Here is a 112,551-nt window from a genome sequence, read left to right on the forward strand (position 1 = left end):
GTAGACATCCGCCTGCTGGTTGTCTTCGGCAAGGCCGCGAAGCTCCGAAAGCGCTCCAGCATAGTCTCCCGCCCCGATCTTGGCGCGCACCGATGTCAAATCGGGAGCGTCCGTGGATTGCATGTTGTCGACAGCAAAGGCGGGAAGCGCCGTGACCGCCGAAAAGCCGGCCGATATGGCGCAAAACCAGATGAATCCAAGAATTGCATACTTCGTCATGGTAATTCTCCCTGCAGCCTTTCAGGCCTGGATAGTTGGTGTGAAGCCATAGGCGTTTCCGTCCTTGACGAACGTTCCCGAGCCGGGAAAAGGAAAATGGGAGCCGCAAATGGCGATTTTGTCGGCGATGACGCGGTCGATGAGACGGCGGCGCGTGTCGATGGCCGTCGGTCCGTCCTGGTCGTAGCTGCCCTGCCAGTCAGGATGGGGCGCGAGCAGTGCCGGCACATACATGATGTCGGCCGACACGAGCAGCTGGCTCTTGCCGGACGTAACGAGATAGGCGGAATGGCCAGGCGTGTGGCCGGGAGCTGCAAGAAGCTGGACGCCGGGTGCAACGTCAGCACCGTCGTCCACCAGCTTCCAGTTCTTCCATTTCGGAAAGACTTCGCTGATGCGCTTGCCCGCGGGCCTGCGGCCTTCCGCTAGCTTTTCGACCCGACCGGGCTCTGTCCACCAGTTGTATTCGACGGCGTTGACGACAAGTTCCGCATTGTGGAAGACAGGATCATTGGTTCCTTTTTCCATCAAGCCCCAGACATGGTCCGGGTGAAAATGCGAGAGCATGACCGTGTCGATGGCCCTGTAGTCGATACCGGCGGCAGCCATGTTTGCGGGCAGATGCGTTGCATTTGCCTGCCATTGCCCAACGCCCGATCCGGCGTCCATCATCATCAGTCGGTCTCCGATCTTCAGCACGACCACGGTCAGCGGGATCGGCATGAACTCGGTCGTGAGCCCAGCCCTGGACAGGGCCTCCTTGGTGTCTTCGATCGAGGCGTTCTTGATGAAAGTCGCGTCATGCGGCTTCTTCCAGATCCCATCGTAGATCGCCGTAACCTCGATATCGCCTACCTTGTATTTGTAGAAGCCGACCATCGGCTCCAGCGGCGTGGCGGCGAGCGCCGGCATGACGAATTCGAGCTTCGACGACAGACCGAATGCAGCCGCGGTGACAGCCGATCCAAGGACGGCGCGACGTGACATGGTAAACATGAATATGCCTCCTTCTTGCTAGTGGCATTTCTGGTGGCGAAGACCGCGATTGATGGAATGTCCTCGCTGCAGAACTAGATCGCCGGCAAGGCGCAGTTATTCTCGATCTCGAGCACTATTTTTTCAAATTATTGAAATCACGGCGTTATTTGTATCGCCGACGCCCGAAGTCTCGCACTGGGCCAAGAAAATGGCGTGGACGTGGAATAAATCAGTGTGCCGATCGGTCTAGGTGACATCGGACCGCATTGCGTGCCTGCAGGTCTCGCGCTTAAATTCGAACGCTGTTGAGGCAGGAGGATGATGTCAAACGCCCAGACCCTATATCCCGTCGGATCGCCTTTCAGATCGCGCGCTGGATTGCCAGCTGGATCGAACGACAGGATGCTGCTGCTCGTCGCCAAAGTATCCGGGGCCTGTATTCGACCATCAGCGCCCGGCGTGTTTTCCAGGGGCGCGGCGTGGCTGTTTCACCTTATGGTTTCGGAAAAATCGAACAGCCACGTGGCCGCCCCGACGGCCGATGCGACAGTCGAGCAGCAGGTCATGCAGCGCTTTCAGCGCATGATCGTTCCCCATCTCGACGCGGCCTATAATTTTGCCCGGTTCCTTAGCCGCGACGCCGATGCCGCACAGGATATCGTCCAGGAGGCGTTTCTGCGCGCTTATCGCAATTTCGAAAGCTATCGCGGTGGAGACCCGCGCGCGTGGCTCTTTGCCATCGTGAGGAACTGCTGCCACGTGTGGCGCCAGCAGGATCGCCGCAAGGCGCGGTTTGAGTGGCATCCGGCAAATGACGGCGGTGCCGACTTCCACGAGAACGACGAATACCAGATCGCTTCGGAGGACGATTCACCCGAGGCGGCAACGATACGGCAAAGCGAGCAGCAGCGCGTGCGTGCCGTCATCAGCGCGCTTCCGGAAACGATGCGGGAAATCCTTGTCTTGCGCGAGCTGGAGGATCTCTCCTACCGGCAGATCGCCGAGATCATCGATGCGCCCATCGGCACCGTCATGTCGCGGCTCGCTAGGGCTCGGCGCGAATTTGGAGACGCGTGGAATGCGTGCGATGAAGGCGGGTCAGCAGGATGAGTGAAGCCCATCAGAGAGGCTGCGCGGAGTGGCGCATCATGTTGCACGGCTTTGTCGACGGCGAACTCGATTCCGTCCAGGCAGCGCGTTTTGAGGAGCATCTCGCCACGTGCACGGATTGCAGGTCGGAGATGGACAGCGTCCGCGCCCTACGCGCGGTCATCGATCAGGATGGCGTCAAGTGGCGACCGCCGGAGGCACTGCGTGCGCAGGTGTTGTCACTGCTGTCTTTCGAAGAGGCCGCGACGCGTTCCATGGCACGGCTGCCGCGCCGACGCCTCCTGGATCTTGTCCGCCGATGGAGCTTCGTTCCGTCCCTGGCGGCATTGGCGGCAAGCGCCGTCCTGTTCGCCAGCGCACCATCCCAGACCGCACTGTTGCGTGACCAGATCATGGCAAGCCATGTCCGGTCGATGATGGCCGATCATCTGACCGACGTGCTGACCTCGGATCAGCACACAGTGAAGCCGTGGTTCAACGGCAGGATCGATTTTTCGCCACCGGTCAGCGATCTGTCCAAGGATGGATTTCCGTTGGTCGGAGGACGTGTCGACTATATTGGCGAGCGCGCCGTTGCGGCCCTGGTCTACCGGCGCCACGGTCATGTCATCAACCTGTTCATCTGGCCAGCCGCGCCAACTGCTCAGGCGATGACCGTGCAGGACGGCTACAACATCAGGCAATGGTCGGATGGCGGGCTCGTGTTCTTTGCAATTTCGGACGTGGCGCCGGGCGATCTCGCAGAATTCGAGACCGTCTTCAGGGCAGCGACGAGGATTTAGCAAGATGATCGACGAGACGCAGACAACGAATTCGGACCGAATTGCGCCAGTCGTTTCCTGCTCGGATGACAGGTGCCGAAGAAAACGGGCGTTGCGAAGGCTCGGAGCCTGGGGGTTCCAAGGCTCGATCGTGCCGATGCCGGACCCACGAAAGAGGTCGGCAGGATATCGCCGGTGGATAACAGCTTGAACGCCTCGCTGCGAGGCGGCCCTGGTGGCAAGCAGGTTGCTGGTTCAGCGACACGCATGCCTCCGATTTCGGCGCAACCTAACTGGCGAGCTTGAGATGCGGAGCATCGGCTACGCCCCACATCGCGAATGTCATTGACGCGCTGCAAAATAGGTCTCTTTATATTAGCCATGAAGCACGTTCTGTTTTCCATCAGGGGCGAGCATGGTTGAAGTCAGCACGATAGATGCGCGGTTACCCATATTGTCGGACGACGCGATCCGGCAGATATTCAACGAAATCGAGGCCACGGGTTTCAGCTGTATCCCGCACTACATAGAGCAACGCGATTTGCATCAGATGCAAGCGTTTGTATCCAGTGCGGTTAGCCGCTCGGATCATGAGTATGTCGTCTTCAACGGCAGCGAAGCGGTTCCAGGCACCGGAATCGACGAACTGGCTGAATCCGAGAAGTTTCAGAGCATTTTTTCGCGCCTCTACGCGCTCGCTTCGAGCCGTCCGGCTCCACAAGTGAAGTTCTATCAGATCCTACGCTGCCTGACAGGAAAAGGGGCGGCCCGACACTCCCTAATCTTTCACTACGACTCGTATCTCATCACGGCCCTCATCCCCGTCACGATTCCAACGGTCGGCAAGCGAGGAGATTTTCTGCTCTTTCCAAACAGGCGAAGGGTGAGAGCCTACTACGCGACAAACCTACTCGATAAGCTTTTACTAGATAACAAGATCACTCAGTTCTTGCTCCGAACGCTGACGCGGTCAGGAAATGCATCGCTCACCAGAATCGAATTGGTTCCTGGCAACGCTTATTTTTTCTGGGGCTATCGAAGTGTACACACCAATGAAGCGTGCGATCCAGAGGCGGTGCGGGCGACAGCGCTCTTCCACTTTGCCGACCCTCACGTCGACAGTTCACTGAGGGCGCGCATACGCGGTCGTAGGTGACGACAGGAAGCCCGCGCTTCACACGCAATGCGGTTCTGCTCAGCCCTGCAGGGTTTTGACCTTTCGGAGGTCCGGGAACAGTCTAGCCCACAGCAGGACGACAACGATGGTGCCAACGCCGCCGATAACGCCGGCCGCAACAGGTCCCATCATGCCTGCCAGCATGGCGGATTCGAATTCGCCGAGTTGATTGGACGTACCGATGAAAAGCGAATTCACCGCATTGACGCGTCCACGCATCGTGTCCGGCGTCAACAGCTGCACAAGGGAACTGCGCACGACGACGCTGACCGTGTCTGAAGCGCCGACCACCAGGAGGGCGACGATCGAAAGCATGACATTCGTCGACAGCGCAAAGACGATGGTCGCAACGCCGAACACCGCTACCGCGCACAGCATTTTGAAGCCGACTCTGCTGGTCAGCGGTCTCCTGGCCAGGACAACCGACATGGCAAGCGCCCCGATGGCAGGGGCAGCACGCAAGAGGCCAAGCCCCCAGGGGCCGGCTTGAAGGATGTCGCGCGCAAACATCGGCAGCAGCGCGGTCGCGCCGCCGAGCAGGACCGCAAAGAGATCAAGCGAAATCGTGCCGAGCATGACCGGCCGGCTCTTGATGAAGGATACACCTGCAAACACCGACCTCAGGGTCACCGGTTCGCGCTTTGAGGGCGTCCATTCCATCCGGATCGAGATGACGTTGATGCTTGCTGCGGCAAACAGCAAGGCAGCCACCGCAAACGGGGCGACAGGATTGAGACCATAGAGCAGTCCTCCGAGCGACGGCCCGACGATCAGGGCCGTCTGCATCAGCGATGTCGAGGTCGCAACGGCGCGCTGCAGCATGGACGACGGCATAATGCTCGGAAGCAGAGCTGCCATGGTCGGTCGCTCGAACGCGACAGTTGCGCCCATGACGGTAACGGCCCCCAGTATCCCCGCGGGCGTCAGCCAGTTTTGCCAGGTGGCAACGGCAAGAACCGCCGACACCATCGCCTGGATCATCTGGCAGACAAGCCCGATGCGGCGCCGGTCGAACCGGTCGGCGACGTGACCGACGACAAACGTCAATGCGACCATCGGCAGGAACTGGCATAGACCGACGAGCGCCAACGCGAAGGCGCTGTGCGTCTGGTCGTAGATCATCCAGCCCATCGCGATGGCGACGCATTGGAACGAGAGGGAGGAGAAAACGCGAGAGGCCGCGAAATTCAGATAACCGGGATGGCGAAGGACGCTACCCTGCGGAACTTGACCTGTATCCATTGAGCGACTGTCCGGCGCGCGATCGGCAGCGCGCCTCTAGGAGTTTGATATGTCTGCCGTTTCGGCCTCAATGGATGCGTTGTCAACCTCAACAGCGGCCTCTTCGGTTTCATCGGGCGAAGATACCAAAGAGTAATCAGTTGCTTCGATCCGCCATCTCGATTTGCCGCCGAGCCCACGATGGACAGATCCTAGCCAGCCGAACAGACGTCGGCCGTGGCCACCTCATGCATAACGGCGAGGTGCCTTCGCCCTGTCCTTCAAATTGTCTAGCAGGGCATACCCTCCCGCCCACCTGCCAAAGCCGCTGGCAATATTGATATGGCCCGCAAGACCGATATTCCTGAGGTCCGTCTTCCATAGCCGCGCATAGAGCGTCAGGCGGTCGAGTTTCATGTAGTGATCGTTCAGGCTCCCGACGGTGATGGTCGGAAAGGGAAGCCGATGGGTCGGCATTGGTCCGAAGCGGATCGCGCCGGGGTGCATCTTCTCGGTCGGTCGCAGATCGCAGGGCGCCACGAGGAGGGCTGCTTTGATCCGCCGGGCCGACGGTCTGTCTGCAAGTTTCGCTGTCAGCAGACAACCAAGACTGTGTGCGACGATGTAGGCTTCACCTTGCTCATGGAGAGCATCCTCAAGCCGTTCCATCCATCTATCGACAAGCGGCGCGTGCCAGTCATCCTGTTCCACCAGAACGCTCTGCGGATCGTCGTCAAGCCAGAACCGCTGCCAGTGTCCCTTGTCCGACCCGTTCAGCCCCGGAACGATGAGTGTCGCCGCCATTGGATGTTTCGATCCTATAAATCAAAGTAGCGCGGACGATGCTCGAGAGCCGAAATCTCCTCGGCCACCTCGGCAATACGCTCGCGCAAATCCCATCCCGTACCGTCTTCCAGATCTTCGCTCCCCAAGCAGTAGCGTGCTTCGTGAAGTTCGAGCTTGGCCTCCAGCTGATCCCGGAGGGTGCAAAGGCGATCGAAATGCCGAATGGTGCTCATACTCTGCTCCTGTTTGGCCGCAGTGTCCGCGCGGCCATCTAGGGCAAAAGTATTGCCTATAGTTTTAGTAGATTAAAGGCACAACGCACCAAGCTTGGGCCCGCGGACGAAAATTCCGCATCAAACAGAACGCCAGGAAAGCGCGCTTCAGCTGAATCGTTTCCCGCCCGCGAAACTTTTGATCCATGGCAACCGTAGTTTCGTAGCAGAGGCAAAACAACATATTGGGGAATGATCTCATTGCCGGACCCTGCAGCAAAACCGGTCATCCTGTGGTTTCGAAAGGACCTGCGCGTTGACGACAATCATGCGCTGCATGCCGCTTGCAGCAGCGGCCGCCCGATCATACCGCTCTTCATACGCGAACCTGCCTCGGCAGGAACTGGCGCACTCGGGGGGGCGCAACGCTGGTGGCTGCACCATTCGCTCGAATCCCTGAACGATTCACTCATCGCGTTTGGCGGGTCGCTGCACTTTGCGAGCGGAGACGCGCTAGAGGTGCTGCTCGGTGTGATCAAGACCACCGGTGCCGAGATGGTCGTGTGGAACCGTCGCTACGATCCGCCGGGCATCGCCGTGGATGTGCGCATCAAGCGCGCACTGGAGACGCAGGGCGTCGATGTAAAGAGCCTTGGCGGACAGCTGTTGCACGAGCCGTCCCGGCTTCTGACCGGCGGCGGCACGCCCTACCGGGTCTACACGCCCTTCTGGCGCGCGCTGGAGAATTCCGGCGAGCCGCCCCGTCCTGTGGACGCGCCAGCGACGATGACTTTTGCGCCGGCCATGCGCTCTGCCGAGCACCTCGCCTCATGGAAATTTCTGCCGACCAAGCCCGATTGGGCAAAGTGCTTCAACGAAATCTGGTCCCCCGGCGAAAAGGCAGCACGCCAGCGATTGAAGGACTTCATCGATGACGCGCTCAAGGGCTACAAGAGCAATCGCGATTTTCCTGCGAAGCAGGCGACCTCGATGCTGTCTCCCTATCTGGCGCTGGGGCTGATATCCCCTGCCCGCATCTGGGAGGACACACGCGGCCTGCCCATTCCGTCCGAAGACGTCGTCCATTTCCGCAAGGAGCTCGCCTGGCGCGAGTTTTCGTACCACCTGCTCTACCATTTCCCGAAACTGCCTTACGCCAATTGGAACAGGCGGTTTGATGGGTTCGGCTGGAGCAACGACGCGACGCACTACCATGTCTGGACCCGCGGCATGACAGGCTATCCGATCGTGGATGCGGGCATGCGCCAGCTCTGGCGGCACGGCTTCATGCACAACAGGGTGCGGATGATTGTCGCGTCGTTCCTCGTCAAGGATCTGATGATCGACTGGCGGCGGGGTGAAAGCTGGTTCCGCGACACACTGATCGATGCCGACCCCGCGAGCAATGCCGCAAGCTGGCAGTGGGTCGCAGGCTCCGGCGCGGATGCGCCACCTTTCTTCCGTATCTTCAGCCCTGTCCTACAGGGGGAGAAGTTCGACCCGGACGGCTCTTATGTGCGCGAGTTCGTACCTGAGCTTGGCGCACTCGACAGCAAATTCGTACACAAACCCTTCCAAGCCCCGGCGGGCGTGCTCGAAAAGGCAGGCATAAGGCTGGGCGAAACCTACCCGAAACCGATCGTTGACCACGCAGCCGTCCGAGATCGGGCGTTGAAGGCGTACAACGCCTTAAAGGATGCAGCATGAACGCGCATTTTCACCGCCCGCAGCAACGTCTGAAAATTGCGATTGTCGGCTCCGGTATCTCAGGCGCATCAGCCGCTTGGGCGCTCAACCCGCAGCATGACATTACGCTCTATGAAAAGGAAACGCGCCCCGGTGGCCATACGGCAACCGTCGACGTGGACTATGACGGCGCCCATATTCCCGTCGACACCGGCTTCATCGTCTACAACGAGCCAAGCTATCCAAACCTGACAGCGCTGTTTGCCGAACTCGGAATTGTCACGCGCGCCAGCGACATGAGCTTTTCGCTATCGCTGGATCACGGCAAGCTGGAATGGAGCGGCGGTGGTCTTTCCTCGATCTTCGCACAGAAACGCAATCTTCTCAGCCCGTCCTTCCTGCTGATGATCCGGGAAATCCTGCGGTTCAACCGCACCTGCCTCAAGGACCGTGCCGCCGGTCACCTCGCCTCACGCTCTATCGGCGATTATCTGGATTGGCGCGGCTTTTCGCCTGGGTTCACGAACAACTATCTGGTACCCATGGCTGCCGCCATCTGGTCGACCCCCGCGGCGAAAATGCTGCAGTTTCCAGCCGAGCACTTCGTCAACTTCTTCGACAATCACAGGCTGATCTACTCCAGGCAGCATCAGTGGCGCACGGTCACTGGCGGAAGCCGCAACTATTTGAACAAGCTCTTGGCGCCACTCGGCCGGGTCAAGCTCGGCCTCGGCGTGCGTGGCATCCTGCGGAGCCAGACGGGCGTCACAGTCATCGATGAAAGTGGCGAGGAGAACAGCTTCGACAAGGTCGTCTTCGCGGCTCACAGCGATCAGACGCGTCGAATGCTGATCGACGCGACCGACCAGGAAAGGCGGATTCTCGCTGCGGTTCCCTATCAGCCCAACAGGGTCGTTCTTCACCGGGACCCGGCATTGATGCCGCAACGCAAGAAGGTCTGGGCGTCGTGGAATTATCTCAGATCAAGCCATCGAGACAGCGAGGGCGGGGTCGCGGTGACCTACTGGATGAACAGGCTTCAAGGCATAGACTCCAGCCACCCGCTCTTCGTTACGCTCAATCCGGATCGAGAGCCGGACGGAAAAAAGGTGTTTGCCGAGTTCACCTACGATCATCCGCAGTTTTCCGCCGAGAGCGTTGCTGCCCAGCAGTCGCTGGCCGATATCCAAGGGCGAAACAATTGCTACTTTGCCGGAGCATGGACGGGCTACGGCTTCCACGAGGATGGGTTGGTGTCAGGTTTGGCGGCAGCAACGGCACTGGGCGCCGTTCTACCCTGGGCAACACCACGGCGGCAAATGCCGGAGCGGCAACTGGACGCGGTCGCATGAAACCGCGAAACCAAAGACACGGCGTTAGCATGGATGGCAACGGCCCCCCGCCTGAGGCGGCGGCTGCGCTCTATGTCGGCGATGTGATGCATCAGCGCATGAAGCCCTTCGGCCATCGTTTTCGCTACCGGGTTTTCTCGCTGGCGATCGATCTCGATCGGCTGGACGAGGCCAGTGGCCTGTCGGCACTGTTTTCCGTCAACCGCCGGAATGTGGTGTCGTTCTACGAGCGCGATCACGCCGGCGAACAGGGCATGCGAGCGTACGTGGACGACCTTTTGGCGCAGGCAGGGCTGCGTGCCAGGCGCTTCCTGCTGGTCTGCTATCCGCGTATCCTCGGCTATGTGTTCAATCCGCTCGCCGTCTACTACGCCTACGGGGAGTGCGACGAGGTGATCGCTCTGATCTACGAGGTGCGAAACACCTTCGGCGAGCGCCATACCTATGTTTGCCCCGTCGTCCCAGAAGAGATGTCAGAGACGGGCTTGCGACAGACCCGCGAAAAGCTGTTCCACGTTTCGCCATTCATCGGCATGAACATGCGGTATCACTTCCGAATGCTGCCGCCGGGAAAGGACATTCGCTGGCGCATCCTCGAAACCGATGCGAGCGGTCCGTTGCTCGCCGCCACCTTCTCGGGACAGCAGGTGGCACTGACGACATCTGCCCTGGCGAAGCTCGCCGCCAGCGTGCCGTTCCTCACCTTCAAGATCGTCGGAGGCATTCATTGGGAGGCGTTGAAACTGTGGCTGAAAGGCGCAAGGTATACTCCGCGCCCACCTGTGCCAGATCCTGTCAGCATTGCCCGGCGCCACGACATAGCGCAAGCGGCAGAACGACGCTGACGTGCCGGACCAGTACATCGGACGCATCGCCTGTTTCAAGTTACGTGCAATGCCTTTTGAAATCGGTTTTGGTTTTCGATCTTATGCGGTAGCGTTTGAKCCAATCGCCGGGGGGCGGAGTGTTTCAGCGCATCGTCGTCCTTAACCGGCCATAAGTCGCCGGAGGAGAGAACTATGACAGGTGTAAAGCATTCTGAAGCATTGGCGCGGGAGGCGGTGCAGCTCTCGCACGACAATATCGGCAAGATTTCCAAAGGCTTGCCTTTGAGAGCGAGACTGGCCTTGCGCGGTTTGCTGCATATGCAGCATGGTTCGCTGCGGATCGTCTTTCCGGACGGCCGCGTTGTGGTCGCGAGCGGCGCCATGCCCGGACCGGATGCCGCCGTTCACCTGAAGAACTGGAACATCACGTACCGGGCGCTCGCAAGTGGCACGATCGGCGTCGCGGAGACCTACATGGACGGCGATTGGGACAGCCCGGACATTACTGCTTTCCTCGAACTTTTCCTGATCAACGACGAAGCCGTCCTGGAGTACGCCAACGGCAAGGGCGGTATCACGCGTATCATCGAGCGCCTGCGCCACTGGATGAACACGAACACGAAAACGAGGTCGAAGCGCAACATCTCGGCGCACTACGATCTCGGCAACGACTTCTACAAGCAATGGCTCGACCCGACGATGACTTATTCGTCGGCGCTCTACTCCACCGGTGCCAACGATCTGCAATCGGCCCAGAACGCCAAGTATCGCGCACTGGCCGAGGCAACCGGTATAAAGCCCGGCGATCACGTCCTCGAGATCGGCTGCGGCTGGGGTGGCTTTGCCGAATTTGCGGCCAGCGAACTGAATTGCCGGATAACAGGATTGACAATCAGCCGCGAACAGCTTGCATTCGCCGAGGAGCGCATCCGAAAAGCCGGGCTCAGCGACCGCGTCGAGTTCCGTTTTCAGGACTATCGCGATGAAACGGGCCTCTACGATCAGATCGTATCGATCGAAATGTTCGAAGCCGTCGGCGAGAAGTACTGGCCGGCCTATTTTTCCAAACTGCAACAATGTCTAAAGCCAGGCGGCAAGGCAGGTCTTCAAATCATCACCATCCGCCCGGAATCCTTTGAGCAGTATCGGAGCAATCCCGACTTCATCCAGAAGTACGTTTTCCCGGGCGGCATGCTGCCGACCCGCGACCACCTTGCCGAGCTCGGCCAGAAAGTGAATTTGTCACTGGTAAGGGACTTTGGTTTCGGGTTAGACTACGCCCGTACTCTTGCTGAATGGCGAGAGCGTTTCTGGTCCGTGTGGGAGCGTGTTCGCCCGATGGGCTTCGATGAGCGCTTCAAGCGGCTGTGGGAATTCTATTTATTCTATTGCGAAGCAGGCTTCCGCGCCCGAAACATAGACGTCCGTCAGGTCGTCTTTTCGCGGAGCTGACGAGTGCGGATGGCGGGACCATGCGACAGTCGACCTCCTGTCCCGGCCGCCATCCGCCTCGTCCATACCCTGCCTGCGCCTCTCCTGGCGAAGTAGCTACTCGGCAGGATGCGCGGTCACCGGTCGGCGACGTTGAGAGAGCGGACGCTCATGCCAGCCCGTCGCGCGGTTAAGGAACCAGAAGTAGAGGCTGTAGGGCATCAAGTTCAAGAGCTTCATCACGTAGGTGAAGCGCTTGGGGAAGGTGATTTCGAAGGCCTGCGACTTCAGCCCGGCGGAAATCTGAGCCGCGGCTTCTTCCACCGACACGAGCGATGGCATCGGAAAGTCGTTCTGCTTGGTGGCCGGGGTATCCACGAACCCAGGATTGATCACCTGAATTCGGATGCCCATCTTGTCGAGATCGAACTTCAGGCTTTCCGCCATGTTGATCAGGGCAGCCTTGGTTGCGCCATAGGCTGCGCTCGTGGGGAGCCCGCCATATCCCGTAGCGGAGGAGACGATGGCGATTTGCCCCTGCCCCTTCGCCTTCATGTGCCTGACCGCCGGCACGAGGCAGTTGACCACACCCTGCAGGTTCACTGCAAAGCTCTGCTCGAAGTCACCGAGCTTCAGATCCTCGGCATGAACGGGAAGATAAACACCGGCATTGAAGATCGCCAGCGCCAGTGCGCCGTGCTCGTATTCGATGGATGCAAGCACGTGTTCCATGTCCTCGGCGTCCGTCACGTCGCCGTCGAGCACAATGATGCCACCGGGGAGACCACTCGCCTCGGCTTGCAATTCTGCAAGCTTCTCATGGTCGCGGGCGGTCACCGCAACCTTGTATCCCTCACCTGCAAGTTTCAGCGCCAGCGCCCGGCCGATGCCTGAACTTGCACCTGATATCCACACGATTCCGTGTTCGGGACGGGCGACAAAATCTTGCATGGCGCAATTCCTCCGGTTGCACAGTGAACGACAAAACGGGCCCGGAAGTTCCTCGCCATCTCCCGGGTTCATGCCGATATCACACTATTGTGGCTGCTTTCAGCCGATCAGGTCGCCAATCAATTGGCGGAACGATCCGGTCAGCTTTATCGGTGCGTCCAGAACGGAAAACGCAATGCAGGGACGATCTTTCTCGGCAACCGGCCGGTGATCGACCGTTTCGTCCGCGACCGAGATGTCGCCGGGGCCGAAGCGACCCCTGCTGTCATTGAAGGCGCCATCGAGGACAAGGGTCAACTCCGTGCCCTTGTGGGTGTGGGCCGGCAGAGCGCGGCCCGGCTTGATCCACATGAGGCTCACTTCACAGCCATCAATGTCGGTCGAATACTCCTTGAAGCCGGGCATCTTGGTCTTCCAGGGAACCGTGTCGACATCGAACCCGACGAGGTTGCGAAGCGATTGTGGAAAGAAACTCTGCGGTTGAACGGCCGCCGGATGCCTCTCGACGGGCGGTACAGACGAAAAAATGGCAGAAAGCCGCGCGTCCCGGTCGCCGATTGCGGCAGCAGGCGTCTGCTCCAGCGCCTCACCGGCGAGGAGCTCCAGGTCCTTGACGAGCGCGCGATGGTCCGGTTTCATCTCCAGATGCGATTGCACAAGCACGTGCGCCGGCTCCGGAAGAGTGCCGGCGACATAGTGCGCCATCAATGCATCGACCGTGTCGATATGCTGGTGAACCATGACGGTTTTGGTCGTTTCCGCTTTCAGTGATTGCTTTGTCATCGTCCATACGGTGAAAGTCAATCTTCGGATCATCGCATGACGGGCAGATCTCGCCCTTCACGCACAATCGAAAGCATGAAGTGCAATTTTATCGCGGCACGTAGAGGCGTGGAATAGCATTTCTTGCCAACCCAGCCTTGTGAAGGGAAAAGACCGTTCCTAAACTAAGAGTTCCAAAGAGGCAGATTCCATGACCTTCCATCCCTCCGTCCTCGAAGCAATCGGCAACACTCCCCTGATCAAGCTCAAGGGCGCGTCGAATGCGACCGATTGCACCATTCTCGGCAAGGCGGAGTTCCTGAACCCGGGCCAGTCGGTCAAGGATCGCGCGGCGCTCTACATCATCCGCGATGCGGAGAAGAAGGGCTTGCTTCGGCCAGGCGGCGTGATCGTCGAAGGCACGGCCGGCAACACCGGAATCGGGCTGACGCTGGTCGCAAAGGCCCTCGGCTATCGCACGGTCATCGTCATTCCCGAAACCCAGAGCCAGGAAAAGAAAGACGCATTGAAGCTACTCGGCGCCGAGCTCGTGGAAGTGCCGGCCGTTCCCTACAAGAACCCTAACAACTACGTGAAGGTTTCCGGCCGCCTTGCTGAACAGCTTGCGAAGTCGGAGCCGAACGGCGCCATCTGGGCCAACCAGTTCGACAACGTCGCCAACCGCCAGGCGCACATCGAAACGACAGCGAAAGAAATCTGGGACGATACGAACGGCGAGGTCGATGGCTTTGTCTGCTCTGTTGGATCGGGTGGAACGCTTGCCGGTGTCGCTACCGGTCTCAAGTCCTTTAACAAGAATATCAAGATCGGTATCGCCGATCCGGATGGTGCGGCGCTATACCAGTTCTACAAGACCGGCGAGCTTAAATCCGCCGGCTCTTCGATCACCGAAGGTATCGGACAGGGCCGGATCACGGCCAACCTCGAAGGCTTCACGCCTGAGTTCGCCTATAACATTTCAGATGCAGAAGCCCTGCCCTACGTCTTCGATCTTGTTGAAAACGAGGGGCTCTGCCTCGGCGGATCCAGCGCGATCAACATTGCCGGCGCCGTTCGCCTTGCCAGGGACCTCGGCCCCGGCCACACGGTTGTGACGATCCTCTGCGACTACGGCAATCGCTACCAGTCCAAGCTTTTCAATCCCGATTTCCTGACATCGAAAGGCCTGCCCGTTCCGGAATGGCTGACGTCGTCGACGGACATAAAAATACCCTACGAACCAGCAGCGTGAGACCCAATGCCCGTCAATGCCCTTTATCGTGACGACTTCTATCTTTCGACATGCGAGGCGGCCGTCACTGCCGTTCACGAAGACGGGGGCATCGAGCTGGATCAAACCTGCTTCTATGCCACATCAGGCGGGCAGCCGGGCGATACCGGCTTTCTGGAACGCGCCAACGGCAGCAAAATCGCGCTTGGGCAAACCAGGCACGGCGCGAGCAAGGATATCATCATCCACGTACCGCTCGAAGGCGAGACGCAGCCTGTCGTCGGCGAGGCGCTGGTGCTGCACGTCGACTGGATCCGCCGCTACAAGCTGATGCGCATGCATACCGCCTGCCATCTGCTTTCCGTCGTCTGCTCCTACCCGATCACGGGTGCGGCAGTCGGCGAAGAGGAGAGCCGCGTCGACTTCGACATGGCCGATACGATCGACAAGGACGGGGTCACGGCAACGTTGATGGAACTTGTCAACCAGAACCATCCTGTTTACCTGCAATGGATCACTGACGAGGAACTCGCGGCCAACCCCGGCATCGTGAAGTCCAAGAACGTGCGTCCGCCGATCGGGCTTGGACGCGTCAGCCTCGTCTGCATCGGCGAGAACTCTGCGATTGACAGCCAGCCCTGCGGCGGCACACATGTCTCCGAAACGCAGGAAGTCGGCCAGATCTATATTGCCAAGATCGAGAAGAAGGGCAAGGAAAACCGGCGCTTCCGCATCCGCTTTGGCGCCCCCGGCGACGAAGCCTGAGAATCGAGGGAGAGTGGAATGAGCGAAGAGAAAAGCCGTTTTGTGGTGTCTGCCGACTGGCTGCAGGCAGAGCTGGGAAAGCCTGATCTGCGCGTGCTGGACGCCTCTTTCTATCTCCCAGCCCAGAAACGCGACGCCGATGCCGAATATGCAGCGGGCCACATCCCTGGCGCCATCCGTTTCGATCAGGACAAGATCGCCGATCACGCGGTGCCGTTGCCGCACACGATCCCATCGCCCGATTATTTCGCCGCGGAAGTCGGCAAGCTCGGCGTTGGCGACAACGACCGTATCGTCGTCTATGACGGCATCGGCATGTTTGCATCGCCGAGGGTCTGGTGGCTGTTTCGCGTCATGGGCGCCAAGAATGTCTTCGTGCTCGACGGCGGCCTTGACGGCTGGAAGGCCGAGGGCCGGCCGCTAGAAACAATCCGGCCGCATCACGAACCAAAGACTTTCAAGGCGGCCTATGACTACGGCCGCGTCGTCAATCTTGAAGCGATGAAGAGGATCGTGTCGGGCGGCGCTCTGCAGATCGCCGATGCCCGCAGCGCCGGGCGTTTCGCCGCAACGGAACCAGAGCCCCGCGCCGGCATGCGGTCGGGTCATATGCCCGGTGCGCGCAATCTGCCGTCCGGCGTGTTCGCCAAGCAAGGCCGCTTCAAGTCCCTGCCCGAACTGAAGCAGACGATCGAAGACGCCGGCATCGACCTGACGAAGCCGGTTGTCACGTCGTGCGGCTCCGGCATAACCGCCGCTATCATTACGCTTGCGCTCGAATCGCTCGGTCATACCGACAACAAGCTCTATGACGGATCCTGGAGCGAGTGGGGAAGCCGGGCCGACACTCCCGTCGTCACCGGTCCGCCGGAACCGGTCAAAGCCTGACCGCTATGGTAAAAACACCCGCTACGCTCAAGGCTCATCTCACGCGTCTCGAAATGACGGCACCGCCGAAGGCAAGCCTGCCTGTGCCTGTCAACATCCAGACTGCCATCATGCGCGCGCCCGGCATCCCGCTGCCGTTCTACCGCTATCTCTACCGCCAAGTCGGTGCGCGCTGGCAATGGGTCGATCGCATGCGGATGAGCGATGAGGAACTTGCCGCCACCTTGCATGACAAGCGCAATGCCATCAGCGTGCTCTATGTCAACGGCGCCCCGGCGGGGTTCTACGAGTATTTCGCGGAAGACGAGGAAACGATCGAACTCAGCCATTTCGGTCTGATGGAGAGCGGGCTCGGGCTCGGCATTGGAAAGTGGTTCCTGCTGCAGGCGCTTTACGCAATCTGGACGCAGAATCCGACGCGGGTCACCACGACAACGAATACCCTAGACCACCCGCGTGCTCTGCAGCTCTACCAGATGTTCGGCTTCTCGCCCGTCGCCACCGGCACGGCCATCGTTCGACCACTCAGCGACAAGGAACTGCTCGAGGCTGCGAAAAAAAGCTAGGCGGCAAGGATCGGGTGGCTTCCGGCTTCATCAAGCGGCATTCAGTGGCAAAGCTCAAAGGAGATTTGCCATGACCGCTATTCGCTTTTCAGCCATGCCCACGACCGATGCCGAGCATCTATGGAACGGTGGTCTGGACGCCTACGACAACCTGCCGGAAACGATGATTTCCGATGGACCGGGATACCCGTGCCGTCATTGCCTGGGGAATATCGACGTCGGCGACGACGTTCTGGTCTTTGCGTATCGGCCTTTCCCTGAGCTACAGCCCTATGCGGAGACGGGCCCTGTCTTCATGCACAAGCGGCGATGCGAGCGGTATGTGGCCGAAGAAATCATGCCGCCGGTTCTGAAAGCAAGCCGGGATTTCATTGTCCGAGGTTATGCGGAAAATAACAGGATCGTCTACGGCACCGGCGCGGTCACGCCGATCGGGGATATTCCCACCTATGCGGCAACGCTGCTCGATCGGCCGGAGATCGCATACGTGCACGTCCGCTCGGCCCGTAACAACTGCTACCAATGCCGGATAGACAGATGAGAACCAAGAAAGCCGGCCGCGGAGAAAGCAGCCGGCTTCGACTGACGTAACGTGATGTGGCTTATGCTACGTTCAGTACGCTTTCCGGCGCATACGGCTCATACCCAAGAGCCTCGGCGACCGGCTTGTTGGTCACGCGGCCCTTGTGGATGTTCAGGCCGTTTCGCAGATGCTTGTCCTCGGCGACTGCGCGCAGGCCTCGATCGGCAAGAGCAAGGCCATACACGAGCGTTGCGTTGTTGAGCGCATGCGCGGAGGTGACCGGAACCGCGCCCGGCATGTTGGCCACACAATAGTGAACAACGCCGTCGACCACATAGGTCGGATCGGAGTGTGTGGTTGCGTGCGAGGTCTCGAAGCAGCCACCCTGATCGATGGCGACGTCGACAATGACCGAGCCTTTCTTCATACCCGAAAGCATCTCGCGGCTGACCAGCTTGGGGGCGGCGGCACCGGGTATCAAAACCGCACCAATAACCAGATCGGCCGAGAACACCTCGTCTTCCAGGGCCTGGATGCTGGAGTAGCACGTGTGGATGCGGCCACCGAAGATGTCGTCCAACTGGCGCAGACGCGGCAAGGACTTGTCGAGAATGCTGACATCCGCACCAAGGCCGGACGCTATCTTCGCAGCATGCAGTCCGACGACGCCGCCGCCGATGATTGTGACCTTCGCCGGCAGGACCCCCGGCACACCGCCGAGGAGGATGCCGAGGCCGCCGTTGGCCTTCTGCAGTGCCGTTGCGCCAGCCTGAATAGAAAGGCGACCGGCGACCTCCGACATCGGCGCAAGCAACGGCAGGCCGCCGCGCTCGTCGGTCACCGTTTCATAGGCGATCGCCGTCACGCCGGATGCCAGCAGGCCTTTCGTCTGCTCCGGATCGGGCGCCAGGTGAAGATAGGTGTAGAGAATCTGCCCTTCGCGAAGCTGCGCCCATTCGGCGGGCTGCGGCTCCTTGACCTTCACGATCATGTCGCACTTTTCGAAGATATCCTTGGCCGAGGCTACGATCTTCGCGCCAGCGCCGATATAGGCGGCATCGTCGGCGCCGATTCCGGCGCCCGCCTTTGTTTCGATCCAGACCTCGTGGCCGTGTGCGACATATTCACGAACCGACGCCGGTGTCAGACCGACACGATATTCATGGTTCTTGATTTCCTTCGGGCAACCGACACGCATTGGCGTTCCTCTCATTTTAGGTCMGTCAAGCGGACTGTCTTGCGAGGGAAATCCAATCACCACGGCTGCGAAATGTCCTTGCAAAGAGCAATTGCACTGAAGGTGTTTTTCGAAGATTATTGCAGAAATCAGCAAAAACTCGAAGGTTCTTCGAATGTCACAACTCGACTCTATCGATCTTGCGATTCTGAAGGCTCTTCAGTCCACCGCGCGCATCACCAATGCCGACCTCGCAGCCAAGGTTGGCCTCTCTGCATCGGCCTGCTCCCGGCGGCTCGATATCCTGGAACGAAGCGACATCATCCGCGGCTACCATGCACATGTTTCGCATAAGGCCCTCGACTACAAGATGATCGCGATCGTGCATATCTCGCTATCGGGCCAGTTCGCCAAGACGCTGTCCGAATTCGAGACGGCCGTGAAGCGCTGTCCGAATGTGCTGGTCTGCTACCTGATGTCGGGCGAGTATGACTACATCCTGCGCGTCGCCGCGCGCGATCTGGAAGACTACGAGCGCATCCACCGCGACTGGCTCTCAGCGCTTCCGCATGTCGTGAAGATCAATTCGAGCTTCGCTCTGCGCGAGGTCATAGACAGGCCGAATGTCGGACTCTGACAATGCGTCGGGATTGCACCGCAACGTGGAGCAGGGCTCAGGTTTTCCATGGCGTGTGGAGAACCGCCGCGATAAGACGGCGCAATGACATCGAAGACGCAAGGCTATATTTTCGTCCTTCTGGCGATCACCATCTTCTCCGTACAGGACGCCATCTCGAAGCATCTCGGGAGCGCCTACCCTCCGGTTTTCGTCACCATGATCCGTTATTGGGCCTTTGCGCTCTTTACGATCCTGCTGGCTTCGAAAATGCGAGGCGGATTATCGGCAACGGCGCGCACCAAACGGCCCGTGCTGCAGGTTGTTCGCGGCCTGCTGCTTGCGGCTCAGGTCGTGGCGGTCATCAGTTGCTTCGCCGTCATCGGCCTCGCCCACTCGCAGGCGATCTTCTCCGGCACGCCGATTCTGATTGCGCTGCTTTCTATGCCGATTCTCGGTGAGCGGGTGGGCTGGCGCCGCTGGACCGCAATCTGCACGGGCCTCATCGGGGTTTTGTTGATCCTCAAGCCGGAAGGTGGCTTCTTCGATCTCAAGCTGCTGCTTGCGATCCTGTCCTGCTTCCTCTTCGCCTTCTACGTCATCGTCACACGGCTCGTGAGCCGGGACGATTCGTCGATGACGAGCTTTTTCTATACCGGCGTAGTCGGCGGCATCGCCATGACGCTCGTGGGCCCCTTCTATTGGACCTGGATGACCGCATCGGACTGGGGATGGATGGCGCTGGTGTGCATGACCAGCATCTCCAGTCACTACTTCCTCATCCGCGCCTACGACATGCTTGATGCAGCAGCCGTGCAGCCGCTCACTTATCTCCAGTTGGTCTATGCCTCAATCATCGGCACGACGATTTACGGCGAGACGCTGAGCCGCAATACGATCATCGGTTCGCTGATCGTCGTCGGATCCGGCATCTTCACGATATGGCGCGAGCATGTCGTGGGGCGACGAAATGCAGCCCCAGTTTAACCTCCGCTTTTCTCAATATTAAGGACAATCGTGAAAGGATTCTCAATCTTTCTTGCCAATACTTCGCATCAGCAATCCTGTTGGGAGTAGTATGATGCACAATCTAAATATCATCGCTCGCAAGGCCGATCGTAAACCTTGCCGTATATTCGGCAAAGTCCGCTACCTGAACAAGGAGGTGGATGCCCGCATTCTCGATATGTCGGTCACCGGCATGGCAGTGGAAATCAGGGCCCCGCTGCATGCAGCATCGGGCAGCCGCGTGCAGATCCTCACCGAGGACGTTGGTACTCTTCATGGCATCATCCGCTGGTGCCACAACGGACGTCTCGGAATTCAGTTCGACCCGAACTCCAATGCCCGGGCTCAGGTCGCCTCCTATTTCCGCTTCTTCCACAAGGAAGTACGGCCAACGCTGTCGCGTTAAGTACCTGTCATTTTGAGGGTTTACTCCTTCGCAGATCATCCTACTCTCGCCTTCGGGCCGGGCGACGCATGATTTTCGAAGGAGTTTTTATGTCTTCCATGCTTGATCTACCGCCGGTGAGCCGGCGCTCGCTGCTCACCGGAATTGCCGCTACATCCGCTCTGGTGCTGCTTCATCCCTTCACCGCGCGCGCCGCCGCCAACCAGGCGCATCTGCGGCTGATGGAAACGACTGATATTCACGTCAACGTCTTTCCCTACGATTACTATGCAGACAAGCCGAACGACACGATGGGTCTGGCGCGCACAGCGACGATCATCGACAGCATTCGGGCGGAGGCGGCCAATTCGCTTTTGATCGATAACGGTGACATGCTGCAGGGCAATCCGATGGGCGACTACATGGCCTATCAACACGGCATGAAGGATGGGGACGTCCACCCTGTCATCAAGGCGATGAACACGCTTGGCTACACCGTCGGCACGCTAGGGAACCACGAGTTCAACTACGGCCTCGACTTCATGTTCAAGGTGCTGGCAGGCGCCAACTTCCCATTCGTCTGCGCCAATCTGACCAAGGGCAAGCTTGCCTCAGACCCCAAGCAGGACGAGCTTTTCTTCAAGCCCTACATCATCGTCGAGAAGCTGATCAAAGACGGCGCCGGCAACGAGAGTCCGGTGAAGATCGGTTTCGTCGGTTTCGTACCGCCCCAGATCATGCTCTGGGACATCAAAAATCTCGAGGGCAAGGCGCAGACCCGCGACATCGTCGAAGCCGCCAGGTCATGGGTGCCCGCAATGAAGGAAGAAGGAGCGGATATCGTCATCGCCCTTTCCCACTCCGGCATCGACGGCTCGCCACCGACTGAAAAGATGGAAAACGCATCGCTGCATCTGGCTGCGGTCGATGGCATCGACGCGATCTTTACCGGACACCAGCATCTCGTCTTCCCCGGACCGAAAACGTGGGACGGCATCCAGAACGCTGATCCCGTCAAGGGCACACTGCACGGCAAGCCCGCGGTCATGGCAGGATTCTGGGGCTCGCATCTTGGCCTGATCGACCTGCTGCTGGAGAAGGACGGCAAGAGCTGGAAAATCGTCGAGTTCACGTCGACAGCACGGCCGATCTACCACCGTGACGACAAGAAGAAGGTCGTCGCCGACGTGGTGAACAAGAAGGAAGTCATCGACGCGGCCAAGGCCGAGCACGAGGCGACACTTGCCTATGTCCGCACGCCGGTCGGCAAGACATCGGCACCACTTTATTCCTATTTCGCTCTCGTTGCAGACGACCCCTCAGTTCAGATCGTCTCGCAGGCGCAGACCTGGTACATCAAGCAGATGCTCGCGGACACCGAATTCAGGGATCTGCCGGTGCTTTCGGCTGCAGCGCCGTTCAAGGCCGGGGGACGCGGCGGCGCGGACTACTACACCGACGTCCCGGCCGGCGATATCGCCATCAAGAACGTCGCCGACCTCTACCTCTATCCGAACACCGTTCAGGCCGTCGTCATTACGGGCGAGCAGGTCAGGAACTGGCTGGAAATGTCGGCCGGCATGTTCAACGAAGTGAAGCCGGGCGCCAAGGACGTCGATCTGCTGAACGACGAGTTCCCGTCCTACAACTACGACGTGATCGACGGCGTCACCTATCAGATCGACCTGTCCCAGCCGCGAAAATACGACAACGACGGCAAGGCGATCAATGCCGGTTCCAACCGTATTCAGAACCTGCAGTTCGACGGCAAACCAATCGATCCGAAACAGAAGTTCGTGGTCGTCACCAATAATTACCGTGCCGGCGGTGGCGGAAAATTCCCGGAAATCGCCGCGGACAAGGTGGTATTCCAGGCACCGGACACGAACCGCGATGTGATCGTGCGTTATGTCCACGAGCAGGGTACGATCAACCCTTCGGCCGACGGCAACTGGACGTTCAAGCCGTTGCCCGGAACGACGGCGACCTTCCAGAGCGGCCCCCGGGCCAAGCAGTTCATGACGGACGTCAAAGGCGCCAAGATAGAGGATGCCGGCGAAGGAAGCGACGGCTTTGCAAAGTTCAGGCTGGTTTTCTGAGCCAATGAATTAGGCGAGGCGCCAGCGCCTCGCCTACTCAGCAGCGAGCGGCATCTCGGGCGGGCGGATATCGCTCAGCGATGCTGTGAAGTCCGCGTGGCTCGGGCATGCGGAAAGCCGGGAGCGGAAAGCATCGATCATCCACGTGGCCGCCGGACCCGGCGGATTGGCAACACGCCGCATGGCGTAGATCGGATATTCGCCCTGTTCGTAGGCCTGAAGATCGAGATGGACGAGAGTGCCGCTGGCCAGATCGTCGCGAATGATCGACGCCGGCAACCCGCCCCAGCCCAAGCCACCTCGGATCAGCGCATGCTTGGTCGCAATGTCGCTCACGCGCCAGGTCTTGTAGGACAGCACATTGAAGTCTCGGCCCTTCGTCAGACCGGATGCGTCGGTCACAACGAGCTGCACCTCCTCGCGGACATCGCCGAGGGTGAGCGGTCGATCGATCGCTACCAGGGGGTGATTGCGTGACGCAACAGGCATCATGAAGGAATAGCCGATCTTTTCTATCGTAATCGAATCATCCTGCCTGAGCACCGCGCCGCCGATGCCGATGCTCGCCTTGCCGCTCAGCACCCCGTCCATAACCATGCCAAGCTCTCCGACATTCAAGTTGAGCGCGACAGACGGAAATCTCTCACGGAACTCTCGCAGCACATCAACCGTCGCCTGAGGCGGCACCATCACGCTGATCGCCACGGAAACTTCCGCTTCCAGCCCCTCCTTGAGGCTCTTCACACGGGCACGCATCACCTGCAAATCAATCAGCAGCCTCCGCGCATCCTCAAGCATGGCTTTGCCCGCCTCCGTCAGCTTCGGCTGGCGTGCCCCCGAACGTTCGAAGAGCTGCATCTCGAGCTGTGCCTCAAGGTTGGCAATCGTGTAGCTGATCACCGATTGGGCTCGGTTGAGCACCCGCGACGCCGCTGAGAAGCTGCCTGTCTCGGCAACCGTCAGGAATACCTGCAACTGGTCCAAAGTAGGGTTCGGCAACATTATCCATCCAATCCATCGATAGTTTCGATCTACATTATCCCAGTTTTTTCGATAGGCCACCAGTCATATTTCTTGCATCGAACCCCGGGTCCAAACCTCCCAAGCGGACCTCGAATGCCACAGACAAGAGGAACAACAATCATGTCGTCCATCCTGCTTCTGACCTCCAGCCCGCGCGCTGAGTCTCTTTCGACCACTATCGCTGCAGACCTCGCAGGCAAAATCCAGGCTCAGCAGCCAGGCAGTGTCGTGGTTCGCCGCGACCTCGCAGCCAACCCGCTTCCGCATATCGACGACCTCTTCACCGCTGCCATCCGCAAGCCGGCAGACGTCCGCACGGCTCAGGAAGCCGAAGCAGTCAAGACATCCGACGCACTGGTGGACGAACTGCTTGCTGCTGACACCGTCGTTATCGGTACAGGCCTCATCAATTTCGGCATCTATTCGTCGCTGAAGACCTGGATCGACAATGTCGCCCGTGCCGGTCGTACCTTCACCTACACGGAAAACGGACCTGTGGGCCTTGCCACCGGCAAGAAGGTTTACGTCGTTCTCGCTTCCGGCGGCGTCTATTCGCAAGGTCCTGCAGCGCCGATGAACCACGCGGTTCCGTACCTGAAGTCGGTTCTCGGCTTCCTCGGCATCACCGACATCGAGACCATCTATGTCGAGGGCCTCGCATTCGGCCCCGAAGCCGCAGAGAAGGCTATAGGCGCTGCCAAGGCGCGGGCTGAGGAGATCGCCCTCGCTGCCTGATCGACCATAGCATGATATTCGAGCGGCCGGTTTTCACCGGCCGCTCGTTCATTCAGGGGGGTCGTCACCTGACAATCATTTCCCGGTGAAAAGCAATTTCCAGTTGCGGTTTTCTCGCCGCAAAAGAGCAGGCCTGCGTGGCTGGTTTATTCACCGAGACTGGTGACAAACTCCTTGACGGCCTCCAATATCTCCAGCGACAGCGCCTCGTCATCGACCACGCGCGCCAGACCCACCGCTCCGGCCATCACAGAAAAAGCAACGATCGCCTTTTTCCGCTTCACCGCGCTGCCCTCACCGCTAACACGGCCCTCGAACGTCTCCAAATTCTCCTTCAGTCGAGCCGTGGCGATTGCCCGCGCTTGCGGTCCGCTTCGGGCCAGGTCGGCCGTCAGCGCCGGGAACGGGCAACCGTCGCCCGGACCATCACGATGGTGCGGGCTCATGTAATTCGCAGCCACTTCAGAAAGCGACAGATCAGCGGGTTTGATGCCCTGATCGGCAAGTTTCCTGCCCCAGGAACCGAAGGCCGACTGCACAGCCTCGGCCACCAGATCGTCTCGAGAGGCGAAGTGCTTGTAGAAGCCGCCAACCGTCAGCCCGGCCTCCTTCATCAAATCGGCGACACCGATGCCTTCGAGCCCCCTTTCGCGCAGCCGCTGCGATGCGATCGCGACGATCCTCTCATGTGTCTTTTGCTTGTCCAACCGTGAATGGCCCATCAAAATTCTCCCGATTCCGCGCCTTGACTCTTCTGGATTATAGCCGTAATCCTTATGGATGACGATCATAATCCAGATCGCCAACAATTCCAAGAGGAGTATGAACCATGCGTCTGCAGAACAAGGTGGCCGTCATTACCGGCGGCAACAGCGGTATCGGCCTGGCAACGGCAAAGGTCTTTCTGGCAGAGGGTGCAAAGGTGGCAATCACCGGCCGCAATGCGAAGACACTCGCCTCGGCCATAGAGGCGCTTGGCGAAAACGCCTTGCCGCTGCAGGTTGATGTCACGGATGTCTCCGCCATCGAAAGAGCATTTGCGGAAGCCGCAGAAAAGCTCGGCAAGTTCGACATCGTCTTCGCAAATGCAGGCATCGGCGGCGGTACCCCGATCGGCCAGACAACGCTCGAGCAGTTCGAGACCATCATCCGCACGAATCTTACCGGMGTCTTCTTTACCGTGCAGGCCGCCCTGCCTTATCTTAACGACAACAGCTCGGTAATCCTCAACGGCTCCGTCCACGCCGTACTCGGCGTCGCCGGCTGGTCCGCCTACGCGGCGACGAAGGGCGGCGTACGCTCGATGACCCGCAACCTCGCCTCCGAGCTCGCGCCCCGCGGCATTCGCGTCAATCAGGTAACGCCCGGCGGCACCAGGACGCCGATCTGGTCGTCCATCGCACAGAGCGAAGACGCCATGAGCGCGCTGGAAGCGCGGATCGGCGATATGAGCGCACTTGGCCGCATGAGCGAAGCCGACGAGATCGCCAAGGCGGCGCTCTATTTTGCCTCAGACGACGCCGCGAATGTCACCGGTATCGAGATTACCGTTGACGGCGGCGCGACGAGTGCTCCTTCCGGCGCAAAGATCTTCCGGGCAGCGTAGGCCTTAGCCGACCTTAGAAAGCCCGAAGCGGCCGACAACACAGTTGCGGCCGTTTTTCTTCGCCTGGTACAGCCGTTCGTCAGCAGCAGACAGCACGGTCGTGAAACTGACCCCGTCCTCATCTGCCGTAGCAACTCCGACACTCACGGTTACCGGCTTGCCGTCGGGGGTGCTGACGCTGCTCGCGATTGTCCAGCGCAATCGCTCTGCCAAGCGCAGACCCTCGGCGTGGTCCGTCGCGGGGCATATCGCCACAAACTCCTCGCCGCCGAAACGGAACATCCGATCGCCGGCACGCAGAATTGTGCCGAGGCGCGTTGCAATAGCCTTGAGAACTTCGTCACCCTGCAGGTGGCCGAACTGGTCGTTGACGTCCTTGAAATGATCGGCGTCGAGAATGATGGCGGTGACCAGCTGTCCCTGTCGCAGAGATTCGCGGATCATGGTCGGAGCCTCGAGCTCCATGCGCGCACGGTCATAGAGTCCCGTCAGGACATCCCTACCGGTGCGGCTCAGCAAGTCGTTATAGCGCTCCCGGAACGTCAGGTCGCTGAAGATGTCGCTGATCGGACGTGCGCTTCCCGCAGCCGTTCCACGGCGAATACCGACCTCGTAGACCGCGAAGAGGACCGTATAGATGCAGACGGCGAGCATCTTCGCCATCCAGCCTCCCCAGAAGGCATCGGCTGGCACACCTGCAAAGTAGTACAGCGCGCCAAAGAAGCCGATCTGGTCGAAGGTCAGAAGCGCAAAGCCGCAAATCATGAACCGCAAGATGACCTTGTGCTTGAAATATCGGCCAAGTCGCTCGTAGAGCAGAATGATCCCGATCGAATCAAGATACAAAAGGGCTGTGCCCCAAACCATCAGCCAGCCCATTTCCTGAAGGAAATTGAAGTTTGGCGCCCTTCCCGCGGCCAGTTCGACCGGCGAATGCAGTTGCAACAGCCAGGCAACGCCGACCGTCAAGAGATTGCCAAGGAACAGCCCGTAGATGGGTTGGCGAACGATCGCCGCATCCTCCTGCAGATATAGCATAAGGATCATCATCAGTTTGCCGGCAAAGAAGATGGACGAGCCCGGTGACACGATGCCGAACGGTACGGACACATAGAAGACCGCCGCCAGATATGTCTCCATGAAATGCATTACGCCAAGGGCCGTCAGAAACATTCCCAGGCCAAGGCGGTAGCGAAAATGCAGCAGCGTCACCATCAGCGTGAAATAGCTGACGGCTTCGATCACAAACAGCAGAAGATTGAGAGCTTCCATCAGCCGCCCCGCTTCCCCTCCGAACGGTGCGACGCAATCGCAGATCGATCCGGTTCGCAGCCGAAAGCGCCCTCCTCGTCGGTGGCCGGGGTAGCGGTCGTTCTTCCTATATCCTGACGCACAAAACAGTCCTGCGAAGCCTGCGGACAACAAGATTCGCTGCAATACTTTAAGATTGGATGAGTGAACGCCCACTTCAACCAAGCGGACGTCCAAGATTATCGCTTAAGGCGGGCGGTTCCCGTCAGACTTGGCGCACTTTTACGCCGTCGCTGAAGAGCGATGAACCGTTCTGATCGATGATCTGCTGCGCCTTGCGCACGGTGCATTCGATCGCATCGTCGGATGATGAAAACATGTCGGCGCGAATGAAATTGCGCACCAGAACGTCCTCACCGACAGTCTTCTCGATCCGACCCGCCAGACGGTATTGGCCACCTTCCTTCTGCGGCTCGGCGTAGATCGTGCAGTCGCCATATAGCTGCGGCTCGGCGGCTACGCCTGCTGGAGTGTCTGCTGGCTTTGCGCCGCCTGAAAACATCGAGAAAATGCTGGAGAATATCGAAGCCATAGTCCGCCTTTATCACGCCGGTTCGCGTCGTCAAAGTTAAATGATGAGGTTTGCCAGTATCTCGTTTTCGGTGATGTCCTCGAAGCCGATACCCGCATTTTCAAAATTCCGGATCAGCTGCGCGAAGTTCTCGGGCGCCTTGGATTCGATCCCGATCAGAACCGAACCGAAGTTGCGAGCCGTCTTCTTCAGGTATTCGAAGCGGGCAATGTCGTCTTCGGCACCGAGAAGATTGAGGAAGTCGCGCAGCGCGCCGGGGCGCTGTGGCATGCGCAGTATGAAATACTTCTTCAGACCCGCGTACCGCATGGCACGTTCCTTCACATCCGGCAGCCGCTCGAAATCAAAGTTTCCGCCTGAGACGATCGCGACGATCGTCTTGCCCCGGATCGTTTGCGCATCCATTGCCGCGATCGCGGTCAGCGACAGCGCGCCGGCAGGTTCGAGCACGACGCCCTCGACGTTAAGCATTTCGCTGATCGTCACGCAGATCGCGTTTTCCGCCATCAGCATGACCTGATCGGCCGGAAAGCCCCTGAGCGCCGCAAAGTTCAAGTCGCCGATCCGCGCCACAGCAGCGCCGTCCACAAAATTATCGACCTTGGGAAGGGTCACGACCTCGCCGGCCTCGATGCTGCGTTTAAGGCTCGGCGCACCGGCGGGCTCGACAAAGACGAATCCGGAATTCGGCACGATCCCATCGAGATAGCCGGTGGTGCCTGCCGCCAGTCCGCCGCCGCCGACCGGCATGACGACCATGTCTGGCAGGGTTCCCTCCGGCAATTGCTGGAGTATCTCCGCGGCGACCGTTGCCTGCCCCTCGATGATATCGGCGTGATCGAAGGGCGGGACCATGACGCCGTCGATCGCTTCGACATAGTCACGTGCTGCCTTGTAGCACTGATCGAAGAAATCGCCCGTCAGCTTAATGGTGATGAACTCGGCGCCGAAGATGCGCGTCTTGTCGATCTTCTGCTGCGGTGTCGTCACTGGCATGAACACGACACCCGGCACGCCGAAATGACGGCAGACGAAGGCAAAGCCTTGCGCGTGATTGCCAGCAGAGGCGCAGACGAACGTCTTGCCGGCAGCGCCTTCTGCAATAGCCTTGCGGAAGAAATTGAACGCGCCGCGAATCTTGTAGGATCGCACAGGGGACAGGTCTTCGCGTTTCAGCCAGATGTCTGCGCCGTAGCGTGCCGAAAGGTGCTCGTTGAGTTGCAGCGGCGTTGCCGGAAAGAGGCTGCGGATTGCCTCTTCGGCAGCTTCGACATCCTGTCTGGTCACGGTCTTAGTTCCTTGCTGTTTCCGCGTTCCGCTATGGCATAGCGAGAGGGCGGAAAGAAGCCTATTTTCGGTGACAGCCGTTCGGTGAACCAACGCTTCCTACAACACAATCGCAAAAACAGCGCCTGATAACGCAGTTGTGCGCTGTCAACGTAGCGTCACATCGCTTAGATAGCGGGATGATGATCAATAGACTTGCCAAACCGCTTGCCTGGTTTCTTCTTGCCGGGATTGTTTTCGTTACCGTTTCGCCGATCGGCCTGCGGCCCCACACGGTCACGTCGGTCAACATCGACCGTGCGCTTGCCTATCTTTTCGTGGGCCTCGCCTTCGCTCTGGCCTACCCTCGGCATTGGGCGGCCGTGGCGATGCTCCTTGTTGTCGGCGCTGTCGCCATCGAATACATGCAATATCTGTCGCCAACCCGACACGCGCGCATGCATGATGCGGCGGTGAAGGCTGCCGGCGCATCCTTCGGCGTGCTGGCCGGCTGCATGCTCAACCGCTTCCGTCCGTTCAAACCGGACGAATTGCGTCCCGCAGGCGCTGCAACAGATGCTCTTGACTGAATCGCTGCAGTCGTTGAAGGAGAAGCCTGCGCGGGCGTGGCGAAACTGGTAGACGCAAGGGACTTAAAATCCCTCGGAGCAATCTGTGCGGGTTCGACCCCCGCCGCCCGCACCAGGCCTGCTGCCACCCTCTTGGATCCACTCGCGAAGTCATCGCGAGCTTTAGCTGTGACAAGCGGGAGTGCTCGCAACAAGATCGCTTTATTACAACGTGAGAATGTGTTTGTATGCCACGGCTAAAGAAGCTGCGGTTTCTGGCGTGTAATTTGTAAAGCTTGTCTTGTGGGAGTAAGGCGATGGTTTACGATTGGGATGGCGCGAAAACGCGGCGCCTCAGGCTATTTCGAGCAGGCACGGCATTCTTGATTGCGCTTGCGGTATTCGGCGTACCGCTCCTCTTCTACACCGCAAAGTTCCACGGACTGTACGGCTGACGCGCCGACGGCCCGACCGTCCACAGCCATCGACCCGTAATCCGAGCGACCTCGCGTCGCGATAGAAAAAGCGCGACCGCAGGGCCGCGCCTAAACCTATGCAACAACCGGCTTAAGCCAGCTTAGCCGCGATCTTGGCGACGTGCGCGCCCTGATACTTGGCTGCTTCCAGCTCGATTGCCGACGGCTGGCGCGAGCCGTCGCCGTTGGTGATCGTCGATGCACCGTAGGGCGAGCCGCCCTTGACTTCTTCCGTACCCATCTGGCCCTGGAAAGCGTAGGGCAGACCGACAACCACCATGCCCTGATGCAGGAACGTCGGGATGAAGCCGAGGATGGTGGTTTCCTGACCGCCGTGCTGTGTTGCAGACGAGGTGAAGGCCGAGCCGACCTTGCCAACCAGCTTTCCGGCGAACCAGAGGCCACCCGTCTGATCCCAGAAATTGCGCATCTGCGAGGCGACCGTACCGAAGCGTGTGCCTGCGCCGACGATGATCGCGTCGTATTCGGCCAGTTCTTCAACTGTTGCGATCGGAGCAGCCTGATCGATCTTGAAGTGGGAGGACTTGGCAACCTCTTCCGGAACAAGCTCCGGTACGCGCTTGACGACAACTTCCGCTCCCGCCGACTTTGCGCCCTCGGCAACGGCGTACGCCATCGTTTCAATGTGACCGTAGGATGAATAGTAAAGTACCAGAACCTTAGCCATTTTCGCAGTTTCCTTTTTCTGTGGTGCGGAGGGCGCCGGAGTTGGCGCGCCGAATAGAATCCGTTTGATGAACTCGGGTATCATGAAGAATGCCTCGCAACGCATGGTGCGCCGGGCTCATAGCTATCCCAGCGGATCGCATGCTACCAGCCGCGCCAGCAGAAACGGACTGTTCAATCAAATTGCACGTTTCGCGACTTGCATTCACTTTTTCGTATGCCAACGCATGGGCTTCCCGTCTGCCCTATTTGATATAAGTTCGCTGCCGGACAACGAGAAAAGACAGAGACCTGCAATGACCCAAGAGATTGTGACCGCAGCCATTCTTGCCATCGGCGACGAACTTCTTTCCGGCCGCACCAAGGACAAGAACATCGGCCATCTTGCCGATATGCTGCTTCTGGCCGGCATCGACCTTAAGGAAGTTCGGATCGTCGGTGACGAAGAGGACGCCATCGTCGATGCACTCAATACCCTTCGCACAAAGTATGACTATGTCTTTACCTCCGGCGGCATCGGCCCGACGCACGACGACATCACGGCTGATGCCGTTTCCAAAGCCTTCGGGGTTGCCTGCGAATACAATGACGAGGCAATGATCCTGCTCGGCGAAATGTACAAGCGCCGTGAACTCGAATTTACAGATGCACGCAAGCGCATGGCCCGCATGCCTGTTGGAGCGCGCCACATTCCAAACCCCGTTTCGACAGCGCCGGGCTTTGTCATCGGCAATGTGCATGTCATGGCCGGAGTGCCTCAGGTGTTCCAGGCGATGGTCGATGCCGTCATCCCTACCTTGCGCACTGGCACCCCCGTGCTTTCGCTGGCGATTTCCTGCCCCTATGGCGAAGGTGACATAGGGACGCCGCTTGCGGCGATCCAAAAGGCACATCCCGACACGAGCATCGGCTCCTATCCGCGCTATGTCGGACAGAGGTTCTCGACCGAAATCGTCGTTCGCGGCCGCTCTCAAGATGCGATCGACGCCGCAGGCGCCGACGTTCAGGCGATGATCGAGGCAATTCGCCTAGGACGGGAAACGCTCGAAAACCACTCTGCGGAGGCATAGGCTTTCTCTGTGGCCGTAAACGACTCATGATCTGCGTCAAGGAGACAACCGCCCGCAACGAGCATTGCTTATCTTAGAGCCGATTTCATCCGCACGAGGAGATACACATGTCCTATAAGACGATTCTGGCCATTCTCGATACTGCCGACAACTGCAGCGCCGTTGCAGATTTTGCCTTTGCCATCGCGGCTGAGACCAACGCTCACGTGATCGGCCTGCATGCAGAGACGATCGCCGTCGTGCCGCTCGTCGCTCCGATGGAGATACCGGATCCGGTCGCGGTTCAAGCCCTGCAGGATATGGCGCACGCCGAGACCGTGGAGATCGAGCGGATCGTCCGCAAAAAGGCAGAGCTTGAAGGCGTCTCATTCGAATGGCGCAGCTTTACATCTGCGGCCGGCTATGGCTCAGCACCGCTGATCGAGAGCGCCCGCAGCTCCGACCTGCTGATTGCCTCTCAGGCCGACCCCGCGAAGCCGTCAGACAGTCACGTGGATGTGGACAATTTCCTTCTGGACAGTGGTCGCCCCGTTCTGATGATCCCCTACACCATCCGCAAGCCGAAACCGATCAAGCGCGTGCTCGTTGCATGGAACGGTTCGAAAGAGGCCGCGCGTGCGACGTTCGACGCCCTGCCGATCCTGAAGGCGGCGGACGAAGTGGAGGTGTTTTCCGTCGATCCCGTGGACAATGCGCTGCAATCGGCAGCTGTCGCCGGCGCAGAAATTGCAGCGACGCTCGCCCGGCACGGTGTAAAGGCGACGCTGGCGACGGCCATCAGCCAGCACAAGCATGCCGCCACCGTCATCGAGAACCGCCTCTCGGACAGCAGCATCGATCTGCTCGTCATGGGCGCCTACACGCATTCGCGATTATGGCAGATGATTTTCGGTGGCACGACCAAGACGCTGCTCCAATCGATGACAGCATTGACGCTGCTATCGCGATAAGATGTGCTTGCGTTTTGCAGCCAAATTCCGCTAATTGCGACGACCGACGACGAGCTCCGGCCTCGGTCCCTCCATCGCGCAGTTTCGGCTGCGCGATTTGCGTTTGACAGAGTGCGCGGAAGAGCGTCCGGCCGCCGGCAAACGGCGTGTCAATATTCATGCCGCGGAGCAAGCCCATGTCCCTTCCTGATAAAGCCTTCCCTGTTTCCTGGGATCAGTTCCACCGCGATGCGCGGGCGCTCGCTTGGCGTCTTGCGGGCCTCAAGCGCGACTTCAAGGCCATCGTCTGCATCACACGCGGCGGCCTGGTGCCAGCCGCCATCATCTCGCGCGAGCTGAACATCCGCCTGATCGAAACCGTCTGCGTCGCCTCCTACCACGACTACGTGAATCAGGGGGAAATGATGCTTCTAAAGGGCATCGCGCCGGAACTCCTCACAGACGGCGGTGAAAGCGTGCTGGTCATCGACGACCTGACCGACACCGGCAAGACCGCTTCCGAAGTTCGCACGCTGCTGCCCAAGGCGCACTTCGCCTGTGTCTACGCCAAGCCGCAGGGTGTTCCGACAATCGATACCTTTGTTACCGAGGTGAGCCAGGATACGTGGATCTATTTCCCGTGGGATATGGGCTTCACGTATCAGGAGCCGATTGCCAAGGGCGATCGGGGCTAACCTGATTACCCCTCAGACTTTAGGTTGTCACAATTTTAAATTGTGCTAACCTTTATTTACTAACATCTCGAAATCCGCTGTCAGGCCAACGCCGTCGGACCTATTATGGAGCAGAAAGTGGGGCTTGACTGAACCGGTCGAACAGCATGATACAGGGGCACGGTCGCGGACGCGACGCTGGAATAAATATGGCCTGTTGGCGATTCGTCGGTATTGTTGCGGCTTGGGGTTTTTGTTTTCCTTGCGCAGTCTCTGCAGAGCCCGCCTATGTTTCATTGGTGCGGGAATATGTCGAGAAGCGAATCAAGCCGATCGTCGCCGTGCCGATCATCCGCAATGCCATAGCGGCGCAGAACGGCAGGTTCGGCGACGTCAGCGAAATGGATATCCGGGTGCTGGACAACACCTACCGCTCCGAAATCGAGGCCGGCAAATTGCATATGGTGAAGCAGCTGCTCGCCAATCCGGTGTCGCACTACCTCAAGTCGAAGCAAGATCAGTCACAGGGAACAATTGTCGAGATATTCGTGACCGATCGCCACGGTCTCAATGTCGGCCAGAGCACCGTCACCACCGACTACTGGCAAGGCGACGAAGACAAGTTCCTGAAGACGATTGGCAGCGGTTCGGACGATATCTTCATCGACCGTGCAGAACGTGATGATATCACGCAACTCCTGCAAACGCAGGCAAGTTTCATGATCCGCGGAGACGACGGAATGCCTGTCGGCATAGCGACGGTAACCATCGCAATCGATGCGCTTTGAGCGAAGTTGGGGCGAACGAATCGGCATGCGCATTTGGACCGCAAACGCCACCTCCAAATCTCTGAAACAGAGTAATTTAATCGCCTTTTCGGATTCGGCTTCCGCATAGGGCGACAAGCCATTGAAATTCTTGCACGACTCTCTTTTCCCCAGTCTCCACAGGGTGATCCACAATATCTTGTGGTGAACACTTCCTTAAGAACCACCCCTTGACGGAATCGTCTCTTTTCAACTTAATGGGATCCGATGTTGCGGCGGCAGCTGGACCGGAAATAACGAGGCCGGTTCTCATCAAAAATCGAGCGTAGAATCAGGGCGTTGCATCCATGATGGGATGACCGCTGTGAGGGCTTTGTGCGCGATTTTCGACCTGCAAAAAGCGACATCCGGGGCTGGCGAAAATAAGCTGTTAATGCTATATTTAGTGTTTACAGCCACCATCACCACAAGATACAGAATGATCATCTCCGGATGACACGCCTGTGACGGTACGGAAACGAGAACTGGCTGCGCCCTTCCCGGCGTGGCCGGACGTGGAAACTTGCGCCTTGGTCGACGGGGATGGGGCGCGCAAGCTAGAGGTTAAGGCAAATGCGCATAGAACGCCGTTTTACGAAGGCAGATCAGGGCGCTTACGCGGCTATTGAATTCCGCAAGGCGACCAGCGAGATCAAGAACCCGGACGGTTCGGTCGTATTCCGCCTCGAGAACATCGACGTTCCCGCGCAGTTTTCGCAGGTCGCGGCCGACATCCTGGCGCAGAAGTATTTCCGCAAGGCGGGCGTTCCAGCCAGGCTCAAGAAGGTTGAGGAGAACGACGTCCCTTCCTTCCTGTGGCGTTCGGTTGCCGATGAAGCTGCGCTGAAGGCGTTGCCGAAGGACGAGCAGTACGGTTCGGAAACCGATGCGCGCCAAGTCTTCGATCGCCTTGCCGGCACCTGGACCTATTGGGGCTGGAAGGGCGGCTATTTCTCGTCCGAGGAAGATGCGTCTGCTTTCCGCGACGAACTCGCCTACATGCTCGCAACGCAGCGCGTCGCTCCGAACTCGCCGCAGTGGTTCAACACCGGCATGCACTGGGCCTATGGCATCGACGGCCCCGGCCAGGGCCACTTCTATGTCGACCCCTTCACGGGCAAGCTGACGAAGTCGAAGTCGGCCTATGAACATCCGCAGCCGCACGCCTGCTTCATCCAGTCCGTTGAAGATGACCTCGTCAACGAAGGCGGCATCATGGACCTCTGGGTTCGCGAAGCACGCCTCTTCAAATACGGTTCCGGCACCGGCTCCAATTTCTCCTACCTCCGCGGCGAAGGCGAAAAGCTCTCGGGCGGCGGCCGTTCCTCCGGCCTGATGAGCTTCCTCAAGATCGGCGACCGCGCAGCGGGCGCCATCAAGTCGGGCGGCACGACGCGCCGTGCTGCCAAGATGGTGGTGGTCGACATCGACCATCCTGACATCGAGGAATACATCAACTGGAAGGTGAAGGAAGAGCAGAAGGTTGCCGCCCTCGTCACCGGTTCCAAGGTCGTCGCCAGGCATCTGAAGGCGATCATGAAGGCCTGCGTCAACTGCGAAGGTGGCGATGATGGCGATTGCCACGACCCTCACAAGAACCCTGCCCTGAAGCGCGAAATCCGTGCTGCCAAGAAGGACCAGGTTCCGGAAAACTATATCGGCCGCGTCATCCAGTTTGCTCGCCAGGGCTACAAGGACCTCGAGTTCAAGACCTACGATACCGATTGGGATTCGGAAGCCTACCTCACGGTATCCGGCCAGAACTMGAACAACTCGGTTTCGATCAAGGACGACTTCCTGCGCGCGGTGGAAAACGATGGCGACTGGAACCTCACCGCCCGCAAGGACGGCAAGGTCATGAAGACGCTGAAGGCCCGCGACCTCTGGGAGTCGATCTCCTACGCCGCCTGGGCTTCCGCTGACCCGGGCCTGCATTTCAACACGACGATGAACGACTGGCACACCAGCCCGGCAGAAGGCCCGATCCGCGCCTCCAACCCGTGCTCGGAGTATATGTTCCTCGACGACACGGCCTGCAACCTTGCTTCGCTGAACCTGCTGCAGTTCAAGGATGCGGCGACCAAACGCATCAATATCACCGACTACGAGCACGCCGTTCGACTGTGGACGGTCGTTCTGGAAGTATCCGTGATGATGGCGCAGTTCCCGTCGCGCCAGATTGCCGAACGCTCCTACGAATACCGCACTCTCGGCCTCGGCTATGCCAACATCGGCGGTCTCCTGATGTCGTCGGGCATTCCTTACGACAGCGACGAAGCCCGTGCGATCGCCGGCTCACTGACGGCGATCATGACCGGTATCGCCTATGCGACTTCGGCCGAAATGGCCTCCGAACTCGGCCCGTTCAAGAACTTCGCTCAGAACCGCGACAACATGCTGCGCGTCATGCGCAACCATCGCCGCGCAGCTTACGGCGAGGCGACTGGCTATGAAGGCCTGTCGATCAACCCGGTCGCGCTGATCCATTCCGAAAACCCGGACCAAGATCTGGCTGCCCATGCCAAGGCTGCCTGGGACAAGGCGMTCGAGCTCGGCGAAAAGCACGGCTATCGCAACGCCCAGGCAACCGTGATTGCGCCGACCGGCACGATCGGCCTCGTCATGGATTGCGACACAACAGGCATCGAGCCCGACTTCGCTCTGGTAAAGTTCAAGAAGCTCGCCGGCGGCGGCTACTTCAAGATCATCAATCGCGCCGTTCCGGAAGCGCTGCGCACTCTCGGCTATTCTGAAAGCCAGATTGCCGAGATCGAAGCCTATGCTGTCGGCCACGGCAACCTGAACCAGGCGCCCGCCGTCAACCCCGGCTCGCTGAAGGCCAAGGGCTTCACCGACGAGAAGATCGAGGTCGTCAACGGCGCGCTCAAGCAGGCATTCGACATCAAGTTCGTCTTCAACCAGTGGACGCTCGGCACCGACTTCCTGAAGAATACGCTCGGCGTCACCGACGAACAGCTCGGCGACATGAGCTTCAACCTGCTCGACCATCTCGGCTTTGCCAAGAAGGATATCGAGGCTGCGAACGTCCATGTTTGCGGTGCGATGACGCTGGAAGGCGCGCCGTTCCTGAGACAAGAGCATCTCGCCGTGTTCGATTGCGCCAACCCGTGCGGCAAGATCGGCAAGCGTTATCTCTCGGTCGATAGCCACATCCGCATGATGGCGGCCGCCCAACCGTTCATCTCGGGTGCGATCTCCAAGACCATCAACATGCCGAACGATGCGACGGTCGACGATTGCAAGAGCGCCTACATGCTCTCCTGGAAGCTCGGCCTAAAGGCAAACGCGCTCTACCGCGACGGCTCCAAGCTGTCGCAGCCGCTGAACGCCTCGCTGATTGAAGACGACAACGACGAGGATGCGCTGGGCGATCTACTGCAGCAGCCGGTCGCCGCGCAGGCCGTCACCATCACCGAAAAGATCATCGAGCGTGTGGTCGAGCGCGTCACCCGCGAGCGTGAGAAGCTGCCGAACCGCCGCCAGGGCTACACCCAGAAGGCAGCTGTCGGCGGACACAAGGTGTATCTGCGCACCGGCGAATTCGGCGACGGCCGCATCGGCGAGATCTTCATCGACATGCACAAGGAAGGTGCGGCCTTCCGTGCGATGATGAACAACTTCGCCATCGCCATCTCGCTCGGCCTGCAGTACGGCGTGCCGCTCGAAGAATATGTGGAGGCCTTCACCTTCACCAAGTTCGAACCGGCCGGCGTGGTCATCGGCAACGACGCGATCAAGAATGCCACGTCGATCCTCGACTACGTGTTCCGCGAGCTTGCCGTCTCCTATCTCGGCCGCCACGATCTGGCGCATGTGGATACGTCTGATTTCTCGAACACAGCACTCGGCAAGGGCATCCAGGAAGGCAAGACCAATCTCCTCTCCACCGGCTGGACCCGCGGCTATAAGCCGACGCTGGTATCGGGCAACGAGCGCCAGGCATCAAACGAGCCGAAGGGCTCCGCCGCTGCGGCCCCTGCCCGCGCCTCCTCCGGCGGAACGGTTACGCCCTTTGCCGGAAGTGCCGCCCGCAAGCTGGAAACGACGGTCGCCATCTCGACTTCCGAAATCGTCGCCTTCAAGCGCGACTACGAGGAGCGCGCCAAGGAACTGGTCGAAGAGATCGCCGAGGAAGTGAGCGAAGAGATCGTTGGCGAAGGCCAGCAGCAGGCAACCGCCCTGTTCTCCGACAAGGCTGCCGCCGACGCTGCATCGGCCAAGACCGAAGCCAAGAAGCTCGAATCCGAACGCAGGGCGCGGTCGATCATGCAGGGCTATACGGGCAACATGTGCTCGGAGTGCCAGAACTTCACGATGGTGCGGAACGGCACCTGCGAGAAGTGCGACACGTGTGGAAGCACAAGTGGGTGCTCTTGAGCTTTGGGAAACAGCCGCCGCCGCCGCTGTAGGATGACATGAACTTTGTCGTAATGACGGGTTCGGTCACAGGTATGATCTTTCCGGGCGCGCTTCTGCTGCCCGGAAAATCCTCTTTAGAACAAAGGGTGAATTCGATGGCTTTTAGAGATTTGTTTGTGGGTGTCTACCCCTACCAGTCGCCCGAAATCCGAGACTTGTCCTGCGCGGGCGCACGACGCCACAACGCTTGAAGCCTTGTTTGCCGACACCCCTGGGCGGCCCTTTCGAACTTGGACCGGAATGGGGACTTGGGTTTTACGGTCGCCTGCTTGATGACGAAATCGAAGACCTCAGGCGCTTGCTATCGAAGAACGAGGCGGAAGCAGCACTCTTCCGGGAGCTCGCGAGAAAAGACGACGCAATAATCGAACTCGCTATTGCATCACTGCAAAAGTTCTCCTCGCCTGACGACGACGGCGTCGCCGCTGTGCTGGAAGCGCAAAAAAGGGGCGAAGCAGAAATCGATAATAAAGCGCGGCGTGCCTTCGCGACATGCCGCGGCGGCGGCCTTCAACAGCTACGAGTATCAAGTCGATCTAATCGAAATCAGGGAGCGGATCGGTGAACAGCTTTTGGCAATCGAAGGCTGCCTCGACACCTTCAAGAGCGAGCTCGGCGACGAAGAGCAATTCAGGAAGGCCATCTCAAAGTTCCAACTGGAGGGGGAGACAATGCGCGTAGACATGGCGGCGCAGTATGATTTTCTCCACCACCTGACGAGTCGCCTTCTACACTCCAGCCCGATGAATATCGTGACGGAAAAGGAACTCAGCGATGCGGAGCGGACCATACTCCTGGAATACATGGTGATCGGGGCGACTGACGCGCTGGAGATCATTGAGCGCTATGATTTCGAGAACCGTTTGGAGATGGTGGTGTTCGAGATTGATGGCATGATCAAAGAAAGACGAGCACACACGATCTAGCTGATGGATCACTGCTGTCACTATCTCTGCCACCTTGCAAAATACCGGTAGGCGATCCGCTGCGGTCGGATCACGGGTCCGGCAGACAGGTAGCTAGTGGCCATCGCGGGAAAATTGTGTGACATTGCCGCCGACCGGGCGCAAGCCAACCTGCGACCCGACTTCGCGGAACTTCGCGATCTCGAAACGGAGCTGATCACTCGCCACTTAAGGTTTAAGATCGACGAGCGCGCGCCCGCTTCCATCCATGGCAAAGGGAACGGAGGCATGCTGGTGGGCCACCATCCAGCGTCCATCTTGCTTCACGAGGCCGTAGGTCTGGCGAAACCAGAGATCCACATGGGCGCCATCGGTCTTCGTCCCCGTCATATGCAACAAACCGCTCCAGAAGGCGACGTCTCCGCCGACCGTCAGTTGGGCATCACTCACGTCACCGCCGATCGGCCCTTCCCATGTATCGAACCAGTCCTGAAGGCTCACCTGGTCCTTGCCGTGGTAGACCAGCGGGGGCGCCAGAGAAAACTCGACGGAATCGTCGGTGTCGTAGGAAAGTGCGTCCTTGGCATTCTTTTCGCCAATCGCAGCGGCGCGCATCATCAGCATGGCGATGATCGCCTCTTCTTCAACGTTCGGATTGGTTTGCTCGATCATATGGCATCCTCCTATTTCTGAACACAGGACGAACGGGGGAACGACAATCCGACATCGTCATCGCCGACTTTCGGGATCGACGCGAATACTTTTACGCCGCCTCCAGCACCCATATCGCAGACCCATCATCCCCATACGCCCTCGCCCGCCCGACAAGCACGCAGGCGTCTACCCACGCACAAACGACCCGCGTCCAGCGAGTCCTCGAAGGCTTTCATCCCGTATCCTCGGGCGGCGACTGACGGCAGCGGCATCGCAATCCGCAACTCCTCGGATCTGAGCGTCCAGTAGGGAAACGAGCTGGCTCCGAACCTCGATCAGCTTTTCCTTCCGCACGTCTGGAGCGGGTCCCGGCCGATATTTTCCGATCTTCGAATGCTTGTGGGGCAACCCTCGCTCTGCCGCTGCCAGTTCGATCAGTGCCGAATGCGGGTAGACCTCCTGCAGCGCGTGCCTGAAAGGGTTGATATTGCGGCGTTGGACACGCGGTTTTCCAACCAGTGGATCGTTGTCGCGCCGCGTGAAGTACGCGGACGGGATCATGGTTCGGGATCGCCGCGCGGATACCTGACCCCGTCAACGCGCAACGCCCGCCTTCTCGTCCGCCGCGTCTTCAACACACTCGGCCTCTCGGCAAGGGTCCTGCTCATCTCGCGGAGGTGCTGCTCGTCGAGCTTCTCGATGCCAATGAATTTGTTCTGCGCCTGCGATGTGAGGATCAACTCGTCCAGCTTGGCCTGCAAGGCCTTGTCGTCTCGGTTCTGCGAGTTCTGGAGAACGAAGACCATGAAAAACGTTATGATCTCGTCGAGGTATTGATGACGATCTGCCACGTTTCGGAATAGCCGAAGAATGAGCCGGATATCGCCCACACGAGGTCGAGGGCTACCACTCCAACGAAAGTTGCCGGTTTGCCGGAGAGGTCCGCGACAACAGTCGCAAATTAGGAGAAGAATTTCGATGCCATAATGTCCTCGCCCTGCCGGTGGGATGATAACGCGAAAATCGAGATGCAGTTCCTGTCACGCGCCGGACGCTAGTGTACCGACGTCGAGGTTGCAGCGTTTATTTTCGTCGACCAGATGCCGACATATGTTCCGATAAGCACGGTGGCGATGTCGTCAACCGTACGATATCCATCGTTGTAAAGGTCGATCGCCGCGTTGCAGAGGACTTGAGAAGCTCTATCGTCAGGCGATACTTCGTAGAAGCGATACCAGGCCTGGACTGCTTCCGACATCAATCTGAATTCGAAGTTCTGCTGTTTGTTCATAGATGCCTCCGTCCAGGCGAAACTTAGGAACTCTGCCTAAGTCGTCAACGTGGCAGCCTCCTGTCTTTCGTGTGACGGCCGCCGTGGTCGTATGCTTGGAACGTGGCACGTCCTCGCCATAGGAAGCGATCCTGCGCGAAGTTCGAGGAAGCGCACAATCGCGATTTGCTATGTCAACACCCTGTGGTTGTGCCAAATTTATAGACCAAGCGAGAGATCGCGAGACCTTCGCGTCGCCCTTCGCGGGCGGATGTTTTATGTTCGGCTGCGCCCGACGACGAAGAACCGGGTCGTCACGGCGTTTGATCGCTATCCGGAGCAGGCGGCACAGTTGAAGAAGCTCGGCGACCTGTTTGGCAAGGCCGGCCGCATCCAACTGGCGCAGGTGAAAGTCTCAGAGATCGACCGCATCCAGATCGATCGCGGTCTCGACTTCATCAGCGACATCGACATGCGGATCAAGCTGTCGGAGGCGACCATCCGAGCGATGACGAATGCCAACACCAACGTGAAGCTGTTGAAGACGATCCCCGGCATCGGTGAGTTCTTCGCCCGGCTGATCGATGCGGAGATCGACGACACAGCTCGATTCCGCAACCCGAAGAAGCTTGCTGCCTATGCCGGGTTGGTGCCGTCGACCTATTCGAGGGGCGGCAAGACCTTCCACGGCAAGATCATCAAACAGGGCAACACGTGGTTGCGCTGGGCCTCGTCGAGGCATTCGTTCCCGCCATCGTCACCGATCCGCAGCTTCGAACCCAATACGAGCATCTGAAGATCAGAGGAACGAAGACGGCGCGTGTCGCCATCGCGCGCAAGCTCTTGACGATCGCCTCCGCGTCCAGCGGTAACTCGGGTTTGAGAACAGGTCGCCCGCTTTCAGCAAAGGCCGACCATGCACCTGCCTCGTCCTACTGGCATCTAGCCCGAGGGGGCATCTAGCCCGAGGGTAAGGGTTGATCAACAGCGCCCGAATCGGCGCCTGGTGTGCCCTACCGCACGCTCTTCGCATCGTCGGTGGCAGCCGTAGCCGAATGCGGAAGGTCTTCGGCCACTTCTTGGGCCACAGCGGAGAGATCGAGATTGCCCCAGATCGATTCCGCTTGGCGGCGATCGGTGCGGCGGGATGTTTTGATTTCGACGACGAACGGCTTCGACTGAGCGCGCATGGGCTTCCTATTGAAATGCGTTGAACGAATCCTCAACGCACTGAGCCTATGAAGCGTTCCGCGCCTGCGCAAGCTCCCCTCACTATTGAATCCAGCTTCACACAGGCCACGAGACGCGCGGCCCGCGATGGCGTTTGCTTGCTTCAATATGCCAGCCTTTCCGCGAGCCGGATGCCGGCCGTGAAGTTTGTTGCGAAAAATCCTTGAAGGAACAAACGATGTCGACTACGAAGCACCTCGCCGAACATGATGGCGCCCGGGCTTACCGCCGGGGTGATGTCTGGTCGGACACCTTCCCAACTCGAAGAAGCACTGGCAGAGGCCAAAACGCCGCAGAGCGACAGCAGCTCGGCCGCCAGGATGCGGAAATCACATATCAGCGTGCAGACGCAGCTGGACAACGGAACGGTCGATCGGAGGCGACCGCCCGGAAGCCGATGTCGTCGACGACGCCAAGGAATGAAAAAGACTGCGAATGACAATTAAAGACCGTTTTCTAAAGCAGCAGCACGCCTGGATGATCGCTGCCTGCTATTCCCGAAAGCATCCCGACTTCCATCGCTACGGAGGCATCGACGTAGCGGTCTCGCCTCGGTGGAAGGAGAGCCTGGAGGCCTTCATCAACGACATGATCGACGGCCTGCCGCGCAGCCTCTCCGAGCGTCGGCTGGAACTCAGGAATCCGCGGCGCCCATTCGAGCCCGGCAATGTCGAATGGGTCTTCACCAGCAAGCATCGCGGGCTTCGCGCCCCGGACGGGACCCATCCTCATACGACTGAGATGCGTGCGCGCAGAGCCTGAGTCTTCAGCAGCCATCCAAAGTTCGCCGGCCACAACACTCGGGGGAGCAATCACTTGCTCCTCGGGTATCCGGCGAACGCTTCTCAGACCATCGCAGCGAACGAATTCGATCCGCCCGAGCGCTAGACGCCCATCTGGGTCTGACGAAAGTGAGAACCACAGACACGGCAAACCGCCGGCAATGTGCCCGTCTGGCAGCGCCGCTACCACCCCTGCATCAAACGCCGCCCCTAGTAACAGAGGGTTCGAAGCATGCCTGCGGCGTTTGGTTTCGAGCGGCAGTCCTGCGACGCCGCATGCCTTGGCACCGGCCTGGGCGGATTGCTCGTTTCAGTGGCACGGACGCCGCGCTCTGTTGTACACGCGCTGCAGGCGATGGACATCGCGGCGAGGCCGATAAGGCACCAACAACGGACCGGCTTCATCGCTATCTGCCTCGCGCGTTCCTGGTGACGACGAAAAGGATGACGCCCGCTGCGGCCGCGATAGCTCCCCAGTAGATCCACGGCGTTTGATCGATCATGAAGCTTTCTGCTGGGTACGGGAAATAGCCGCTGCCCTGCCCCATCCAGAGCACCCCAATCAGAATAAGCAAGCCCGCGAAAATATATGCAAACTTCGCCATAAAACATCCCTCATCGCAACCCAGCTATCTCTCAACTCGGTCTCATACGAAGCAGACCGGCCGCAGGATCACTGGCAACGAGATCGGCTCCGCGCGCCTTGTCGCGGGCGGGTGACGACCGTCGACCAGCCTCGGTGTGAGCGCCTGAGCAGGCGGAATAAGCCACATCGAATTTAGGGCGCTTGCCTTGCTATTTCCAGGAATTGGGCAGGTGCTCGAGCAGGCCCCGACACCGGGCAGAAAAAACCGCGCGCCCGGGAAAGCGCGCGGCCAGAGAAATAACGAAAATCTACTGCAGAGTGCGCGTCGGCATGCCTTGGCCCGGTGCGGCGCCCGCCTGAACTGCCGTAGCTCCAGCGCCGGCACCATCAAGGCCCGTCGCAACGACCGAGACGCGGAACTTGCCGTCGAGGTTGCGGTCGAAGATCGCGCCGACGACGATATCGGCATCGTCCTGTACTTCGTCGCGGATTCGGCTTGCGGCCTCATCCACCTCGAAGAGCGTCATGTCGGAGCCGCCCGAGATCGAAATCAGCACGCCCTTGGCACCCTTCATAGAAATGTCGTCCAGCAGCGGATTGGCGATTGCGGCTTCCGCCGCTTTCATCGCGCGCTCTTCGCCAGAGGCCTCACCGGTTCCCATCATCGCCCGCCCCATGCCGCGCATGACCGACTTTACGTCGGCGAAATCGAGGTTGATCAGGCCTTCCTTGACGATCAGGTCGGTGATGCAGCCAACACCGGCATAGAGCACGCGGTCGGCTGTCATGAAGGCATCGGCAAAGGTGGTCTTTGCGTCCGCGATGCGGAAGAGGTTCTGGTTCGGAATGACGATGACGGTATCGGCGGCCTGGCGCAGCGCCTCTATGCCTGCCTCGGCGGTCTTCAAGCGGCGGTTGCCTTCGAAGGTGAAGGGCTTGGTCACGACGCCGACCGTCAGGATGCCGGCATTGCGGGCCGCCTGTGCAATGACCGGCGCAGCACCCGTGCCGGTACCGCCGCCCATGCCGGCGGTGACGAAGCACATGTGCGAACCAGCCAGATGATCCATGATCTCGTCGATCGATTCTTCGGCAGCAGCGCGGCCGATCTCCGGCAGCGAACCGGCGCCGAGACCTTCGGTCACATGCGCGCCGAGCTGGATCTTGCGCGAGGCCTTGGATGTCGCGAGTACCTGGGCGTCCGTATTGGCAGCGATGAAATCCACGCCTTCGAGATTTTCCGAAATCATGTTATTGATGGCATTGCCACCGCCGCCACCGACGCCGATCACCGTTATTCTTGGCCGCATTTCGGAAATCCCGTTCTTGGCGTTTGTCATCGCAATCTCCTTCGTGCGCTTTGCTGCCGGCTCCGCCTCTTTATCGGGAACCGAATCGAGCACCAGCCTAGGCGCGCAACAAGGCAGAGCCGGGGCGAAAGAACAAGATGAAGCTTTTGGGAAACTTTATCCGGAACCTTTTTTGCGCCTCGCGCATTGTGAAGAGTCAAGCCAGAGAGGAGAATTGCGCAGATGCCTACGCTAGCCTCACGCCAGTCCATTGCACCTCCCAATGATCATATTCTCACCGCCCAGGAAGCGCTGGAACCCCTCTTCCTTCAGATAGAGGCAGAAGCGGAGGTGAGGATGATCGCCGCAGCCATCCGCGCGGGCTGGACTGCGGAAGATGCCGTTGTCGCAATCGACGAGCTTCGCCGCAACGAACTGCTGCCGGGTGCACTTTGAGGCTGCACATCGAGCTTGGCTGCCGCACCAAAATATCATTCGCCTCGCAGGCGGGATGGCCTATGTCTAACGCGGTCCAATGATCGCGGAGAGGCAACTTCATGCCCATCAGAAATATATGTGTTTTCGGCGCCGGCGCGCTTGGCGGCGCGATTGCAATCAAGCTTGCCTCATCGCTCGGAAGCGCCGTGAACGTCTCGGTCGTCGCGCGCGGAGGTCACCTCGATGCAATCCGGCGGGACGGGCTGAAGCTGTTCGAAGCGGGGTCAGATCTGCCGCTGACGGCGCGCCTGATAGCCACCGACGATCCGACGGGCCTGCCAGAGCAGGATCTGGTCATCACGGGGCTCAAGGGCCACCAGCTCGGCGCAGCGGCCGAGGGCATTGCCCATCTCCTAGGCGACCGTACCCGCGTCCTGACGATCCTGAACGGCATTCCCTGGTGGTATTTCCATCGCGACAACGACAACCGGCACGCCGAACTCCAGTTCGAAGAGCTTGACCCGGGCGGCAAGCTCTGGCGGTTGGTCGGACCGCAACGCGTGATCGGCTGCGTCGCGCATCAAGGCGCCGAAGTCAGCCAGCCCGGCGTCGTCAGGCTGAGCAATGACGGGCACTTCATCATCGGCGAGCCGTCCGGCAACACCACTGCCGACCTTGAAAGCATCGAGTCACTGCTGCGCAACGCGAACATCGGCGTGACGGTCTCGCCGCGGATTCGCGACGACATCTGGAGCAAGCTGATGGGCAATGCCTCTTTCAATCCGATCAGCGCGCTCACCCGCTCATTGATGTCCGACCTCATGGCGGACGCAGCGGTGAGCGATCAGATCGGCAGGGTGATGAAGGAAGTGAAGGCGGTTGGCGAAGCGCTCGGCGCCAATGTGGGCATGTCCGTCGAACAGCGGCTGGAACAGGCCCGGCAGATCGGCCCGGTGCGAACCTCCATGCTTCAGGACCTTCTCGCCGGCAAGGCTCTGGAGATTGCTCCGCTGGTCGGCATGGTGGTGGTGCTCGGGCGGCTGGCGGCGGTGCCTACTCCGGTGTCGGAGACTTTGCTCGCTCTCGTTTCCGCGCTCGACCGGGACAACCGCCGGACCTTTCAGTAGCGGCCCGGCTGGCGCGCCCTTCAGATTTTGATTCAAGACGGCGGGAAACCGAATCCGAAAACCGTCACAGCGCTTTGATAAAGAACGGCTTTATTTCAGCCAACCGGCCATCCGCTCGACCGCCTCTACGATTTCCACCTCGGAGCCAGCATAGGACATGCGCATCGACCTGTTGCCCTCCAGCGGGTCGAAATCGAGGCCCGGTGTCGCAGCGACATTGATCTCGGCAAGCATCCGCTTGGCGAAAGCCATGCTGTCGTTGGTGAAGCGGGTCACGTCGACATAGGCGTAGAAGGCGCCGTCCATGGGCGACGCGATGGAGAGCCCGATCTCCGGTAGGCGGCGCATCAGGAATTCACGGTTGGCGGCATAGCTCGCCTTGTAGACATCGAGTTCGGCGCCTGCGCCGAGCGCCGCCGTTGCCGCGATCTGCGAGAGTTCCGGCGGCGAAATGTAGAGGCTCTGGGCCACGCGCTCGATCGGTCGCACCAACCGATCCGGCAACACCATCCAGCCGACCCGCCAGCCAGTCATGCAATAATATTTGGAAAACGAATTGATGACGATCGCTTCGTCGGTCAGTTCCAGCGCACTGGTTTCCTCGCCTGCGAAAGTCAGGCCGTGATAGATCTCGTCCGAGATGAAGGCGATGGATTGAGCAGAGCAATAGTCGGCGAGCGCCTTCAGCCCCGCCCGGCCCGTCACCGTGCCAGTCGGGTTCGCCGGGCTGGCCAGCAGAACGCCCTTCAGGTCAACATTGTGCTCGACCTGTGCTGCTTCCAGGCTTTCCGGCGTCAGGGTAAAATGTGTCTCAGCCCTTACCGGGACCTCGATCACCTTCAGACCAAGGGCTCCCAGGATGTTGCGGTAGGCAGGATATCCCGGCCGCGCGATCGCCACGGCGTCTCCCGCATCGAACAGCGACAGGAATGCCAGATTGAAACCTGCCGAGGATCCGGTCGTGATCGCGATCCGCGCCGGATCGACTTCCAGACCATGCCGATCCCTGTAGTGCCACGCGAGCGCATGTTTCAATCGCGCCGTTCCGAGCGCATCGGTGTAGCCGATCTTGCCTTCCGTCAGAGCAGCCCGGGCGGCCTCGAGAGCCGCTTGTGGCGCCGGATGCGATGGTTGCCCGACAGCCATCGAGATGACCGGATGACCGCTTGCGCGCCGCTTCGTCGCCTCGGCCAGGACATCCATAGCATGAAAGGGTTCGACTTCGCTGCGTTTGGAAATGGAAAACACGATCGCTTCTCTCTCGCTTTGATTGCGGCCCGACAATTGCCGCATTAATCGGCTCATCACAATCCCGCGATCAAACAACCGATGTGAAAATTCCTGTTTGAAGACAGCTGACCGCACCGTAGTTTGACGCTTCGCATTGCTGACTGTTAACCGGGCGGTGGTATCTGGCACCCGGTACGACGCATATCATCCCCAAAGACGAGGATATCATGGCCCTTCTCCCAAAGATCTTCACCGCGCTGGCACTGACGGCCTCCGTCGCCGTTGCTTTCCCGGCAGCCGCGCTCGATGACGCGCAGAAGAAGGAGTTCGGCGAGTTCATCAAACAGTATCTGATCGAGAACCCCGAGATCATGATCGATGTGCAGACGGCGCTGCAGAAGAAGCAGGAAGCCGCCCGGCTCGTCAAAGCGAATGCCGTGATCTCCGACAACAAGTCGACGATCTTCGATGCCAAATACGACATGACGATCGGCAACCCGAAGGGCGATATCACCATCGTCGAGTTCTTCGACTACAATTGCGGCTATTGCCGCCATGCGCTTTCCGATATGCAGACCATGCTCAAGAAGGACAAGAACGTACGTTTCGTCCTGAAGGAATTCCCGATCCTCGGGCCGGACTCCGTTGCAGCCCACAAGGTCTCTGATGCCTTCCGCAAGCTGGCGCCGGAAAAGTACAGCCAGTTCCATATCGCGCTTCTCAGCAGCGACGGCCGCGCGGACGAAGCCAGCGCCATCGAAGTGGCGAAATCGCTTGGCGTCAGTGAAAAGCAGATCCGTGAAGAAATGGCCAAAAGCGCAAGCGATGCGTCCGTTCAGGAAACCTACCAGCTGGCTCAGAGCCTCGGCATCACAGGCACCCCCTCCTATATCATCGGCAACGAATTGGTGCAGGGGGCGGTCGGCTTCGACGATCTTGAGACCAAGGTGAAGAATATGCGCACCTGCGGCAAGACAAGTTGCTGAGGCAACGCTCATCAAATCGCCAAAATCGAAGCGTTTCAGCCATGTGGACAAATATGGCGCGATTCCGGCTGCCCTGCCCAAAGGGCTTTCATTAAGCCTTTGGTGAGTCTATAGGTTGCCCTCGCACATTTGACGGAACATTCGATGACGCAGACTATTTTCGTCCTGAACGGGCCAAACCTGAACATGCTCGGCAAAAGAGAGCCGGGCATCTACGGCGGCAAGACGCTTCAGGACATCGAAACGGATTGCAAGGCGGCTGGACGCGATCTCGGCATCGAGATCGATTTCCGTCAGAGCAATCACGAGGGCGTGCTTGTCGACTGGCTCCACGAGGCGAACGACAAGGCCATCGGGGTGGCGATCAATGCCGGTGCTTATACGCACACTTCGGTCGCGCTCCACGATGCAATCCGCGCTATTTCCATTCCGGTTGTAGAGCTCCATATTTCCAATGTTCATGCGCGGGAAGAATTCCGCCACAAGTCGATGATTGCGCCTGCAGTTAAGGGCGTCATCTGCGGCTTTGGACCTCATAGCTACATTCTGGCGCTGCAGGCGCTGAAGAATCTCACGGCATAAGAAGAAGACAGGGCAAAAACTCATGGCTGAGAAGAAAAACGGTATCGATCAGGCGCTGATCCGCGATCTCGCAAACATCCTCAACGAGACGGATCTGACGGAAATCGAAGTCGAGCAGGACGACCTGCGCATCCGCGTTTCGCGCAACGGCACCACGCAGTACGTTCAAGCGCCTATGGCGGCACCGGCCTATGCCGCAGCTCCCGCTGCCGCAGCAGCGGCGGCACCAGCCGCCGCCGTTCGCAACCCGGCGAACACGATCAGTGCGCCGATGGTCGGCACAGTCTACATGGCTCCTGCCCCCGGCGCCCGCGCCTTCATCGAAGTCGGTGCGACGGTCAAGGAAGGCCAGACGCTGCTCATCATCGAAGCGATGAAGACGATGAACCAGATTCCTTCGCCGAAGTCCGGCAAGGTGACAGAAATTCTCGTCGAGGACGGCAGCCCCGTCGAATACGGCCAAGCCCTCGTCGTCGTCGAATAAGGCGGGCATCATGGTCTCGAAAATCCTCATAGCCAACCGCGGCGAAATCGCGCTGCGCGTGCTGCGTGCCTGCAAGGAACTCGGCATTCCCTGTGTCGCGGTCCATTCGACCGCGGACGCAGATGCAATGCATGTGCGCCTTGCCGACGAGAGCGTCTGTATCGGCCCACCGCAATCGCGCGATAGCTATCTGAACATCCATCAGATCGTTGCTGCCTGCGAGATCACCGGCGCCGACGCCGTGCATCCCGGCTATGGCTTCCTGTCGGAGAACGCCAAGTTCGCCGACATCCTGGAAGCGCATGGCATCACGTTCATTGGCCCGACGGCGGATCATATCCGGATCATGGGCGACAAAATCACGGCCAAGACGACCGCGCAGGAACTCGGCATTCCGGTTGTTCCAGGATCCGACGGCGAAGTGAAGACCGAAGAAGACGCGCTGAAGACGGCCGCGGAAATCGGCTATCCCGTCCTGATCAAGGCGACGGCCGGCGGCGGCGGACGCGGCATGAAAGTCGCCAAGACCCCCGACGACCTCATCGAAGCCTGGTCGACTGCGCGTACGGAAGCGGCTGCCGCCTTCGGCAACGACGCCGTCTACATGGAAAAATACCTCGGCAAGCCCCGCCACATTGAAATCCAGGTATTCGGCGACGGCGAAGGCAACGCGATCCATCTCGGCGAACGCGACTGCTCGCTGCAGCGCCGGCACCAGAAGGTTTGGGAAGAAGCCAACTCTCCGGCTCTCAATGTGGAGCAGCGCATGAAGATCGGCCAGGTTTGTGCCGATGCCATGATGAAGCTCAAGTACCGCGGTGCCGGCACGATCGAATTCCTCTACGAAAACGGCGAGTTCTATTTCATCGAAATGAACACCCGCCTGCAGGTCGAGCATCCGATCACCGAGGCGATCACCGGTATCGATCTCGTGCACGAGCAGATCCGCGTCGCTTCCGGCGGTGGGCTGTCGTTGACGCAGGACGAAGTACACTTTCACGGTCACGCCATCGAATGCCGTATCAATGCCGAGGACGCGCGCACCTTCGTACCCTCTCCGGGCACGATCACGCATTTCCATGCGCCGGGCGGCCTTGGCGTGCGCGTCGACAGCGGTGCGTATCAGGGCTATAAGATCCCACCCTATTACGACAGCCTGATCGGCAAGCTCATCGTCTTCGGTCGTACACGTGTGGAATGCATGATGCGTCTTCGCCGTGCGCTTGACGAATTCGTCGTCGACGGGATCAAGACCACGCTGCCGTTGTTCCAGGATCTGGTCGACAACCAGGATATTGCCAACGGCGATTACGACATCCACTGGCTGGAAGACTATCTGGCCAACAAGCCGGCGTAACCAGGAATGGCAGGATCGCGCAGGAAGTCTCCAGGCATCACACCGGAAATCCTCCTGCGCGCCTATTCCATTGGGCTTTTCCCGATGGCCGAGTCGGCCGACGATCCGGAAATCTTCTGGGTCGAGCCCGACGTTCGCGGCGTCCTGCCGCTCGATGGATTTCACGTTTCCAAAAGCCTTGCAAAGGCGATCCGGCGAAAGCCCTTCGACATCCGCTTCAACGACGCCTTCGACGATGTGATCGCCGCCTGCGCGGAGGAGACACACGGCAGGCCGAGCACCTGGATCAACCAGACGATCAGATCGCTCTATTCGACGCTACATCGCATCGGCCATGCGCATTCGGTCGAAGCATGGGATGGCGACGGCCTGGTTGGCGGTCTTTACGGCGTTTCGCTGGGCTCGGCGTTTTTCGGAGAAAGCATGTTTTCTCGCCGGACGGACGCGTCGAAGATCTGCCTCGTCCACCTGGTCGAGCGCCTCCGCGAAAAAGGCTTCACACTGCTCGACACGCAGTTCACCACCGAACACCTGAAGACGTTCGGCGCCATCGACGTGCCGAAAGACGACTACGCGCACATGCTCGCTGCTGCGATGGAATCGCCTCACCTGCAATTTTGAGGCTATTTGGCCGCCTTGTCAGGCGCCGGTACGTCCGAGGTCTGCTTGCAGTCCTTCAGCCAGACGTCATAGATCGGATGCTCGACAGCGTTGAGGCCGGGGCTGTCGGCGAACATCCAGCCGGTGAAGATGCGGCGGATCTTGCGATCAAGCGTGATCTCGTCCACTTCGACGAAGCCGTCGATCTTCTGCGCTTCCGCCTGGTCGCGGGAGTGGCAGGCCTTCGGCGTCACCTGCAGCGCACCGAACTGCACGGTCTCGTTGACGTAGACATCGAAGGTCGTGATGCGGCCGGTGATCTTGTCGAGGCCGGAGAAGACGGCGACCGAATTGTCGATACGGGCCGCGAACGCGGCGTGCGGCAACAACGACGAGCAAAATGCCAAGGCCAACCCGACGGCACGCAGGGTATGGTTCCGCGTGAAAAGATTCATATCTACCCGTCTCCACCGCATCTCAAAATCAAAGGCCGCAGTTTCTGCGGCCAACCTGCGGGTAAAGGTCAATTGTGGCCAAAAGCGGGGCCGGACGGCCTTGTCAGTTGCCGGGCGTCCAAGCGTCGTAATCACCGGTGACGCGCGGGCGCTCGCCGGGAACGGACAGAGAGCCAGGCGGACGGTAAGCCTGCGCCGTACCCGTCGGGTTGGCGCGGTGACCAATTTGCCAGTCCTTGGCAACATAGTTTTCCTGGGACGGCGGAACATTGGTCCGGTGGTGCATCCAGCCGTGCCAGCCCGGCGGAATGGCCGAAGCGTCCGCGTAGCCGTTGTAGATAACCCAGCGCCGCGGCAGGCCGAAGGAGGACGTGCCGCCTTCATAGTAGACGTTGCCCAATTCATCTTCGCCGACGCGTTTGCCGAAACGCCAGGTCGCGAAACGCGTGCCCATCGTCTGACCGTTCCACCAGGTGAAGATTTGCAGGAGGAGATTCTTCATGTCTTTTCCTTGAGCTTGCCAGATGGCGAGCGGGACCAGAATTCGATCCCTCGCTTATGCCGTCAGCGGAATGTATTGTCCAGCGATTCCAGAGCAAAGTGGCCTTATTCCAGGGCCATCACGAAGCCTAGGTGCGACGGCGTGAAGCCGAGTTTTTCATAAAACCTGTGCGCACCCTCGCGCTTGGCGCTCGAAATCAACGGCACTCTGCTGAGACCGCGGCCTTTTGCCTCGGCAACGCAGAATTCAATCATTTTCGCACCAATTCGCTGGCCGCGCATATCGCCACGCGTCTGCGCCGCTTCGAAATCATGAAGGATGCTCCGCGCCTTGATAATGTCGTGGCAACAGAAGTCTGGAAGGTGCCGACCACGCCATCGCGTTCCGCGACGTAGAGGGTCTGAACGGGCGATGCGGCAATCGTGTCGAAGGCCTTCACGTAGTCGCCGAAGGCTTCCGGCGCCAGGGCATCGAGATGACCGCCGATATCATCGACTGCGAACATGGAAATCAGTGACACAAGATCGTCTTTTCGAGCTTCGCGAACAATCGTCTGGGCTTTGGTCATCGTGATCGCATCAGTGTGTTTCGAGCGGCTTTTCAAGGATCAAGGTCGCTATACCGGATTGGCCAGGACCGTCGTTTTCGTTGCGGCCGGCATCCGCAAAGCCGTGGGCGCGGTAGAAGGCAATGGCCGTCGTATTCATCGGCTCGACCTCCAGGCGCATGATCTCCGCGTCGGGAAAGCACGTCTCCAGCTCCGCGAAGATCTCGCGCCCGATGCCCTGGCGATGAAGCGCCGGGCGGACGTAAAGCAGATGCAGCATGACCGTCTTGGTCATTTCATCGGACATGGCGGCATAGCCGATGCCGCCAATGTGCTTGCCGTTGTCGGCGACAAGAAACTCCGCATTCTTCCTGACGAGCCGCGCCTGAAGCGCTGCAGGCGAAAAGAGGTGCGCTATGAGTTCCTTGACCTTTGCCTCACCGTGAAGCTCGGCATAGGCGGCGCGAAACGCTTCACCCAACAGGACGCTAACCTTGCCGAGGTCACGCTCGCTGGCTGTGCGCACGAAATACACGGACCTTACTCCTCGATGCCTAGTTTCGCCTTGACGAGTGCCTGGACGGCCTGGGGGTTCGCCTTGCCGCCGGTCGCCTTCATCACCTGGCCGACGAACCAGCCGGCGAGCGTGGGCTTGGCCTGAACCTTGGCGACCTGGTCGGGGTTAGCAGCAATGATTTCATCGACGGCCCTTTCGATCGCGCCGGTATCCGTCACCTGCTTCATGCCGCGGGCGTCGACGATCTCGGCCGGGTCGCCGCCTTCGGCGAGCACGATTTCGAACAGGTCCTTGGCGATCTTGCCGGAGATAGTCTCGGCCTTGATGAGATCGATGATCGCCCCGAGCTGAGCGGGCGAAACCGGAGTCCCTTCAATATCCTTGCCGATTCTGTTCAACGCTCCCAGCAGGTCGTTGATGACCCAGTTGGCGGCCGTCTTGCCGTCACGGCCCTCGGCCACGGCTTCGAAATAATCGGCAATCGCCTTTTCGGATACTAGCACGGAAGCGTCGTAGACCGACAGGCCCAGTTCGCGCACGAAGCGCTCCTTCTTGTCGTCGGGCAGTTCCGGCAGATCCGCTTCCAGTGCCTTGACGAAAGCATCGTCGAATTCGAGCGGCAACAGGTCTGGATCGGGGAAGTAGCGATAGTCATGCGCATCTTCCTTGGAGCGCATGGACCGCGTCTCGCCCTTACCGGCATCAAACAGGCGGGTTTCCTGATCGATGGCTCCACCATCTTCGAGAATGCCGATCTGGCGGCGGGCTTCGTATTCGATCGCCTGGCCGATGAAGCGGATGGAGTTGACGTTCTTAATTTCGCAGCGCGTCCCGAAACCTTCGCCCGGACGGCGGACGGACACGTTGACGTCGGCGCGCATCGAGCCTTCGTCCATGTTGCCATCGCAGGTACCGAGATAGCGCACGATCGAGCGCAGCTTGGTCATGTAGGCCTTTGCCTCGTCCGACGAGCGCATATCCGGCTTGGAGACGATTTCCATCAGTGCCACGCCGGAACGGTTGAGGTCGACGTATGACATGGTCGCGTGCTGGTCGTGCAGCGACTTGCCGGCGTCCTGCTCCAGGTGCAGACGCTCAATGCCGATCTCGATGTCCTCGAACTGGCCCTGGCGATCCGGCCCGAGCGAGATCACGATCTGGCCCTCTCCGACGATCGGATCCTTGAACTGCGATATCTGGTAGCCCTGCGGCAGGTCTGGATAGAAATAGTTCTTACGATCGAAGATCGAGCGCTTGTTGATCTGCGCCTTGAGGCCGAGACCGGTGCGCACGGCCTGCCGGACGCATTCCTCATTGATGACGGGCAGCATGCCGGGCATGGCGGCATCGACGAGCGATACGTTGGAATTCTGCGGCTTGCCGAATTCCGTCGACGCGCCGGAGAACAGCTTCGAATTGGACAGCACCTGCGCATGGACTTCCATGCCGATGATGACTTCCCAATCGCCAGTGGCGCCGGGAATGAAGCGTTTCGGATCAGGCGTGCGAACGTCGACAAGGGTCATGAGATGCTCTTTTTGAAGCTGTTCTTTTCAAGTGGTGAGGTAACGGAAATGGCTTGCCGGTGCAAGGCTTTCAGCGTTTCCGGGCGCCCGTCGCCATGCAGCAGGTTTCGCGATCGTTAACACGAACGCGGTAGTATCGCTCCATGCCGACAACGGATACCATCGAATTTATCGGACTTTTTGCTGGGCTGAACGTCTTTGTGTTTTCGATCTATTTCGCAGACAAGCAGGCTGCCCGCTACGGTCGCCGGCGTGTGAGTGAGAGGACGCTTCTCATGCTGGCTTTTTTCGGCGGCAGTATTGGCGCTATCAGCGCCCAACGCCTGCTTCGGCACAAAACGCAAAAAGAGCCCTTTCGAACCGTCCTGCAGGGGATCGCCGTCCTTCACGTGCTGCTGGTGGTGATGCTCGTCATCGGATTCGGCTGCGTGACGCTCGGCTTTGTCTAGAAAGCACCGTAAATTCCGGTTCCCTCGGTTTCCATAGGCTTCAATAGGCCTACCGACGGCACGTCGCGATCGAGCTTGGGATTGTAGGCGATTGAAAGCCAGTGGATGGAGTAGCCGTGCTTTTGGAAGAAGCCGATCGCTTCGGTGTTTCCCGAGTGCGTCTGCATCATCGCCTTGTCGAAACCATGTTCGGCGATATCCCTTTCGATCTCCCTGAGAAGGGCGGAACCGAGACCATGCCTGGTGAAAGCGGGATCGATCCAGAAATCGGATATGGTCTCGTCCAACGCCTCCCGGGCCGCCCAGCCCGCGACATGCCCGTTCCATTCGGCGACAGTAATCGTCAGCCAACGGCTCGCGACGAAATTGAAGAATGCACTGCGAGCCGCATCCACCATGGCATCGGATTCGCCGATCGTCGCCATCGCTCTTTGCCAGGCCCGCAGCCCGATCTCGCTCAAAAGTTCCGCTTCCCCTTCGCGGGCATTGCGAATGTGGATCACATGAGACCTCCGCGTTACCCCGAAATTAAACCACCGAATCGGCGCTTTATCAAAGCATCGCAGGCAATAATCACGCCTTTTCCCGCGTCCGTTCGCAGGTGCAAAGCTTGACGGGTATTCTGCCGCGCACTATCAAACCCGAATGTTGAGCTCGTCATCAGAGACCCGGTAAAGGCCCTGCCCGCAAGTTCGCTTGCGCGCACGGGCCCAAAAAAACGAAGCCCTGACGTCCACCCCGGACGCCAGATCGTTTTTGTGCGCCTTATCGGGCGCGAGACCGGATCAACATCCCAATGGACATTTCACGCACGGAGCAGCGTATCCTGCACCTGTTGGCCCAGGGCGGCCGCATCGAAATCGAACGCGACGACAGACGGAAAATCGAGGCAGTGAGCTGCTTCACCCGCGACGGCTGGGTCTATCCCGGCGTCGACCTGGATCTCTTTCGCAAGCTCAAACGGCTGAAGGCGATCAAGTCGCAGACCGGACAGCCCTATCGCATCACCGAACGGGGGCTTCGGCTCGTCAGAGGGCAGCTGGACAACCGCTGAAACGGAAACGGCGCCCCGTGGGCGCCGTTTCCGCATCGAGCAATTGAAACTACCACCATTTCGCCGGCGTAAACCTACCCGCGGCCTGTTCGATGACGTGCGCCGTCTTGAACAGCGTCTCTTCGTCGAACGGCTTGCCGATCAGCTGCAGGCCGAGCGGCAGGCCCTTGTGGTCGAGGCCGGCAGGGACGGCGATGCCGGGAAGGCCGGCCATGTTGACGGTGACGGTGAAGATGTCGTTGAGGTACATCTTGACTGGGTCGGATGCGAGATCCTCGTCGGCGATGCCGAAGGCGGAGGAGGGAGTGGCTGGCGTCAGGATCGCGTCTACGCCGGCGTGGAAGGCGAGATCGAAGTCGCGCTTGATTAGCGTGCGGACCTTCTGCGCCTGGATGTAGTAGGCGTCGTAGTAACCGGCCGAAAGGACATAAGTGCCGATCATGATGCGGCGCTTGACTTCCTTGCCGAAGCCGGCAGCCCGGGTCTTCTCGTACATGTCGGCAATGTCCTTGCCGTCGACACGCAGGCCATAGCGCACGCCGTCATAGCGGGCGAGGTTCGACGAGGCTTCGGCGGGCGCAACGATATAGTAGGCCGGCAGCGCATACTTGGTATGCGGCAGCGAAATGCTGACGATTTCCGCACCGGCATCCCTAAGCCAGGCGATGCCCTGCTGCCAGAGTGTTTCGATCTCCTCGGGCATACCGTCGACGCGATACTCGTTCGGGATGCCGATCTTYATGCCCTTCAGCGACTGGCCGAGGACGGCCTCGTAGTCGGGAACGGGGAGATCGACGGACGTGGTATCCTTGGCATCGACGCTGGCCATCGATTTCAGCAGGATCGCGGCATCGCGGACATCGCGGGCAATCGGACCGGCCTGGTCGAGCGAAGACGCAAAGGCAACCGTGCCCCAGCGCGAGCAGCGGCCATAGGTCGGCTTGATTCCTACGGTGCCGGTGAAGGCTGCCGGCTGGCGGATCGAGCCGCCGGTATCGGTGGCGGTGGCGCCGGCGCAAAGGTGGGCGGCAACGGCAGCCGCCGACCCACCGGAGGAACCGCCGGGAACGAGCTGCTGGTTGGAGCCGGCTGCACGCCAAGGATTGATGACGGAACCGTAGTACGAGGTTTCGTTGGACGAGCCCATGGCGAACTCGTCCATGTTCAGCTTGCCKAGCATGACGGCGCCGTCATCCCAGAGGTTCTGGGTGACCGTCGATTCGTAATGCGGCTTGAAGCCGTCGAGGATATGGCTGCAAGCCTGCGTGTGGATGCCTTCGGTGGCGAACAGGTCCTTGATTCCGAGCGGAATGCCTTCGAGCGCACCAGCCTTGCCGCCGGCAAGACGTGCGTCTGAGACTTCGGCCATCTGCAGCGCCTTCTCAGGCGTGACCTTCACATACGCATTGAGCTTGTCGTTTGCCGCCTCAATTGCCGAGATATAGGCCTCGGTCAGTTCGGTCGCTTTGATTTCCTTGGCACGCAACTTCGTACGGGCTTCGGCAATGGTAAGGCTGGTGAGTTCGCTCATGATACTTCGCTTCAAATCTGAGATGGCAACGATGTCGGAAACAGGCTGCGGGCCCTATTCGACGACCTTGGGTACCAGGAAGAAATTCTGATCGGTAACAGGCGCATTGGAAACGATATCGGCGGCCTTGCTGCCGTCCGTCACCTGGTCCGTACGCTTCTTCATCGCCATCGGGGTGACCGAGGTCATGGCCTCGATGCCCTCGACATTCACTTCGGAAAGCTGCTCGACGAAGCCGAGAATGCCGTTCAACTCGCCAACCATGCGGTTTGCCTCTTCTTCCGAGACGGCAATACGAGCAAGGCGCGCAACGCGCTTGACGGTGACAAAGTCGACGGACATGACATTCTCCGGATAGGATTTTTCCTACCCGCTATAAAGGCCATGCCCGCGGTGTGCAACGGGCATGGCTTCCTGATTGCGTAGAATTCCGTCGCCCGATTCGGGGCGAATCAGGCCTCTTGCATCAAAGCGAAAGGCTTTCGCCCGACTTGATCGCCTTTACATCGGTCTTCGAGCCATCCATGCCGGCGACGAACTTTTCCGGGGTCTGGTCGATGATCGGGAACGTGCCGTAGTGGCAGGGGATCGCGGTCTTGAAGCCAAAGTAGCGCTGGCATGCAAGCGCGGCGACCGCACCGCCCATGGTGAAGCGGTCGCCGACCGGTACGAGGCCGATGTCAGGCTGGTGCAGTTCGTTGATCAACGCCATGTCGGAGAAGATGTCGGTGTCGCCCATGGCGAGGATCGAGGCTTCGTCATCGAAGTGGAGCATCAGGCCGTTCGCGTTGCCAAGCGCGTGGGACACGCCGTCCTCGGTGATTTGCGCGGAGGAATGCAGCGCGTTGGTGAAGGTCGCCGAAAAGCCGCCGAGCGAAACCGTGCCGCCGGTATTGCCCATCTCGATCTTTGATAGGCCCTTGGAGCCAAGCCAGGCGGCAAGATCGGCGTTGGCAAGAACCACGGCACCGGTCTCCTTGGCGAGCGCAACCGTATCGCCCACATGATCGCCGTGGCCGTGGGTCAGAAGGATGTGGGTGACACCTGCTGTCACGTCCTTCAGATTCTGGCCGGCGAAAGACGCGTTGTGGGTCAGGAAGGGGTCGAGGAGAATCGTCGCCTTTCCGGTCTCGATGCGGAAGGCCGAGTGACCTAGCCAAGTGATCTTCATGAAATCAATCCTTTTATTCTGGATGCAAAAGCGTTCTTCGATCGTTATGGACATATCCGATGCGGTCGCAAAGAAAAGCGGCGGCCGCTTCAATTTCTTTTGACGGGATGGACGACAATGACGGTGCTGACGATAGAGGAACTGGCGGAAGCGCTTCAGCCCGGACAGGCCATTGCCGGCCTCGACCTCGGCACGAAGACAATCGGGCTCTCCATGTCGGATCTCGGGCGGCGCTTTTCGACCCCGAGGCCGGTCATCAAGCGCGAGAAGTTTTCGATCGACGCCCTGACGTTGCTGGCGTTTGCAGCAAGGGAGAAGGTCGCCGGTTTCATTATCGGCCTGCCTATGAACATGGACGGCTCAGCTGGACCGCGCGTGCAGGCGACACGTGCCTTCGTGCGCAACATGGAGCAGAAGACAGCCCTGCCATTTGTCTATTGGGACGAGCGGCTGTCGACGGTTGCCGCCGAGCGTGCGTTGCTGGAGATGGACGTATCACGCGCCAAACGCGCCGAACGCATCGATTCGGCGGCCGCGAGCTTTATCCTTCAGGGCGCTCTCGACAGGCTGTCCTTGCTGGCAAGAGCCGGTTCGGACGATTTCGACGCCTGACGCGCCTGCCACCAGGCGATGATCGTCTTGCGCTTGCGGAAGGCGACAATGGCGAAGACAACGAGGCTGTCGACGGCGATTGCGCGCGCGACGAGCGGCGGAATTGTTTCCGGCGGAATGCCGAGAACGTTGCCATAGATCTGGAACGTCAGATCATGCACCTGACGGCTGAACATGTAGATGCCGAAGCTGATGTCGTAATAGGAAAGCCAGTACCAGCCCGCCAGAAAGACGATCGGACCGGCCCAGAAGATCAGGAACCACTTCATGCCGTCGCCTCTCCATGTCTCCGGCCGGACGGACGCTCATGCGAAACCAGCCATGTGGATAGCACCATCAAGCTCAGAACCGTCGCCGGAACTGCAATATCCAATGCCAGGACGGCAAAGAAGATCATCGCGCCGATGAGTAACGCCGTTCTTGCGATCTTGGTTCCCATGGCTCCGGACTCTCACTTTGAACTCTCCGGTACCCTGTCTCCTTAACGCCAACCTCGCAACGTAAACCATTTATTAAGGTTAACGTCCCGGCGCATGGCTGTGGAAAGGCTAGTCCATCTCAACCATAGACGCCGCGAACGATGCGTTTCAGTGCGGTGGCGGCCTTCTCCCAGTCCTTGGATGTTTTCAACGCGAGGCCGGCGCATTGGCCGCCGGCGGACGCAGACAGAACGAGATGTTGGATTGCCGCGATCAGAATCGCGTTGACAGCGACGGCATCGACGCCCTTCGGGGGCGCAAGCGATCCGCGCATGCGCTCCAGCCAGTTGGCGAGCGCCTTGGACCGGGCTTCGGAAAGCCGCCTCACCTGCTCGGTATTCTCCGAGACCTCCCAGGCGACGATTCGCCGAACCAGCGGATCGTCCCGCAGGGCCTCGAGGAAAAGGAGCGACAACCGCTCCATCAGATCGCCGTAGGTGAGCAGGAACATGCCGCCGGTGTCTTCCGGGATGCGGTCCTTGACCCATGTACCGAGATCGGCTCCGATCGCTTCCACGAGGCCGTTCAGCCCTCCATAATAGCGATAGATGAGCTGCTTGTCGCAACCGGCGCGGCGGGCGACAGCATTGATGCCGAAATTCTGGAAGCCCTCCTCCGCCAGCAGAGACTTCGCGGCATTGAGGATTGCCTTTTCTGTCGCACTGCGATCGCGAACGCGCCTTTCCGGTTCGGTGCGGATCGCGTCGGCAACTGGAATTGGCACTAGAGGGTCATTCAGCATCAGGGATTCGATCCGATTTGTCACTTAGCGGTGAGTAGCAACGCCACCTAAAACCAGCAACGGACAAGCCTTTGAAAGATTGTGGATAGCCCGCTTTCAGGTACGGCAATCCAACAAAAGTCACCGTTTAGTGACAAATTTGCTGCGCATCAAACCCGATCGTCTGTCCGAACCATGCAGTGCGGTCGGATACAGCAACGAATGGCGGCTCAAGGCGTCGGAATCCGCGTGAACCCCAGAAACGCAGCGCATTGTGATTGCCCGCATTGGCGCCGAGATGAACGCCGTTTACGCCGTTGCTGCGGGCGTTCGACACCCACAGATCGAGAAGCCTGGTGCCTATCCCCTGACCCCGCAGTCGCGGCAGGAGGTTCATGTGGATATGGGCGGGAAAGGCGTCGACCATTGCGTCCGGCGCAGGAGGCGGATGGTGGATCGCGGCGATGCGTTTCTGGTCCGCGTCCCAGATGGAGGGATCACCTAGCGGATCTGTGTAAGCCTTTCGAAGAGCCGGCCACCAGTCCCGTTCAAGCCGCTCCTGGAAAGCGACCGTATCGAAGACGCCGACAATATAGCCCGCCACACCCTCGGAATCTTCTGCCACGAAGGCTGTTTCCGGACTGAGCTGCACATAGGGCGCGGAGTATATGTGGCCGATAAGCTTTCCGTCGCGATGCAATCCGGACGCGTCACTGCCTGCGTCGCCTGTCAGAAGCGAAATAGCATAGATCTGGTCAAGATCATCAGCCAGAACTGGGCGCAGCGTCGTCATCAGGCCGCTGGCGGATAGAGCAGGTCGACGATGTAGCTGGCGTCGAAGCGCGAATCGAGCATGCCGTAGGTCGCTCGCCAGCCGCCCGCCAGGCGGGTTTCGATGAAGGCGTCGGCGATCCGCCCTGCCCCAAGCCTGTATAGCTCCGCAGCACCTGCTGCGAGCGCAAGCTGTTCGACCAGAAGCCGGGCAGCGCCCTCGTCCCGTTCGCAGAGCGCCATTGCAGCGCGCAGGACATCGATGGTCTTCTTTCCGGCCGGCCCCAGATCGCGCGCGAGGCCGGCGAAGACGGTTTCAAAAAGATCCTTGCCGCGGTTCAGGATGCGCAGGACATCAAGCGCCATGACATTGCCGGAGCCCTCCCAAATCGCGTTGACCGGAGCCTCGCGATAGTGGCGGGCGATCGGGCGGTCCTCGATGTAGCCGCTGCCGCCGATGCACTCCATCGCCTCATAGATCAGCGCGGGCGCGATCTTGCAGCACCAGTACTTGGCAACCGGCGTCATGACGCGGGCGTAAGCGGCGTCTTCAGCGCTGCCGCGTGCTTTGTCGAATGCGTCTGCAAGACGGAAGGAAAGTGCTGTCGCAGCAGCGACGTCGAGCGCCATGTCGGCGAGCACGCGCGTCATGATCGGCTGGTTGACGAGCATCTTGCCGAAGACGCTGCGGCCGCGGGTGTGGTGCACGGCCTCTGCCAGCGAAGCACGCATAATGCCCGACGAGGCCAACGCGCAATCGAGGCGCGTCAGTGTCACCATGTCGAGGATGGTACGGACGCCGGCATCCGGGCCACCGAGCAGGAAGCCGAACGTATCGTTGAATTCGACTTCGGACGAAGCGTTGGAACGGTTGCCAACCTTGTCTTTCAACCGCTGGAACTGCAGGCCGTTTGCAGAGCCATCTTCCAGCAGGCGCGGGACGAGGAAGCAGCCCATGCCTTCCTTCGTCTGGGCCAACATGATGAAGGCGTCGCTCATTGGCGCCGACATGAACCACTTGTGACCGGAGAGGCGGTAAATTCCCTCGCTGACCTTTTCGGCAGCGGTCTTGTTGGAGCGGACATCGGTGCCGCCCTGCTTTTCCGTCATGCCCATGCCGATCGTCACGGCTGATTTCTGCATGGCGGGCTTGTTGGTCGAATCGTACTTGCGCGAAAGGATCTTCGGCGCCCAATCCTTTTGCACGCTCGGAGAGGCCGAAAGAGCGGCAACGGAGGCGCTCGTCATGGTGAGCGGGCAGAGGTGGCCCGATTCGAGCTGCGCGGTCAGATAGAAACGTGCCGCCCTAATCTTGTGGGCTTCATCCTTGGCATCGGCATCCGCCTGCGGGTCCCAGACCGAGGAATGAAGACCTGATGACATCGAGCGGCGCATCAGCGCGTGCCACGCGGGATGAAACTCGACAACGTCCAGGCGCTCACCGCGCGGCCCATGGGTGCGCAGCTGCGGCACGCCCTGGTTTGCCATGCGCGCCAGCTCCTGCGCCTCCGGCGAGGTGACATAACGGCCCATGTTGTCCAGGTCGTCACGGATGCCACGCGGCAGCGAGCCCGTCAGGTCGACGATCAACGGATCGGACCTATAGGCATTGATTCCGGACCACAGGCTCGGCTGATTGAGTTCGGCGAGTTTTTCTTCGGCGGGCGTCATGAATCGCTTCTAGTGCAAGTGGCAGGCAAAGGGAAACCGGAAGTTACGATTTTCCGTCGCTCTTGGTTTAGCTGAATTGCCGGAAAATTGCAGAGGGACATGGGCCTTTGCCCACAGGGCGTGCTTGCCGTGGCCTCGCTCACTCTTTATAGAGCCGCTGACGACAGCAAGAGGCAGGTTCATGGTCTTCTTTCCCCACCGCCACCTCATCGGTATCAAAGGGCTCACGGAGCAGGATATCACCTTTCTTCTCGACAGGGCCGACGAGGCCGTCAAGATCAGTCGACAGCGAGAAAAGAAGACGTCGACGCTGAGGGGCTTGACGCAGATCAACCTCTTCTTCGAAGCCTCGACGCGCACGCAAGCCTCCTTCGAACTTGCCGGCAAACGACTTGGCGCCGACGTGATGAACATGTCGGTCGGCAATTCGTCGGTCAAGAAGGGCGAAACGTTAATCGATACGGCGATGACGCTGAACGCGATGCGGCCCGATGTGCTGGTGATCCGCCATTCGAGCGCGGGCGCCGCGGCACTGCTGGCGCAGAAGGTCTCGTGCTCGGTGGTCAATGCAGGCGACGGGCAGCACGAGCACCCTACGCAGGCGCTGCTCGACGCCCTCACGATACGCCGCGCCAAGGGCAAGCTCTCCCGCATCATCGTCGCCATCTGCGGCGACGTCCTGCATTCGCGCGTCGCGCGGTCGAACATCCTGCTTCTGAACGCAATGGGCGCACGCGTCCGTGTCGTAGCACCGGCAACGCTGCTGCCGGCCGGGATCGCCGACATGGGCGTCGAGGTGTTCCATTCGATGAAGGACGGCCTGAAGGACGCCGACGTGGTGATGATGCTGCGCCTGCAGCGCGAGCGCATGTCCGGCGCCTTTGTGCCGTCGGTACGCGAATACTTCCATTTCTATGGGCTCGACGCGGAGACGCTGAAGGCGGCAAAAGAGGATGCACTGGTCATGCATCCCGGCCCGATGAACCGTGGCGTCGAAATCGCCTCGGAGGTCGCTGACGGGCCGCAGAGCGTGATTGCCGAGCAGGTTGAAATGGGGGTTGCGGTGCGCATGGCCGTGATGGAGACACTGCTTGTCTCGCAAAACCAGGGGCCCCGCAGCGAAGGAGCCGGCGCATGAGCAATTCGATCGTCTTCCAGAACGTGCGCATCGTCGATCCCTCGCGCAATCTCGATGAAATCGGAACGATCGTCGTCAAGGACGGCATCATCGTTGCCTCGGGCAAGGATGCACAGAACCAGTGCACGCCCGAGGGCGCGACGGTTCGCGATTGCACCGGGCTCGTTGCGACGCCCGGCCTTGTCGATGCACGCGTTCATATCGGCGAGCCAGGCGCGGAACACCGCGAGACGATCGCTTCGGCCAGCCGCGCGGCAGCGGCCGGCGGCGTCACATCGATCATCATGATGCCGGATACCGATCCTGTTATCGACGACATCGCGCTGGTGGAGTTCGTCAAGAAGACGGCGAAGGACAAGGCGCTGATCAATGTCTACCCGGCAGCGGCGATCACCAAGCATCTTGCCGGCGAAGAGATGACCGAGATCGGCATGCTGATGGAAGCCGGCGCGGTGGCGTTCACCGACGGCCGCTCCAGCGTGCACGACACGCAAGTCCTGCGTCGAGTAATGACCTATGCGCGCGAATTCGGCGCGGTGATCTCCTGCGAGACACGCGACAAATATCTCGGTGCCACCGGCGTCATGCACGAGGGGCTGTTTGCAAGCTGGCTCGGCCTTGGCGGCATTCCTAAGGAAGCTGAACTGATTCCGCTGGAACGCGACCTTCGCATCGCCAAACTGACGCGCGGTAAATATCACGCTGCGATGATCTCGGTGCCGGAATCGGTCGAGGCAATCGAAGTCGCCAAGAGCCGGGGCGCAAACGTCACCTGCGGCATCTCGATCAACAATCTGGCGCTCAACGAGAACGACATCGGCGAGTACCGCACCTTCTTCAAGCTCTACCCGCCGCTTCGCTCGGAGGACGATCGCGTGGCGATGGTGGAGGCGCTGGCAAGAGGCGCGATCGACATCATCGTGTCCTCGCATGATCCGCAGGACGTCGACACGAAGCGACTGCCCTTCGGCGAAGCTGCCGATGGCGCAGTGGGCCTCGAAACGATGCTGGCGGCTGCACTTCGCCTGCATCACAGCGGCCATGTCAGCCTGATGCGCCTGATCGATGCCATGTCGACGCGCCCCGCCCAGATCTTCGGCCTCGAGGCGGGCACGCTGAAGCCGGGTGCGAAGGCGGATATCGCCTTGATCGACCTGGACGAGCCTTGGCTTGTCTCGAAGGACATGCTTCTTTCCCGCTCGAAGAACACGCCCTTCGAAGATGCGCGCTTCAGCGGACGGGCTGTTGCGACCTATGTCGCCGGGCAATGCGTGCACACACTATAAGAAGTCCGGACGATAAGAAGACTGAATGAGGCCCGGAGGGGGATATGATTTCTGATCTCATGACTTGGCAGATCACGCTGCCGATCGCCTTGATTGCCGCTGCCACAGGCTACCTGCTCGGCTCCATCCCGTTTGGGCTCTTGCTCACGAGGGCTGCCGGGCTAGGCGACGTCCGCAGCATAGGGTCGGGCAATATCGGCGCCACCAATGTTTTAAGAACCGGCAACAAGAAGCTTGCCGCCGCGACGCTCGTGCTCGATGCGCTGAAGGCGACCGCGGCCGCCTGGATCGTCGGATACTTCCTTGGCGACGAGGCGGCGCTGATTGCCGGCTTCTTTGCCTTCATCGGGCACCTCTTCCCAGTCTGGATCGGGTTCAAGGGCGGCAAGGGCGTGGCCACCTATATCGGCACGCTGCTGGGCGTCGCGCCGGTCATGGTGCTCGGCTTTGCGCTCGTCTGGCTGGCGATCGCATTTACGACGCGCTACTCATCGCTTTCCGCGCTTGTGGCAATGCTTGTCATTCCGGTTGCATTGTGGCTACTGGGAGCTGAGAAGGTTGCAGCAGTCATGGCGGTCATGACGGCGATCTCTTACTGGAAGCACAAGGCCAACATCTCCCGTCTCATCGGCGGGACGGAAAGCAAGATAGGGGCGAAGGGATAGGACGCACGCAGCGCATCGCGTGGCTGCGCCTCATTCGCTCCGACAATGTCGGCCCCGCGAGCTTTCGCGACCTCATCAATCACTTCGGCTCGGCAGAAACCGCTCCGGTGGCTTGCGATTGCGGGCGTAGGGCTACACCATAGTCTCAGGTCTTGCCCGCGGCATCGACACCGCTGCGCATTGGGCAAGTCTGGACACCGGAACAATCGCCGCGATGGCGTGAGGGCCCGATCAGCCCTACCCGCCCGGGAACGCCCGTCTGCTTGAGAAAATCGGGAATGGCAACGGACTGGCGGTCAGTGAGATGCCGTTCGGCTGGGAGCCTCGCGCACGTGACTTTCCCCGCCGAAACCGGCTGATGATTGCCGGGATTGCGCTTGGCGTGGTCATCGTTGAGGCGGTAACGCGCTCGGGGTCTCTGATCACCGCCCGGCTCGCGGGTAAATTCGGAAGGCTGGTCTTTGCCGTGCCCGGCTCTCCGCTTGACCCGCGTTGCCATGGAACCAACGGCCCGCTGAAGGACGGCGCCGTGATCGTGACGACATTATCGAGGCAGTGGCGCCGCCAACCGGCGGGCTCGTCTCTCTTGCGATGGACGCATGAGGCATTACATGCGGACATGCAGATCGCTCGCGTCGACATAGGCCATTCCTTTTCCGCCACCTGACGCAACTCGGCGAGCATCTGCTTCACGAAGGCGACGTTCTGGCTGGAGCGCGATCGTCCGGCATCTTTCTTTGCGAACTTAGCCGCGATGGAATAGACTCAGATCCTATCGAAAGGGCGGCGCGGACCACCGCGAACGACGCTTCAAAAACGATAGCACAATAATCAAAAATTGTAGTACGACAATTCTATCTCAATGGTTGTATCGTGTTGTAATCGATAAAAATGCATCCAAAACACTTGACCGAGACGATTTACCTGTCCATGTCGGATAACCGGCAACCGTGACATGGCAGGGTCTCTGTCTGCTTATAGGCCGGCCAACTTCCTTTTCTTAGAGAATCATCATGAATGTTGTAGTGGTGGAATCGCCTGCCAAGGCAAAGACGATCAACAAGTATCTGGGTCCTGGATACAAGGTGCTCGCCTCCTTTGGCCATGTGCGCGACTTGCCCGCCAAGGACGGCTCGGTGCTTCCCGACCAGGACTTCGAAATGCTCTGGGAGGTCGATGGTGCTTCGGCCAAGCGCATGAAGGACATCGCCGATGCGGTGAAGTCTTCCGATGGCCTGTTCCTCGCGACCGACCCGGATCGTGAAGGCGAAGCGATTTCCTGGCATGTCCTAGATATGCTGAACAAGAAGCGCGTTCTGAACGGCAAAACGGTCAAGCGCGTGGTCTTCAATGCGATCACCAAGAAGGCCGTGCTCGATGCGATGGCCGATCCGCGCGATATCGACGTGCCGCTTGTCGATGCTTATCTCGCGCGACGTGCACTCGACTATCTCGTCGGCTTCAATCTATCGCCCGTGCTTTGGCGCAAGCTGCCCGGCGCGCGTTCGGCCGGACGCGTCCAGTCGGTGGCTTTGCGCCTCGTCTGCGACCGTGAATCCGAGATCGAACGCTTCGTCTCTGAAGAATACTGGAACATTTCGGCGCTCTTGAAGACGCCGCGCGGCGACGACTTCGAGGCGAAGCTGGTTGCCGCCGGCGGAAAGCGGTTGCAGGCCCGGTCGATTGGAAACGGTGAAGACGCCGGCGCGCTCAAGGCCCTGCTCGAAGGCGCGTCCTATGTTGTCGATACGGTTGAGGCGAAGCCCGTCAAGCGCAACCCGGGACCACCCTTTACAACCTCCACGCTACAGCAGGCTGCTTCCTCCAAGCTGGGATTTTCGGCTTCGCGGACGATGCAGGTCGCCCAGAAGCTCTATGAGGGCTTCGACATCGGCGGCGAGACGGTCGGCCTCATCACCTATATGCGTACGGACGGCGTGCAGATGGCGCCTGAGGCGATAGATGCGGCACGCAGTGCCATTGTCGATCAATTCGGCCAACGCTACATGCCTGAAAAGGCGCGCTTCTATTCCACCAAGGCAAAGAACGCTCAGGAAGCGCACGAAGCGATCCGCCCGACGGACTTCAACCGTACGCCCGACCGGGTACGCCAGTTCCTCGATGCCGATCAGATCAAGCTTTACGACCTGATCTGGAAGCGCGGCATCGCGAGCCAGATGGCATCTGCCGAAATCGAGCGCACCACGGCCGAAATTACCGCCGACAACAATGGCCAGAAGGCCGGTCTGCGCGCCGTCGGTTCGGTTGTCCGCTTCGACGGCTTCATCGCCGCCTATACCGATCAGAAGGAAGATGGCGAGCAGAGCGACGACGGCGACGAGGATGGCAGGCTGCCGGAGATCAATGCGCGCGAAAGCCTCGCCAAGCAGAAGATCAACTCGACGCAGCATTTCACCGAACCGCCGCCGCGCTATTCGGAAGCCACGCTGATCAAGAAGATGGAAGAACTCGGCATCGGCCGCCCCTCCACCTATGCGGCGACCCTGGCAACGCTGCGCGACCGCGAATATGTGACCATCGACAAGCGCAAGCTGATCCCGCAGGCCAAGGGCCGCCTCGTGACAGCATTCCTCGAGAGCTTCTTCACCAAGTATGTCGAATACGATTTCACCGCTGATCTCGAAGAGAAGCTCGACCGGATTTCGGCAGGCGAACTGAACTGGAAGCAGGTGCTGCGCGATTTCTGGAAGGATTTCTTCTCCCAGATCGAGGACACCAAGGAACTGCGCGTCACCAACGTTCTGGACTCGCTGAATGAATCGTTGGCGCCGCTCGTCTTCCCCAAGCGCGAAGACGGTAGCGATCCGCGCATTTGCCAGGTCTGCGGCACCGGCAATCTGTCGCTGAAGCTCGGCAAGTACGGCGCCTTCGTCGGCTGCTCGAACTATCCGGAGTGCAATTTCACCCGTCAGCTTTCGTCGGAAGGCGGCGCGGAGGCGGATGGCGGCGCACTGAACGAGCCGAAGAACCTTGGCACCGATCCGGTAACCGGTGAAGAGCTGACGCTGCGTTCCGGCCGATTTGGTCCATATGTCCAGCGCGGCGACGGCAAGGAAGCCAAGCGCGCGTCGTTGCCGAAGGGCTGGAAGCCCGACGATCTCGACTACGAAAAGGCGATGGCGCTCATTTCGTTGCCGCGCGACATCGGAAAGCATCCCGAAAGCGGAAAGATGATATCGTCGGGCATCGGGCGCTATGGGCCCTTCCTGCTGCACGATGGTTCCTACGCCAATCTCGAAACAGTCGAGGACGTGTTCTCGATCGGCCTCAACCGTGCCGTGACCGTGATCGCCGACAAGGCAAGCAAGGCACCGGGCGGGCGGGCGACTGCGGCGGCGCTGAAGGAACTCGGCGACCACCCCGACGGCGGCGCGATGACCGTGCGCGACGGGAAATACGGCCCCTACGTCAATTGGGGCAAGGTGAACGCGACGCTGCCCAAGGGTACGGATCCCCAGGCACTCACCGCCGAGGAGGCCCTCGTGCTGATCGCGGCAAAGGCCGGCAAGGCGCCAGTTGCCAAGGGCAAGGCGAAGCCTAAAGCCAAAGCCGCCGCAACCGAGGCCAAGGCGACCAAAGCCACGGCAAAGCCGAAATCGACCAAGACGAAGACGCCCACGAAATCGAAGAAGAGCCAAGAGTGAGCAGAATTCCGCGCGAGAAAATGAAAGGCATGGGCAAGCGTCCCGGCAAAATCGGACGCGCAGGCAACGAACCCGCCGTCGAGCAGCAAACTATCGCTCACGGCGCCCTGCCCTCTCGCGAGGTAATCCTGCGGTTTATTGCCGATCATCCGCAAAAGGCATCCAAGCGCGAACTCGCCAAGGCGTTTGGGCTCAAGGGGGAGAACCGTGTCGAGCTGAAGCAGTTGTTGCGGGAGCTTGAGCAGGAAGGCATGCTGCAGAAGACCCGCAAGTCGCTGATCCGCCCGGGCGCGTTGCCACCGGTTACGGTGCTTGACATCACGACGCGCGACAAGGATGGCGAATTGATCGGCCGACCGGCGGAATGGCCAGACGAAATGGGTGTGGCGCCAGCGGTCGCGATCCGTCAATCTTCGTCTCCAGCCGGGCGCAACGGCAAGGGCAAGGCTCCGGTCGCCGGCATGGGCGATCGCATTCTTGCCAAGATCTTTCCCGCCACCGACCGAGGCGGGCCCTCTTATACGGCGCGTATCATCAAGATCCTCGATAAGCGCCGCGGCGCCCTTCTCGGCGTATTCAAGGACGCGCCAGGCGGTGGTGGCCGGCTGCTGCCGATCGAACGGCGCGGCGAGGAAATGCTGATCGATCCTGATTACAAGGGCGAAGCCAAAGACGGCGACCTCGTCGAAGTCGAGGTGGCGCGCCTCGGCCGCTTCGGGCTGCCACGGGCAAAGGTGCTGTCGATCGTCGGTTCGGTGGCTTCGGAGAAGGCGATTTCGATGATCGCTATCCACGCGCACGGCATTCCCCATATTTTCCCGCCCGCAGTCGTTGCCGAAGCCGACGACGCAAAGCCTGCGACCATGTCGCACCGCGAGGATTGGCGCAGCGTCCCGCTGATCACCATCGACCCCGCCGATGCCAAGGACCACGACGATGCGGTGTATGCCGAAGTGGATCCGTCGCCCGACAATGTGGATGGCGTCATCGTCACAGTCGCTATCGCCGACGTCTCCTACTACGTCCGTCCGAATTCGCCGCTCGACCGCGAGGCGCTGAAGCGCGGCAACTCGGTCTATTTCCCAGACCGCGTCGTGCCGATGCTGCCGGAGCGGATTTCGAACGACCTCTGCTCTTTGAGAGAAGGGCAGGATCGTCCTGCTCTCGCCGTACGCATGGTGTTTTCGAAGGAGGGCCGCAAGATCGGTCATACCTTCCACCGCGTCATGATGAAGAGCGCGGCCAAGCTTTCCTATCAACAGGCGCAGGCAGCGATCGACGGCACGCCCGACGACAAGACCGGCCCGATGCTCGAGCCGATCCTGAAGCCGCTGTGGCATGCCTATAAGGTGATGACCCGCGGACGTCAGCGCCGTCAGCCTCTCGAGCTCGATATGCCGGAACGCAAGATCCTGCTGAAGCCCGACGGCACGGTGGATCGCGTCGTCGTGCCGCCACGGCTCGATGCCCACAAGCTCATCGAAGAGATGATGATCCAGGCGAACGTCTCGGCTGCCGAAACGCTGGAGAAAAAGCGACAAACCCTGATCTATCGCATCCATGACGGCCCGACTCTCGCCAAGCAAGAAGTGCTGCGCGAATTCCTGGCGACACTCAGCATTACGCTGCCGAAGGGCGGCAACATGCGCGCCAACAATTTCAACGGCATTCTCGCCAAGGCTGCAGACACACCGCATCAGACGATGGTCAACGAGATGGTGCTGCGCTCACAGAGCCAGGCCGTCTATAGCCCGGAGAACATCGGCCACTTTGGTCTGAACCTGATGAAGTACGCGCACTTCACCTCACCGATCCGCCGCTACGCCGATCTAATCGTGCATCGCGCGCTGGTCGGTTCGCTCGGTTTTGGCGAAGGGGGCATCACGCCTGACGAGGAAGCAGCGCTCGACGACATCGCTGCCGAGATCTCCACCTTCGAGCGCCGCGCCATGGCGGCCGAGCGCGAGACCGTGGATCGGCTGATCGCGCATCATCTTGCCGGACGTGTCGGCGAGGAATTCGAAGGACGCGTAGGAGGTGTGACGAAATCGGGACTATTTGTCGCCCTTCCAGACTATGGAGCCGACGGCTTCGTTCCTATATCTACCCTTGGAGCGGACTACTTCATTTATGATGAAGCGCATCAAGCGTTGTCTGGCGAGAAGACCGGCCTCGGTTATCGCCTGGGGGACAGCGTCACGGTGAAACTTGCGGAAGCCATTCCGCTCGCCGGCGCGCTTCGTTTCGATATGATCAGCGAGGGGCGTAAGATGCCGACCGCTGTGCGTTCGTTCCACAAGTCCGGCCGGCGCGACGCAAACGCGGCGCGCAAGAAGGCCGGAACCAGGCCGCCGCGAGGGCGGCGATAGGCGTGTAGGGACGCCAGAAAAGGAAGCGACCATGACGACCACCTCAAGCGACCAGGCCATCCATTTCGGCGATATTGAGGAGGTCAAGCGCCCGCTCTGGCAATCGATCAAGCGCGGCCTGTTGTGCCGTTGCCCTGCATGCGGCAGTGGCAGGCTCTTCAGGAACTTCCTGAAGCCCGTGGACAATTGTGCGGCCTGTGGCGAAGCGATGCATCATCACCGCTCAGACGACCTTCCTCCCTATCTGACGATCGTGGTCATCGGCCACGTAATCATTGCCGGATACATGATGACCGACATGGTCTGGCCGATGCCGCTCTGGCTCACCTTCACCATATGGACGCCAATCACGTTGCTCGCCACATTGCTGGTTATCCAGCCGATCAAGGGTGGCGTCATAGGGCTGCAATGGGCGATGAAGATGCATGGCTTCGGTGGACATAGCGGCGACGACGAGTACGAGATCCCTGGCCGCCGCCGCTAGGCAATCGTCAGGCTTTCACCATCACGACACATTTCGCGTGTAGTGGGCAACGCTCGAACAAGCTGCGGTCAGCGCGTCGCAGCGAGAAGTCGAATGCGTTCCATGGTAAGCTCTGTTGTCTGTACCTATCCAAAATCATTCAGGTTATTGCCGCCGGCGCCTTTCATCTTGTAAAGGACACCCGTCACTTGGATTTGGCACATCTGTGCCTCTCTAAGTACGTGGTGGCGCGCGATTCTCCATAGTAGGTCTCTAAGGGATGGGTATATGTCTCAGCCGCGAAACGGCACCCCAGGTGATGTCGAGGAAATCCATTGGCCCTCACTGGTGGCAGCCGTCTCGTCCATTTCGGCGGTCGGCATAGCGATCGGCCTTGGGCTTCCCCTTCTCAGCATCATTCTCGAAAAGCGCGGCATTCCATCGACACTCATCGGCCTGAATACGGCGATGGCGGGGATTGCGGCGATGGTTGCCGCACCGATCACGACGAAGCTGGCGCACCGCTACGGTGTTGCGCAGACAATGATCTGGGCCGTGGTGATTTCGGCGCTGAGCGCAATCAGCTTCTACTATGCCCAGGACTTCTGGATGTGGTTTCCGCTACGATTCGCCTTCCACGGCGCAACGACGACACTTTTCATCCTGTCGGAGTTCTGGATCAACGCTGCCTCGCCTCCCTCCAAGCGAGGATTCGTGCTCGGCATCTATGCGACCGTGCTGTCGCTGGGCTTTGCGGCCGGACCACTGCTCTTTTCAATCCTCGGCAGCGACGGACTGCTTCCCTTTGCGGTCGGCGCCTGCGCGATCCTTGTCGCCGCAATACCGATCTACATTGCCCGCTATGAGAGCCCCGTCCTTGAAGAGAAGCCGGAGTTGCACTTCATGCGCTACGTCTTCCTTGTGCCTAGCGCCACGGCAGCAGTTTTCATCTTCGGAGCCGTCGAAGCAGGTGGCCTGGCACTTTTTCCGATCTACGCAGTGCGTGCTTCCTTCACCGAAACGCAGGCGGCGCTACTACTGACAGTCATGGGCGTCGGCAACATGATCTTTCAGATCCCTGTCGGGCTGCTCTCTGATCGCATGAAGGACAAACGTCCGCTGCTCGCAGGGATGGCATTCATGGGCTTCATCGGCTCGCTGATGCTGCCGCTGCTCGTGCACAGCTGGATCATGATGGCCGCCGTGCTGCTCTTCTGGGGCGGCTGCGTTGCCGGGCTGTATACGGTTGGCCTCAGCCACCTCGGCTCCCGGCTGACCGGCTCCGACCTCGCGGCCGCCAACGCGGCGTTCGTCTTCTGTTATGCAGTCGGCACGGTTGCAGGCCCGCAGGTCATTGGCGCGGCCATCGACGTCGCCGGAAACAACGGCTTTCCCTGGGCTATCGCCGGCTTCTTCGGCCTTTATGCCGTGCTTTCCGCCATAAGACTGCTTTTCATCCGAAAGCGGGCTTGACTTTTCGGGCTAGATTCGTAGTTTCGCGCCAGAATTTGCCGTGGAGCCTATCCGGCCTTCCACGGCTTTCATTTTATTAAAGGCAGGACGACCATGGCCAAGGCTACAACAATCAAGATCAAGCTGCTGTCGACAGCCGACACCGGTTTCTTCTACGTCACGACGAAGAACAGCCGTACGATGACGGACAAGATGACGAAGACCAAGTACGACCCGGTTGCTAAGAAGCATGTCGAGTTCAAGGAAACCAAGATCAAGTAATCGCTTGATCTCTTAGGTTTTTCGAAAGGCGCGCGCCACACGGCTGCGCGCCTTTTTGTTTTCCGGCTGTCCGCCAAGTGGGTGCAGAAACGCAAACAGAAACGCCGTCCTGCCCGTTCGACGGGTAGGACGGCGTTTTCACGAAAGGGGGTCGACCGACAAGCAACGCGGCACGAGGAACCGCTAGTGTTGCATGCCAGCCGACCGACCCCACGACCCAGGAGATGCGGCGGACCTGAGCATCATGGGGTATCTTTGCGCCACCCGACGGTAGCGTGTTTCTCTTATGAGCCGATAATTTGCGCGAAAATGAAAGAAAATCAACAAATTCTTAATGGTTAGAATTCCGAGGTTGATTTTATGGTTAAAAGTCCAAGTTTGAGACGCTATTGCTCTCATCTAATCATCTTTCGGGGCGAGAATACCCGTCGCGGCGACAAATGAACACGAAATATAGCCCAATAGTATTACCCCCATCCCGCTTCTGCTCAAGCTCGACGATCATCCGGATTGAGGAAAGCTACCAGAATAGGCGAATTTGGCTCATATTTTTGTTAACCTGGCGGCGCGCTGTGCTTTGAGGGACACCTTCCAAGAGACTTGGTCCTGGCATCTCTTCGAGCCGTACTTGGCTGTATTTCAAACACTGACAGTGCAGGTCTAAGCGGAATATCCGTCACGTTTCTGTGGATGACTTAGGAGCCTCGACTGCAAACTCGCATCAGGCGGCAGCGACCACGCGATTGCGTCCTGCGTTCTTTGCCTCGTAAAGCGCGAGATCAGCCTGCTTCATCAGATGTCCAGGCGTCACGATGGACGGCGTGCGCGAGGAAATCCCGAAAGATGCGGTAACGCTGAGCTCCTGCCCGGACGACTTCACCATGAAGGGTGAGGTCTCGATCACGGCGCGCAGCCGCTCTGCGACGGTTGCGGCAACCTCCGGCGACGTGTCCGGCATGACAACGACGAATTCTTCGCCGCCATACCGGCAGGCAAGATCGGCACCGCGGACGGTCGAACGCACGCGGTTTGCGAACTCCCTGAGGATGTCATCGCCGGCATCGTGACCGTAGGTATCATTGATCTGTTTGAAGCGATCAATATCCGCGATGAGCACCGAGAGCGGACGCCCGCGGGCCATCGCGCGACTGAAGAGCGTATTGATATGGTTATCGAGATAGCGTCGGTTGCTGAGGCCTGTCAGCGGATCGGTCACAGCCAGTTCGATGGTTTGCTGTACGCTGGCGCGCAAGCGATCGTTGTAGTGCTTCCGACGCATTTGGGTGAGGCTGCGCGCCACGAGCTCATTAGGATCGACCGGCCTCACGATATAGTCGTTCACCCCAAGATCGAGCGCTCGCACGACCATTTCGTCGTCACCCTGTTCGGTAATGATCAGGATAGGCAAAAAGCGAGTACGCTCCAGCGACCGCAACTGCGAGCACAAACGCAGGGGGTCATAGTCTTCAAGATTGGCATTGACGATCACAAGATCGAAGGGGTTCTCCGACGCCTCAAAGATCGCCGCCTGCGCATCCGAGATCGCAAAGACATCGGCGATCGGCTTCAACGTCTTTATGATGCGTTCCTGTGAGTTGGCGCGGCCGTCGACCAGCATCACCTGACCGCTTTCCTCGCCCTGCCCATCGACACGCAAGAGTCCATCGATCCCCATCGTCTGGGCGGTCTGCGCACGTATGCGCAGCTCGTCGCTCAACGTCTTGAGGCGAAGCAGGCTCTTGACGCGGGCTATCAATTGAAGATCGTTGACCGGCTTCGTCAGAAAATCGTCAGCTCCGGCCTTCAGGCCGCGCACGCGGTCGGCTGGCTGGTCAAGCGCCGTCACCATGACGACAGGAATATGCGAGGTTTTCGGGCTCGACTTCAGCCGCTCGCACACCTCAAATCCATCCATGCCCGGCATCATGACGTCGAGCAAAACGAGATCGACTTGATTTCGATCGCAAATCGCCAGCGCCTGATAACCATCGGCTGCCGTTATCACGTCGAAATATTCGGCAATCAGCCGAGCCTCGAGCAGCTTCACGTTCGCCGGAATATCATCAACGACCAGGATTCGCGCAGTCATAGGCTTCTTTCCGATCTATCAGGCATCGCCTAGGTACGTCTTGATCGTCTCAATGAATTTGGGAACGGATATCGGCTTTGACACGTACGCTTCACAGCCACCCTGCCGGATCCGCTCTTCATCGCCCTTCATCGCAAAAGCCGTCACCGCGATCACCGGGATGACATGCAGCTCATCGTCTTCCTTCAGCCATTTGGTGACCTCGAGCCCTGATACCTCCGGCAATTGGATGTCCATGAGGATCAGATCCGGGCGATGCTTGCGCGCGAGATCCAACGCCTCCATGCCATTGCGCGTCTGAATCGTCGTGTAGCCGGACGCCTCGATGAGGTCGCGAAAGAGCTTCATGTTGAGCTCGTTATCCTCTACAATCATTACCTGTTTGGGCATGATATGCTGTCCTACGTCCGTTCTGGAAACCGTTCAGCCGCACAAGAAAGACATGCAACCGCACGGACCCATGAAACCGATAGCCCGACGCTATCGGTATTTGGTTGAAAAATAGGTAATTTCCCGCAAGAAATGCAGAGCAACTTCAAGAACTCCAAGCAACTCGCAAACGATCCGCAAGAAACCGCCATCTCGGTTCTCGCCTGGCTTGCCAGCGAGCCTGATTTGTTCGGCCGTTTCCTCGCATTAACAGGCGTAGAGCCCGCGCAAGTGCGCCACGCAATCGATGATCCGGGCTTCCTATCCGGGATGATGGACTTTCTTATGAACCACGAACCGACAGCCGTGGCCTTTTGCGAGGCGACGGGCACAGCGCCCGAAGCGCTCAATGCCGCGTGGCTGCATTTTTCGCCGCCCGGACTTGGATCAGGGGAGTATTGAGTTTGGACGTTGTCACCGATCCCCACCAAGTCAGCCTCGGCGACCGACCGCTCGTCGTTTGCGACATCGACGAGGTCGTTCTGGAGTTTCTTTCGCCCTTCACAGCATTTCTGCGGTCGCACAGCTACGATCTCCTTCCCCGATCGTTTCGGCTTCACGGCAATATCGTTTCCTTGCTCGACGGCAGCGAAATGGACAAGGAGCAGGTCTATGCTTTCGAAGACGCCTTCTTCGCGAACCAGCATCTCTGGCAGAGGCCAGCGGAAAGAGCGGTCGAAACGTTGAATGCGCTTTCCGCCGACGCCGACGTCGTTTTTCTGACTGCGATGCCGCCCCGCCACCACGGCGTCCGGCGAAAGCTTCTCGACCAGTTCGACCTCTCCTTCGACATGATCGCATCCGAAGAGCCCAAGGGGCCGATCGTCGCCAAGCTGCACGATCGCCGAGACCTGCCTGTCGCGTTTGTGGACGATATCCAACGCAATCTCCTTTCTGTGGCTGATCATGTGCCGGAATGTCTACTCGTCACGATGATGGCCAATGCGGATTTCAAGCCCTTCGCGCCCCCGCCGATCGGAACGATTCTAGCTGCGACCGACTGGGACCATACGGGCGAGATTTTGCGCCAGTATTTTGCGACGGCGACGCCGAAGGACGTCAGCTCGGTCGCGTAGACGGCCGCTTCAGCGACCCCGCGGATATGCACCGCAAAACCTCAAGCGCGCCCTTGAGACTCAAAAGCTTAGAGCGTAATGTCGCGGCGTTCAACCTTTGTTCTCGCTTATGACACCTGCGCCCGCCAAGACACCCGGCTTCTGTCGCGACTGCCTTGCCGAGCAGAAGGCGGAAACGCGTCGCTGTACGGCCTGCGGCAGCCCTCGCCTCGCCCGGCACAAGGAACTCTACGAACTGACGCTGGCACATATCGACTGCGACGCCTTTTATGCCGCGGTCGAGAAGCGCGACAACCCCGATCTTGCCGACAAGCCGGTGATCATCGGTGGGGGCAAGCGTGGTGTTGTCTCTACCGCCTGCTACATCGCCCGCATCCATGGCGTTCGCTCTGCCATGCCGATGTTCAAGGCATTGGAGGCCTGCCCACAGGCGATCGTCATTCGGCCGGACATGGAGAAGTACGTCAGGGTCGGGCGCGAGGTGCGCACCATGATGCAGGAGCTGACGCCGCTCGTGCAGCCACTTTCGATCGACGAAGCCTTCTTGGAACTCGGCGGTACCGAGCGACTGCACCATGATCCACCGGCCAGAACGCTCGCGAAATTCGCGCGCCGTGTGGAGCAGGAGATCGGCATCAGCGTTTCAGTCGGGCTTTCCTATTGCAAATTCCTTGCGAAGGTCGCCTCCGACCTGCAGAAGCCGCGCGGATTTTCCGTCATCGGCCGCGAGGAAGCCGTCTCCTTTCTCGCGCCGCGGCCCGTCACGACGATCTGGGGCGTGGGCAAGGCGCTCGCGGCGACACTCGAGGCCGACGGTATCCGCACCATCGGCCAGCTACAGACCATGGAGGCAAATGACCTGATGCGCCGCTATGGCAGCATGGGACAACGGCTTGCGCGGCTTTCACGCGGCATGGATGACCGAGAGGTTCACCTCAACGATCCGGCAAAGAGCGTGTCTGCCGAAACGACATTCTTCGACGATATTTCCCGCCACGCGGACCTCGTGCCGATCCTGCGCAGCCTTTCCGAGAAAGTCTCCTGGCGACTGAAGAAGAACGGCATCGCCGGCCATACTGTTGTCCTCAAGATGAAGACGGCCGACTTCAAGTCGCGAACGCGCAACAGGAAACTGGAGGACCCGACCCAGCTCGCCGACCGGATCTTCCGCACCGGCATCGATCTTCTGGAGAAGCAAACAGACGGCACGAAGTTTCGCCTGATCGGTATCGGCGTCACCGATCTCTGCGATCCGGCGCGGGCAGATCCGCCCGATCTCGTCGATGTGGACCAGGGGCGTCGTGCCGCCGTCGAGGCGGCAATGGACAAGCTGCGCGACAAGTTCGGCAAAGGTACGGTCGAGACGGGTTATACCTTCGGCGGCAAGCGCGATCACTAATATGTGAGGCCGCATCACCGCCGGCTATTTCAAGTTTTCCTTAAGCTTCCCCGACTACGCTTGCCCTCAGGTATTGCGTATTGGTTGGTTGGAATGTTCTCGCGTCTTGTCTTCGGCCTCGGCTTGCTGTCAGCCACCGCACTCGTGCACCCCGCGCTCGCCGCGGACGCACGCACACTGCAGATCTTCGTGTCGAAGGATAAGCAGTCGCTTGCCGTCTATGAGGGTGGCGACGTCATCGCGACGTCGAAGGTTTCGACGGGTAAGCCCGGCCACGGGACTCCCAGCGGCATATTCTCGGTGATCGAGAAGCAGAAATACCATGAATCCAACCTTTATTCGGCAGCGCCGATGCCGTTCATGCAGCGACTGACGTGGTCAGGCATCGCCCTCCACGAGTCAAATTCCGTTCCGCACTATCCAGCCTCGCACGGATGCGTGCGCATGCCGGGCGCATTTGCGAAGCAGCTCTACAGGATGACCGAAATGGGTGTCCCGGTCATCATTACCGATGCGGAGACGACGCCAAGGCCGATCGAGCATCCGATGCTTTTCCATCCTGAAATGCCGGAGCCCCCGCCGCTGCTTTCCGACGCCGTGCTTCGGCCGGCCATCGGACAATTGCCGGTCCAGGTGGCGATGAACGAAGTCGCCATTCCGAGAGCCCAGGTGCAGCCTGTCGTGGCGCCCATCAGCGCCGAGCCTATTCGCATTCTCATCACGCGCCGCACGCAGCGCGAAGCGATCATCGATCTGCAGACCTATCTCAACGAACTCGGCTTTTCCGTCGGCGATCCGGACGGGCTGCTCGGGCCGGCTTCGCTCCAGGCGATCAGCGACTTCAAGGCGCAGCATCCGCTTGAACCCGGGGCCGACAAGTCACTGATGAGCGACGCGCTGCTGCGCGCCGTCTACGCTGCGGCAGGCAAGGGTGAGCCAGCGAACGGCGTGATCATGGTCCGCCAGGGATTCAAGCCGGTCTTCGAGGCCCCGATTACGATCGCCGATCCGCGCCTGGCACTCGGTACGCATTTCCTGACTGCACACAGCGTCGACCTGGAAAATGGTACCGCGGACTGGCTGGGCGCCACGCTTGCAAACACGCTTTCCAGCCAGACGATGAGGCGATTGGGCATCAGCAAACTTGAAAGCTCGATCGTCAGCGGCACGCCGATTTCAAATGCCTTGAGCCGGATCAACATTCCCGACGAGACGCGGCGCAAGATAGACGCCATGCTGACGCCTGGATCGACAATGACCATCTCCGACACCGGCCTCGGGCACGAGACAGGGTCCGGCACTGACTTCATCACCGTCACCCATAGCTGAGCGTCAAACGAGCTCCACGTCGATGACGCCGGGTGCGGCGCGAAGGGCGGCGGCGATCTCCGGCGTGATGCGGTACTTCTGCGGCAGTTCGACCTCGACCTCCCGCTTGCCTTCTTCCTTGATGACGATGAAGGAAACGAGGCCGTCCCCTTTGGCGTTGAGGTGAGCTGCAACCGCACGCAAAGGTCCGGAATCGCGGACATAGACACGCAGCGCCTTCTGCATCTGCAACGACTTCTCTTCCAGAGACTGGATCGTCTGGATCCTGAGCCCGATGCCTTCCGGTCGCTCCTCGCCGGTTGCGGTAATTACAAAGGATTTTCCGGATTCGAGCATGTCGCGATACTGGTTCAGCATTTCGGAGAAGAGCACGGCTTCGAACTGGCCTGAAGAATCGGAAAAAACGATAATCCCCATCTTGTTGCCGGTGCGGGTCTTACGCTCCTGCTTGGAAATAACGGTTCCGGCCAGGCGCGCGTTGCTTGCGCCCTGCTTCACGGCTGCCGAGAAGTCGGCAAAGGTTTGCACCCGCATCTTTTGAAGGACGCCGTTGTAGGAATCGAGCGGGTGGGCGGTGAGGTAAAAGCCGAGAACCTGGAACTCCTTGAGCAGCCGCTCGGAGGCGAGCCATGGCGAGAACGGCGGCAGCGAGATCTTTTCCGGGCCGGACGACAGAGCGCTGCCGAAGATATCCGACTGACCGCTCAGCTTGTTTTCCTGGGCACGCTGGGCGTAGCCAAGGACACGGTCTAGACCAGCCGACAGTTGCGCACGATCGAGACCGAAGCAATCGAAGCCCCCGGCATAAATCAGGCTTTCAAGCACGCGGCGGTTCACCTGGCGGGGATCGATGCGCAGGCAGAAGTCCTCAAGGCTGGCGAACGGCGTATCGCCGCGAACCTCGACAATGTGCTCGACCGCCGACTCGCCGACGCCCTTCAGTGCCGCCAAGGCGTAATAGATGCGGTCTTCGCCGGTTTGGAAATGGCGGAACGATGTCTGCACTGATGGGGCAATGACCTCGATGCCGAGGCGCTTGGCATCCTGGCGGAAATCGTTGACCTTTTCGGTGTTCGACATATCGAGCGTCATGGAGGCGGCGAGGAACTCCACCGGATGATGCGCCTTCATGTAGGCCGTCTGGTAGGAGACGATGGCATAGGCGGCGGCGTGCGACTTGTTGAAACCGTAGTTTGCGAACTTCGCCAACAGTTCGAAGATGTTGTCGGCCTGCGGCTTCGAAACGCCGTTCCTGATGGCACCGTCAACGAAGCGCTCGCGCTGCTGATCCATCTCCGCCTTGATCTTCTTGCCCATGGYGCGACGCAGAAGGTCGGCTTCGCCGAGCGAATAGCCCGACAGGACCTGGGCGATCTGCATCACCTGTTCCTGATAGACGATGACGCCCTGCGTTTCCTTGAGCAGGTAGTCGATCGTGGGGTGGATCGATTCGATCTCTTCCTCGCCATGCTTGCGAGCGTTGTAGGTCGGGATGTTTTCCATCGGGCCTGGGCGGTAGAGAGCCACCAGCGCGATGATATCCTCGATGCAGTCGGGCTTCATGCCGATCAACGCCTTGCGCATGCCGGCACTTTCAACCTGGAACACGCCGACCGTTTCGCCTCGCGACAGCATCTCATAGGTCTTCTTGTCGTCGAGCGGGATCGCGGCAAGGTCGACACTTGTGCCGCGTTTGGCGACGAAATCGACAGCAACCTTCAAAACGGTCAGTGTCTTCAGCCCGAGGAAGTCGAACTTCACGAGGCCGGCCTGCTCCACCCATTTCATGTTGAACTGCGTAACCGGCATGTCGGATCGCGGATCGCGGTACATCGGCACGAGTTTCGACAGCGGCCGGTCGCCGATGACGATGCCGGCGGCATGGGTCGAGGCGTGGCGATAGAGCCCCTCGATCTTCTGGGCGATGTCGAGGAGGCGCGCGACGACAGGCTCCTTCGCGGCCTCTTCTTGCAGCTTCGGCTCTTCCTCGATTGCCTTCGAGAGCGGCGTCGGATTGGCGGGATTATTGGGCACGAGCTTGCAGATCTTGTCGACCTGCCCGTAGGGCATTTCCAGCACGCGGCCGACGTCGCGCAACGCCGCTCGGGCCTGCAGCGAACCGAAGGTGATGATCTGAGCCACCTGCTCGCGGCCGTACTTCTGCTGCACGTAGCGGATCACCTCTTCGCGGCGATCCTGGCAGAAGTCGATATCGAAGTCCGGCATCGAAACGCGTTCCGGATTGAGGAAGCGCTCGAAGAGAAGGGAGAAACGCAGCGGATCGACGTCGGTGATCGTCAACGCATAGGCGACAAGCGACCCTGCACCCGAACCACGGCCAGGACCGACGGGGATGTCATGTTGCTTTGCCCACTTGATGAAGTCCGCAACGATCAGGAAGTAGCCGGGGAACTTCATGCGCTCGATGACGCTCAGCTCGAACTCGAGGCGTTCGCGGTAGTCCTTCTCTTCGTACCCGGCTGACATACCGAGCGTTCCAAGGCGCTTGTCCAGCCCCTCGACCGCCTGCCGGCGAAGCTCAAGCGCTTCCTCGCGCTCTGCCTCTTCCGGATCGGCAGTCGCACCGGTAAAGCGCGGCAGGATCGGTTTGCGGGTTTTCAGGACGAAGGAGCATCGACGCGCGATCTCGAGCGTGTTTTCCAGAGCCTCGGGCAAATCGGCAAACAGCTTCACCATCTCGGCGCGGCTTTTCAGATAGTGGTCTGGCGTCAGGCGAAAGCGGCTGTCGTCGGACACGATCGCATTGTGAGCCACGGCCATCAGCGCGTCATGCGCGTCGTAGTCCTCACGCGTCGGAAAAAAAGCCTCGTTGGTCGCGACCAGCGGCAGGTCGTGCGCGTAGGCGAGTCCGATCACCCTCTGTTCATGACGCTTGTCATAGGTGCCGTGACGCTGGAGTTCGATATAGAGCCTGTCGCCGAAGTGTCGCTTCAATGACAGCAACCGTGCCTCGGCCTGCGCGATATGGCCGTCCTTCAACGCCATGTCGATCGGCCCGGTCGATGCGCCTGTCAGCGCAATCAGTCCTTCGGTTCCGATCTCGTCCAGCCAGGAGGAGCGGATGTGAACCGATTGCCCGCCGCCCTCGCCGCCGAGATAGGCACGGCTGATCAGATCCACGAGCCGCTCGTATCCGTCGTCTGTCGCCGACAGCAGCACGATCGACGGCAGTTTCACGAGTGCCTGCTGGCCGCCGCGCCGATCCGTCTCGAGGCCGTCTTCCATATCGATGGAGACCTGACAGCCGATGATCGGCTGCAGGCCGTCATCCATCGCCTTCTGTGCAAACTCGAGGGCGACGAACAGGTTGTTGGTGTCGGTGATGGCAATCGCCGGCTGGCTGTCGGCTGATGCCTTGTAGAGGATCTTCTTCAGTGGCAGCGCGCCCTCAAGAAGCGAATAGGCCGAATGGACACGCAGGTGAACGAACCCCGGCGTTCCGCCGATGAAACCGTCCTGCTCCGTACCCGCCATAACATGCCCTTCCAATCGACCAGATGAATCGGGGCATTGTCGGCCTTGTCAGCGTTGGTGTCCAGACGCAGTCCTGCGGTAGGACCGCATGGCAGCCATGCGGTCCCCTGAATTCTACATTGCCATGCAGATCAGCGAGAAGCTGGCAACGAACATTGCGATGGAGGTGAATGCTGCGATATCACGGATCATATCAGTCATTTGGCTCTCCTGTGCTCTTATGTTTATAATTTGTTCTGCTATTGTTCTATTGTCAACAGGAATCTTTTCCGCTCTTCTGTTCGGGATCGAACGGAGAGAAGCATGTTTAAATTTGTCCTAACTGCACTGTGCGTTGCTGCCGGCTCTGCCGCGGCCGAACAGATCGATCCGGCGAAAATCATCGGCGGAGCGACTGGCGATTGGAATCACGATGGCGAGGCAGACCTCGCGCTCCTGGTAGCATCGCCGGCGCAAGGCGACGATATCGGCATTTATATCTACCTGAGGGACAAGGATCACGCGCTGTTGACACTGGCAACACAGGCGCCCGGGAAGGTCTGGGGCAATGGAAGCCTGGACGGCATGTTCGGCCAGGACCCATCGATCGAGGCTTTGTCGAGCGGATCGATAGCCGTGCATTCGCAGAATTCCGGGATCGGCCGCGATCGCTGGGAACAGGCATTGACCCTCGCCTACCGTAACGAGCAGTTCGTCGTCGCAGGATACACGTTCAGTCACTACGACACGCTGGACACCAACAATACTGGCGCCTGCGACTACAACGTGCTGACGGGCAAGGTCACCCGGGATGGCAAGGCTTCGAAGGTCGATGCCAAGACGATCCCGGTCGCGGATTGGGACGACGACGTCGGGCAGAAAGCCTGCGGCAGCACCGATTGATTTGAACGGCACCCCCGAGGAGGGTTCATGAATCTCACAGAGCTCAATGCGTTCATCGTTGAAGCAAAGTCGCAGACCTACGTGGCAGGCGGCGTCAGACAAGCGTCCAGCCGCAGCGGTTCCCACGACATCGGCTTTGAGCGCGGTCCCTGGCGTTATCTCGACAGCTATTTCGGCGGAACTGACTTTGCCGGGCAAGAGGTCGCGTGGCTGAAGGGAGAGCCGGTTTGGGCAATGAACTATTTCGGCCGGATCGTCCAGCCGGACCTGATGGATTCAACCGCCGCAGGCACCGTGATCACGGCGGCGTTGTCGCGAATGTACGCAGAACATCGCCGCTTCCTGGGCGGCATGGAATTCAGCCATCCGCTCGGGCGTTATGTCGATCGCAGCGACGGCGACTGCGCGCATTTCCGCGGCCACGAGTTTATCGAGGTCGACGGGCGAAAGGCGTACGAACTCGATTATCGCGGTGGTCTAATCATCCCCTGAGTGGCATCGTCAGAAATCTACGACCTTGCCGTCGGCTATCGTCACACGACGATCCATGCGGCGGGCCAATTCATGATTGTGCGTCGCGATCAGTGCCGCAAGACCCGACTGGCGTACCAGCGCTTCCAGCGCTTCGAAGACGTAGCTTGCCGTTTCCGGATCGAGGTTGCCTGTCGGCTCATCGGCGAGCAGCAGGCTGGGCGCATTTGCGACGGCGCGGGCAATCGCCACGCGCTGCTGCTCGCCACCGGAAAGCTCACCGGGACGATGCGCACCGCGATGGCCGATCCGCATATAGTCTAGCAGTTGAGCGGCCCGTTCTTTTGCCTCGCCGCGCGGCAACCCAGCGATCATCTGCGGCATCATGATGTTCTCAATCGCTGAAAACTCCGGCAGCAGATGATGGAACTGGTAGACGAAACCGATTTCCCCGCGGCGGATCGCCGTGCGTTTGTCGTCGGACAGACCGTTGCACGGGTGACCGTTGATGCTGACCTCTCCCGCGTCGGGATGCTCCAGCAGGCCGGCAAGATGCAGCAGCGTCGACTTTCCCGTCCCGGAGGGAGCGACGAGCGCGACGATCTCACCACTGTTGAGCGTGAAATCGGCCCCCTTGAGGATCGAGAGCACAGTCTCTCCCTGGCCGTACTGGCGCTCAACGCCGGAAAGCTTGAGAACGGTATTCCGCTTCATGAAATGAGCATTCCTTATTCGTAGCGCAGGGCCTGGACGGGATCGAGCTTGGAGGCGCGCCATGCCGGGAAGATCGTTGCGATGAAGGAGAGCGTCAGCGCCATGACCACAACCGAGATCGTTTCGCCGAGATTCATTTCAGCGGGCAACTGGCTGAGGAAATAGAGCTGCGGATCGAAAAGAACGGTTCCCGAGATCCAGGAGAAGAACCCGCGGATCTTTTCGATGTTGACGCAGACGACGACGCCAAGCAGCACGCCTGCCAGCGTCCCGACGATGCCGATCGCCGCGCCGGTCATGAAAAAGATACGCATGATGGCCCCGGAGCTAGCACCCATGGTGCGCAGGATGGCAATATCGCTGCCCTTGTCCTTTACCAGCATGATGAGACCGGAAATGATGTTCAGCGCAGCCACGAGGACGATCAGCGTCAGGATCATGAACATGACGTTGCGCTCGACCTGAAGCGCGGAGAAGAAGGTCTGGTTGCGCTGGCGCCAATCTGTGACAGCGATCTGCCGTCCGGCCGCCGCTTCGACCTTTGGGCGCAGAGCATCAATGTCATCTGGATTGTCTACAAAGAGCTCGATGGATTGCACCAGCCCTTCGGCATTGAAATAGAGCTGGGCTTCCTCGAGCGGCATATAGATGATGGTCGCATCATATTCCGACATGCCGATCTCGAATATACCCGAGACCTTGTAGGATTTGACGCGTGGGTTGATGCCCATCGGCGTCACGTCACCTTCCGGTGATATCAATGTGATATTATCACCCGCCTGCAGCCCCAGTTGGTCGGCCATGCGCGAGCCAATAAGAACGCCCTGCCCGGCCGCGAAGCCAACAAGATCGCCCGACTTGATATTGTCGGAGACCGTTTTCACCTTCGAGAGGTCTTCCGCACGAATACCGCGCACCAGCGCGCCCGTGCCAGCCCCACCTGCCCCCGATGCGAGCGTCTGGCCCTCGACAAGCGGCAGCGCCAGCTTGATGCCGGGGACCGCGGCGAACCGGTCGGTCAGGGCAGCATAGTCTGTGAACGGCCCATCCACCGGCTGCACGATCATGTGACCGTTGATGCCCAGAATACGGGAAATCAATTCCGTTCGAAAGCCATTCATGACGGCCATGACGATGATCAGGGTGGCAACGCCAAGCATGATCCCGATAAAGGAAAAGCCGGCGATGACCGAAATGAACGCTTCCTTGCGGCGCGCGCGCAGATAGCGCCAGGCCACAAGTCGTTCGAAGGCGGAAAATGGCCGGCTGGCCGGAGCCGAGCCGGATTCAGAACCCCGCCGGCTCACCGCTGCGTCTGCCATTTTGCCTCCCGCTTCCTTAGCCTAAGAGCTTGTTGATCGCCGCGTCGATGGTCATCGTTTCGCGGGCGCCGGTCTTGCGGTCTTTGACTTCTACTTCGCCGTTCGCGACCGCACGCGGACCGGCAATGATCTGGAGCGGAACGCCGATCAGATCGGCGGTCGCGAATTTGGTTCCGGCGCGATCATCCGTGTCGTCGTAGAGAACGTCCTTACCGGCCTTCGAAAGCACGGCGTAGATCTTCTCGCAGGCAGCGTCGCAGGCAGCATCGCCCGCCTTCATATTGATCACGACCGCATCGAACGGCGCCACCGCCGCGGGCCAGATGATTCCGTTCTCGTCATGCGAGGCTTCGATGATGGCGGGAACAAGGCGTGTCGGGCCGATACCGTAGGAACCCATGTGAACGGCGTGTTCCTTGCCGTCCGGCCCCTGCACTTTCGCACCCATCGGCTCGGAGTATTTCGTGCCGAAGTAGAAGATGTGGCCGACTTCGATACCGCGAGCTGAAAGGCGCTCGGTTTCGGGAATTGCGTTGAACGCAGCTTCGTCGTGCATCTCGGAGGTGGCTGCGTAGACCGAAGTCCACTTGTCGAAGATCGCCTTCAGCCCCGCAACATCGTCGAAATCGGTATCGACCGCAGGAGTATCAAAATTGACAAAATCCCTGTGGCAATAGACTTCGGATTCGCCGGTGTCCGCAAGAATGATGAATTCGTGGCTGAGATCGCCTCCGATGGGACCGGTGTCGGCCCGCATGGGAATGGCACGCAGCCCGAGACGATCGAATGTGCGCAGGTATGCAGCGAACATCTTCTTGTAGGAATGCTCGGCGCCTTCGCGCGTCAGATCGAAGGAATAGGCGTCCTTCATCATGAACTCGCGCGAGCGCATGGTGCCGAAACGCGGACGGATCTCGTCGCGGAACTTCAGCTGGATGTGATAGAGGTTCATCGGCAGGTCCTTGTAGGACTTGACGTAGGAACGGAAGATATCCGTTACCATTTCCTCGTTCGTCGGTCCGTACAGCATCGGACGATCCTGACGATCCTTGATGCGCAGCATTTCTTTGCCGTATGCATCGTAGCGGCCGCTCTCCTGCCAGAGTTCGGCGGACTGCAGCGTCGGCATGGAGAGCTCGATCGCGCCCGAGCGGTTCTGCTCCTCGCGAATGATGTTGTTCACCTTGTCAAGGACGCGCTTGCCCAGGGGCAGCCAGGAATAAATACCCTGCGACTGCTGCCGGATCATGCCGGCGCGCAGCATCAGCCGGTGGGAGACGATTTCCGCCTCCTTGGGATTTTCCTTGAGGATGGGCATGAAATAGCGAGACAGACGCATGGCGAAATCCAGAGATGTTGAGAAACCGCCGGTGGCGGAATCGAAGGCAATCACGAATGTTGGCAGCGTTCATATCMGCTTCGCGGCAGGAAGGAAACCCGCGATAGGTTCAAGCGGCCTTCCGTAAAAGCAAGTTCGCATCCGCGAAACTGTAAGACGAAGAAAAACGCAGGATTATAATGGTTTGTACGAAATTCTTATCAACAGAAAAAAATTGCTAGAGTGTAGCAAAAATGCAAAAAAATCTGATGACAAAGCCCAATCTTTGAGCTAGCTTGAGCCCACAAAACAGGCAGAGAGGTAAATCTCTGCCGAATTCGCGGTCAAGTCTTGGGAGGATCAGATCTTAGGCGCGCTAGTCGCAGCCCCGGCAACGGTTAAGGATCACGCGATACTTAAAACAAGGCTTTTAGCCTTGTTTTTTTTTGGTTTTTTGCTTCCACTGTCATGGTTCAACCCACTCGACCTACCGTAACGGAAGGCCTGCATTCCGTTACGGCATCTCCATGCCGCAGCATGATGACATCTGTGTGACAGCTTAATTTTGCATCTGCCCAAAACCTGAGCAAACGCCCTCATACGTTCGAGAACGAGGGGCCGATTTGTGGCAGGGCATCAAAACCCCATCCGAAGTAGTTCGAAGAGATATACCACAGCGCATAGATGACGGCCGAGACGACCGTCGTCGTCGTGAAGACAAAGACCGGGCGAAAGCGGGTCGGCGCACTGTGAACGGTACCCAGCACGATATCATTGTCGTCTGCCTGCGTGCGCAGGCCGATCGGAAGAACCGCAAAGAGGGTAATCCACCAGACGATGAAGTAGACGGCGAAGCCCTGTAATAATACCTGCAGCATAGGATGTCCCGCTGAACGTCTGCGCGATAACCGCGTTTTGCGTGCTTATAAGCCCGTTTGGCCGCCAACTCAAAGCAGCTTTGAGCGCTCTCCCGGAATTTCCGGGATTTGGGTYACTCTGCCGCAGCAGGGTCTAGACCTGTTCAAGCTCGATCAAAGTGCCGAAGAAGTCCTTCGGGTGCAGGAAGAGCACCGGTTTGCCGTGCGCTCCGATCTTCGGATCCCCGCCTCCAAGCACCCTCGCGCCAGCACGCAACAGGTGGTCGCGGGCGGCGATTATGTCGCCAACCTCGTAACATACGTGGTGCATGCCGCCGGAAGGATTCCGGTCCAGGAAAGCCGCGATCGGTGAATCCGCTCCCAGCGGCTCGAGGAGTTCGATTTTCGTGTTCGTCAGCTCCACGAACACGACGGTAACGCCGTGTTCCGGCAGGGCCTGGGGCAATGACACCGTTGCTCCAAGCGTATCTCGGTAAGCCGCCGTCGCGGAGGCGAGGTCCGGTACGGCGAGAGCGACGTGGTTGACCCGACCGAGCATCTATCAGACCTTGTTGACGAAGACTGTAACGAGCGGCTTCTTGCCCCAGATTTGGTTCGCAGCGGCGCGAATGGCGCGACGGGCCGACTCCTGTAGCAGATCCAAATCCTTGCGGCGGGCACGCGGAATGCTCTCGATGGCGCCGACCGCGGCGTCATAAAGCGCATCTTCCATCTCGTCTCCTTCATCGTCGTAAACAGGCAGACCGATGGCGACGAGATCCGGCTCGCCGACAATGTCGTAGCGACCGTCGATGACGAGATTGAAGGCGACGTGGCCGACGTAGGAGAGCTTCTTTCGCTCGCCGATGCCCATCTCGTCGAAGTCGCCGATCAGGGTGCCGTCCTTGTAGATCCGGCCGTGCGGCGCCTCGTCGATCACCTCGACAGGGCCCGGGGCCAGCCGCAGGACATCACCGTTGCGTACGCGCGGGACGGTCTTGATACCCGACTGTTCCGCCAGCTCCTTGTGGGCAGTCAGATGCGTTGCCTCGCCGTGGACAGGCACGACGACCTTCGGGCGCGTCCATTCGTACATCTTCTGCAGCTCGTTGCGGCGGGGATGACCGGAAACGTGGACCAGCGCCTCGCTGTCGGTGATGCAGTGAACGCCCTGCTCGACGAGGCCATTCTTGATGTCCTGAATGGCCTTTTCATTGCCCGGAATGGCGCGCGACGAGAAGACGACGATGTCACCTGCCGCAAGCGCGACATTGCGCATTTCGTCACGGGAGAGTTTGGCGAGTGCCGCGCGCGACTCGCCCTGGCTGCCCGTCAGGATGACCACGACCTTGTCGCGCGGGATATAGCCGTATTCGTCTTCGGAGATGAACGGCTTCACCCCTTCCATGATGCCAATATCGCGCGAGACGTCGACGACGCGCTTCAGCGAGCTTCCAAGCAATAGAACCTCGCGACCCGCGGCCTCCGCAGCTTCTGCAATCGTCCTGATACGGCCGACGTTCGACGAAAACGTCGTTATTGCAACACGGCCCTCGGCATTCTCGATGATCTTGCGCAGACTTTCGGAGACATCCTTCTCGGAGGGCGAGACGCCATCCCGCAGTGCATTGGTGGAGTCGCACATCAGCGCCAGCACACCTTCGTCGCCCATCTGGCGGAAGCGCGTTTCGTCGGTCAGGGGACCGAGCGATGGTTCGTGGTCGATCTTCCAGTCGCCGGTATGGATGACATTGCCCACAGGCGTGCGGATCATCAGTGACATCGGCTCGGGGATGGAATGGTTGACGCCCACGCCTTCGATGCTGAACGGGCCGACGTTGATCGTATCGCCAGCAGTAAACGGCGTAATCGGAATCTCACCGATCGCCGACTTTTCGTAACTGCGCTTGGCCTCGAGCATGCCGGCCGTGAATTTCGAGGCATAGACGGGAGCATTGAGACCGGGCCAGAGGTCGGCCAGCGCGCCGTAGTGATCCTCGTGCGCGTGAGTGATGATGATCGCCTTCAGGTTCTTGCGCTGTTTGGCGAGAAAACGGATGTCGGGCAGCACGAGATCGACTCCGGGAAGATCAGGCCCGGGGAAAGTGACGCCGCAGTCGACCATGATCCACTGGCGTTGCTCGGACGGACCATAGCCGTAAAGCGCGAGATTCATGCCGATCTCGCCGACGCCGCCCAAAGGCAGAAATACCAGTTCGTCCTGCTTCGCCATAGTCTTCGTTTTTCCAATCATCCAAAGAAGACGTCGCCGGCGGCGATCGTCATCATCCTGCCTGCCCCAATATCGAGCATCAACAGGCCATTATCATCAATTCCGGCGAAGTGGCCGGAAATCGACCGGTCCGGTAGGTTGACAGTTATTTTTTCGCCTATGCCGCACGCCACGTCGCGCCAGCGGGCAGTGATCTCGCGAATGCCGCGACCACGATCCCAGGCACCCAGCACCTGCGCCATCGACGCGAAAAGATGCGCAAAGAGCTCCTCCGGCGAGGCCGCGCTTCCCTGTGCGCGAATGCAGGTCACGGGATAGAGCGGATTGTCCGGCACAACGGAGACATTGATGCCGATACCGATGACGAGCGCGTGGCGGCCATCGGCCAGGCTTTCGCCCTCGACAAGAATCCCGCAGGTCTTCTTACGTCCGATCAGGATGTCGTTCGGCCATTTTACCTCGAGCGGCTCAGCCTGCGGAGGAAGAACCTGGCGGATCGCCTGGTGCACCGCAACCGCTATGGCAAGCGGCAGGGAGCCAATGCGCTCCATCGGGGCCGGATCGATCAAGAGCAGCGAGGCGTACAGATTGCCCCGCTCTGAGATCCAGGGGCGCCCACGCCGGCCGCGCCCACCCGTCTGTCGCTCCGCAGTCACCCAGAGGAGACCGCGGTCCCCTGCCCGGGCGCGGGCAAGGCATTCACTATTGGTGGACGATGTCACCGGCAGGGCCTCGTGCCGGAAATCGTCGAGCGACATCCGGCGCCGTGCCTCGAGGCTCATCAGAACAGCGTCGCAGCAGCGAGTTCGGCCGCACCGCCGATCGGACCGCCGATGAGAACATAGGCGAGAACGAAGAGACCGGAAACGCCGAAGACCAGGCGCAGCGAGCCGGAAACGCGGGCGAACTCGCCGATCGCCTCATCGAACCACATCAGCTTGATGACGCGCAGGTAGTAGTAGGCGCCGACGACAGATGCCAGAACCCCGATGATGGCGAGCGCGTAGAGCTTTGCTTCAATGGCAGCAATAAAGACGAAGTACTTCCCGAAGAAGCCTGCGAGCGGCGGAATACCGGCCAACGAAAACATCAGAACGGTCAGCACTGTCGCCATGAAGGGGTTCGTGGTCGAGAGGCCAGCCAGGTCGCTGACGCTTTCGACCATGGTGCCGTCCTTGCGGCGCATCGACATGATGATCGCAAAGCTGCCCAGCGTCATGACCATGTAGATGACCATATAGAGCATCACGCCCGAGACGCCCGTCTGCGTGCCGGCGGCAAGGCCGACGAGCGCATAGCCCATGTGGCCGATCGAAGAGTAGGCCATCAGTCGCTTGATGTTCTTCTGGCCGATTGCGGCAAAGGAACCGAGCAGCATCGAGGCAATCGAGATGAAAACGACGACCTGCTGCCAGTCGGCCAAAACAGGCTGGAAGGCAGTGATGACGATACGGGTCATCATGGCCATCGCGGCAATCTTCGGGGCGCTTGCCAGGAAGGCAGTCACCGGCGTCGGTGCACCTTCATAGACGTCAGGTGTCCACATGTGGAACGGAACAGCCGAGATTTTGAAGGCGATGCCGGCCAGGATGAAGACGAGACCGAAGATCAGACCGAGCGACCGAGCACCGTCGATGGTAAGGGCATGGGCGACATCGGCGAAGTTCGTATGACCCGTGAAACCGTAGACCAGCGACATGCCGTAAAGCAGCATGCCCGAGGAAAGGGCGCCGAGCACGAAGTACTTCAGGCCCGCTTCCGTGGACTTCACGCTATCGCGGTTGATCGCGGCAATCACGTAGATGGCCAGCGACTGCAGTTCGAGGCCGAGGTAGAGCGAAATCAGGTCGTTCGCGGAGATCATCAGCAAAATGCCGAGCGTGCAAAGCACAAGCAGAACCGGGAACTCGAACTTGTCGAGCTGGTTCTCCTTGGCAAGGCCGAGCGACATGAAGAGTGTCACGAAGGAACCGATCAGCGCCGTTACCTTCATGAACCGGGCGAAGCCGTCCGACAGGAAGACACCGCCATAGGCGAGGCCGTCGCTCGGCACGAAGATGAGCCAGAGCGCGGCAGCCGCGATGACGATCAACGCGAGAACGCTGACCATGCGACCGGAGCGTTCGCCCGAGAAGACGCCGATCATCAGCAGAACCAGCGCGCCGATCGCAAGGATCAGCTCCGGAATTGAAAGATGCAGGCTTGCGAGAATTGTTTCAGAGGTCATGTCCCAAAAGTCCCGTCATCATTTCATCGACAGCGCAACATCCTGCGCTGCCTGGACTGCGGCTGAATAGCTGTGAACCAGTTGATCGACAGACGCAGCGGTCACGTCGAATACCGGAGCCGGATAGACGCCGAAGAAGATTGTGAGTGCGATCATCGGATAGAGGATCAGCTGTTCGCGCGGCGTGAGGTCGAGGAGAGCCTTGAGCTTTTCCTTTTCCAACGCGCCGAAGATCACCCGACGATAGAGCCAGAGCGCATAGGCCGCCGACAGAATAACACCCGTTGCGGCAAAGAGCGCTACCCAGCTATTGACCCGGAAGACACCGATCAGCGTCAGGAATTCGCCGACGAATCCCGACGTGCCGGGAAGGCCGACGTTTGCCATGGTGAAGACCATCATCGCAACGGCATACTTCGGCATGTTGTTGACCAGGCCGCCATAGGCCGCGATCGCGCGGGTATGGGTCCGGTCGTAGACAACGCCGACGCAGAGGAAGAGCGCGCCCGAAACGATGCCGTGCGACAACATCTGGAAGATCGAGCCCTGCAGACCCTGCGCATTGGCTGCGAAGATACCCATCGTCACGTAGCCCATGTGGGCGACGGACGAGTAGGCGATCAGCTTCTTGATGTCGTCCTGCATCAGCGCCACCAGCGAGGTGTAGATGATGGCGATGACGGACAGCGCGAATACCATTGGCGCGAAGTAGTCGGAGGCGACAGGGAACATGCCGAGCGAGAATCGGATCAGGCCGTAGCCGCCGAGCTTCAGGAGCACGCCTGCCAGGATGACCGAACCTGCCGTCGGCGCCTGAACGTGAGCGTCGGGAAGCCATGTGTGGACCGGCCACATCGGCATCTTGACCGCGAACGAGGCGAAGAAGGCAAGCCATAGCCAGGTCTGCATCTGCGGTGGGAAGTTATAGGCGAGCAGCGCGGGAATATCCGTCGTGCCGGCCTGCCAGTACATCGCCATGATGGCAAGCAGCATCAGCACCGAGCCGAGCAGCGTGTAGAGGAAGAACTTATAGCTGGCGTATACGCGATCCTTGCCACCCCAGACGCCGATGATCAGGAACATCGGGATAAGGCCGGCCTCGAAGAAAACGTAGAAGAGAACGATATCGAGCGATACGAAGACGCCGACCATCATCACTTCCAGCACCAAGAAGGCAATCATGTATTCCTTCAGGCGCTTCTCGACGGCGAACCAGCTGGCCAGCACGCAGAACGGCATGAGGAAGGTCGACAGGATGACGAACAGCACGGAAATGCCGTCGACGCCCATGTGGTAGCTGATGCCGGTGCCGAGCCAGCCGTGCTTCTCGAGCATCTGGAAGCCCGGGTTCGCGTTGTCGAAGCCGATCCAGATGAAGAGCGAGACGACGAAGGTGACGACAGTCGTGAGCAACGCGATGTTGAGGACATTGCGGCGACCGTTCGGGCCGTTCTCGTTCATCAGAAGCAGGAGCACCACGCCGACGAACGGCAGGAAGGTGACCGTGGAAAGAATAGGCCAATCGGTCATCAGAGGGCACTCCCGAGCATCATCCAAGTAACGAGCGCAGCGATGCCGATCAGCATGGCGAACGCGTAGTGATAGAGGTAACCGGTCTGTAGACGGACCACGCGATTGGTGACATCGACGACGCGGGCGGCAATGCCGTTCGGGCCGTAGGTGTCGATGACGCCGACGTCACCCTTCTGCCACAGGAAGCGGCCAAGCGCCTTTGCCGAGCGGACGAAGAGGAAATCGTAGATCTCGTCGAAGTACCACTTGTTCAAGAGGAACTGGTAGAGCACGCGGTGCTGCTTGGCGAGCACAGCCGGCGTCGACGGCGACTTGATGTACATATACCAGGCCGTGACGAAACCGATGATCATCGCGATGAAGGGGCTGAGTGCGACAAGGGCCGGAACGTGATGGAATTCCTCCACCAGTTCGTTCTCGGCCCCGGTAAAGAGCGCGCCCTTCCAGAACTCGGCATACTCCTCGCCGTAGAAGCGGCCTTCGAAGAGGAAGCCGGCGGCGACGGCACCAATCGCCAGGATGTAGAGCGGCACCAGCATGACCTGCGGCGATTCGTGCACGTGATGCATGACCTCGTGCGAAGCGCGCGGCTTGCCGAAGAAGGTCAGGAAGATAAGGCGCCAGGAATAGAAGCTGGTAAAGAGAGCTGCAATGACCAGCATAGCGAAGGCGAAGCCTGCGACGGGCGAGTGCGAAGCATAGGTTGCCTCGATGATCACGTCCTTCGAGAAGAAGCCCGCAAAGCCGACCGGGGTGAACGGAATGCCGACACCGGTGATCGCCAGAGTGCCGATGATCATCAAGGCGAAGGTTGTCTTAATGTGCGGACGCAGGCCACCCATGTAACGCATGTCCTGCTCGCCATCGACGGCATGGATGACCGAGCCGGCGCAAAGGAACAGAAGAGCCTTGAAGAAGGCGTGCGTGAACAGATGGAAGATAGCCGCGCCATAGGCGCCGACGCCGAGCGCCACGAACATGTAGCCGAGCTGCGAACAGGTCGAATAGGCGATGACGCGCTTGATGTCGTTCTGCACGAGGCCGACGGTCGCCGCGAAGAAGGCAGTGATGGCGCCAATGACCGTGACAACGACCAGAGCATCAGGCGAAAGCTCGAACAGCGGCGACATGCGGGCGACGAGGAAGACGCCGGCAGTGACCATGGTTGCGGCATGGATCAGCGCCGAAACCGGCGTCGGGCCTTCCATGGCATCCGGCAGCCAGGTGTGGAGCAGGAACTGCGCCGACTTGCCCATCGCGCCCATGAAGAGCAGCAGGCAGGCGCCGGTCAGCGCATGAGCCTTGTCGAGATGCATGCCGAAGAGGTTGAGCACGATCTTGCCGCCCTCGCCGCCACCTTCTGCCGGAGCAAAGGTCGCGGCGTTGGCGAAGATGGTGTCGAAGTTGATCGCGCCGAAGAGAACGAAGAGGCTGGCAATACCGAGGATGAAACCGAAATCGCCAACGCGGTTGACGATAAAGGCCTTTATGGCGGCAGCGTTAGCCGAAGGCTTCTTGAACCAGAAGCCGATGAGCAGATACGAGGCCAGACCGACACCTTCCCAGCCGAAGAACATCTGGCCGAGGTTGTCTGACGTCACCAGCATCAACATGGCGAAGGTGAAGAGCGAGAGGTACGCGAAGAAGCGCGGGCGATGCGGGTCATGATGCATGTACCCGATCGAGTAGACGTGAACCAGCGTCGAGACTGTGTTGACGACGATCAGCATGACCGAGGTGAGCGTATCGATGCGCAGTGCCCAGGAGACGTCGATGCCGCCGGACTGTATCCAGCGCAGCACTTCGACCTTGATCGGGCCTCCTTCGTGGTGGCCCATGCCGACGGTGATGAAGACGTACCAGGACAGGACTGCGGCAATCACCATGAAGCCGGTGGTCACGAATTCCGATGCCTTGGCGCCGATCGCGCGGCCGAAAAGGCCGGCGATCACAGCGCCAATCAGGGGAAGAAAGACGATAGCCTTATATAAAAACATAGCCTTATCAGCCCTTCATCATATTGACGTCTTCCACGGCGATGGAGCCGCGGTTGCGGTAGAAGACGACGAGAATTGCGAGACCGATGGCCGCTTCAGCAGCAGCGACGGTCAGAATGAACAATGCGAAGACCTGGCCGACGATGTCGTTCAGGAACGACGAGAAGGCGACCATGTTGATGTTGACCGCGAGCAGAATGAGCTCGATCGACATCAGGATGACGATAATGTTCTTCCTGTTCAGGAAGATGCCGAAGACGCCGAGCGTGAAGAGGATGGCGCTGACCGTCAGGTAATGGGAAAGTCCGATGACCATTGTTTATGTTCCTTAAGCTCGCGCCTGCCTCAAACACCCTGCCCCGGCTTGACCTTGACCACCTCGACGGCGGTCGCCGGATTGCGGGCAACCTGATTGGCAATGTTCTGCCGCTTGACGTGCGTGCGATGCTTGAGCGTCAGGACAATAGCCCCGATCATCGCAACGAGCAGCACCAGGCCGGCGATCTGGAAGAAGTAGACGTAGTGCGTATAGAGCAAATCGCCGAGAGCTGCGGTGTTTGTCCGCTCGGTAATGGCCGGGATCGGCATGGCCACCGACTTGGCGATCTCAGGGGAAATGACGGTGCCGCCGACGACAACGATCAGTTCGGCCGCAAGGATCACCCCGATCAGCGCGCCGATCGGCGCATATTCGAGAACGCCCGCGCGCAGCTCCGTAAAGTCGATGTCGAGCATCATGACCACGAAGAGGAAGAGAACGGCCACGGCGCCGACATAAACGACGAGCAGGATCATCGCCAGGAATTCAGCGCCAAGCAGCAGGAAGAGGCCTGCCGCGTTAAAGAAAACCAGGATCAGGAAGAGAACCGAATGAACCGGGTTCTTCGACCAGATAACCATGAACGCCGACGCTATCGCGATAAAGGCGAAAAGATAGAAAAATAGAGCCTGCAGACCCATGTTGGTGCCTTTTTCATCTTCCCCCGGGCAGCCGGGAGTTTCCCTGCCCGATGAAGCTTCGCGCGGACATATCCAGCAAAGCTTAGGTGCATATTGACCGGAAGACGCGCTACGCAGCCTCTTCCGGCATTTTCAATGTCGATCAGCGGTACGGAGAGTCCAACGCGATGTTGCGCGCGATTTCGCGTTCCCACCGATCGCCATTCTCCAGAAGCCGCGCCTTGTCGAAGTAGAGCTCTTCGCGGGTTTCCGTCGCAAACTCGAAATTCGGGCCTTCGACGATCGCATCGACGGGGCACGCCTCCTGGCAGAAGCCGCAGTAGATGCACTTCACCATGTCAATGTCATAACGCACCGTGCGGCGCGTACCATCGTTGCGGCGCGGGCCGGCTTCGATGGTGATTGCCTGGGCAGGACAGATCGCCTCGCAAAGCTTGCAGGCGATGCAGCGCTCTTCGCCGTTGGGATAACGGCGCAATGCGTGTTCGCCACGGAAGCGCGGGCTCACCGGCCCCTTCTCGAAGGGATAGTTGATCGTTGCCTTCTGCTTAAAAATGTACCGGAAGGTCAGCCAGAACGCACTGACGAATTCCTTCAGGAACAGCGAGCTGACAGCGTTGGACAAGCCTGCCATCTTCAACCTCCAAAATTGCTAGAAACGAGGGTCGGCATAATCACGACCCCATCAGCTTCAGCACGAATGCAACGATAACGACCATGGCAAGCGAGAGGGGAAGGAAAACCTTCCAGCCGAGGCGCATGAGCTGGTCATAGCGATAGCGGGGGACGAATGCCTTGACCATCGCGAACATGAAGAACACCAGGCACGACTTCAGCATGAACCAGATGATGCCGGGGACCCAGTTCAGGAACCAGACGTCGACCGGCGGCAGCCAGCCTCCGAGGAACAGGATCGTCGTCAGCGAGCACATCAGGACAATGGCTGCGTATTCGCCGAGCATGAACATCATGTAGAGCGCGGAGCCGTATTCCACCATGAAGCCGGCGACGAGTTCCGATTCAGCTTCCGGAAGGTCGAAGGGCGGACGGTTCGTCTCGGCAAGCGCCGAAATGAAGAAGATGATGAACATCGGGAACAGTGCCAGCCAATGCCAGTCCAGGAAGGACGCGGGCAAGCCGAGGCGTGTTCCAAGGCCGCTCTGCTGAGCGTGAACGATATCCGTGAGGTTCAGCGAGCCCACGCAAAGCAGCACGGTGACGATGACGAAGCCGATCGAGACTTCGTAGGACACCATCTGCGCCGCGGAGCGCAGCGCGCCCAGGAAGGGATACTTCGAGTTCGAAGCCCAGCCGCCCATGATGACGCCGTACACTTCGAGAGACGAGATCGCGAAGATGTAGAGAACACCAACGTTGATGTTCGAGATCACCCAGCCATCGGCAAAGGGCACGACAGCCCAGGTCGACAGCGCCAGCAGCACGGTGACCAGTGGCGCGAGCAGGAAAACTGCCTTGTCGGCGCCGGCCGGAATCACAGGTTCCTTGAAGACGAACTTCAAAAGATCGGCGAAAGACTGGAAAAGGCCGAACGGACCCACCACATTCGGACCACGGCGCAGCTGGACGGCTGCCCAGATCTTGCGGTCGGCCAACAGAATGTAGGCGATGAAAACGAGCAGGCAGACGAGGACGAGAAGCGACTGACCGACCATGATGAGGCCGGGCCAGACGTATGCTGAAAAGAACGATTCCATAGTCCCCTGCCCTTACTCTGCCGCGACTTTGAAGTTGTTGCGGGCCAATGCCGAGCACTCGGCCATGACAGCCGAAGCACGCGCGATTGGGTTCGTCAAATAGAAGTCTTTCACAGGCGACGCAAACCCGGATTTGTTCATCTTGCCGGCTTTTTTCGCAACTGCGGCAATTTTGGCGCTGTCGCTTTCGGCGATCTCGTCGAGTGCTGCGAAATGCGGGAAAGCGTCATACAGCTTCGCGCGCAATTGGCTAAGCGAATCAAACGGAAGCTTCTTGCCGAGCACGTCGGACAGCGCACGCAGAATAGCCCAGTCTTCGCGAGCATCGCCCGGCGCGAAGCCAGCACGGTTGCCCATCTGCACGCGGCCTTCGGTGTTGACCCAGGTACCAGACTTTTCAGTATAGGCAGCGGCCGGCAGGATAACGTCGGCATTCTGCGCGCCCTCGTCGCCGTGCGAGCCGATGTAGACGGTGAGCTTCGCCTTCTTGGCCGTGAAATTCAGTTCGTCGGCGCCCAGCAGGAAGAGAACGTCCATCGACGTCAACATCTCGGCAGCGTTGACGCCCTTGGCGCCCGGCACGAAGCCGAGATCAAGACCGCCGACGCGCGAGGCTGCTGTGTGCAGGACGGCAAAGCCGTTCCAGCCTTCGACGACCACGCCGACATTGCCGGCAAGCTTTGCGGCGCTTGCGAGGACGCCGGAGCCATCCGCGCGCGAAAGAGCGCCTTGGCCGATGATGATCATCGGCTTCTTGGCATCCGTCAGAACCTTGGCGAAGGCGTGGTTGCCATCAACCAGATCCTTCAGCGTATCGGGGCCGGAGCCGAGATACTCGTAGTTGTACCGAAGCTCGCCGCCTTCGCCGATCACGCCGATCGGGAAGTTGCCGCGGCGCCAGCGCTTGCGGATGCGGGCGTTGAGAACGGCCGCTTCGAAGCGCGGATTGGAACCGATGACGAGAAGAGCATCAGCCTGCTCGATGCCTTCGATCGTCGGGTTGAAGACGTAGCTTGCACGGCCGAGCGACGGATCGAGGGCCGTCCCATCCTGGCGACAGTCGAGGTTCTCGGAACCGAGCGACTTCACCAGTTCCGAGAGGGCGTACATTTCCTCGACGGAGGCGAGATCGCCGGCGATCGCGCCGATCTTCTCACCTGTTGTCGCCGAAACGGCTGCCTTGATCGCACCGAAGGCTTCGCCCCAGGTGGCTGGCTGCAGGCGTCCGCCCTTGCGGACATACGGCTTGTCGAGGCGCTGCGTCTTCAGGCCATCCCAGATGAAGCGGCTCTTGTCGGAGATCCACTCTTCATTGATCTGGTCGTTGACGCGCGGCAGAACGCGCATGACTTCGCGGCCGCGGGTATCGACGCGGATCGCGGAACCGAGAGCGTCCATGACGTCGATCGATTCGGTCTTGTTCAGCTCCCACGGACGGGCCGTGAAAGCGAAAGGCTTGGAGGTCAGCGCGCCGACCGGGCAGAGGTCAACAACGTTGCCCTGCAGCTCGGAGGTCATCGCCTGCTCGAGGTAAGTGGTGATCTCGGCGTCTTCGCCGCGTCCGATCAGGCCGAGTTCGGCGATGCCGGCAACTTCAGTCGTAAAGCGGACGCAGCGCGTGCAGTGAATGCAGCGGTTCATCACCGTCTTGACGAGCGGGCCGATGTATTTGTCTTCGACGGCGCGCTTATCTTCCTGATAGCGGGAGCTATCAATGCCGAAGGCCATCGCTTGGTCCTGCAGATCACATTCTCCGCCTTGGTCGCAGATGGGGCAATCCAGCGGATGGTTGATCAGCAGGAATTCCATCACGCCTTCGCGGGCCTTCTTGACCATAGGCGTGTTGGTGAACACCTCCGGCAGCTCGCCATTCGGGCCGCCACGGATGTCGCGCACGCCCATGGCGCAGGAAGCCTGCGGCTTCGGCGGTCCACCCTTGACCTCGACGAGGCACATGCGGCAATTGCCGGCAACCGAAAGGCGTTCATGGAAGCAGAAGCGCGGAACTTCAGCGCCGGCTTCCTCACACGCCTGAATGAGGGTGTAATGATCCGGGACTTCGATCTCGTTACCGTCAATCTTCAGTTTTGCCATCGTCACTCAGTCCTGTTTTCCGTTTGCCGGATGGCGGCAAACAAACCTAATTTGCAACGCATCCACTGCCAGGCCGGATTTTTATCCCGCTAGCACCGGTATCGTCCCAATTCTATTCTCCGATCCCAAAGGATCGGCCTCCGGCACTTGCAGCCTAAGGCCCCTGCCCATCCGCTGTCTTGCCCTAACCTTGCCCCAGCCGCATAACGACGGCCGTAAAAATCACGTCCGCTTCCGGCCCCTCGCCGCAAGCGCCTTGGCCTGCGTCGTCCAGCCATCGCGCGCGATACGGCCATCAAAGCCGAGTTCGGCATCGATCCGGGCGATATCGTCGTCCGACCATGCGGCAATGTCCGCGAAAGTGCGGATGCCCCTGGCGTTCAGCACCTGCTCCAGCTTCGGACCTACGCCCGGGAGCCGTTTCAGATCGTCGACCTTTACGGCGCGTGACGTCGACTTCACCTTTGGCGCAGCCGTCTCGACCGGCTCGGATGCCGTGGCAACAGCAAGCTTCACCTTGCTCGCCACCTTCTTGGCGGGTGTCGAGCGAATATTCTCAGGCTTGACTTCGATTTCAGGCTTCACCTCTTCCGGTGGCGTCTCGTCGAGAACGGCCTTCAGCTTGTTGGAGGCATCCATCGCCCCTTGCAGGGCTCCGAAGAAGGCGCCAGCCATCTGCGATGAAAACCCGAAACCGATCGCTGTCGCAGCCGCCATCGCCGCGGCCGGATTGACCAAAAGCGGCGGCAAGGCGCGTGCATTTTCCAGCATTTCGGCAGCAAGACGGCTGAAGTCGGCCGAGAAATCGGCCGCTCCTTCCTTGTCAGTGCTGTCGGGCGCCTTCGTCATCATCAGCCTATTCTGCAGCTTCGAGAACCGCACCGTGATCCATCGCGCCGGCCGTATACTGGTCGATGCGTGCTTCGATCTCCGGGCGGAAGTTGCGGATCAGCCCCTGCACCGGCCATGCGGCGGCGTCGCCGAGCGCACAGATGGTGTGGCCTTCGATCTGCTTCGTGACCTGGAACAGCATGTCGATTTCGCGCTTCTGAGCGTTGCCCTTGGCCATGCGCTCCATGACGCGCCACATCCAGCCGGTGCCTTCACGGCACGGCGTGCACTGACCGCAGCTCTCATGCTTGAAGAAAGCGGAAATGCGGGCGATTGCCTTGATGACATCGGTGGACTTGTCCATGACGATCGAGGCGGCCGTTCCGAAAGAGGAACCGACAGCGCGCAGGCCATCGAAGTCCATCGGGCAGTCGATGATGTCCTTGGCAGGAACGATCGGGCACGACGCACCGCCCGGAATGACGGCAAGCAGATTGTCCCAACCGCCGCGGATACCGCCGGCATGCTTGTCGACGAGTTCACGGAAGGTGATGCCCATTTCCTCTTCGACCGTGCACGGCTTGTTGACGTGGCCGGAGAGCATGAACAGCTTTGTGCCGACGTTGTTCGGACGGCCGAGTGCAGAAAACCAGCCAGCGCCACGGCGCAGGATGGTCGGCGCAACCGCGATCGATTCAACGTTATTGACCGTCGTCGGGCAGCCGTAGAGGCCCATGTTTGCCGGGAACGGCGGCTTCAGACGCGGCTGGCCCTTCTTGCCTTCGAGGCTTTCGAGCAAGGCGGTCTCTTCGCCGCAGATGTAGGCGCCGGCGCCGTGATGAACGTAGATATCAATAGGGTAGCCGAGCTTGTTGTTCTTGCCGAGCAGACCGTAGTCGTAGCATTCGTCGATCGCGGCCTGGAGCGCCTCGCGCTCGCGGATGTATTCGCCACGCACGTAGATGTAGGCAGCATTCGCACCCATGGCGAAGCTCGCAATCACGCAGCCTTCGATCAGCGTATGCGGATCGTGACGCATGATGTCGCGGTCTTTGCAGGTGCCGGGCTCCGACTCGTCGGCATTGACGACGAGGTAGTGCGGGCGACCATCGCTTTCCTTCGGCATGAAGGACCACTTAAGACCGGTCGGGAAGCCTGCGCCGCCACGTCCGCGAAGGCCTGATGCCTTCATCTCGTTGATGATCCAGTCGCGACCCTTTTCGATGATCTGCTTGGTGCCATCCCAGTGGCCGCGGCTCATCGCGCCCTTCAGGGACTTGTCCTTGAGGCCGTAGATATTGGTAAAGATGCGGTCTTTATCTTGTAACATGCTTCACCTCTTACCGCGGCTTCTTACCGAAGACCTTGATATATTCCGCTTCGCCGCCCTTGGCGAGCGCCTTGGCCTGCTTGACCCAGTCGTCGCGCTCGATGCGGCCCTTGAAGTTCAGGTAGCCGTCGACCCATTCGCGCTCGGCCTTCTTCCAACCCGCGACCTGCGAGAACGTGAAGATGCCGAGTTCGTGGAGCGTACCTTCGATCTTAGGACCAACGCCCGCGATCAGCTTCAGATCGTCAGGAGCAGCAGGCTTGTCGATACCTGCCGGACGGTTCTTGTCGGTAAGCGCAGGCTTCGCGGCTGTTGGAGCAGGCGTTGCTGCTGCTGCCGCCTGTTCCTCGACGGCCTTGATGTTCTTCGCGGCTGCCTTCGGCGCTGTTACCGGCGTCTTCAGTGCAGCGTTGGTCTCAGCGTCGGTGCTTTTCGGGCGAGCCGCTTCAGACGAGGGAACCGGTGCAGCGTCGACCTTTGCCGTCGCGGCTTCGGCCTTCTTGGCGGAAGCCCTCTTAGCCTTGGGCTCTGCGTCTGTCAGCGTCGTCGGGCCGCCTTCAGGCGACGAGAAGTGGCGGTCGATCTGCGGACCGGGCGTGATGCTCGCGCCGTTGCCCGCGTCAAACGTATCGATGATCTCTTCGAGGCGCTCCGGCGTCAGATCCTCGTAGGTGTCCTTGCCGATCATGACCATGGGAGCATTGACGCACGCCCCGAGACATTCGACTTCTTCCCAGGACAGCGTGCCTTCGGCGTTTCGCGCGAACGGATGGTGATGGATCTTGCTCTTGCAGACCGACATCAGGCTTTCCGAACCGCGCAGCATGCAGGGCGTGGTGCCACACACCTGTATGTGAGCGCGCGTTCCGACCGGGTTCAGTTGGAACTGGGTGTAGAACGTCGCGACCTCGAGCACACGAATGTAAGCCATATCCAGCATGTCCGCGACCTTCTCGATCGCGGCGCGGGTGACCCAGCCATCCTGCTCCTGCGCCCGCATCAAAAGCGGGATGACCGCCGATTGCTGACGCCCTTCGGGATATTTCTGGATCGTCTTATCCGCCCAGGCAGCATTTTCCTCGCTAAAGGCAAACGCGGCCGGCTGGAATTGATCTTCGGCTAATCGACGAACGGACATTCTTCCTCACGCCTTGTCAGTTTAGGGTCCCACACTGCGATGCCGTCAGAGACTTCATCTCGCAAGCGTAGGCCGACTGGTCTTTTTGCAAAAACACAACGAATTTGCCGCCGTTCGGAACGGCGGCCTTGATTTCATAGCCCTTGGACAGCAACTCGCCCATGGATGCTTTCCCTGCCGGCGGCGTCGCCTCTTCCTGGCCCAGCTTGGGACCCATTCCGCCAACCTCCTGGGCGTGAGCCCCGGATGCAGCGAGAAGAACGACAGCGACGAGCGGCAGCAGACGCATCAGCGATCTACCTCGCCGAACACGATGTCGAGCGAGCCGAGAATAGCAGTCACGTCCGCGAGCATATGGCCCTTGCACAGGAAATCCATCGCCTGAAGGTGGGCATAGCCCGGTGCACGGATCTTGCAGCGGTAGGGTTTGTTGCTTCCGTCGGAGACGACGTACACGCCGAACTCGCCCTTCGGCGCTTCGACGGCTGCGTACACTTCGCCGGCGGGTACGTGGTAGCCTTCGGTGTAGAGCTTGAAATGGTGGATGAGCGCTTCCATCGAGCGCTTCATCTCGCCGCGCTTCGGCGGCACGACCTTGCCGTCGATCGACGACACGGGCCCGGTCTTCGCATCGCCCATCAGCCGCTCGACACACTGCTTCATGATGCGGACCGATTGGCGCATCTCGATCATGCGGATCAGATAGCGATCGTAGCAGTCGCCGTTCTTACCGATCGCGATGTCGAATTCCATATCGTTGTAGCACTCGTAGGGCTGAGCACGGCGCAGATCCCAAGCCGCGCCCGAACCGCGAACCATGACGCCAGAGAAGCCCCAGGACCACGCATCTTCCAACGAGACGACGCCGATATCGACGTTGCGCTGCTTGAAGATACGGTTGTGGGTCAGCAGGCCTTCGATGTCGTCCAGAATCTTCAGGAACGGATCGCACCACTTGCCGATATCCTCGACGAGTTCCGGCGGGATGTCCTGATGGACGCCGCCCGGACGGAAGTAGGCCGAGTGCATGCGGGCGCCGCAGGCGCGCTCGTAGAACACCATGAGCTTTTCACGCTCTTCAAAGCCCCAGACCGGCGGCGTCATCGCGCCGACGTCCATGGCCTGGGTCGTCACGTTCATGATGTGCGACAGGATGCGGCCAATTTCCGAGTAGAGAACACGGATCAACTGGCCGCGGATCGGAATTTCGAGCTTCAGCATCTTCTCGACGGCAAGTGCGAATGCGTGTTCCTGGTTCATCGGCGCGACATAATCGAGGCGGTCGAAATAGGGAACGGCCTGCAGATAGGTCTTCGTCTCGATCAGCTTTTCAGTGCCGCGATGCAGAAGGCCGATATGCGGATCGACGCGCTCGATGATTTCGCCATCGAGCTCGAGAACGAGACGCAGAACACCGTGCGCGGACGGGTGTTCCGGTCCGAAATTGATCGTAAAGTTGCGAACGTTATGTTCAGTCATAGCGACGCGCTCCGCGCTGGCAATTGGCATAGGACGGCAAACCGAGAGGCATCGAGAGATACGAGCCTCATCGTTATTTCCCCGCCTTCTCGTCTCCCGGCAGCACGTAATCGGTGCCTTCCCAAGGGGACGTGAAATCGAAATTGCGGAATTCCTGCTTCAGTTCGACGGGCTCGTAGACGACACGCTTGGCGGCATCGTCGTAACGAACCTCGACGTAACCTGTCGTCGGGAAGTCCTTGCGCAGCGGATGTCCTTCGAAACCGTAATCGGTGAGAATGCGGCGAAGGTCGGCATGACCGGAAAAAGGTATCCCGTACATGTCCCAGGCTTCACGTTCGAACCACTCGGCTCCTTTGTAGACCGACGTCGCTGACGGCACTGATTCACCATCCGCCACGGCAACTTTGATACGGATGCGTTGATTCTGCTTCGGCGACAGTAGGTGATAGACAACGTCGAAGCGCTTCTCGCGCTGTGGCCAGTCGACACCGCAGATATCAATCATGCTGATGAAAGCGCAGCGCGCGTCGTCACGCAGGAACGTCAGCAGGCCCAAAATCGTTTCCGGCGTCGCAGTCACCGTCAGCTCGTCGTAGCTGATGGACGCATCAACAAAGAGGTCGCCTCGCATCTCCCGGAGATACGACGACAGTTCGCTCAAGGCTTCACTCATAACAGTCCTCCGCCCTTAGCGTTCAATCGTTCCGGTTCGACGGATCTTCTTCTGCAGGAGCAGCACCCCATAGAGCAGCGCTTCTGCCGTGGGGGGACAGCCCGGCACGTAGATATCGACTGGAACGACACGATCGCAGCCACGCACGACCGAATAGGAATAGTGATAGTAGCCGCCTCCGTTTGCGCAGGAGCCCATAGAGATGACGTAACGCGGCTCCGGCATCTGGTCGTAGACCTTGCGGAGTGCAGGCGCCATCTTGTTGGTTAGCGTGCCGGCCACGATCATCACGTCAGACTGGCGCGGCGAGGCGCGCGGAGCAACGCCGAAGCGCTCCATGTCATAGCGCGGACCGGAAACCTGCATCAGGCCTTCGACGGCGCAGCAGGCCAGACCGAACTGCATCCACATCAGCGAGCCGGTGCGCGCCCAGGTAATCAGATCTCGGGTCGAAGTAACGAGAAAGCCCTTGTCAGCCAACTCATCGTTGATTTCGCCGAAAAAGGCACTGTCGCTGCCGATCGGCTTGCCCGTTGCCGGGTCGATCACGCCTTTCGGGTGCGGCGCGACGAGCGCCTTGTCGCTTGGGGCTACTCCCATTCCAGGGCTCCCTTTTTCCATTCATAGATAAAGCCGATGGTCAGCACACCAAGGAAGACCATCATGGACCAGAAGCCGAACCAGCCGATCGCGCCGAAAGAAACGGCCCACGGGAACAGAAAGGCGACTTCGAGGTCGAAGATGATGAAGAGGATCGACACAAGGTAGAAGCGGATATCGAACTTCATACGAGCGTCATCGAATGCGTTGAAGCCGCATTCAAAGGCCGAAAGCTTTTCCGAATCGGGCGCCTTGTAAGCAACGGCAAACGGCGCAATCAGGAGCGACAGGCCGATCACAAGGGCGATAGCAATGAAAATGGCGATCGGAATATAGGAACTGAGCAGTCCAGTCATCAGGTTCATCCCTGCTTGCCGGCTGCGCCGGGAGGCGCAAGTGGGCATTTGCCCGGCAAGCGAACGTGCGTTGCAACAAGCCGTGGTTAGCGCAGCCGGAGCCACGGCGCAAGACTTTAGACGGTCAATTCGAGCAGTCGATGTGCGACATTATCAAGCAGATGCAATGATGTCGCGACAAATCCACAGAAGTTGATTCAAGCGCATGCCAGCCCATCGGATATTGCATGGCTCCAGGCCAAAGGCCGCGCATCCACGAGATGCATCAAACCCAATCCGGCGCATGCATCGGCGTCATTGGGAGGTGTGATATGTTTGAATCTGTAAAAAATGGCGCGAGTGACGGGGCTCGAACCCGCGACCTCCGGCGTGACAGGCCGGCACTCTAACCGACTGAGCTACACCCGCGCATTGCGGACACGATACCCGGACTAAGCTTTTCAGCCTGCTTTGAAATGGCGCGAGTGACGGGGCTCGAACCCGCGACCTCCGGCGTGACAGGCCGGCACTCTAACCAACTGAGCTACACCCGCATTCATTTCAAGCAATCCGGAGGCTTTCGCATCCTTGTCAAAGCAGGCTTGCTGCTTCGATGAGCGGCTAACTAAGGGGTTCGCATTTGAGTGTCAAGCGGGTTTGGATACAAAACCATGACAGTCCGCGATTTGTTTACGAACGGCGAAAAGAGATGCGTCAATCGAACCCTCTTCTATAGGGATGTCGCATCGCCGGTTTCGCCAACGTCGCAACCCGCAGCCGCTCTTTCCGATTTTTTCCACAACGGGAAATGCGGGCAACAGAGCCAAATGAAGGTGCGCGTTCAAAAAAATCAAAAAATCTTCACAAACACTCTTGCGGTTTCCACGCGATCCGCATAGATCACGGCCACCAACGCGGCGGACCGAACGGACCGACTTCGCGAAGGGCGATTAGCTCAGTTGGTAGAGCGCCTCGTTTACACCGAGGATGTCGGGAGTTCGAGTCTCTCATCGCCCACCATTCCTTCCCTTTGAAATTATTGGACTTTGTTAGCGTGGGTTTAGTTTCGCGACAGACTAGCGGCGCCTCAAAGCCAAACGGCCATTGCTGATTGTCGTATTTACTTCGTCTTAATTGTGATTAGCTCATAATTTCCTCATAAGTTGCTTGCCGTCTGTGCATGACGCGCCGCGGTTCTTCTCCCATATGTCTGTGCATCCGGCGGGACTCCGTCTTCGGCCGTCTAGCCGAAATCCAGCATTTTAGCATTGCCCGGCGGCCGCCGCGTTGCACTCTCTCCCCCCCCGAGATTGCCTGGCAAAGCCATCGAGCACTTAGAACTTGGCGTAAACGATCGGTCGTCAGTCGCGAACATGAAGTCGTTTTGGAGAGCACCAGATGCAGCCTACGGGGAATTCGACCACGCATGTAGCCTATCGTGTTGCAACGATTATGCAGCAACTGGGCATTGAGGGGCTGCCACGGAACTATGAGCTCGTTTTCGAGGCGATGACGGGCAACAGCCCGGATCTCGCGCGCGAGCTGCGGTCGCTTGGCACGGCAAGAACGCAGGATGCCCTAGATAGCGTTGGCCGCCGGTATCTGCCTCATCACTACGAAGGCGGGCTGCTGGAAAGTCGCTCGGGCCAGGTTCGGGAAGAGCTGCAGAGCATCCTCACATTGCTTGACGAGGAAAAATCGGCACTGACCCGATACGGCACCGTGATCAGCCAGGCGGCACGCGTATTTGATTCGAGTAATCCATCAGACCAGACGGCCCTGCAGCAGTCGCTCAAATCGGTGACCTCAGCAACGCAAGACCGTGAAGCGCAGAGCGCGATGCTCGCCTCCAAGGTCGTCGAGAAATCTCACAAGCTCGAACAGGTGCAGCGTGAGGCAGCGGCAGCCGAGACCGCCAAATTCACGGACGCGATAACCGGATTGGGCAATCGCCGAATGTTCAACAAGGAAATGGCGAAAGTCTATGACAAGTCCGGGCTTCCCGATTTGTGCGGGATCGCCTTCGCCGAACTCGACCGGTACGAGGCAATCACGACCATTCCAAATCTGATCGAACCGGTCCTCAAAAAGATCGGCGCCGCGATTCAGCCGATGTTCGGCAACGAGGATCTCGCCTGCCGATTCGATCGCGGACGATTCGGTTTCATTTTTCGCACGGCCGACGAGACGGAGATCATGCGGCTTGTCGATCGGCTTCGCGATCGACTGAAGGGCATGCCCGTCGTCCATCCGGTTTCAGGCAAGCAAGCCGCCCTCCTTTCTTTCTCGGTCGGGGTATGCATGTCCAAACAGGCGCGTGC

The 112,551-nt window shown here is 59.6% G+C and carries 111 protein-coding genes, 4 tRNA genes and 4 pseudogenes (2 of these 119 only partly in view); 56 read left to right on the forward strand and 63 right to left on the reverse strand.

Features of this window, described 5'->3' with window-relative positions:
• Together AC1DMK_RS01445 and AC1DMK_RS01450 are read right to left on the reverse strand one after the other, a co-directional pair.
• Window positions 1–219, reverse strand: partial view of a tetratricopeptide repeat protein gene (locus AC1DMK_RS01445; RefSeq protein ID WP_477856735.1) — the 5' end (the start) only. 246 nt of this gene lie to the left of the window's left edge; the window shows 219 of its 465 coding nt (coding positions 1–219); its start codon is at window positions 217–219; the stop codon falls past the left edge of the window.
• Window positions 220–240: 21 nt separating this feature from the next.
• Complete coding sequence (locus AC1DMK_RS01450) at window positions 241–1,215, reverse strand: MBL fold metallo-hydrolase (RefSeq protein WP_477856736.1); 975 nt, start codon at window positions 1,213–1,215, stop codon at window positions 241–243.
• Window positions 1,216–1,515: 300 nt separating this feature from the next.
• Here AC1DMK_RS01450 and AC1DMK_RS01455 point away from each other — a divergent pair, with 300 nt between their 5' ends.
• The 3 genes from AC1DMK_RS01455 to AC1DMK_RS01465 all read left to right on the forward strand — a co-directional run bounded on the left by AC1DMK_RS01455 (window position 1,516) and on the right by AC1DMK_RS01465 (window position 4,224).
• Window positions 1,516–2,307: a sigma-70 family RNA polymerase sigma factor gene (locus AC1DMK_RS01455; RefSeq protein WP_477856738.1), complete on the forward strand. Its 792-nt coding sequence runs from the start codon at window positions 1,516–1,518 to the stop codon at window positions 2,305–2,307.
• Entirely contained in the window at window positions 2,304–3,089 is a 786-nt protein-coding gene (locus AC1DMK_RS01460) for an anti-sigma factor family protein (RefSeq protein WP_477856739.1), read from the forward strand. The genes AC1DMK_RS01455 and AC1DMK_RS01460 overlap by 4 nt, the downstream gene beginning before the upstream one ends.
• A gap of 394 nt (window positions 3,090–3,483) precedes the next feature.
• Window positions 3,484–4,224: a hypothetical protein gene (locus tag AC1DMK_RS01465; protein WP_477856741.1), complete on the forward strand. Its 741-nt coding sequence runs from the start codon at window positions 3,484–3,486 to the stop codon at window positions 4,222–4,224.
• A gap of 39 nt (window positions 4,225–4,263) precedes the next feature.
• Here the strand turns inward: AC1DMK_RS01465 and AC1DMK_RS01470 are convergent, their stop codons facing one another.
• From AC1DMK_RS01470 to AC1DMK_RS01480, 3 genes are all read right to left on the reverse strand, one after another.
• Window positions 4,264–5,487, reverse strand: coding sequence for an MFS transporter (locus tag AC1DMK_RS01470; protein WP_477856742.1), 1,224 nt, complete (start codon window positions 5,485–5,487; stop codon window positions 4,264–4,266).
• A gap of 225 nt (window positions 5,488–5,712) precedes the next feature.
• A complete protein-coding gene (locus tag AC1DMK_RS01475) occupies window positions 5,713–6,270 on the reverse strand; it encodes an alpha/beta hydrolase (protein WP_477856744.1) in 558 nt (185 codons plus the stop codon).
• 14 nt (window positions 6,271–6,284) lie between these two features.
• Complete coding sequence (locus AC1DMK_RS01480) at window positions 6,285–6,485, reverse strand: hypothetical protein (RefSeq protein ID WP_080725598.1); 201 nt, start codon at window positions 6,483–6,485, stop codon at window positions 6,285–6,287.
• 240 nt (window positions 6,486–6,725) lie between these two features.
• Between AC1DMK_RS01480 and AC1DMK_RS01485 the strand changes: the two genes are divergently transcribed.
• From AC1DMK_RS01485 to AC1DMK_RS01500, 4 genes are all read left to right on the forward strand, one after another.
• Window positions 6,726–8,171, forward strand: a complete 1,446-nt coding sequence (locus AC1DMK_RS01485) for a cryptochrome/photolyase family protein (RefSeq protein WP_477856745.1) — start codon at window positions 6,726–6,728, stop codon at window positions 8,169–8,171.
• Window positions 8,168–9,502: an NAD(P)/FAD-dependent oxidoreductase gene (locus tag AC1DMK_RS01490; protein WP_477856747.1), complete on the forward strand. Its 1,335-nt coding sequence runs from the start codon at window positions 8,168–8,170 to the stop codon at window positions 9,500–9,502. Before AC1DMK_RS01485 ends, AC1DMK_RS01490 begins: the two co-directional genes overlap by 4 nt.
• Window positions 9,499–10,347 (forward strand): DUF1365 domain-containing protein, encoded by an 849-nt coding sequence (locus tag AC1DMK_RS01495; protein WP_477856749.1) that lies wholly within the window; start codon window positions 9,499–9,501, stop codon window positions 10,345–10,347. The genes AC1DMK_RS01490 and AC1DMK_RS01495 overlap by 4 nt, the downstream gene beginning before the upstream one ends.
• Before the next feature lie 174 nt (window positions 10,348–10,521).
• Window positions 10,522–11,781, forward strand: a complete 1,260-nt coding sequence (locus AC1DMK_RS01500) for an SAM-dependent methyltransferase (protein ID WP_037065789.1) — start codon at window positions 10,522–10,524, stop codon at window positions 11,779–11,781.
• Window positions 11,782–11,877: 96 nt separating this feature from the next.
• Here the strand turns inward: AC1DMK_RS01500 and AC1DMK_RS01505 are convergent, their stop codons facing one another.
• Both AC1DMK_RS01505 and AC1DMK_RS01510 read right to left on the reverse strand, forming a co-directional pair.
• Entirely contained in the window at window positions 11,878–12,711 is an 834-nt protein-coding gene (locus AC1DMK_RS01505) for an SDR family NAD(P)-dependent oxidoreductase (protein WP_477856750.1), read from the reverse strand.
• A 99-nt stretch (window positions 12,712–12,810) separates the two neighbouring features.
• Entirely contained in the window at window positions 12,811–13,452 is a 642-nt protein-coding gene (locus tag AC1DMK_RS01510) for a ChrR family anti-sigma-E factor (RefSeq protein WP_477856894.1), read from the reverse strand.
• 232 nt (window positions 13,453–13,684) lie between these two features.
• On the opposite strand from AC1DMK_RS01510, the gene AC1DMK_RS01515 reads away from it, so the two are divergent.
• From AC1DMK_RS01515 to AC1DMK_RS01535, 5 genes are all read left to right on the forward strand, one after another.
• The gene (locus AC1DMK_RS01515; protein ID WP_037065793.1) at window positions 13,685–14,725 is read left to right on the forward strand and encodes a cysteine synthase A; all 1,041 of its coding nucleotides are present in this window, start codon (window positions 13,685–13,687) and stop codon (window positions 14,723–14,725) included.
• A 6-nt stretch (window positions 14,726–14,731) separates the two neighbouring features.
• Window positions 14,732–15,469: an alanyl-tRNA editing protein gene (locus AC1DMK_RS01520; RefSeq protein WP_477856752.1), complete on the forward strand. Its 738-nt coding sequence runs from the start codon at window positions 14,732–14,734 to the stop codon at window positions 15,467–15,469.
• 18 nt (window positions 15,470–15,487) lie between these two features.
• A complete protein-coding gene (gene sseA / locus AC1DMK_RS01525) occupies window positions 15,488–16,357 on the forward strand; it encodes a 3-mercaptopyruvate sulfurtransferase (RefSeq protein WP_477856754.1) in 870 nt (289 codons plus the stop codon).
• 5 nt (window positions 16,358–16,362) lie between these two features.
• A complete protein-coding gene (locus tag AC1DMK_RS01530; protein ID WP_037065798.1) occupies window positions 16,363–16,923 on the forward strand; it encodes a GNAT family N-acetyltransferase in 561 nt (186 codons plus the stop codon).
• Between the two features lie 70 nt (window positions 16,924–16,993).
• On the forward strand, window positions 16,994–17,464 hold the full coding sequence (locus AC1DMK_RS01535; RefSeq protein ID WP_477856756.1) for a DUF1203 domain-containing protein: 471 nt from the start codon (window positions 16,994–16,996) through the stop codon (window positions 17,462–17,464).
• Window positions 17,465–17,525: 61 nt separating this feature from the next.
• Here the strand turns inward: AC1DMK_RS01535 and ald are convergent, their stop codons facing one another.
• Entirely contained in the window at window positions 17,526–18,644 is a 1,119-nt protein-coding gene (ald, locus tag AC1DMK_RS01540) for an alanine dehydrogenase (RefSeq protein ID WP_037065801.1), read from the reverse strand.
• Between the two features lie 154 nt (window positions 18,645–18,798).
• Here ald and AC1DMK_RS01545 point away from each other — a divergent pair, with 154 nt between their 5' ends.
• From AC1DMK_RS01545 to AC1DMK_RS01560, 4 genes are all read left to right on the forward strand, one after another.
• Window positions 18,799–19,260 carry an Lrp/AsnC family transcriptional regulator gene (locus tag AC1DMK_RS01545; protein ID WP_037065803.1) on the forward strand — a complete coding sequence of 154 codons (462 nt, stop codon included), beginning with the start codon at window positions 18,799–18,801 and terminating at the stop codon, window positions 19,258–19,260.
• 84 nt (window positions 19,261–19,344) lie between these two features.
• Window positions 19,345–20,226 carry a DMT family transporter gene (locus AC1DMK_RS01550; RefSeq protein WP_477856757.1) on the forward strand — a complete coding sequence of 294 codons (882 nt, stop codon included), beginning with the start codon at window positions 19,345–19,347 and terminating at the stop codon, window positions 20,224–20,226.
• Between the two features lie 94 nt (window positions 20,227–20,320).
• Window positions 20,321–20,653, forward strand: a complete 333-nt coding sequence (locus AC1DMK_RS01555) for a PilZ domain-containing protein (protein WP_477856759.1) — start codon at window positions 20,321–20,323, stop codon at window positions 20,651–20,653.
• Between the two features lie 89 nt (window positions 20,654–20,742).
• On the forward strand, window positions 20,743–22,731 hold the full coding sequence (locus tag AC1DMK_RS01560; protein ID WP_477856760.1) for a bifunctional 2',3'-cyclic-nucleotide 2'-phosphodiesterase/3'-nucleotidase: 1,989 nt from the start codon (window positions 20,743–20,745) through the stop codon (window positions 22,729–22,731).
• A 33-nt stretch (window positions 22,732–22,764) separates the two neighbouring features.
• On the opposite strand, the gene AC1DMK_RS01565 is transcribed toward AC1DMK_RS01560, so the two are convergent.
• A complete protein-coding gene (locus AC1DMK_RS01565) occupies window positions 22,765–23,733 on the reverse strand; it encodes a LysR family transcriptional regulator (RefSeq protein WP_477856762.1) in 969 nt (322 codons plus the stop codon).
• A gap of 141 nt (window positions 23,734–23,874) precedes the next feature.
• Between AC1DMK_RS01565 and AC1DMK_RS01570 the strand changes: the two genes are divergently transcribed.
• Complete coding sequence (locus AC1DMK_RS01570; protein WP_037065812.1) at window positions 23,875–24,489, forward strand: FMN-dependent NADH-azoreductase; 615 nt, start codon at window positions 23,875–23,877, stop codon at window positions 24,487–24,489.
• Between the two features lie 146 nt (window positions 24,490–24,635).
• Here the strand turns inward: AC1DMK_RS01570 and AC1DMK_RS01575 are convergent, their stop codons facing one another.
• Window positions 24,636–25,211 carry a TetR/AcrR family transcriptional regulator gene (locus AC1DMK_RS01575; RefSeq protein WP_037065813.1) on the reverse strand — a complete coding sequence of 192 codons (576 nt, stop codon included), beginning with the start codon at window positions 25,209–25,211 and terminating at the stop codon, window positions 24,636–24,638.
• Between the two features lie 107 nt (window positions 25,212–25,318).
• Here AC1DMK_RS01575 and AC1DMK_RS01580 point away from each other — a divergent pair, with 107 nt between their 5' ends.
• A complete protein-coding gene (locus AC1DMK_RS01580; protein ID WP_037065815.1) occupies window positions 25,319–26,095 on the forward strand; it encodes an SDR family oxidoreductase in 777 nt (258 codons plus the stop codon).
• A 3-nt stretch (window positions 26,096–26,098) separates the two neighbouring features.
• Here AC1DMK_RS01580 and AC1DMK_RS01585 read toward each other — a convergent pair whose 3' ends face one another.
• From AC1DMK_RS01585 to ilvA, 3 genes are all read right to left on the reverse strand, one after another.
• Entirely contained in the window at window positions 26,099–27,370 is a 1,272-nt protein-coding gene (locus AC1DMK_RS01585) for a GGDEF domain-containing protein (protein WP_477856895.1), read from the reverse strand.
• Window positions 27,371–27,611: 241 nt separating this feature from the next.
• A complete protein-coding gene (locus AC1DMK_RS01590; protein WP_477856763.1) occupies window positions 27,612–27,938 on the reverse strand; it encodes an HlyU family transcriptional regulator in 327 nt (108 codons plus the stop codon).
• Between the two features lie 36 nt (window positions 27,939–27,974).
• On the reverse strand, window positions 27,975–29,225 hold the full coding sequence (gene ilvA, locus AC1DMK_RS01595) for a threonine ammonia-lyase (protein WP_037065821.1): 1,251 nt from the start codon (window positions 29,223–29,225) through the stop codon (window positions 27,975–27,977).
• Between the two features lie 179 nt (window positions 29,226–29,404).
• Between ilvA and AC1DMK_RS01600 the strand changes: the two genes are divergently transcribed.
• The 3 genes from AC1DMK_RS01600 (at window position 29,405) to AC1DMK_RS01610 (ending at window position 30,228) form a co-directional block, all read left to right on the forward strand.
• Complete coding sequence (locus AC1DMK_RS01600; RefSeq protein ID WP_051974132.1) at window positions 29,405–29,794, forward strand: antibiotic resistance protein VanZ; 390 nt, start codon at window positions 29,405–29,407, stop codon at window positions 29,792–29,794.
• A gap of 30 nt (window positions 29,795–29,824) precedes the next feature.
• Window positions 29,825–29,909, forward strand: a tRNA-Leu gene (locus AC1DMK_RS01605).
• A gap of 181 nt (window positions 29,910–30,090) precedes the next feature.
• Window positions 30,091–30,228, forward strand: a complete 138-nt coding sequence (locus AC1DMK_RS01610; RefSeq protein WP_200959467.1) for a hypothetical protein — start codon at window positions 30,091–30,093, stop codon at window positions 30,226–30,228.
• A 112-nt stretch (window positions 30,229–30,340) separates the two neighbouring features.
• Here AC1DMK_RS01610 and wrbA read toward each other — a convergent pair whose 3' ends face one another.
• Window positions 30,341–30,937, reverse strand: a complete 597-nt coding sequence (wrbA, locus tag AC1DMK_RS01615) for an NAD(P)H:quinone oxidoreductase type IV (protein ID WP_037065823.1) — start codon at window positions 30,935–30,937, stop codon at window positions 30,341–30,343.
• A gap of 295 nt (window positions 30,938–31,232) precedes the next feature.
• Between wrbA and AC1DMK_RS01620 the strand changes: the two genes are divergently transcribed.
• The 6 genes from AC1DMK_RS01620 (at window position 31,233) to AC1DMK_RS01645 (ending at window position 39,781) form a co-directional block, all read left to right on the forward strand.
• On the forward strand, window positions 31,233–32,006 hold the full coding sequence (locus AC1DMK_RS01620; RefSeq protein ID WP_037065825.1) for a competence/damage-inducible protein A: 774 nt from the start codon (window positions 31,233–31,235) through the stop codon (window positions 32,004–32,006).
• 107 nt (window positions 32,007–32,113) lie between these two features.
• Complete coding sequence (locus tag AC1DMK_RS01625) at window positions 32,114–32,956, forward strand: universal stress protein (RefSeq protein WP_477856767.1); 843 nt, start codon at window positions 32,114–32,116, stop codon at window positions 32,954–32,956.
• Window positions 32,957–33,132: 176 nt separating this feature from the next.
• Entirely contained in the window at window positions 33,133–33,630 is a 498-nt protein-coding gene (gene gpt, locus AC1DMK_RS01630; protein ID WP_037065828.1) for a xanthine phosphoribosyltransferase, read from the forward strand.
• A 188-nt stretch (window positions 33,631–33,818) separates the two neighbouring features.
• Window positions 33,819–34,397: a hypothetical protein gene (locus AC1DMK_RS01635; protein ID WP_477856769.1), complete on the forward strand. Its 579-nt coding sequence runs from the start codon at window positions 33,819–33,821 to the stop codon at window positions 34,395–34,397.
• 591 nt (window positions 34,398–34,988) lie between these two features.
• Entirely contained in the window at window positions 34,989–38,813 is a 3,825-nt protein-coding gene (locus tag AC1DMK_RS01640) for a vitamin B12-dependent ribonucleotide reductase (protein ID WP_477856771.1), read from the forward strand.
• A 521-nt stretch (window positions 38,814–39,334) separates the two neighbouring features.
• Entirely contained in the window at window positions 39,335–39,781 is a 447-nt protein-coding gene (locus AC1DMK_RS01645; protein WP_477856773.1) for a hypothetical protein, read from the forward strand.
• Between the two features lie 207 nt (window positions 39,782–39,988).
• Here the strand turns inward: AC1DMK_RS01645 and AC1DMK_RS01650 are convergent, their stop codons facing one another.
• The 3 genes and pseudogenes from AC1DMK_RS01650 to AC1DMK_RS01660 form a co-directional block, all read right to left on the reverse strand.
• Window positions 39,989–40,432, reverse strand: a complete 444-nt coding sequence (locus AC1DMK_RS01650; protein WP_477856775.1) for a YybH family protein — start codon at window positions 40,430–40,432, stop codon at window positions 39,989–39,991.
• A gap of 576 nt (window positions 40,433–41,008) precedes the next feature.
• Window positions 41,009–41,399, reverse strand: a pseudogene (locus tag AC1DMK_RS01655) (low affinity iron permease family protein).
• 69 nt (window positions 41,400–41,468) lie between these two features.
• Window positions 41,469–41,705 (reverse strand): hypothetical protein, encoded by a 237-nt coding sequence (locus AC1DMK_RS01660; RefSeq protein WP_477856777.1) that lies wholly within the window; start codon window positions 41,703–41,705, stop codon window positions 41,469–41,471.
• A gap of 211 nt (window positions 41,706–41,916) precedes the next feature.
• Here AC1DMK_RS01660 and AC1DMK_RS01665 point away from each other — a divergent pair.
• Window positions 41,917–42,539 (forward strand): annotated as a pseudogene (locus AC1DMK_RS01665) (transposase); the annotation flags it as partial.
• A 158-nt stretch (window positions 42,540–42,697) separates the two neighbouring features.
• Here AC1DMK_RS01665 and AC1DMK_RS01670 read toward each other — a convergent pair.
• The gene (locus AC1DMK_RS01670; RefSeq protein WP_477856779.1) at window positions 42,698–42,874 is read right to left on the reverse strand and encodes a hypothetical protein; all 177 of its coding nucleotides are present in this window, start codon (window positions 42,872–42,874) and stop codon (window positions 42,698–42,700) included.
• Window positions 42,875–43,349: 475 nt separating this feature from the next.
• On the opposite strand from AC1DMK_RS01670, the gene AC1DMK_RS01675 reads away from it, so the two are divergent.
• A complete protein-coding gene (locus AC1DMK_RS01675) occupies window positions 43,350–43,676 on the forward strand; it encodes a hypothetical protein (protein WP_477856781.1) in 327 nt (108 codons plus the stop codon).
• 427 nt (window positions 43,677–44,103) lie between these two features.
• On the opposite strand, the gene AC1DMK_RS01680 is transcribed toward AC1DMK_RS01675, so the two are convergent.
• Window positions 44,104–44,301, reverse strand: a complete 198-nt coding sequence (locus tag AC1DMK_RS01680) for a hypothetical protein (protein ID WP_477856783.1) — start codon at window positions 44,299–44,301, stop codon at window positions 44,104–44,106.
• 289 nt (window positions 44,302–44,590) lie between these two features.
• Window positions 44,591–45,622 carry a cell division protein FtsZ gene (gene ftsZ / locus AC1DMK_RS01685; RefSeq protein WP_037063634.1) on the reverse strand — a complete coding sequence of 344 codons (1,032 nt, stop codon included), beginning with the start codon at window positions 45,620–45,622 and terminating at the stop codon, window positions 44,591–44,593.
• A gap of 192 nt (window positions 45,623–45,814) precedes the next feature.
• Between ftsZ and AC1DMK_RS01690 the strand changes: the two genes are divergently transcribed.
• Both AC1DMK_RS01690 and AC1DMK_RS01695 read left to right on the forward strand, forming a co-directional pair.
• Entirely contained in the window at window positions 45,815–46,027 is a 213-nt protein-coding gene (locus tag AC1DMK_RS01690; RefSeq protein WP_037063524.1) for a hypothetical protein, read from the forward strand.
• Window positions 46,028–46,128: 101 nt separating this feature from the next.
• Complete coding sequence (locus AC1DMK_RS01695; RefSeq protein WP_477856786.1) at window positions 46,129–47,136, forward strand: ketopantoate reductase family protein; 1,008 nt, start codon at window positions 46,129–46,131, stop codon at window positions 47,134–47,136.
• A 90-nt stretch (window positions 47,137–47,226) separates the two neighbouring features.
• Here AC1DMK_RS01695 and AC1DMK_RS01700 read toward each other — a convergent pair whose 3' ends face one another.
• Window positions 47,227–48,384, reverse strand: a complete 1,158-nt coding sequence (locus AC1DMK_RS01700; RefSeq protein ID WP_037063632.1) for an aminotransferase class I/II-fold pyridoxal phosphate-dependent enzyme — start codon at window positions 48,382–48,384, stop codon at window positions 47,227–47,229.
• Between the two features lie 209 nt (window positions 48,385–48,593).
• On the opposite strand from AC1DMK_RS01700, the gene AC1DMK_RS01705 reads away from it, so the two are divergent.
• From AC1DMK_RS01705 to aat, 5 genes are all read left to right on the forward strand, one after another.
• Complete coding sequence (locus tag AC1DMK_RS01705; RefSeq protein ID WP_037063522.1) at window positions 48,594–49,352, forward strand: DsbA family protein; 759 nt, start codon at window positions 48,594–48,596, stop codon at window positions 49,350–49,352.
• Window positions 49,353–49,496: 144 nt separating this feature from the next.
• Complete coding sequence (gene aroQ / locus AC1DMK_RS01710) at window positions 49,497–49,934, forward strand: type II 3-dehydroquinate dehydratase (RefSeq protein ID WP_037063520.1); 438 nt, start codon at window positions 49,497–49,499, stop codon at window positions 49,932–49,934.
• A 22-nt stretch (window positions 49,935–49,956) separates the two neighbouring features.
• Window positions 49,957–50,418, forward strand: coding sequence for an acetyl-CoA carboxylase biotin carboxyl carrier protein (gene accB, locus AC1DMK_RS01715; RefSeq protein ID WP_477856788.1), 462 nt, complete (start codon window positions 49,957–49,959; stop codon window positions 50,416–50,418).
• 10 nt (window positions 50,419–50,428) lie between these two features.
• Window positions 50,429–51,775: an acetyl-CoA carboxylase biotin carboxylase subunit gene (accC, locus tag AC1DMK_RS01720; protein WP_037063517.1), complete on the forward strand. Its 1,347-nt coding sequence runs from the start codon at window positions 50,429–50,431 to the stop codon at window positions 51,773–51,775.
• A gap of 6 nt (window positions 51,776–51,781) precedes the next feature.
• Window positions 51,782–52,396: a leucyl/phenylalanyl-tRNA--protein transferase gene (gene aat, locus AC1DMK_RS01725; RefSeq protein ID WP_477856789.1), complete on the forward strand. Its 615-nt coding sequence runs from the start codon at window positions 51,782–51,784 to the stop codon at window positions 52,394–52,396.
• A gap of 2 nt (window positions 52,397–52,398) precedes the next feature.
• Here aat and AC1DMK_RS01730 read toward each other — a convergent pair whose 3' ends face one another.
• The 5 genes and pseudogenes from AC1DMK_RS01730 to gatB all read right to left on the reverse strand — a co-directional run bounded on the left by AC1DMK_RS01730 (window position 52,399) and on the right by gatB (window position 55,922).
• The gene (locus tag AC1DMK_RS01730) at window positions 52,399–52,830 is read right to left on the reverse strand and encodes a DUF2155 domain-containing protein (RefSeq protein WP_037063513.1); all 432 of its coding nucleotides are present in this window, start codon (window positions 52,828–52,830) and stop codon (window positions 52,399–52,401) included.
• 103 nt (window positions 52,831–52,933) lie between these two features.
• Window positions 52,934–53,332, reverse strand: a complete 399-nt coding sequence (locus AC1DMK_RS01735; protein WP_037063511.1) for an NADH:ubiquinone oxidoreductase subunit NDUFA12 — start codon at window positions 53,330–53,332, stop codon at window positions 52,934–52,936.
• A 104-nt stretch (window positions 53,333–53,436) separates the two neighbouring features.
• Window positions 53,437–53,900, reverse strand: a pseudogene (locus AC1DMK_RS01740) (GNAT family N-acetyltransferase).
• A gap of 10 nt (window positions 53,901–53,910) precedes the next feature.
• Complete coding sequence (locus AC1DMK_RS01745) at window positions 53,911–54,414, reverse strand: N-acetyltransferase family protein (RefSeq protein WP_477856792.1); 504 nt, start codon at window positions 54,412–54,414, stop codon at window positions 53,911–53,913.
• Between the two features lie 5 nt (window positions 54,415–54,419).
• Complete coding sequence (gene gatB / locus AC1DMK_RS01750) at window positions 54,420–55,922, reverse strand: Asp-tRNA(Asn)/Glu-tRNA(Gln) amidotransferase subunit GatB (protein ID WP_037063507.1); 1,503 nt, start codon at window positions 55,920–55,922, stop codon at window positions 54,420–54,422.
• 143 nt (window positions 55,923–56,065) lie between these two features.
• Between gatB and AC1DMK_RS01755 the strand changes: the two genes are divergently transcribed.
• Window positions 56,066–56,371 carry a DUF1294 domain-containing protein gene (locus AC1DMK_RS01755; protein WP_477856793.1) on the forward strand — a complete coding sequence of 102 codons (306 nt, stop codon included), beginning with the start codon at window positions 56,066–56,068 and terminating at the stop codon, window positions 56,369–56,371.
• Here the strand turns inward: AC1DMK_RS01755 and AC1DMK_RS01760 are convergent.
• Entirely contained in the window at window positions 56,368–56,874 is a 507-nt protein-coding gene (locus AC1DMK_RS01760; RefSeq protein ID WP_037063503.1) for a GNAT family N-acetyltransferase, read from the reverse strand. The two genes, AC1DMK_RS01755 and AC1DMK_RS01760, sit on opposite strands and share 4 nt — an antisense overlap.
• A gap of 293 nt (window positions 56,875–57,167) precedes the next feature.
• Between AC1DMK_RS01760 and AC1DMK_RS01765 the strand changes: the two genes are divergently transcribed.
• Window positions 57,168–57,425 (forward strand): YjhX family toxin, encoded by a 258-nt coding sequence (locus AC1DMK_RS01765; RefSeq protein ID WP_477856795.1) that lies wholly within the window; start codon window positions 57,168–57,170, stop codon window positions 57,423–57,425.
• 49 nt (window positions 57,426–57,474) lie between these two features.
• Here AC1DMK_RS01765 and gatA read toward each other — a convergent pair whose 3' ends face one another.
• The 3 genes from gatA to AC1DMK_RS01780 all read right to left on the reverse strand — a co-directional run bounded on the left by gatA (window position 57,475) and on the right by AC1DMK_RS01780 (window position 60,127).
• Entirely contained in the window at window positions 57,475–58,956 is a 1,482-nt protein-coding gene (gatA, locus tag AC1DMK_RS01770) for an Asp-tRNA(Asn)/Glu-tRNA(Gln) amidotransferase subunit GatA (protein ID WP_477856797.1), read from the reverse strand.
• A 54-nt stretch (window positions 58,957–59,010) separates the two neighbouring features.
• The gene (gatC, locus tag AC1DMK_RS01775) at window positions 59,011–59,298 is read right to left on the reverse strand and encodes an Asp-tRNA(Asn)/Glu-tRNA(Gln) amidotransferase subunit GatC (RefSeq protein ID WP_477856799.1); all 288 of its coding nucleotides are present in this window, start codon (window positions 59,296–59,298) and stop codon (window positions 59,011–59,013) included.
• A gap of 124 nt (window positions 59,299–59,422) precedes the next feature.
• Window positions 59,423–60,127, reverse strand: a complete 705-nt coding sequence (locus AC1DMK_RS01780) for a metal-dependent hydrolase (RefSeq protein WP_477856800.1) — start codon at window positions 60,125–60,127, stop codon at window positions 59,423–59,425.
• A gap of 117 nt (window positions 60,128–60,244) precedes the next feature.
• Here AC1DMK_RS01780 and ruvX point away from each other — a divergent pair, with 117 nt between their 5' ends.
• Window positions 60,245–60,739: a Holliday junction resolvase RuvX gene (gene ruvX, locus AC1DMK_RS01785; protein WP_477856802.1), complete on the forward strand. Its 495-nt coding sequence runs from the start codon at window positions 60,245–60,247 to the stop codon at window positions 60,737–60,739.
• Here ruvX and AC1DMK_RS01790 read toward each other — a convergent pair.
• From AC1DMK_RS01790 to AC1DMK_RS01810, 5 genes are all read right to left on the reverse strand, one after another.
• A complete protein-coding gene (locus AC1DMK_RS01790) occupies window positions 60,676–61,008 on the reverse strand; it encodes a DUF6105 family protein (protein WP_037063492.1) in 333 nt (110 codons plus the stop codon). The genes ruvX and AC1DMK_RS01790 overlap by 64 nt on opposite strands.
• The gene (locus tag AC1DMK_RS01795; protein WP_477856804.1) at window positions 61,005–61,178 is read right to left on the reverse strand and encodes a hypothetical protein; all 174 of its coding nucleotides are present in this window, start codon (window positions 61,176–61,178) and stop codon (window positions 61,005–61,007) included. The genes AC1DMK_RS01790 and AC1DMK_RS01795 overlap by 4 nt, the downstream gene beginning before the upstream one ends.
• Before the next feature lie 119 nt (window positions 61,179–61,297).
• Window positions 61,298–61,960 carry a TetR/AcrR family transcriptional regulator gene (locus AC1DMK_RS01800; protein WP_037063490.1) on the reverse strand — a complete coding sequence of 221 codons (663 nt, stop codon included), beginning with the start codon at window positions 61,958–61,960 and terminating at the stop codon, window positions 61,298–61,300.
• A gap of 127 nt (window positions 61,961–62,087) precedes the next feature.
• Window positions 62,088–62,732, reverse strand: coding sequence for a GNAT family N-acetyltransferase (locus AC1DMK_RS01805; RefSeq protein WP_477856806.1), 645 nt, complete (start codon window positions 62,730–62,732; stop codon window positions 62,088–62,090).
• Complete coding sequence (locus AC1DMK_RS01810; protein ID WP_037063485.1) at window positions 62,732–64,381, reverse strand: acyl-CoA dehydrogenase family protein; 1,650 nt, start codon at window positions 64,379–64,381, stop codon at window positions 62,732–62,734. Before AC1DMK_RS01810 ends, AC1DMK_RS01805 begins: the two co-directional genes overlap by 1 nt.
• 181 nt (window positions 64,382–64,562) lie before the next feature.
• On the opposite strand from AC1DMK_RS01810, the gene AC1DMK_RS01815 reads away from it, so the two are divergent.
• The 9 genes and pseudogenes from AC1DMK_RS01815 (at window position 64,563) to rpmG (ending at window position 75,701) form a co-directional block, all read left to right on the forward strand.
• Window positions 64,563–65,519: an aspartate carbamoyltransferase catalytic subunit gene (locus AC1DMK_RS01815; RefSeq protein ID WP_037063482.1), complete on the forward strand. Its 957-nt coding sequence runs from the start codon at window positions 64,563–64,565 to the stop codon at window positions 65,517–65,519.
• Window positions 65,516–66,805 carry a dihydroorotase gene (locus AC1DMK_RS01820; protein WP_477856809.1) on the forward strand — a complete coding sequence of 430 codons (1,290 nt, stop codon included), beginning with the start codon at window positions 65,516–65,518 and terminating at the stop codon, window positions 66,803–66,805. Before AC1DMK_RS01815 ends, AC1DMK_RS01820 begins: the two co-directional genes overlap by 4 nt.
• Window positions 66,806–66,849: 44 nt before the next feature.
• A complete protein-coding gene (gene plsY / locus AC1DMK_RS01825) occupies window positions 66,850–67,470 on the forward strand; it encodes a glycerol-3-phosphate 1-O-acyltransferase PlsY (RefSeq protein ID WP_477856810.1) in 621 nt (206 codons plus the stop codon).
• Window positions 67,401–68,011: pseudogene (locus tag AC1DMK_RS01830) on the forward strand (DNA-processing protein DprA); the annotation flags it as partial. The gene plsY and the pseudogene AC1DMK_RS01830, both read left to right, overlap by 70 nt.
• A gap of 472 nt (window positions 68,012–68,483) precedes the next feature.
• Window positions 68,484–71,135: a type I DNA topoisomerase gene (gene topA / locus AC1DMK_RS01835; RefSeq protein ID WP_477856812.1), complete on the forward strand. Its 2,652-nt coding sequence runs from the start codon at window positions 68,484–68,486 to the stop codon at window positions 71,133–71,135.
• Window positions 71,132–73,504 carry a ribonuclease R gene (gene rnr, locus AC1DMK_RS01840; protein ID WP_477856814.1) on the forward strand — a complete coding sequence of 791 codons (2,373 nt, stop codon included), beginning with the start codon at window positions 71,132–71,134 and terminating at the stop codon, window positions 73,502–73,504. Before topA ends, rnr begins: the two co-directional genes overlap by 4 nt.
• A gap of 31 nt (window positions 73,505–73,535) precedes the next feature.
• Window positions 73,536–73,988, forward strand: a complete 453-nt coding sequence (locus AC1DMK_RS01845) for a DUF983 domain-containing protein (protein ID WP_477856815.1) — start codon at window positions 73,536–73,538, stop codon at window positions 73,986–73,988.
• 267 nt (window positions 73,989–74,255) lie between these two features.
• Window positions 74,256–75,440, forward strand: coding sequence for an MFS transporter (locus AC1DMK_RS01850; protein ID WP_037063471.1), 1,185 nt, complete (start codon window positions 74,256–74,258; stop codon window positions 75,438–75,440).
• A 93-nt stretch (window positions 75,441–75,533) separates the two neighbouring features.
• The gene (gene rpmG, locus AC1DMK_RS01855) at window positions 75,534–75,701 is read left to right on the forward strand and encodes a 50S ribosomal protein L33 (RefSeq protein WP_003547442.1); all 168 of its coding nucleotides are present in this window, start codon (window positions 75,534–75,536) and stop codon (window positions 75,699–75,701) included.
• 721 nt (window positions 75,702–76,422) lie between these two features.
• On the opposite strand, the gene AC1DMK_RS01860 is transcribed toward rpmG, so the two are convergent.
• Window positions 76,423–77,790, reverse strand: a complete 1,368-nt coding sequence (locus AC1DMK_RS01860) for a PleD family two-component system response regulator (protein ID WP_037063468.1) — start codon at window positions 77,788–77,790, stop codon at window positions 76,423–76,425.
• Window positions 77,791–77,808: 18 nt separating this feature from the next.
• The gene (locus AC1DMK_RS01865) at window positions 77,809–78,180 is read right to left on the reverse strand and encodes a response regulator (RefSeq protein ID WP_003547430.1); all 372 of its coding nucleotides are present in this window, start codon (window positions 78,178–78,180) and stop codon (window positions 77,809–77,811) included.
• 132 nt (window positions 78,181–78,312) lie between these two features.
• Here AC1DMK_RS01865 and AC1DMK_RS01870 point away from each other — a divergent pair, with 132 nt between their 5' ends.
• The 4 genes from AC1DMK_RS01870 (at window position 78,313) to AC1DMK_RS01885 (ending at window position 82,023) form a co-directional block, all read left to right on the forward strand.
• Window positions 78,313–78,621: a DUF3572 domain-containing protein gene (locus AC1DMK_RS01870; RefSeq protein ID WP_037063464.1), complete on the forward strand. Its 309-nt coding sequence runs from the start codon at window positions 78,313–78,315 to the stop codon at window positions 78,619–78,621.
• Window positions 78,622–78,623: 2 nt separating this feature from the next.
• Window positions 78,624–79,295, forward strand: coding sequence for a hypothetical protein (locus AC1DMK_RS01875; protein WP_037063462.1), 672 nt, complete (start codon window positions 78,624–78,626; stop codon window positions 79,293–79,295).
• Between the two features lie 109 nt (window positions 79,296–79,404).
• On the forward strand, window positions 79,405–80,694 hold the full coding sequence (locus AC1DMK_RS01880) for a DNA polymerase IV (protein ID WP_477856819.1): 1,290 nt from the start codon (window positions 79,405–79,407) through the stop codon (window positions 80,692–80,694).
• A 93-nt stretch (window positions 80,695–80,787) separates the two neighbouring features.
• A complete protein-coding gene (locus AC1DMK_RS01885; RefSeq protein WP_477856820.1) occupies window positions 80,788–82,023 on the forward strand; it encodes a L,D-transpeptidase family protein in 1,236 nt (411 codons plus the stop codon).
• A 3-nt stretch (window positions 82,024–82,026) separates the two neighbouring features.
• Here the strand turns inward: AC1DMK_RS01885 and dnaE are convergent, their stop codons facing one another.
• Window positions 82,027–85,518: a DNA polymerase III subunit alpha gene (gene dnaE / locus AC1DMK_RS01890; RefSeq protein WP_477856822.1), complete on the reverse strand. Its 3,492-nt coding sequence runs from the start codon at window positions 85,516–85,518 to the stop codon at window positions 82,027–82,029.
• Window positions 85,519–85,821: 303 nt separating this feature from the next.
• Between dnaE and AC1DMK_RS01895 the strand changes: the two genes are divergently transcribed.
• Together AC1DMK_RS01895 and AC1DMK_RS01900 are read left to right on the forward strand one after the other, a co-directional pair.
• Entirely contained in the window at window positions 85,822–86,400 is a 579-nt protein-coding gene (locus tag AC1DMK_RS01895) for a hypothetical protein (RefSeq protein ID WP_477856824.1), read from the forward strand.
• Window positions 86,401–86,427: 27 nt separating this feature from the next.
• A complete protein-coding gene (locus tag AC1DMK_RS01900; protein WP_037063455.1) occupies window positions 86,428–86,892 on the forward strand; it encodes a DUF5680 domain-containing protein in 465 nt (154 codons plus the stop codon).
• Between the two features lie 9 nt (window positions 86,893–86,901).
• Here the strand turns inward: AC1DMK_RS01900 and AC1DMK_RS01905 are convergent, their stop codons facing one another.
• The 25 genes from AC1DMK_RS01905 to AC1DMK_RS02025 all read right to left on the reverse strand — a co-directional run bounded on the left by AC1DMK_RS01905 (window position 86,902) and on the right by AC1DMK_RS02025 (window position 110,784).
• Entirely contained in the window at window positions 86,902–87,585 is a 684-nt protein-coding gene (locus AC1DMK_RS01905; protein ID WP_037063453.1) for an ABC transporter ATP-binding protein, read from the reverse strand.
• A gap of 14 nt (window positions 87,586–87,599) precedes the next feature.
• Window positions 87,600–88,907 carry a lipoprotein-releasing ABC transporter permease subunit gene (locus tag AC1DMK_RS01910; protein ID WP_037063451.1) on the reverse strand — a complete coding sequence of 436 codons (1,308 nt, stop codon included), beginning with the start codon at window positions 88,905–88,907 and terminating at the stop codon, window positions 87,600–87,602.
• Between the two features lie 16 nt (window positions 88,908–88,923).
• Complete coding sequence (proS, locus tag AC1DMK_RS01915; RefSeq protein WP_477856827.1) at window positions 88,924–90,246, reverse strand: proline--tRNA ligase; 1,323 nt, start codon at window positions 90,244–90,246, stop codon at window positions 88,924–88,926.
• A 575-nt stretch (window positions 90,247–90,821) separates the two neighbouring features.
• Complete coding sequence (locus AC1DMK_RS01920) at window positions 90,822–91,103, reverse strand: DUF1467 family protein (protein ID WP_037063449.1); 282 nt, start codon at window positions 91,101–91,103, stop codon at window positions 90,822–90,824.
• 133 nt (window positions 91,104–91,236) lie between these two features.
• Complete coding sequence (gene mce, locus AC1DMK_RS01925; protein ID WP_037063447.1) at window positions 91,237–91,641, reverse strand: methylmalonyl-CoA epimerase; 405 nt, start codon at window positions 91,639–91,641, stop codon at window positions 91,237–91,239.
• Between the two features lie 3 nt (window positions 91,642–91,644).
• Window positions 91,645–93,315: a ribonuclease J gene (locus AC1DMK_RS01930; protein WP_477856830.1), complete on the reverse strand. Its 1,671-nt coding sequence runs from the start codon at window positions 93,313–93,315 to the stop codon at window positions 91,645–91,647.
• Between the two features lie 17 nt (window positions 93,316–93,332).
• Window positions 93,333–94,097, reverse strand: a complete 765-nt coding sequence (locus AC1DMK_RS01935) for a biotin--[acetyl-CoA-carboxylase] ligase (protein ID WP_477856832.1) — start codon at window positions 94,095–94,097, stop codon at window positions 93,333–93,335.
• Window positions 94,097–95,542 (reverse strand): NADH-quinone oxidoreductase subunit NuoN, encoded by a 1,446-nt coding sequence (gene nuoN, locus AC1DMK_RS01940; protein ID WP_037063440.1) that lies wholly within the window; start codon window positions 95,540–95,542, stop codon window positions 94,097–94,099. The genes AC1DMK_RS01935 and nuoN overlap by 1 nt, the downstream gene beginning before the upstream one ends.
• 18 nt (window positions 95,543–95,560) lie before the next feature.
• Complete coding sequence (locus tag AC1DMK_RS01945) at window positions 95,561–97,072, reverse strand: NADH-quinone oxidoreductase subunit M (RefSeq protein ID WP_037063438.1); 1,512 nt, start codon at window positions 97,070–97,072, stop codon at window positions 95,561–95,563.
• Complete coding sequence (nuoL, locus tag AC1DMK_RS01950; RefSeq protein ID WP_037063436.1) at window positions 97,072–99,072, reverse strand: NADH-quinone oxidoreductase subunit L; 2,001 nt, start codon at window positions 99,070–99,072, stop codon at window positions 97,072–97,074. Before nuoL ends, AC1DMK_RS01945 begins: the two co-directional genes overlap by 1 nt.
• A 7-nt stretch (window positions 99,073–99,079) precedes the next feature.
• The gene (gene nuoK / locus AC1DMK_RS01955) at window positions 99,080–99,388 is read right to left on the reverse strand and encodes an NADH-quinone oxidoreductase subunit NuoK (protein ID WP_018900202.1); all 309 of its coding nucleotides are present in this window, start codon (window positions 99,386–99,388) and stop codon (window positions 99,080–99,082) included.
• Window positions 99,389–99,417: 29 nt separating this feature from the next.
• Window positions 99,418–100,032, reverse strand: a complete 615-nt coding sequence (locus AC1DMK_RS01960; protein WP_037063432.1) for an NADH-quinone oxidoreductase subunit J — start codon at window positions 100,030–100,032, stop codon at window positions 99,418–99,420.
• A gap of 142 nt (window positions 100,033–100,174) precedes the next feature.
• Window positions 100,175–100,666: an NADH-quinone oxidoreductase subunit NuoI gene (gene nuoI, locus AC1DMK_RS01965; RefSeq protein WP_037063430.1), complete on the reverse strand. Its 492-nt coding sequence runs from the start codon at window positions 100,664–100,666 to the stop codon at window positions 100,175–100,177.
• 40 nt (window positions 100,667–100,706) lie between these two features.
• The gene (nuoH, locus tag AC1DMK_RS01970) at window positions 100,707–101,747 is read right to left on the reverse strand and encodes an NADH-quinone oxidoreductase subunit NuoH (protein WP_477856835.1); all 1,041 of its coding nucleotides are present in this window, start codon (window positions 101,745–101,747) and stop codon (window positions 100,707–100,709) included.
• A gap of 12 nt (window positions 101,748–101,759) precedes the next feature.
• Window positions 101,760–103,841, reverse strand: a complete 2,082-nt coding sequence (gene nuoG / locus AC1DMK_RS01975) for an NADH-quinone oxidoreductase subunit NuoG (RefSeq protein ID WP_477856836.1) — start codon at window positions 103,839–103,841, stop codon at window positions 101,760–101,762.
• Window positions 103,842–104,063: 222 nt separating this feature from the next.
• Window positions 104,064–104,693, reverse strand: coding sequence for a helix-hairpin-helix domain-containing protein (locus AC1DMK_RS01980; protein WP_477856838.1), 630 nt, complete (start codon window positions 104,691–104,693; stop codon window positions 104,064–104,066).
• A 4-nt stretch (window positions 104,694–104,697) separates the two neighbouring features.
• Window positions 104,698–106,002 (reverse strand): NADH-quinone oxidoreductase subunit NuoF, encoded by a 1,305-nt coding sequence (nuoF, locus tag AC1DMK_RS01985; protein WP_037063422.1) that lies wholly within the window; start codon window positions 106,000–106,002, stop codon window positions 104,698–104,700.
• Window positions 106,003–106,012: 10 nt separating this feature from the next.
• Window positions 106,013–107,140, reverse strand: a complete 1,128-nt coding sequence (locus AC1DMK_RS01990; RefSeq protein WP_037063419.1) for an NADH-quinone oxidoreductase subunit E — start codon at window positions 107,138–107,140, stop codon at window positions 106,013–106,015.
• A 16-nt stretch (window positions 107,141–107,156) separates the two neighbouring features.
• The gene (locus AC1DMK_RS01995) at window positions 107,157–107,429 is read right to left on the reverse strand and encodes a hypothetical protein (RefSeq protein WP_037063416.1); all 273 of its coding nucleotides are present in this window, start codon (window positions 107,427–107,429) and stop codon (window positions 107,157–107,159) included.
• Window positions 107,429–108,619 carry an NADH-quinone oxidoreductase subunit D gene (locus AC1DMK_RS02000; RefSeq protein WP_477856841.1) on the reverse strand — a complete coding sequence of 397 codons (1,191 nt, stop codon included), beginning with the start codon at window positions 108,617–108,619 and terminating at the stop codon, window positions 107,429–107,431. The genes AC1DMK_RS01995 and AC1DMK_RS02000 overlap by 1 nt, the downstream gene beginning before the upstream one ends.
• A gap of 73 nt (window positions 108,620–108,692) precedes the next feature.
• A complete protein-coding gene (locus AC1DMK_RS02005) occupies window positions 108,693–109,295 on the reverse strand; it encodes an NADH-quinone oxidoreductase subunit C (protein WP_477856842.1) in 603 nt (200 codons plus the stop codon).
• Between the two features lie 15 nt (window positions 109,296–109,310).
• Window positions 109,311–109,895: a NuoB/complex I 20 kDa subunit family protein gene (locus AC1DMK_RS02010; protein ID WP_037063407.1), complete on the reverse strand. Its 585-nt coding sequence runs from the start codon at window positions 109,893–109,895 to the stop codon at window positions 109,311–109,313.
• Window positions 109,886–110,251 carry an NADH-quinone oxidoreductase subunit A gene (locus AC1DMK_RS02015; RefSeq protein ID WP_056537832.1) on the reverse strand — a complete coding sequence of 122 codons (366 nt, stop codon included), beginning with the start codon at window positions 110,249–110,251 and terminating at the stop codon, window positions 109,886–109,888. Before AC1DMK_RS02015 ends, AC1DMK_RS02010 begins: the two co-directional genes overlap by 10 nt.
• Window positions 110,252–110,582: 331 nt before the next feature.
• Window positions 110,583–110,659: transfer RNA gene (locus AC1DMK_RS02020), tRNA-Asp, on the reverse strand.
• Between the two features lie 48 nt (window positions 110,660–110,707).
• A tRNA-Asp gene (locus AC1DMK_RS02025) sits at window positions 110,708–110,784 on the reverse strand.
• A gap of 390 nt (window positions 110,785–111,174) precedes the next feature.
• Here AC1DMK_RS02025 and AC1DMK_RS02030 point away from each other — a divergent pair.
• Both AC1DMK_RS02030 and AC1DMK_RS02035 read left to right on the forward strand, forming a co-directional pair.
• Window positions 111,175–111,250: transfer RNA gene (locus AC1DMK_RS02030), tRNA-Val, on the forward strand.
• 378 nt (window positions 111,251–111,628) lie between these two features.
• Window positions 111,629–112,551: the 5' portion of a GGDEF domain-containing protein gene (locus AC1DMK_RS02035; RefSeq protein ID WP_477856845.1), read on the forward strand. 130 nt of this gene lie beyond the right edge of the window; 923 of the gene's 1,053 nt are visible here — the first part of the coding sequence; its start codon is at window positions 111,629–111,631; its stop codon lies beyond the right edge, outside the window.

The organism is Rhizobium sp. 05L419 (genome assembly GCF_056397845.1).

Coding starts and splice junctions, on each gene's coding strand:
- AC1DMK_RS01450 (WP_477856736.1), bottom strand. CDS start 1,215: ATGTTTACCATGTCACGTCGCGCCGTCCTTGGATCGGCTGTCACCGCG.
- AC1DMK_RS01455 (WP_477856738.1), top strand. CDS start 1,516: ATGATGTCAAACGCCCAGACCCTATATCCCGTCGGATCGCCTTTCAGA.
- AC1DMK_RS01460 (WP_477856739.1), top strand. CDS start 2,304: ATGAGTGAAGCCCATCAGAGAGGCTGCGCGGAGTGGCGCATCATGTTG.
- AC1DMK_RS01465 (WP_477856741.1), top strand. CDS start 3,484: ATGGTTGAAGTCAGCACGATAGATGCGCGGTTACCCATATTGTCGGAC.
- AC1DMK_RS01470 (WP_477856742.1), bottom strand. CDS start 5,487: ATGGATACAGGTCAAGTTCCGCAGGGTAGCGTCCTTCGCCATCCCGGT.
- AC1DMK_RS01475 (WP_477856744.1), bottom strand. CDS start 6,270: ATGGCGGCGACACTCATCGTTCCGGGGCTGAACGGGTCGGACAAGGGA.
- AC1DMK_RS01480 (WP_080725598.1), bottom strand. CDS start 6,485: ATGAGCACCATTCGGCATTTCGATCGCCTTTGCACCCTCCGGGATCAG.
- AC1DMK_RS01490 (WP_477856747.1), top strand. CDS start 8,168: ATGAACGCGCATTTTCACCGCCCGCAGCAACGTCTGAAAATTGCGATT.
- AC1DMK_RS01495 (WP_477856749.1), top strand. CDS start 9,499: ATGAAACCGCGAAACCAAAGACACGGCGTTAGCATGGATGGCAACGGC.
- AC1DMK_RS01500 (WP_037065789.1), top strand. CDS start 10,522: ATGACAGGTGTAAAGCATTCTGAAGCATTGGCGCGGGAGGCGGTGCAG.
- AC1DMK_RS01505 (WP_477856750.1), bottom strand. CDS start 12,711: ATGCAAGATTTTGTCGCCCGTCCCGAACACGGAATCGTGTGGATATCA.
- AC1DMK_RS01510 (WP_477856894.1), bottom strand. CDS start 13,452: ATGGTTCACCAGCATATCGACACGGTCGATGCATTGATGGCGCACTAT.
- AC1DMK_RS01515 (WP_037065793.1), top strand. CDS start 13,685: ATGACCTTCCATCCCTCCGTCCTCGAAGCAATCGGCAACACTCCCCTG.
- AC1DMK_RS01520 (WP_477856752.1), top strand. CDS start 14,732: ATGCCCGTCAATGCCCTTTATCGTGACGACTTCTATCTTTCGACATGC.
- sseA (WP_477856754.1), top strand. CDS start 15,488: ATGAGCGAAGAGAAAAGCCGTTTTGTGGTGTCTGCCGACTGGCTGCAG.
- AC1DMK_RS01530 (WP_037065798.1), top strand. CDS start 16,363: ATGGTAAAAACACCCGCTACGCTCAAGGCTCATCTCACGCGTCTCGAA.
- AC1DMK_RS01535 (WP_477856756.1), top strand. CDS start 16,994: ATGACCGCTATTCGCTTTTCAGCCATGCCCACGACCGATGCCGAGCAT.
- ald (WP_037065801.1), bottom strand. CDS start 18,644: ATGCGTGTCGGTTGCCCGAAGGAAATCAAGAACCATGAATATCGTGTC.
- AC1DMK_RS01545 (WP_037065803.1), top strand. CDS start 18,799: ATGTCACAACTCGACTCTATCGATCTTGCGATTCTGAAGGCTCTTCAG.
- AC1DMK_RS01550 (WP_477856757.1), top strand. CDS start 19,345: ATGACATCGAAGACGCAAGGCTATATTTTCGTCCTTCTGGCGATCACC.
- AC1DMK_RS01555 (WP_477856759.1), top strand. CDS start 20,321: ATGCACAATCTAAATATCATCGCTCGCAAGGCCGATCGTAAACCTTGC.
- AC1DMK_RS01560 (WP_477856760.1), top strand. CDS start 20,743: ATGTCTTCCATGCTTGATCTACCGCCGGTGAGCCGGCGCTCGCTGCTC.
- AC1DMK_RS01565 (WP_477856762.1), bottom strand. CDS start 23,733: ATGTTGCCGAACCCTACTTTGGACCAGTTGCAGGTATTCCTGACGGTT.
- AC1DMK_RS01570 (WP_037065812.1), top strand. CDS start 23,875: ATGTCGTCCATCCTGCTTCTGACCTCCAGCCCGCGCGCTGAGTCTCTT.
- AC1DMK_RS01575 (WP_037065813.1), bottom strand. CDS start 25,211: ATGGGCCATTCACGGTTGGACAAGCAAAAGACACATGAGAGGATCGTC.
- AC1DMK_RS01590 (WP_477856763.1), bottom strand. CDS start 27,938: ATGGCTTCGATATTCTCCAGCATTTTCTCGATGTTTTCAGGCGGCGCA.
- AC1DMK_RS01600 (WP_051974132.1), top strand. CDS start 29,405: ATGATGATCAATAGACTTGCCAAACCGCTTGCCTGGTTTCTTCTTGCC.
- AC1DMK_RS01610 (WP_200959467.1), top strand. CDS start 30,091: ATGGTTTACGATTGGGATGGCGCGAAAACGCGGCGCCTCAGGCTATTT.
- wrbA (WP_037065823.1), bottom strand. CDS start 30,937: ATGGCTAAGGTTCTGGTACTTTACTATTCATCCTACGGTCACATTGAA.
- AC1DMK_RS01620 (WP_037065825.1), top strand. CDS start 31,233: ATGACCCAAGAGATTGTGACCGCAGCCATTCTTGCCATCGGCGACGAA.
- AC1DMK_RS01625 (WP_477856767.1), top strand. CDS start 32,114: ATGTCCTATAAGACGATTCTGGCCATTCTCGATACTGCCGACAACTGC.
- gpt (WP_037065828.1), top strand. CDS start 33,133: ATGTCCCTTCCTGATAAAGCCTTCCCTGTTTCCTGGGATCAGTTCCAC.
- AC1DMK_RS01635 (WP_477856769.1), top strand. CDS start 33,819: ATGGCCTGTTGGCGATTCGTCGGTATTGTTGCGGCTTGGGGTTTTTGT.
- AC1DMK_RS01650 (WP_477856775.1), bottom strand. CDS start 40,432: ATGATCGAGCAAACCAATCCGAACGTTGAAGAAGAGGCGATCATCGCC.
- AC1DMK_RS01660 (WP_477856777.1), bottom strand. CDS start 41,705: ATGAACAAACAGCAGAACTTCGAATTCAGATTGATGTCGGAAGCAGTC.
- AC1DMK_RS01670 (WP_477856779.1), bottom strand. CDS start 42,874: ATGCGCGCTCAGTCGAAGCCGTTCGTCGTCGAAATCAAAACATCCCGC.
- AC1DMK_RS01675 (WP_477856781.1), top strand. CDS start 43,350: ATGACAATTAAAGACCGTTTTCTAAAGCAGCAGCACGCCTGGATGATC.
- AC1DMK_RS01680 (WP_477856783.1), bottom strand. CDS start 44,301: ATGGCGAAGTTTGCATATATTTTCGCGGGCTTGCTTATTCTGATTGGG.
- ftsZ (WP_037063634.1), bottom strand. CDS start 45,622: ATGACAAACGCCAAGAACGGGATTTCCGAAATGCGGCCAAGAATAACG.
- AC1DMK_RS01690 (WP_037063524.1), top strand. CDS start 45,815: ATGCCTACGCTAGCCTCACGCCAGTCCATTGCACCTCCCAATGATCAT.
- AC1DMK_RS01695 (WP_477856786.1), top strand. CDS start 46,129: ATGCCCATCAGAAATATATGTGTTTTCGGCGCCGGCGCGCTTGGCGGC.
- AC1DMK_RS01705 (WP_037063522.1), top strand. CDS start 48,594: ATGGCCCTTCTCCCAAAGATCTTCACCGCGCTGGCACTGACGGCCTCC.
- aroQ (WP_037063520.1), top strand. CDS start 49,497: ATGACGCAGACTATTTTCGTCCTGAACGGGCCAAACCTGAACATGCTC.
- accB (WP_477856788.1), top strand. CDS start 49,957: ATGGCTGAGAAGAAAAACGGTATCGATCAGGCGCTGATCCGCGATCTC.
- accC (WP_037063517.1), top strand. CDS start 50,429: ATGGTCTCGAAAATCCTCATAGCCAACCGCGGCGAAATCGCGCTGCGC.
- aat (WP_477856789.1), top strand. CDS start 51,782: ATGGCAGGATCGCGCAGGAAGTCTCCAGGCATCACACCGGAAATCCTC.
- AC1DMK_RS01730 (WP_037063513.1), bottom strand. CDS start 52,830: ATGAATCTTTTCACGCGGAACCATACCCTGCGTGCCGTCGGGTTGGCC.
- AC1DMK_RS01735 (WP_037063511.1), bottom strand. CDS start 53,332: ATGAAGAATCTCCTCCTGCAAATCTTCACCTGGTGGAACGGTCAGACG.
- gatB (WP_037063507.1), bottom strand. CDS start 55,922: ATGACCCTTGTCGACGTTCGCACGCCTGATCCGAAACGCTTCATTCCC.
- AC1DMK_RS01755 (WP_477856793.1), top strand. CDS start 56,066: ATGCCGACAACGGATACCATCGAATTTATCGGACTTTTTGCTGGGCTG.
- AC1DMK_RS01765 (WP_477856795.1), top strand. CDS start 57,168: ATGGACATTTCACGCACGGAGCAGCGTATCCTGCACCTGTTGGCCCAG.
- gatC (WP_477856799.1), bottom strand. CDS start 59,298: ATGTCCGTCGACTTTGTCACCGTCAAGCGCGTTGCGCGCCTTGCTCGT.
- AC1DMK_RS01780 (WP_477856800.1), bottom strand. CDS start 60,127: ATGAAGATCACTTGGCTAGGTCACTCGGCCTTCCGCATCGAGACCGGA.
- ruvX (WP_477856802.1), top strand. CDS start 60,245: ATGACGGTGCTGACGATAGAGGAACTGGCGGAAGCGCTTCAGCCCGGA.
- AC1DMK_RS01790 (WP_037063492.1), bottom strand. CDS start 61,008: ATGAAGTGGTTCCTGATCTTCTGGGCCGGTCCGATCGTCTTTCTGGCG.
- AC1DMK_RS01795 (WP_477856804.1), bottom strand. CDS start 61,178: ATGGGAACCAAGATCGCAAGAACGGCGTTACTCATCGGCGCGATGATC.
- AC1DMK_RS01800 (WP_037063490.1), bottom strand. CDS start 61,960: ATGCTGAATGACCCTCTAGTGCCAATTCCAGTTGCCGACGCGATCCGC.
- AC1DMK_RS01805 (WP_477856806.1), bottom strand. CDS start 62,732: ATGACGACGCTGCGCCCAGTTCTGGCTGATGATCTTGACCAGATCTAT.
- AC1DMK_RS01810 (WP_037063485.1), bottom strand. CDS start 64,381: ATGACGCCCGCCGAAGAAAAACTCGCCGAACTCAATCAGCCGAGCCTG.
- AC1DMK_RS01815 (WP_037063482.1), top strand. CDS start 64,563: ATGGTCTTCTTTCCCCACCGCCACCTCATCGGTATCAAAGGGCTCACG.
- AC1DMK_RS01820 (WP_477856809.1), top strand. CDS start 65,516: ATGAGCAATTCGATCGTCTTCCAGAACGTGCGCATCGTCGATCCCTCG.
- plsY (WP_477856810.1), top strand. CDS start 66,850: ATGATTTCTGATCTCATGACTTGGCAGATCACGCTGCCGATCGCCTTG.
- topA (WP_477856812.1), top strand. CDS start 68,484: ATGAATGTTGTAGTGGTGGAATCGCCTGCCAAGGCAAAGACGATCAAC.
- AC1DMK_RS01845 (WP_477856815.1), top strand. CDS start 73,536: ATGACGACCACCTCAAGCGACCAGGCCATCCATTTCGGCGATATTGAG.
- AC1DMK_RS01850 (WP_037063471.1), top strand. CDS start 74,256: ATGTCTCAGCCGCGAAACGGCACCCCAGGTGATGTCGAGGAAATCCAT.
- rpmG (WP_003547442.1), top strand. CDS start 75,534: ATGGCCAAGGCTACAACAATCAAGATCAAGCTGCTGTCGACAGCCGAC.
- AC1DMK_RS01860 (WP_037063468.1), bottom strand. CDS start 77,790: ATGACTGCGCGAATCCTGGTCGTTGATGATATTCCGGCGAACGTGAAG.
- AC1DMK_RS01865 (WP_003547430.1), bottom strand. CDS start 78,180: ATGCCCAAACAGGTAATGATTGTAGAGGATAACGAGCTCAACATGAAG.
- AC1DMK_RS01870 (WP_037063464.1), top strand. CDS start 78,313: ATGCAGAGCAACTTCAAGAACTCCAAGCAACTCGCAAACGATCCGCAA.
- AC1DMK_RS01880 (WP_477856819.1), top strand. CDS start 79,405: ATGACACCTGCGCCCGCCAAGACACCCGGCTTCTGTCGCGACTGCCTT.
- AC1DMK_RS01885 (WP_477856820.1), top strand. CDS start 80,788: ATGTTCTCGCGTCTTGTCTTCGGCCTCGGCTTGCTGTCAGCCACCGCA.
- AC1DMK_RS01895 (WP_477856824.1), top strand. CDS start 85,822: ATGTTTAAATTTGTCCTAACTGCACTGTGCGTTGCTGCCGGCTCTGCC.
- AC1DMK_RS01900 (WP_037063455.1), top strand. CDS start 86,428: ATGAATCTCACAGAGCTCAATGCGTTCATCGTTGAAGCAAAGTCGCAG.
- AC1DMK_RS01905 (WP_037063453.1), bottom strand. CDS start 87,585: ATGAAGCGGAATACCGTTCTCAAGCTTTCCGGCGTTGAGCGCCAGTAC.
- AC1DMK_RS01910 (WP_037063451.1), bottom strand. CDS start 88,907: ATGGCAGACGCAGCGGTGAGCCGGCGGGGTTCTGAATCCGGCTCGGCT.
- proS (WP_477856827.1), bottom strand. CDS start 90,246: ATGCGTCTGTCTCGCTATTTCATGCCCATCCTCAAGGAAAATCCCAAG.
- AC1DMK_RS01920 (WP_037063449.1), bottom strand. CDS start 91,103: ATGCTGCAGGTATTATTACAGGGCTTCGCCGTCTACTTCATCGTCTGG.
- mce (WP_037063447.1), bottom strand. CDS start 91,641: ATGCTCGGTCGGGTCAACCACGTCGCTCTCGCCGTACCGGACCTCGCC.
- AC1DMK_RS01930 (WP_477856830.1), bottom strand. CDS start 93,315: ATGGCGAAGCAGGACGAACTGGTATTTCTGCCTTTGGGCGGCGTCGGC.
- AC1DMK_RS01935 (WP_477856832.1), bottom strand. CDS start 94,097: ATGAGCCTCGAGGCACGGCGCCGGATGTCGCTCGACGATTTCCGGCAC.
- nuoN (WP_037063440.1), bottom strand. CDS start 95,542: ATGACCTCTGAAACAATTCTCGCAAGCCTGCATCTTTCAATTCCGGAG.
- AC1DMK_RS01945 (WP_037063438.1), bottom strand. CDS start 97,072: ATGACCGATTGGCCTATTCTTTCCACGGTCACCTTCCTGCCGTTCGTC.
- nuoL (WP_037063436.1), bottom strand. CDS start 99,072: ATGTTTTTATATAAGGCTATCGTCTTTCTTCCCCTGATTGGCGCTGTG.
- nuoK (WP_018900202.1), bottom strand. CDS start 99,388: ATGGTCATCGGACTTTCCCATTACCTGACGGTCAGCGCCATCCTCTTC.
- AC1DMK_RS01960 (WP_037063432.1), bottom strand. CDS start 100,032: ATGGGTCTGCAGGCTCTATTTTTCTATCTTTTCGCCTTTATCGCGATA.
- nuoI (WP_037063430.1), bottom strand. CDS start 100,666: ATGGCAGGCTTGTCCAACGCTGTCAGCTCGCTGTTCCTGAAGGAATTC.
- nuoH (WP_477856835.1), bottom strand. CDS start 101,747: ATGGAATCGTTCTTTTCAGCATACGTCTGGCCCGGCCTCATCATGGTC.
- nuoG (WP_477856836.1), bottom strand. CDS start 103,841: ATGGCAAAACTGAAGATTGACGGTAACGAGATCGAAGTCCCGGATCAT.
- AC1DMK_RS01980 (WP_477856838.1), bottom strand. CDS start 104,693: ATGATGACGAAGGCGCCCGACAGCACTGACAAGGAAGGAGCGGCCGAT.
- nuoF (WP_037063422.1), bottom strand. CDS start 106,002: ATGTTACAAGATAAAGACCGCATCTTTACCAATATCTACGGCCTCAAG.
- AC1DMK_RS01990 (WP_037063419.1), bottom strand. CDS start 107,140: ATGTCCGTTCGTCGATTAGCCGAAGATCAATTCCAGCCGGCCGCGTTT.
- AC1DMK_RS01995 (WP_037063416.1), bottom strand. CDS start 107,429: ATGCGTCTGCTGCCGCTCGTCGCTGTCGTTCTTCTCGCTGCATCCGGG.
- AC1DMK_RS02000 (WP_477856841.1), bottom strand. CDS start 108,619: ATGACTGAACATAACGTTCGCAACTTTACGATCAATTTCGGACCGGAA.
- AC1DMK_RS02005 (WP_477856842.1), bottom strand. CDS start 109,295: ATGAGTGAAGCCTTGAGCGAACTGTCGTCGTATCTCCGGGAGATGCGA.
- AC1DMK_RS02010 (WP_037063407.1), bottom strand. CDS start 109,895: ATGGGAGTAGCCCCAAGCGACAAGGCGCTCGTCGCGCCGCACCCGAAA.
- AC1DMK_RS02015 (WP_056537832.1), bottom strand. CDS start 110,251: ATGACTGGACTGCTCAGTTCCTATATTCCGATCGCCATTTTCATTGCT.